This window comes from Erwinia endophytica (genome assembly GCF_009295515.1).
Lineage (GTDB): Bacteria > Pseudomonadota > Gammaproteobacteria > Enterobacterales > Enterobacteriaceae > Erwinia > Erwinia endophytica.
Window position 1 is genome coordinate 57672 of record NZ_RQVV01000011.1, and the last position, 114887, is coordinate 172558.

The 114887-nt window shown below is 53.7% G+C and carries 110 protein-coding genes and 1 riboswitch (1 of these 111 only partly in view); of the genes, 65 read left to right on the forward strand and 45 right to left on the reverse strand.

What is annotated here, in order from left to right; translation table 11 throughout:
• Positions 1 to 238 precede the first annotated feature (238 nt).
• Positions 239 to 1291 (forward strand): 3-deoxy-7-phosphoheptulonate synthase AroG, encoded by a 1053-nt coding sequence (gene aroG / locus EH228_RS02625; RefSeq protein ID WP_152320140.1) that lies wholly within the window; start codon positions 239 to 241, stop codon positions 1289 to 1291.
• A 91-nt stretch (positions 1292 to 1382) separates the two neighbouring features.
• On the opposite strand, the gene gpmA is transcribed toward aroG, so the two are convergent.
• From gpmA to modE, 7 genes are all read right to left on the reverse strand, one after another.
• Positions 1383 to 2135 carry a 2,3-diphosphoglycerate-dependent phosphoglycerate mutase gene (gene gpmA, locus EH228_RS02630; protein WP_152320141.1) on the reverse strand — a complete coding sequence of 251 codons (753 nt, stop codon included), beginning with the start codon at positions 2133 to 2135 and terminating at the stop codon, positions 1383 to 1385.
• 157 nt (positions 2136 to 2292) lie between these two features.
• Positions 2293 to 3327 carry a galactose-1-epimerase gene (galM, locus tag EH228_RS02635; RefSeq protein WP_152320142.1) on the reverse strand — a complete coding sequence of 345 codons (1035 nt, stop codon included), beginning with the start codon at positions 3325 to 3327 and terminating at the stop codon, positions 2293 to 2295.
• Positions 3321 to 4469, reverse strand: a complete 1149-nt coding sequence (gene galK, locus EH228_RS02640) for a galactokinase (protein WP_152320143.1) — start codon at positions 4467 to 4469, stop codon at positions 3321 to 3323. Before galK ends, galM begins: the two co-directional genes overlap by 7 nt.
• A 2-nt stretch (positions 4470 to 4471) precedes the next feature.
• Positions 4472 to 5518, reverse strand: a complete 1047-nt coding sequence (gene galT, locus EH228_RS02645; protein ID WP_152320144.1) for a galactose-1-phosphate uridylyltransferase — start codon at positions 5516 to 5518, stop codon at positions 4472 to 4474.
• A gap of 203 nt (positions 5519 to 5721) precedes the next feature.
• Positions 5722 to 6294 (reverse strand): cysteine hydrolase family protein, encoded by a 573-nt coding sequence (locus EH228_RS02650; protein WP_152320145.1) that lies wholly within the window; start codon positions 6292 to 6294, stop codon positions 5722 to 5724.
• Between the two features lie 191 nt (positions 6295 to 6485).
• On the reverse strand, positions 6486 to 7961 hold the full coding sequence (gene modF, locus EH228_RS02655; RefSeq protein ID WP_152320146.1) for a molybdate ABC transporter ATP-binding protein ModF: 1476 nt from the start codon (positions 7959 to 7961) through the stop codon (positions 6486 to 6488).
• 75 nt (positions 7962 to 8036) lie between these two features.
• Complete coding sequence (gene modE, locus EH228_RS02660; protein WP_152320147.1) at positions 8037 to 8816, reverse strand: molybdenum-dependent transcriptional regulator; 780 nt, start codon at positions 8814 to 8816, stop codon at positions 8037 to 8039.
• 146 nt (positions 8817 to 8962) lie between these two features.
• Between modE and EH228_RS02665 the strand changes: the two genes are divergently transcribed.
• The 4 genes from EH228_RS02665 (at position 8963) to modC (ending at position 11788) form a co-directional block, all read left to right on the forward strand.
• Positions 8963 to 9115: an AcrZ family multidrug efflux pump-associated protein gene (locus tag EH228_RS02665; protein WP_152320148.1), complete on the forward strand. Its 153-nt coding sequence runs from the start codon at positions 8963 to 8965 to the stop codon at positions 9113 to 9115.
• 155 nt (positions 9116 to 9270) lie between these two features.
• Positions 9271 to 10041, forward strand: coding sequence for a molybdate ABC transporter substrate-binding protein (modA, locus tag EH228_RS02670; protein WP_152320149.1), 771 nt, complete (start codon positions 9271 to 9273; stop codon positions 10039 to 10041).
• Positions 10041 to 10730, forward strand: a complete 690-nt coding sequence (gene modB / locus EH228_RS02675) for a molybdate ABC transporter permease subunit (protein WP_152320437.1) — start codon at positions 10041 to 10043, stop codon at positions 10728 to 10730. Before modA ends, modB begins: the two co-directional genes overlap by 1 nt.
• Positions 10730 to 11788, forward strand: coding sequence for a molybdenum ABC transporter ATP-binding protein ModC (gene modC, locus EH228_RS02680; protein ID WP_152320150.1), 1059 nt, complete (start codon positions 10730 to 10732; stop codon positions 11786 to 11788). Before modB ends, modC begins: the two co-directional genes overlap by 1 nt.
• A 6-nt stretch (positions 11789 to 11794) precedes the next feature.
• Here the strand turns inward: modC and EH228_RS02685 are convergent, their stop codons facing one another.
• Complete coding sequence (locus EH228_RS02685; protein WP_152320151.1) at positions 11795 to 12613, reverse strand: pyridoxal phosphatase; 819 nt, start codon at positions 12611 to 12613, stop codon at positions 11795 to 11797.
• Between the two features lie 146 nt (positions 12614 to 12759).
• Between EH228_RS02685 and pgl the strand changes: the two genes are divergently transcribed.
• Complete coding sequence (gene pgl / locus EH228_RS02690; RefSeq protein ID WP_152320152.1) at positions 12760 to 13755, forward strand: 6-phosphogluconolactonase; 996 nt, start codon at positions 12760 to 12762, stop codon at positions 13753 to 13755.
• Positions 13756 to 14017: 262 nt separating this feature from the next.
• Here the strand turns inward: pgl and EH228_RS02695 are convergent, their stop codons facing one another.
• The 4 genes from EH228_RS02695 to bioA all read right to left on the reverse strand — a co-directional run bounded on the left by EH228_RS02695 (position 14018) and on the right by bioA (position 16846).
• Positions 14018 to 14494, reverse strand: coding sequence for a kinase inhibitor (locus EH228_RS02695; protein ID WP_152320153.1), 477 nt, complete (start codon positions 14492 to 14494; stop codon positions 14018 to 14020).
• Positions 14495 to 14508: 14 nt separating this feature from the next.
• Entirely contained in the window at positions 14509 to 15189 is a 681-nt protein-coding gene (locus tag EH228_RS02700; protein ID WP_152320154.1) for a type 1 glutamine amidotransferase domain-containing protein, read from the reverse strand.
• Positions 15186 to 15344: a hypothetical protein gene (locus EH228_RS20115; protein ID WP_193323254.1), complete on the reverse strand. Its 159-nt coding sequence runs from the start codon at positions 15342 to 15344 to the stop codon at positions 15186 to 15188. Before EH228_RS20115 ends, EH228_RS02700 begins: the two co-directional genes overlap by 4 nt.
• 212 nt (positions 15345 to 15556) lie before the next feature.
• Positions 15557 to 16846 (reverse strand): adenosylmethionine--8-amino-7-oxononanoate transaminase, encoded by a 1290-nt coding sequence (gene bioA, locus EH228_RS02705; protein WP_152320155.1) that lies wholly within the window; start codon positions 16844 to 16846, stop codon positions 15557 to 15559.
• 93 nt (positions 16847 to 16939) lie between these two features.
• On the opposite strand from bioA, the gene bioB reads away from it, so the two are divergent.
• From bioB to bioD, 4 genes are read left to right on the forward strand one after another with little or no spacing between them, the layout of a single operon-like run.
• Positions 16940 to 17971, forward strand: a complete 1032-nt coding sequence (bioB, locus tag EH228_RS02710; RefSeq protein WP_152320156.1) for a biotin synthase BioB — start codon at positions 16940 to 16942, stop codon at positions 17969 to 17971.
• On the forward strand, positions 17972 to 19129 hold the full coding sequence (gene bioF, locus EH228_RS02715) for an 8-amino-7-oxononanoate synthase (protein ID WP_152320157.1): 1158 nt from the start codon (positions 17972 to 17974) through the stop codon (positions 19127 to 19129).
• Positions 19110 to 19868, forward strand: a complete 759-nt coding sequence (gene bioC / locus EH228_RS02720) for a malonyl-ACP O-methyltransferase BioC (protein WP_152320158.1) — start codon at positions 19110 to 19112, stop codon at positions 19866 to 19868. Before bioF ends, bioC begins: the two co-directional genes overlap by 20 nt.
• Positions 19861 to 20535 carry a dethiobiotin synthase gene (gene bioD / locus EH228_RS02725; RefSeq protein WP_152320159.1) on the forward strand — a complete coding sequence of 225 codons (675 nt, stop codon included), beginning with the start codon at positions 19861 to 19863 and terminating at the stop codon, positions 20533 to 20535. The genes bioC and bioD overlap by 8 nt, the downstream gene beginning before the upstream one ends.
• Before the next feature lie 93 nt (positions 20536 to 20628).
• On the opposite strand, the gene EH228_RS02730 is transcribed toward bioD, so the two are convergent.
• Positions 20629 to 21348, reverse strand: coding sequence for an ABC transporter ATP-binding protein (locus EH228_RS02730; protein WP_152320160.1), 720 nt, complete (start codon positions 21346 to 21348; stop codon positions 20629 to 20631).
• Between the two features lie 1053 nt (positions 21349 to 22401).
• Between EH228_RS02730 and uvrB the strand changes: the two genes are divergently transcribed.
• The gene (uvrB, locus tag EH228_RS02735) at positions 22402 to 24426 is read left to right on the forward strand and encodes an excinuclease ABC subunit UvrB (RefSeq protein WP_152320161.1); all 2025 of its coding nucleotides are present in this window, start codon (positions 22402 to 22404) and stop codon (positions 24424 to 24426) included.
• Between the two features lie 35 nt (positions 24427 to 24461).
• Here uvrB and EH228_RS02740 read toward each other — a convergent pair whose 3' ends face one another.
• Positions 24462 to 25370, reverse strand: a complete 909-nt coding sequence (locus EH228_RS02740) for a gluconeogenesis factor YvcK family protein (protein WP_152320162.1) — start codon at positions 25368 to 25370, stop codon at positions 24462 to 24464.
• Between the two features lie 183 nt (positions 25371 to 25553).
• Positions 25554 to 25686: riboswitch (molybdenum cofactor riboswitch) on the forward strand.
• Here EH228_RS02740 and moaA point away from each other — a divergent pair.
• The 13 genes from moaA (at position 25673) to EH228_RS02805 (ending at position 37259) form a co-directional block, all read left to right on the forward strand.
• The gene (gene moaA, locus EH228_RS02745) at positions 25673 to 26662 is read left to right on the forward strand and encodes a GTP 3',8-cyclase MoaA (protein WP_152320163.1); all 990 of its coding nucleotides are present in this window, start codon (positions 25673 to 25675) and stop codon (positions 26660 to 26662) included. (Overlaps the previous riboswitch by 14 nt.)
• A gap of 17 nt (positions 26663 to 26679) precedes the next feature.
• The gene (gene moaB, locus EH228_RS02750) at positions 26680 to 27195 is read left to right on the forward strand and encodes a molybdenum cofactor biosynthesis protein B (protein WP_152320164.1); all 516 of its coding nucleotides are present in this window, start codon (positions 26680 to 26682) and stop codon (positions 27193 to 27195) included.
• A gap of 4 nt (positions 27196 to 27199) precedes the next feature.
• The gene (moaC, locus tag EH228_RS02755; protein WP_152320165.1) at positions 27200 to 27685 is read left to right on the forward strand and encodes a cyclic pyranopterin monophosphate synthase MoaC; all 486 of its coding nucleotides are present in this window, start codon (positions 27200 to 27202) and stop codon (positions 27683 to 27685) included.
• Positions 27678 to 27923, forward strand: coding sequence for a molybdopterin synthase sulfur carrier subunit (gene moaD / locus EH228_RS02760; protein WP_152320166.1), 246 nt, complete (start codon positions 27678 to 27680; stop codon positions 27921 to 27923). Before moaC ends, moaD begins: the two co-directional genes overlap by 8 nt.
• A 1-nt stretch (position 27924) precedes the next feature.
• A complete protein-coding gene (gene moaE / locus EH228_RS02765) occupies positions 27925 to 28377 on the forward strand; it encodes a molybdopterin synthase catalytic subunit MoaE (protein WP_152320167.1) in 453 nt (150 codons plus the stop codon).
• A gap of 174 nt (positions 28378 to 28551) precedes the next feature.
• A complete protein-coding gene (locus tag EH228_RS02770) occupies positions 28552 to 29646 on the forward strand; it encodes a DUF1615 domain-containing protein (RefSeq protein WP_152320168.1) in 1095 nt (364 codons plus the stop codon).
• 150 nt (positions 29647 to 29796) lie between these two features.
• On the forward strand, positions 29797 to 30507 hold the full coding sequence (locus EH228_RS02775) for a Bax inhibitor-1/YccA family protein (RefSeq protein ID WP_152320169.1): 711 nt from the start codon (positions 29797 to 29799) through the stop codon (positions 30505 to 30507).
• A 546-nt stretch (positions 30508 to 31053) separates the two neighbouring features.
• Complete coding sequence (locus EH228_RS02780; protein WP_152320170.1) at positions 31054 to 31437, forward strand: YbhQ family protein; 384 nt, start codon at positions 31054 to 31056, stop codon at positions 31435 to 31437.
• A gap of 169 nt (positions 31438 to 31606) precedes the next feature.
• Positions 31607 to 31912 (forward strand): GNAT family N-acetyltransferase, encoded by a 306-nt coding sequence (locus EH228_RS02785; RefSeq protein WP_152320171.1) that lies wholly within the window; start codon positions 31607 to 31609, stop codon positions 31910 to 31912.
• 371 nt (positions 31913 to 32283) lie between these two features.
• Positions 32284 to 33684: an ATP-dependent RNA helicase RhlE gene (gene rhlE, locus EH228_RS02790; protein WP_152320172.1), complete on the forward strand. Its 1401-nt coding sequence runs from the start codon at positions 32284 to 32286 to the stop codon at positions 33682 to 33684.
• 63 nt (positions 33685 to 33747) lie between these two features.
• Positions 33748 to 34707 (forward strand): tRNA dihydrouridine(16) synthase DusC, encoded by a 960-nt coding sequence (dusC, locus tag EH228_RS02795; protein ID WP_152320173.1) that lies wholly within the window; start codon positions 33748 to 33750, stop codon positions 34705 to 34707.
• Between the two features lie 209 nt (positions 34708 to 34916).
• Positions 34917 to 36113, forward strand: coding sequence for an MFS transporter (locus tag EH228_RS02800; protein WP_152320174.1), 1197 nt, complete (start codon positions 34917 to 34919; stop codon positions 36111 to 36113).
• Positions 36114 to 36230: 117 nt separating this feature from the next.
• Positions 36231 to 37259, forward strand: a complete 1029-nt coding sequence (locus EH228_RS02805; RefSeq protein ID WP_240116214.1) for a DUF481 domain-containing protein — start codon at positions 36231 to 36233, stop codon at positions 37257 to 37259.
• Between the two features lie 179 nt (positions 37260 to 37438).
• Here EH228_RS02805 and EH228_RS02810 read toward each other — a convergent pair whose 3' ends face one another.
• Positions 37439 to 38683: a L,D-transpeptidase family protein gene (locus EH228_RS02810; protein ID WP_152320175.1), complete on the reverse strand. Its 1245-nt coding sequence runs from the start codon at positions 38681 to 38683 to the stop codon at positions 37439 to 37441.
• Positions 38684 to 38899: 216 nt separating this feature from the next.
• Positions 38900 to 39469, reverse strand: coding sequence for a DedA family protein (locus EH228_RS02815; protein ID WP_152320176.1), 570 nt, complete (start codon positions 39467 to 39469; stop codon positions 38900 to 38902).
• A gap of 414 nt (positions 39470 to 39883) precedes the next feature.
• Between EH228_RS02815 and pbpG the strand changes: the two genes are divergently transcribed.
• From pbpG to idi, 6 genes are all read left to right on the forward strand, one after another.
• Complete coding sequence (gene pbpG, locus EH228_RS02820; RefSeq protein WP_152320177.1) at positions 39884 to 40834, forward strand: D-alanyl-D-alanine endopeptidase; 951 nt, start codon at positions 39884 to 39886, stop codon at positions 40832 to 40834.
• Between the two features lie 99 nt (positions 40835 to 40933).
• Complete coding sequence (locus EH228_RS02825) at positions 40934 to 43375, forward strand: DUF3772 domain-containing protein (protein WP_152320178.1); 2442 nt, start codon at positions 40934 to 40936, stop codon at positions 43373 to 43375.
• 66 nt (positions 43376 to 43441) lie between these two features.
• The gene (locus tag EH228_RS02830) at positions 43442 to 43636 is read left to right on the forward strand and encodes a hypothetical protein (protein ID WP_152320179.1); all 195 of its coding nucleotides are present in this window, start codon (positions 43442 to 43444) and stop codon (positions 43634 to 43636) included.
• Between the two features lie 36 nt (positions 43637 to 43672).
• Positions 43673 to 45970: a beta-glucosidase BglX gene (bglX, locus tag EH228_RS02835; protein WP_152320180.1), complete on the forward strand. Its 2298-nt coding sequence runs from the start codon at positions 43673 to 43675 to the stop codon at positions 45968 to 45970.
• Between the two features lie 134 nt (positions 45971 to 46104).
• Positions 46105 to 46977, forward strand: a complete 873-nt coding sequence (locus EH228_RS02840) for an oxygenase MpaB family protein (protein WP_152320439.1) — start codon at positions 46105 to 46107, stop codon at positions 46975 to 46977.
• A 326-nt stretch (positions 46978 to 47303) separates the two neighbouring features.
• Positions 47304 to 47846, forward strand: a complete 543-nt coding sequence (idi, locus tag EH228_RS02845; protein WP_152320181.1) for an isopentenyl-diphosphate Delta-isomerase — start codon at positions 47304 to 47306, stop codon at positions 47844 to 47846.
• Here the strand turns inward: idi and EH228_RS02850 are convergent.
• From EH228_RS02850 to EH228_RS02860, 3 genes are all read right to left on the reverse strand, one after another.
• Positions 47843 to 48043 carry a hypothetical protein gene (locus EH228_RS02850; protein WP_152320182.1) on the reverse strand — a complete coding sequence of 67 codons (201 nt, stop codon included), beginning with the start codon at positions 48041 to 48043 and terminating at the stop codon, positions 47843 to 47845. The genes idi and EH228_RS02850 overlap by 4 nt on opposite strands.
• Positions 48044 to 48328: 285 nt before the next feature.
• Complete coding sequence (locus EH228_RS02855) at positions 48329 to 49807, reverse strand: MFS transporter (protein WP_152320183.1); 1479 nt, start codon at positions 49805 to 49807, stop codon at positions 48329 to 48331.
• Positions 49808 to 49999: 192 nt separating this feature from the next.
• Positions 50000 to 50104, reverse strand: a complete 105-nt coding sequence (locus EH228_RS02860) for a protein YohO (protein WP_152320184.1) — start codon at positions 50102 to 50104, stop codon at positions 50000 to 50002.
• Positions 50105 to 50486: 382 nt separating this feature from the next.
• Between EH228_RS02860 and EH228_RS02870 the strand changes: the two genes are divergently transcribed.
• Positions 50487 to 51014 carry a GNAT family N-acetyltransferase gene (locus tag EH228_RS02870; RefSeq protein ID WP_152320185.1) on the forward strand — a complete coding sequence of 176 codons (528 nt, stop codon included), beginning with the start codon at positions 50487 to 50489 and terminating at the stop codon, positions 51012 to 51014.
• A gap of 447 nt (positions 51015 to 51461) precedes the next feature.
• Positions 51462 to 52034: an Ail/Lom family outer membrane beta-barrel protein gene (locus EH228_RS02875; RefSeq protein WP_152320186.1), complete on the forward strand. Its 573-nt coding sequence runs from the start codon at positions 51462 to 51464 to the stop codon at positions 52032 to 52034.
• A gap of 35 nt (positions 52035 to 52069) precedes the next feature.
• On the opposite strand, the gene EH228_RS02880 is transcribed toward EH228_RS02875, so the two are convergent.
• Complete coding sequence (locus tag EH228_RS02880) at positions 52070 to 53020, reverse strand: LysR family transcriptional regulator (protein ID WP_152320187.1); 951 nt, start codon at positions 53018 to 53020, stop codon at positions 52070 to 52072.
• 165 nt (positions 53021 to 53185) lie between these two features.
• Between EH228_RS02880 and argH the strand changes: the two genes are divergently transcribed.
• From argH to EH228_RS02915, 7 genes are read left to right on the forward strand one after another with little or no spacing between them, the layout of a single operon-like run.
• Positions 53186 to 54613: an argininosuccinate lyase gene (gene argH / locus EH228_RS02885; protein WP_152320188.1), complete on the forward strand. Its 1428-nt coding sequence runs from the start codon at positions 53186 to 53188 to the stop codon at positions 54611 to 54613.
• A 25-nt stretch (positions 54614 to 54638) separates the two neighbouring features.
• Positions 54639 to 55517 carry an amino acid ABC transporter permease gene (locus tag EH228_RS02890; RefSeq protein ID WP_152320189.1) on the forward strand — a complete coding sequence of 293 codons (879 nt, stop codon included), beginning with the start codon at positions 54639 to 54641 and terminating at the stop codon, positions 55515 to 55517.
• Positions 55518 to 55528: 11 nt separating this feature from the next.
• On the forward strand, positions 55529 to 56293 hold the full coding sequence (locus EH228_RS02895; RefSeq protein WP_152320190.1) for an amino acid ABC transporter ATP-binding protein: 765 nt from the start codon (positions 55529 to 55531) through the stop codon (positions 56291 to 56293).
• An 18-nt stretch (positions 56294 to 56311) separates the two neighbouring features.
• On the forward strand, positions 56312 to 57133 hold the full coding sequence (locus EH228_RS02900; RefSeq protein ID WP_152320191.1) for an ABC transporter substrate-binding protein: 822 nt from the start codon (positions 56312 to 56314) through the stop codon (positions 57131 to 57133).
• Between the two features lie 2 nt (positions 57134 to 57135).
• Positions 57136 to 57984: a polysaccharide deacetylase family protein gene (locus EH228_RS02905; RefSeq protein WP_152320192.1), complete on the forward strand. Its 849-nt coding sequence runs from the start codon at positions 57136 to 57138 to the stop codon at positions 57982 to 57984.
• Positions 57977 to 58858: a polysaccharide deacetylase family protein gene (locus EH228_RS02910; RefSeq protein WP_152320193.1), complete on the forward strand. Its 882-nt coding sequence runs from the start codon at positions 57977 to 57979 to the stop codon at positions 58856 to 58858. The genes EH228_RS02905 and EH228_RS02910 overlap by 8 nt, the downstream gene beginning before the upstream one ends.
• Positions 58855 to 60213 carry an MmgE/PrpD family protein gene (locus EH228_RS02915; RefSeq protein WP_152320194.1) on the forward strand — a complete coding sequence of 453 codons (1359 nt, stop codon included), beginning with the start codon at positions 58855 to 58857 and terminating at the stop codon, positions 60211 to 60213. Before EH228_RS02910 ends, EH228_RS02915 begins: the two co-directional genes overlap by 4 nt.
• Before the next feature lie 409 nt (positions 60214 to 60622).
• Here EH228_RS02915 and EH228_RS02920 read toward each other — a convergent pair whose 3' ends face one another.
• Genes EH228_RS02920 through EH228_RS02930 form a run of 3 tightly spaced genes read right to left on the reverse strand, consistent with a single transcriptional unit; the run spans position 60623 to position 63425 of the window.
• The gene (locus tag EH228_RS02920) at positions 60623 to 61951 is read right to left on the reverse strand and encodes an NAD(P)/FAD-dependent oxidoreductase (RefSeq protein WP_152320195.1); all 1329 of its coding nucleotides are present in this window, start codon (positions 61949 to 61951) and stop codon (positions 60623 to 60625) included.
• A gap of 44 nt (positions 61952 to 61995) precedes the next feature.
• A complete protein-coding gene (locus EH228_RS02925) occupies positions 61996 to 62601 on the reverse strand; it encodes a cupin domain-containing protein (RefSeq protein ID WP_152320196.1) in 606 nt (201 codons plus the stop codon).
• Positions 62602 to 62657: 56 nt separating this feature from the next.
• A complete protein-coding gene (locus EH228_RS02930) occupies positions 62658 to 63425 on the reverse strand; it encodes an ABC transporter substrate-binding protein (protein WP_152320197.1) in 768 nt (255 codons plus the stop codon).
• A gap of 408 nt (positions 63426 to 63833) precedes the next feature.
• Between EH228_RS02930 and EH228_RS02935 the strand changes: the two genes are divergently transcribed.
• Both EH228_RS02935 and EH228_RS02940 read left to right on the forward strand, forming a co-directional pair.
• Positions 63834 to 64484 (forward strand): amino acid ABC transporter permease, encoded by a 651-nt coding sequence (locus EH228_RS02935; RefSeq protein ID WP_152320198.1) that lies wholly within the window; start codon positions 63834 to 63836, stop codon positions 64482 to 64484.
• 1 nt (position 64485) lies between these two features.
• On the forward strand, positions 64486 to 65253 hold the full coding sequence (locus EH228_RS02940; protein ID WP_152320199.1) for an amino acid ABC transporter ATP-binding protein: 768 nt from the start codon (positions 64486 to 64488) through the stop codon (positions 65251 to 65253).
• 73 nt (positions 65254 to 65326) lie between these two features.
• On the opposite strand, the gene EH228_RS02945 is transcribed toward EH228_RS02940, so the two are convergent.
• Together EH228_RS02945 and speB are read right to left on the reverse strand one after the other, a co-directional pair.
• Positions 65327 to 66415, reverse strand: coding sequence for an iron-containing alcohol dehydrogenase family protein (locus EH228_RS02945; protein WP_152320200.1), 1089 nt, complete (start codon positions 66413 to 66415; stop codon positions 65327 to 65329).
• A gap of 225 nt (positions 66416 to 66640) precedes the next feature.
• Complete coding sequence (gene speB / locus EH228_RS02950; RefSeq protein WP_152320201.1) at positions 66641 to 67597, reverse strand: agmatinase; 957 nt, start codon at positions 67595 to 67597, stop codon at positions 66641 to 66643.
• Between the two features lie 203 nt (positions 67598 to 67800).
• Between speB and EH228_RS02955 the strand changes: the two genes are divergently transcribed.
• The 3 genes from EH228_RS02955 (at position 67801) to ybiB (ending at position 72078) form a co-directional block, all read left to right on the forward strand.
• Positions 67801 to 68700: a LysR family transcriptional regulator gene (locus EH228_RS02955; protein WP_152320202.1), complete on the forward strand. Its 900-nt coding sequence runs from the start codon at positions 67801 to 67803 to the stop codon at positions 68698 to 68700.
• A 164-nt stretch (positions 68701 to 68864) separates the two neighbouring features.
• A complete protein-coding gene (gene dinG, locus EH228_RS02960) occupies positions 68865 to 71027 on the forward strand; it encodes an ATP-dependent DNA helicase DinG (RefSeq protein ID WP_152320203.1) in 2163 nt (720 codons plus the stop codon).
• 79 nt (positions 71028 to 71106) lie between these two features.
• On the forward strand, positions 71107 to 72078 hold the full coding sequence (gene ybiB / locus EH228_RS02965; RefSeq protein ID WP_152320440.1) for a DNA-binding protein YbiB: 972 nt from the start codon (positions 71107 to 71109) through the stop codon (positions 72076 to 72078).
• A gap of 71 nt (positions 72079 to 72149) precedes the next feature.
• Here ybiB and EH228_RS02970 read toward each other — a convergent pair whose 3' ends face one another.
• From EH228_RS02970 to hutH, 4 genes are all read right to left on the reverse strand, one after another.
• Positions 72150 to 72728: a flavin reductase family protein gene (locus tag EH228_RS02970; protein ID WP_152320204.1), complete on the reverse strand. Its 579-nt coding sequence runs from the start codon at positions 72726 to 72728 to the stop codon at positions 72150 to 72152.
• 90 nt (positions 72729 to 72818) lie between these two features.
• Positions 72819 to 73976, reverse strand: a complete 1158-nt coding sequence (locus tag EH228_RS02975; RefSeq protein WP_152320205.1) for a M20 aminoacylase family protein — start codon at positions 73974 to 73976, stop codon at positions 72819 to 72821.
• A gap of 135 nt (positions 73977 to 74111) precedes the next feature.
• Positions 74112 to 75797 (reverse strand): urocanate hydratase, encoded by a 1686-nt coding sequence (hutU, locus tag EH228_RS02980; RefSeq protein WP_152320206.1) that lies wholly within the window; start codon positions 75795 to 75797, stop codon positions 74112 to 74114.
• Between the two features lie 10 nt (positions 75798 to 75807).
• On the reverse strand, positions 75808 to 77367 hold the full coding sequence (gene hutH / locus EH228_RS02985) for a histidine ammonia-lyase (RefSeq protein WP_152320207.1): 1560 nt from the start codon (positions 77365 to 77367) through the stop codon (positions 75808 to 75810).
• Positions 77368 to 77718: 351 nt separating this feature from the next.
• Between hutH and hutC (EH228_RS02990) the strand changes: the two genes are divergently transcribed.
• Complete coding sequence (hutC, locus tag EH228_RS02990) at positions 77719 to 78474, forward strand: histidine utilization repressor (protein WP_152320208.1); 756 nt, start codon at positions 77719 to 77721, stop codon at positions 78472 to 78474.
• A 96-nt stretch (positions 78475 to 78570) separates the two neighbouring features.
• Here hutC (EH228_RS02990) and EH228_RS02995 read toward each other — a convergent pair whose 3' ends face one another.
• Positions 78571 to 79125 (reverse strand): HutD/Ves family protein, encoded by a 555-nt coding sequence (locus tag EH228_RS02995; protein ID WP_152320209.1) that lies wholly within the window; start codon positions 79123 to 79125, stop codon positions 78571 to 78573.
• The gene (locus tag EH228_RS03000) at positions 79122 to 80477 is read right to left on the reverse strand and encodes a formimidoylglutamate deiminase (RefSeq protein WP_152320210.1); all 1356 of its coding nucleotides are present in this window, start codon (positions 80475 to 80477) and stop codon (positions 79122 to 79124) included. Before EH228_RS03000 ends, EH228_RS02995 begins: the two co-directional genes overlap by 4 nt.
• A 76-nt stretch (positions 80478 to 80553) precedes the next feature.
• On the opposite strand from EH228_RS03000, the gene hutI reads away from it, so the two are divergent.
• Both hutI and hutG read left to right on the forward strand, forming a co-directional pair.
• A complete protein-coding gene (gene hutI, locus EH228_RS03005; RefSeq protein WP_152320211.1) occupies positions 80554 to 81774 on the forward strand; it encodes an imidazolonepropionase in 1221 nt (406 codons plus the stop codon).
• Positions 81771 to 82550 carry an N-formylglutamate deformylase gene (gene hutG / locus EH228_RS03010; RefSeq protein ID WP_152320212.1) on the forward strand — a complete coding sequence of 260 codons (780 nt, stop codon included), beginning with the start codon at positions 81771 to 81773 and terminating at the stop codon, positions 82548 to 82550. Before hutI ends, hutG begins: the two co-directional genes overlap by 4 nt.
• A gap of 42 nt (positions 82551 to 82592) precedes the next feature.
• Here hutG and EH228_RS03015 read toward each other — a convergent pair whose 3' ends face one another.
• Together EH228_RS03015 and hutC (EH228_RS03020) are read right to left on the reverse strand one after the other, a co-directional pair.
• Positions 82593 to 83114 (reverse strand): 5' nucleotidase, NT5C type, encoded by a 522-nt coding sequence (locus tag EH228_RS03015; protein WP_152320213.1) that lies wholly within the window; start codon positions 83112 to 83114, stop codon positions 82593 to 82595.
• A 68-nt stretch (positions 83115 to 83182) separates the two neighbouring features.
• Positions 83183 to 83938: a histidine utilization repressor gene (gene hutC, locus EH228_RS03020; RefSeq protein WP_152320214.1), complete on the reverse strand. Its 756-nt coding sequence runs from the start codon at positions 83936 to 83938 to the stop codon at positions 83183 to 83185.
• A gap of 350 nt (positions 83939 to 84288) precedes the next feature.
• Here hutC (EH228_RS03020) and EH228_RS03025 point away from each other — a divergent pair, with 350 nt between their 5' ends.
• Genes EH228_RS03025 through EH228_RS03045 form a run of 5 tightly spaced genes read left to right on the forward strand, consistent with a single transcriptional unit; the run spans position 84289 to position 88942 of the window.
• A complete protein-coding gene (locus tag EH228_RS03025; RefSeq protein WP_152320215.1) occupies positions 84289 to 85143 on the forward strand; it encodes a transporter substrate-binding domain-containing protein in 855 nt (284 codons plus the stop codon).
• Positions 85144 to 85158: 15 nt separating this feature from the next.
• A complete protein-coding gene (locus tag EH228_RS03030) occupies positions 85159 to 85875 on the forward strand; it encodes an ABC transporter permease (protein ID WP_152320216.1) in 717 nt (238 codons plus the stop codon).
• Between the two features lie 11 nt (positions 85876 to 85886).
• Positions 85887 to 86630, forward strand: a complete 744-nt coding sequence (locus EH228_RS03035; protein WP_152320217.1) for an ABC transporter permease — start codon at positions 85887 to 85889, stop codon at positions 86628 to 86630.
• The gene (locus EH228_RS03040; protein ID WP_152320218.1) at positions 86623 to 87405 is read left to right on the forward strand and encodes an ABC transporter ATP-binding protein; all 783 of its coding nucleotides are present in this window, start codon (positions 86623 to 86625) and stop codon (positions 87403 to 87405) included. Before EH228_RS03035 ends, EH228_RS03040 begins: the two co-directional genes overlap by 8 nt.
• A gap of 1 nt (position 87406) precedes the next feature.
• Positions 87407 to 88942, forward strand: a complete 1536-nt coding sequence (locus EH228_RS03045; protein WP_152320219.1) for an HAL/PAL/TAL family ammonia-lyase — start codon at positions 87407 to 87409, stop codon at positions 88940 to 88942.
• 97 nt (positions 88943 to 89039) lie between these two features.
• On the opposite strand, the gene EH228_RS03050 is transcribed toward EH228_RS03045, so the two are convergent.
• A complete protein-coding gene (locus tag EH228_RS03050) occupies positions 89040 to 89660 on the reverse strand; it encodes a flavin reductase family protein (protein WP_152320220.1) in 621 nt (206 codons plus the stop codon).
• 240 nt (positions 89661 to 89900) lie between these two features.
• Here EH228_RS03050 and rlmF point away from each other — a divergent pair, with 240 nt between their 5' ends.
• Entirely contained in the window at positions 89901 to 90833 is a 933-nt protein-coding gene (gene rlmF, locus EH228_RS03055) for a 23S rRNA (adenine(1618)-N(6))-methyltransferase RlmF (RefSeq protein WP_152320221.1), read from the forward strand.
• Positions 90834 to 91204: 371 nt separating this feature from the next.
• Here rlmF and glnQ read toward each other — a convergent pair whose 3' ends face one another.
• The 6 genes from glnQ to rhtA all read right to left on the reverse strand — a co-directional run bounded on the left by glnQ (position 91205) and on the right by rhtA (position 95837).
• A complete protein-coding gene (gene glnQ, locus EH228_RS03060; protein ID WP_152320222.1) occupies positions 91205 to 91927 on the reverse strand; it encodes a glutamine ABC transporter ATP-binding protein GlnQ in 723 nt (240 codons plus the stop codon).
• A complete protein-coding gene (glnP, locus tag EH228_RS03065) occupies positions 91924 to 92583 on the reverse strand; it encodes a glutamine ABC transporter permease GlnP (RefSeq protein ID WP_152320223.1) in 660 nt (219 codons plus the stop codon). The genes glnQ and glnP overlap by 4 nt, the downstream gene beginning before the upstream one ends.
• Before the next feature lie 86 nt (positions 92584 to 92669).
• Positions 92670 to 93416, reverse strand: a complete 747-nt coding sequence (glnH, locus tag EH228_RS03070) for a glutamine ABC transporter substrate-binding protein GlnH (protein ID WP_152320224.1) — start codon at positions 93414 to 93416, stop codon at positions 92670 to 92672.
• Between the two features lie 246 nt (positions 93417 to 93662).
• A complete protein-coding gene (locus EH228_RS03075) occupies positions 93663 to 93926 on the reverse strand; it encodes a DksA/TraR family C4-type zinc finger protein (protein ID WP_152320225.1) in 264 nt (87 codons plus the stop codon).
• Positions 93927 to 94022: 96 nt separating this feature from the next.
• Entirely contained in the window at positions 94023 to 94526 is a 504-nt protein-coding gene (gene dps, locus EH228_RS03080; RefSeq protein ID WP_152320226.1) for a DNA starvation/stationary phase protection protein Dps, read from the reverse strand.
• 432 nt (positions 94527 to 94958) lie between these two features.
• On the reverse strand, positions 94959 to 95837 hold the full coding sequence (gene rhtA / locus EH228_RS03085; RefSeq protein WP_152320441.1) for a threonine/homoserine exporter RhtA: 879 nt from the start codon (positions 95835 to 95837) through the stop codon (positions 94959 to 94961).
• 384 nt (positions 95838 to 96221) lie between these two features.
• On the opposite strand from rhtA, the gene ompX reads away from it, so the two are divergent.
• Positions 96222 to 96734 carry an outer membrane protein OmpX gene (gene ompX / locus EH228_RS03090; protein ID WP_152320227.1) on the forward strand — a complete coding sequence of 171 codons (513 nt, stop codon included), beginning with the start codon at positions 96222 to 96224 and terminating at the stop codon, positions 96732 to 96734.
• Between the two features lie 45 nt (positions 96735 to 96779).
• Here the strand turns inward: ompX and EH228_RS20630 are convergent, their stop codons facing one another.
• A complete protein-coding gene (locus tag EH228_RS20630; RefSeq protein WP_275065350.1) occupies positions 96780 to 96905 on the reverse strand; it encodes a hypothetical protein in 126 nt (41 codons plus the stop codon).
• 164 nt (positions 96906 to 97069) lie between these two features.
• On the opposite strand from EH228_RS20630, the gene mntR reads away from it, so the two are divergent.
• The 6 genes from mntR to EH228_RS03120 all read left to right on the forward strand — a co-directional run bounded on the left by mntR (position 97070) and on the right by EH228_RS03120 (position 105560).
• Positions 97070 to 97522: a manganese-binding transcriptional regulator MntR gene (mntR, locus tag EH228_RS03095; RefSeq protein ID WP_152320228.1), complete on the forward strand. Its 453-nt coding sequence runs from the start codon at positions 97070 to 97072 to the stop codon at positions 97520 to 97522.
• Positions 97523 to 97829: 307 nt separating this feature from the next.
• Positions 97830 to 98957, forward strand: a complete 1128-nt coding sequence (locus tag EH228_RS03100) for an HlyD family secretion protein (RefSeq protein WP_152320442.1) — start codon at positions 97830 to 97832, stop codon at positions 98955 to 98957.
• Positions 98954 to 100522: a DHA2 family efflux MFS transporter permease subunit gene (locus tag EH228_RS03105; RefSeq protein ID WP_152320229.1), complete on the forward strand. Its 1569-nt coding sequence runs from the start codon at positions 98954 to 98956 to the stop codon at positions 100520 to 100522. The genes EH228_RS03100 and EH228_RS03105 overlap by 4 nt, the downstream gene beginning before the upstream one ends.
• 1 nt (position 100523) lies before the next feature.
• Positions 100524 to 102080 (forward strand): efflux transporter outer membrane subunit, encoded by a 1557-nt coding sequence (locus EH228_RS03110; RefSeq protein WP_152320230.1) that lies wholly within the window; start codon positions 100524 to 100526, stop codon positions 102078 to 102080.
• Positions 102081 to 102374: 294 nt separating this feature from the next.
• Positions 102375 to 103862: a sugar porter family MFS transporter gene (locus EH228_RS03115; protein WP_152320231.1), complete on the forward strand. Its 1488-nt coding sequence runs from the start codon at positions 102375 to 102377 to the stop codon at positions 103860 to 103862.
• A gap of 105 nt (positions 103863 to 103967) precedes the next feature.
• Complete coding sequence (locus EH228_RS03120; protein ID WP_152320232.1) at positions 103968 to 105560, forward strand: ABC-F family ATPase; 1593 nt, start codon at positions 103968 to 103970, stop codon at positions 105558 to 105560.
• 42 nt (positions 105561 to 105602) lie between these two features.
• Here EH228_RS03120 and EH228_RS20120 read toward each other — a convergent pair whose 3' ends face one another.
• From EH228_RS20120 to moeA, 3 genes are read right to left on the reverse strand one after another with little or no spacing between them, the layout of a single operon-like run.
• Positions 105603 to 105740, reverse strand: a complete 138-nt coding sequence (locus EH228_RS20120; protein WP_193323255.1) for a hypothetical protein — start codon at positions 105738 to 105740, stop codon at positions 105603 to 105605.
• Entirely contained in the window at positions 105718 to 106473 is a 756-nt protein-coding gene (gene moeB / locus EH228_RS03125; protein ID WP_152320233.1) for a molybdopterin-synthase adenylyltransferase MoeB, read from the reverse strand. The genes EH228_RS20120 and moeB overlap by 23 nt, the downstream gene beginning before the upstream one ends.
• Position 106474: 1 nt before the next feature.
• Positions 106475 to 107710, reverse strand: coding sequence for a molybdopterin molybdotransferase MoeA (moeA, locus tag EH228_RS03130; RefSeq protein ID WP_152320234.1), 1236 nt, complete (start codon positions 107708 to 107710; stop codon positions 106475 to 106477).
• 253 nt (positions 107711 to 107963) lie between these two features.
• Here moeA and EH228_RS03135 point away from each other — a divergent pair, with 253 nt between their 5' ends.
• The 5 genes from EH228_RS03135 to gsiD all read left to right on the forward strand — a co-directional run bounded on the left by EH228_RS03135 (position 107964) and on the right by gsiD (position 114281).
• Entirely contained in the window at positions 107964 to 108926 is a 963-nt protein-coding gene (locus EH228_RS03135) for an isoaspartyl peptidase/L-asparaginase (RefSeq protein WP_152320235.1), read from the forward strand.
• A gap of 9 nt (positions 108927 to 108935) precedes the next feature.
• On the forward strand, positions 108936 to 110798 hold the full coding sequence (gene gsiA, locus EH228_RS03140; protein ID WP_193323256.1) for a glutathione ABC transporter ATP-binding protein GsiA: 1863 nt from the start codon (positions 108936 to 108938) through the stop codon (positions 110796 to 110798).
• Between the two features lie 45 nt (positions 110799 to 110843).
• Complete coding sequence (gene gsiB / locus EH228_RS03145) at positions 110844 to 112376, forward strand: glutathione ABC transporter substrate-binding protein GsiB (protein WP_204902647.1); 1533 nt, start codon at positions 110844 to 110846, stop codon at positions 112374 to 112376.
• A gap of 69 nt (positions 112377 to 112445) precedes the next feature.
• Positions 112446 to 113366 carry a glutathione ABC transporter permease GsiC gene (gene gsiC / locus EH228_RS03150; RefSeq protein WP_152320237.1) on the forward strand — a complete coding sequence of 307 codons (921 nt, stop codon included), beginning with the start codon at positions 112446 to 112448 and terminating at the stop codon, positions 113364 to 113366.
• A gap of 9 nt (positions 113367 to 113375) precedes the next feature.
• Positions 113376 to 114281 (forward strand): glutathione ABC transporter permease GsiD, encoded by a 906-nt coding sequence (gene gsiD / locus EH228_RS03155; protein ID WP_152320238.1) that lies wholly within the window; start codon positions 113376 to 113378, stop codon positions 114279 to 114281.
• Between the two features lie 66 nt (positions 114282 to 114347).
• Here gsiD and rimO read toward each other — a convergent pair whose 3' ends face one another.
• Positions 114348 to 114887 carry the final stretch of a 30S ribosomal protein S12 methylthiotransferase RimO gene (gene rimO / locus EH228_RS03160; RefSeq protein ID WP_152320239.1) on the reverse strand. It continues 789 nt past the right edge of the window, so only the last 540 of its 1329 coding nucleotides appear in the window; the start codon falls outside the window, past its right edge — the gene reads right to left on this strand; the stop codon is at positions 114348 to 114350.

Genomic DNA, 114887 nt, shown 5'->3' on the forward strand with positions numbered 1-114887 from the left:
CAAATTTGCAACATGGATATCCGATTAATTAGGGTTTCAGGGTAAAAATCGAAATGTGTTTTTGAGCGGCACGGGAGCGGATATAATGTTGCCAGGTTGAACTCTGCTGGCGTATTTATTGCCTGCAGAATGATGGGGGATATTTTCGCAAAGTCGATTTACACCCGTTCCCCCACGCGATAAATTGGCAGCGATGCGCCTGGTGTGCAGTATTGCCTGAAAAAACACTGGAATTATTATGAATTATCAGAATGATGACTTAAGAATCAAAGAAATAAAAGAGCTTCTTCCTCCGGTTGCCTTGTTGGAAAAGTACCCTGCCACGGAAATGGCCGCGCAAACCGTTGCGAAAGCCCGCCAGGCCATTCATCATATTCTGAAAAAAGCCGATGACCGTTTATTAGTGGTGATAGGTCCCTGTTCCATTCACGATACGGTTGCGGCAAAAGAATACGCCGGACGTTTATTGCAATTGCGTGAAGAACTCAGTGATTCACTGGAAGTGGTCATGCGTGTTTATTTCGAAAAGCCGCGTACCACTGTGGGTTGGAAAGGGTTGATTAACGACCCGCATATGGATGGCAGTTATCAGATTAATGACGGGTTACGTATCGCCCGTAAATTGTTGTTGGATATCAATGACACGGGATTACCCGCAGCGGGGGAGTTTTTAGACATGATCACCCCGCAGTATGTTGCCGATCTGATGAGCTGGGGCGCGATTGGCGCCCGGACCACGGAATCGCAGGTTCACCGTGAGCTGGCATCGGGGCTGTCCTGCCCGGTAGGGTTCAAAAACGGCACTGACGGTACCATTAAGGTGGCAATTGATGCGATTAATGCGGCCAGTGCGCCTCACAGTTTCCTCTCGGTGACCAAATATGGTCACTCGGCGATCGTTGAGACCGCCGGTAACGGTGACTGTCACATTATTCTGCGTGGCGGTAAAGAACCTAACTACAGCGCGCACCATGTTAATGCGGTGAAAGCCGGGTTGGTGAAAGCCGGTCTGGAACCTCAGGTGATGATTGACTTCAGCCATGCCAACAGCAGCAAGCAGTTCCAGAAACAATTGCTGGTCGCGGACGATGTGGCGCAGCAGATTGCGGGCGGTGAGAAAGCGATTATCGGCGTGATGATTGAAAGCCACCTGGTGGAAGGTAATCAGAGTCTGGAAAGCGGCGAACCGCCGGTATATGGCAAGAGTGTGACTGATGCCTGTATTGGGTGGGCTGATACTGAGAAGGTGCTGCGTCAGTTGGCCGATGCGGTGCGAGCGCGTCGTCGCTAAAAGTGTCATGGTGATAAAAAACAGCCCCACCTAAACGCGTGGGGTTGGTCAGTCATTTGAATCCGCCTTACGGCGGATTTTTACTGATGGCTTACTTTGCTTTACCCTGGTTAGCGACGGCTGCAGCTTTCGCGGCGATTTCGTCGGCATCACCCAAATAGTAATGTTTGACGGGCTTGAAGTTTTCGTCGAACTCATAGACCAGCGGTACGCCGGTAGGGATGTTCAGCTCCAGGATCTCTGCTTCGCTCATGTTGTCGAGATATTTAACCAGGGCGCGCAGGGAATTACCGTGCGCAGCAATGATCACTTTCTCGCCTTTCTTCATGCGCGGCAGAATAGATTCATTCCAGTATGGCAGTACGCGCTCAATCGTTAGCGCCAGGCTTTCCGTGGTGGGCAATTGCTCAGCGGTTAATGAGGCATAACGAGGATCATGACCTGGGAAACGTTCATCCGTCCGCTCCAGAGCGGGTGGCGTTACAGCGAAGCCGCGACGCCACTGTTTAACCTGATCATCGCCGTATTTTTGGGCAGTTTCAGCTTTATCCAGACCCTGCAGCGCACCGTAGTGACGCTCGTTCAGACGCCAGGATTTTTCAACCGGTAGCCACGCCTGATCCACTTCGTCCAGGATGCTCCACAGCGTGTGGATAGCACGTTTTAGCACTGAAGTGTAAGCGAAGTCGAAGGTGAAACCTTCTTTTTTCAGCAGTTGGCCCGCCGCTTTCGCTTCAGTACGTCCTTTATCGGACAGCTCCACATCGTACCATCCGGTAAAGCGGTTTTCGTTGTTCCACTGGCTTTCGCCGTGACGTACCAGAACCAGCTTAGTTACAGCCATAGCTTAACTCCTTAATAATCTGACGTTTCTAAGATAATGGTAAACTGAAAATTGCCCGACACAGTCCGTCGCAATTTTTGCTGGCCATTACCATAACGGAATTCTTCACAGCAAGTAAGCCTGTAGCGTGCACGATGCGTGATTTTCATGCGCTTAATCAAACCGCGGTCAGGCGATAACGCGTGGTCGATTGATACAATTCACCCGGTTGCAGCCAACAGTCAGGTTGTGGCCACTCTGGATGATTCGGCGAATCAGGTAAAAACCCACTTTCCAGAGCGATCCCCTGACAGGCAGTATAGACTCCCTGATGGCGAGACGGGGTGCCAGCCAGATAATTTCCCGAGTAAAATTGCAGGGCAGGGGCGCGGGTAAAGACACTCAGTTGCAGCCGACCGTCAGCCGACCACAGTTCTGCTGCGGGCTGAGATTCGGCCCTGTTGCTCAACAGGAAGGCATGATCATAGCCTTTTACCACTCTCTGGTCTTCATCCAGTAGGAAATCCTGGGCGATAATTTTTGGCTGACGAAAATCAAAGCCGGTGCCGTCGACCGCTTGTAGACCGACGTGGGGGATACCTTCGCTGTTAACGGGAAGATAGTGCCCGGCATGCAGTTGCAGGCGGTGATGGCGTGCATCGCCATGCTGAGCATCGAGATTGAAATAGGCATGATTGGTGAGATTCACCGGGCAGGCCTTGTCCACCGTCGCCTGATAGTTGATCGACAGGGTATTGTCATCCTCCAGACGATAGCGCAGGGTCACCAGTAGATGACCTGGATAGCCCTGATCACCATCGACAGCGTTCAACTGATATTCCACTTCCTGTTCTGCCTGCCGGACGATTTGCCAGCGGCGGTGACTGAAACCTTGTGGTCCGCCATGGAGCTGATGCGCCCCCTGGTTGGCAACTAACTGATATGTTTTGCCGTTAGCGCTGATGGTCGCGTTGGCGATTCGGTTGGCGTAACGGCCGACAGTGGCCCCTAACCAGGCTGACTGGTGTAGGTAATCGGATGGTGTGGCGCAACCCAACAGCGCTTCGCGTACCGTACCGTCGCTCATCGGTACCCGGGCTGACAGCCAGGTCGCCCCCCAGTCCATAAATGTTGCCACCATCCCTCCGGCATTACGTAGCGTGGTGATATGCCATGGCAGACCGTCCGGTGCATGAGAAGAAATGGTTAACATTGACCCGCTCCCGCCGAGGCTTTACAGACATAAAAGGTTTCTTTGAGGCCAGATCGCGCGGCATACTGCTCCGCCACGGCGGCCTTAACCGTATCCACCTGATCCTGCGGCATCAGCGCTACCACACAGCCGCCAAAGCCGCCACCGGTCATGCGTACGCCGCCGCGATCGCCCAGCGTGGTTTTCACGATGTCAACCAGCATATCAATGGGTGGGACGGTAATTTCAAAGTCATCCCGCATCGACGCATGAGATTCAGCCATTAATACGCCCATCCGTGCGAGGTCGCCTTTCGCCAGTGCATCGGCGGCTTCCAGCGTACGGGCGTTTTCGGTCAGCACGTGACGCACACGTTTAGCGACCACCGGATCCAGCGCATCCTCAACGGACTTGAACGGGTTAAAATCAACATCGCGCAGTGAGGTCTGGGCGAAGAAACGCGCTCCGGTTTCGCATTGCTGTCGGCGGGTATTGTACTCGCTGCCCACCAGGTTGCGGCGGAAGTTTGAATTAATAATCACCACCGCGATATCTGGTGGCATGGGAACCGGACGGGTACCCAGTGTCCGGCAGTCCAGCAACATGGCATGGTCTTTTTTGCCCAGCGCTGAGATCAACTGGTCCATAATGCCGCAGTTGCAGCCGACGAACTGGTTCTCCGCTTCCTGGCCGTTGACCGCAATTTCCGCGCCATCCAGCGGCAGATGATAGAGCTGCTGGAAAACCGTTCCGACCGCCACTTCCAGCGAAGCGGAAGAGCTCAGACCCGCCCCTTGCGGCACATCGCCGGCAATGACCATGTCCACGCCGCCAAAATCGTGATGCCGTTTTTGCAGATGTTTAATCACGCCACGGACATAGTTAGACCACATTTGGTCTTGATGCGTCAGGATTGGCGTATCAAGGGAGAAGGTATCTTGCTGATTATCGTAATTGGCGGCGATAACCCGAACCTGACGATCATCTCGCCGGGCGCAGGCGATCACCGTTTGGTAGTCGATCGCGCAAGGCAGAACGAAGCCATCATTGTAATCAGTATGTTCACCGATCAGGTTAACGCGACCAGGAGCCTGGAACGTATGGTCAGCGGTATAGCCAAACTTGTCGGTAAAAATTTGGTGGGTAGCGTTTTTTAAGGTCATGGCTATGCTCCCGTCTCGCGGAAATGAATATCACTTACGGAACGCAGACGTTCTGCTGCCTGCTCCGCGGTTAAATCACGCTGGGCTTCCGCCAGCATTTCATACCCCACCATAAATTTGCGTACCGTGGCGGAGCGCAGTAATGGAGGATAGAAGTGAGCATGTAGCTGCCAGTGATCGTTAGCTTTGTCATTAAACGGCGCGCCGTGCCAGCCCATAGAGTACGGAAAAGAGCAATGGAACAGATTGTCATAACGGCTGGTCAACTTTTTCAATGCCAGCGCCAGATCCTGACGTTGCGCATCGGTCAGACTGACCAGACGGCGACAATGTGCTTTGGGCAACAGCAGCGTTTCAAATGGCCATGCTGCCCACCACGGCACTACCGCCAGCCAGTGTGTGGTTTCGACTACCGTGCGGCGACCATCATTCAGCTCGCGAGCGGTGTAATCCACCAGCATTGGCGACTGGTGTTGCTCGAAATAAGCACGCTGCAAATCGTCTTCACGCTGCGCTTCATTAGGCAGAAAACTGTTGGCCCAGACCTGACTGTGCGGGTGAGGATTTGAGCAGCCCATTGCTGCCCCTTTGTTCTCAAAGACTTGTACCCATGGGTAACGTTGGCCGAGGTCGGCGGTCTGTTCTTGCCAGGTCCTGACGACCTCTTCCAGAGCAGAGACGCTGAGTTCAGGCAGCGTTTTGCTGTGGTCTGGCGAAAAGCAAATCACCCGACTGGTGCCACGCGCGTTGGCGTAGCGCATCAGGACATCATCGTTTTCGGGCGCTTCCGGCGTATCGCTCATCAGCGCGGCAAAATCGTTGGTGAAAACCCAGGTGCCGGTGTAATCCGGATTTTTATCGCCCGTCACACGTGTATTACCAGGACATAAAAAACAGTCCGGGTCGTGAGCCGGCAGTTGATGTTGAGATGCGGTCTCCTGCGCGCCCTGCCAGGGGCGTTTGGCGCGGTGCGGTGAAACCAGAACCCACTGATCAGTCAGTGGGTTATAGCGGCGATGTGGGTGATCGGCTGGGTTAAATTTTTGCATGTTGAGTCCTGGTAACCATCTTTAATATCCTGGTAGCTTTAGCGAAAAATAGCATAGTGTGGGAAAACAAAGCGTGATCGAGTCTGAATAAATGGAATCGTTTACACAAGCGTGAAATTGCTAAATGTCCGGATAAATGACAAAAGAATCCATAAATATGGCAGAGTTATTGATGGTTAGTGGTAGCGGTTACATTTATAGCGTCAGGGTTGCATCCACTGAAGGGAGGTGGTGATTGTCGCAATACGCTGCAGATTTTCCATACTCTGCAGGTGGCTGGTTTCGCTGTCTGAGGCGCAGAGATCTTCCAGTACCGTGACCGGGATCCCCCGTTCGTGCGCTTCTCGCACGGTACTCTCAATGGACAGACAGGAACTTAGCCCACCCAGCAGCAGACGATGACGCTGATGTCGCTGTAACCAGGCTAACAAATTGTTACCAGTGAAGGCGCTCAGGCCAGTGTGATGGAATTGCAGATCGACAGGATCAATTTGTACATCGGGTAGCCACTGCCCCCCCGGTGAGTGCAGGCGTAAAGCCCCAACCAGTTTCATCTGGGCAAATAGCGGTGAATGGGCAGGCAGATCATGGTAGTCATCACTGAAGCCGATGCGGCTCCAGATAACCGGAATTTTGCGCACGCGGGCGTAGATCGCCACGGCATTCACCCGGTTTATCACCTCGCGCGAGGTCAGTTGCTGAAAAGCATGATTCGCCCTGCCGCGGCAGGATGCAATATCGTCAATTAAATTTAAAATAAGCAGCGCAGCGGGCATAACGTCTCCTGATAAAAGGCTGTCCGTTAATGATAAAAAGCCCGGATGAAACTGCCGCCTGTATGTGTTGCCAGATGTGTTGAGCTGTAGGGCGGTTCAACACGCGGGAAACCCAGGCCGGGAACCCGTTGTTATGGGCGTTTTTTTACGCGCCGACGAGTCTGAGGCCCGGGTTTCCGTGTTGGCGTCGCTCAATGACGCAGACTGTCCTGCTGATAGCGATATGTGTCACCGTCCGGGACAAAGGTCAGGCGGTGGGTGATACACTGCGGGGCATCTTCCGCATGATGCGAAACGAACAGCAATTGGCTCTCACCTTCACTTATCAGCACGTCGACAAAACGACGTACCAACTGGCGGTTAATTGGATCAAGGCCTTGTAAGGGTTCATCGAGGATCAGTAATGCCGGGTGTTTGATCAGCGCGCGCGCAATCAGCACCAGGCGTTGTTGGCCCCATGACAGACCGTGGAATGGGGCATCGGCCAGTGGGCCGTCCATGCCCAACAATTGCAACCACTGTCTGGCGAGGAAGTGCTGACGATCGGAAACGGCTTGATAAATACCGATAGAATCAAAGTATCCGGAGATGATCACGTTACGCACACTGCTACTGACGCGATAGTCCAGATGCAGGCTGCTGCTGACGTAGCCAATATGCTGTTTGATATCCCAGATGGTTTCGCCACTACCACGACGGCGGCCAAACAGCGTCAGATCGTTGCTGTACCCCTGGGGATGATCGCCGGTGACCAGACTCAGCAGGGTGGATTTTCCGGCGCCATTCGGGCCCACTATTTGCCAGTGCTGGCCAGGCTTCACTTCCCAGTCCAGATGATTAAGGATCGGTTTGTCATTATAGGAAACCACGCCGTCGCGTAGCACAATCAACGGCGCGCCTGCCGCTAATACCGGTTTCAGGGTGGCATCGTCGGGTTCCGGCAGCGTCATTCCCTGCAGGCGTTCACTGTGTGCCAGTTGGGCCACCAGCGCTTCGGCGAGGATTTCATTGCGCGGGCCAACATGGGTCAGCGTACATTCCGCCAGTACGCCCACTTTTTCGATAAAATCAGGAATATCATCAAAACGGTTGAGTACCAGCACGATGGTGTGGCCCTGCAGATGCAGTGTCGCCAGCACCTGAGCCAGGTTGGCGCGTGAGGCGACATCCAGCCCATCAAACGGCTCATCAAGGATCAATAAATCGGGTTCAGCCATTAATGCCTGACATAACAGCGTCTTGCGGGTTTCTCCGGTGGAGAGGTATTTGAAGCGGCGATCAAGCAGATGGGGAATACCGAACAAGTCGGCCAGTTGCTGGCAGCGTGTGCTGTCCTTCACCTCGTCCTGAATGATTTCGGCTGTGGTGCGTCCCGAGTCATCTTCCCCAGGGCTGAGCAGATCGGTGTTGTTGCGCTGCCATTCAGCTGACACCAATTGTTGTAATTGTTCCAGTGAAAGGCGGGCAGGGTGCATAAACTGATTTTCCACCGTGCTTTTTGCCGCTTGTAGTTCGCCGGATAACGCGCGCGCCAGCGAGGATTTTCCGCTGCCGTTAGCGCCAACAAAAGCCCAGCTCTCACCGGACTGCAACGTCAGTTCATTCAGGGTCAGAGTTCGGTTGGCACTCAGGTGAAACGTGCCTTGCGAAATATGCAACGTTGACATTGTTTATTCCATTTTATGCATTGTACCCAAACTATTAATCGCCCACGGCTGCAATGTCAAATGTTGTCATGGCTCTCAGAGCAGTGTGGCAATAATCACCTGGTCGGCATTAAAATGTGCTATGACAGCTTGCCCGGGCTGAAGTTTTTGTTCGTCCACTCGCTGAGTGCTCAGCGTGGCGCACAAGGTTTCACCGCCCGGTAGCGTTATCAGCACTTCGCTATGTGATTCACCGCGTTCCAGATGGCTCAGTGTACCGTTTAGCTGATTATCCGCAGTGGAAGAGATGAGGGTGACATCGATCCACGGGGCTTTGATCAACACCAGCACCTCCTTGCCGGTGGTCAGAGAGAGACGGTTCGCACTTTGCTCGGTCAGCGCGGCCTTAATGCGGGTGGCGCCATCGGCCAGCAACACCGTTACATGCTGTTGTACCGACTGAGCATCACGCTGTACGACGGTGCCGAACAGTTGATTTCGGGCGCTGGTCTGTAGCGAGAAACGGGCAATCGCGCCCAGCAGGCTGCCCAGCGGTACATCATCCTGCAGGACATCAAACGCTTTCTGCTGAATTTGCTCCATGAGTGCAAATAGCTGGATTAGCCGCTCACCATAAGCCGTGACCAGGGCGCCGCCGCCGCCTTTACCGCCTGTTGCTCGCTCGACCAGGGTACGGTCCGCCAGTTGGTTCATCTCGTTGATCGCATCCCAGGCGCTTTTGTAGCTGATGCCTGCCAGTTTGGCTCCCTGGCTGATTGAGCCAGTATGCTGAATTTGTTTGAGTAGTTCGATGCGACGTGGGTCGGCAAACAGACGCTGCTGCAGTTTCAGGATCAGGGTGAGTTCGGCCTGCATAATCGCTCCGCAATAAAATAGGGTTCTCTGGATTGTATATCGTAATGGAATATAAACGTAAAAATGGGTAAAACGCACAAAAGGTCAGTGCACTTTTTTTCGCTGTAGATACAATGGCTTTTTCAAGTAAGGCATTGGAGGTTAGCATGCTGGAATTACTGAAGGGTCTTGGGGAAGCTATCCTCATGGTTCCTGTGGTGATGGCAATCATAATGGGACTGATTTACGGTCTGGGTGAAGTATTTAACGTTATCTCCAAAATTGGTCACCGCGACCAGCCAGCGAAAAACCGCCAGTAAGTAAAAACGTCTTTCTACAGCATGTCCGGCTTTGTCCGGGCGTGTGTTTTCTTGCGTTACCTCAACTTCCTGCTGTTTCTGGCGATAAACTCCATGACAGTGTTTCGGGGCTCGTTATAGTATCGGCTACATAACGAAAACCTCTGGAGAACACCATGTCTGCGACATTACGTCATTTATTTGTCGGTACTGTGCTCAGCGTCAGCGTAGCGGGTTATGCTGTCGCGGCAGAGAATATTACCGTTTTTGCTGCCGCTTCCCTGACCAACGCGCTACAGGATATTGCTGAGCAGTATCAGAAAAGCAAGGATGTCAAGGTGGTGTCTTCCTTTGCCTCTTCTTCCACGCTGGCGCGCCAGATTGATCAAGGCGCGCCAGTTGATCTGTTTATCTCCGCCGATCAGCAGTGGATGGATTATGTCGCACAGAAGCGCCTGATTGATGAGTCCAGTCGGGTGACGCTGCTGGGCAACGATCTGGTGCTGGTGGCACCGACCGCAGGCAACCCACAGCCGGTCACTATTGCTAAATCCACCGACTGGAAAAGTCTGCTGAAAGGTCAGCGCCTTTCCGTCGGCGATCCGGATCATGTTCCGGCGGGGATCTACGCCAAAGAGGCGTTGCAGAATTTGGGGGCCTGGGAAACACTGGAGCCAGTACTGGCCCGAGGCAACAGCGTACGTGCTGCGCTGGCGCTGGTTGAACGTAACGAAACGCCTTACGGTATTGTCTATGGTTCTGATGCCATTGCCAGTAAAAAAGTCACGGTGGTGGGCGTGTTTCCGCCAGACAGCCACCCACCGGTCAAATACCCCATGGCGATACTCAAAGGTCATCACTCGGCCGCTGTCACGGCATTTTATGACTATCTGAAAGGCCCGGAAGCCGCCGCCGTGTTCAAACGTTACGGATTTACGCCTGAATGATGCTGCTGAGTGACCCCGAATGGCAGGCTGTCGCCCTGAGTCTGAAAGTTTCCAGTGTGGCGGTGATCTGTAGTCTGCCGTGCGGGATCCTGATCGCCTGGATCCTGGTCCGTTGTCGCTTCCCAGGCAAAACCCTGCTTGATAGCCTGATCCACCTGCCGTTGGTGTTGCCGCCAGTGGTGGTGGGGTATCTGCTGTTGATCGGCTTTGGTCGTCGTGGCTTGATTGGCGAATACCTCTACGACTGGTTCGGTTTCACTTTTGCTTTCAGTTGGCGCGGCGCGGCGCTGGCCTCGGCGGTGATTGCCTTCCCGCTGATGGTCAGAGCCATACGTCTGGCGCTGGAAGGGGTGGACAGTAAGCTGGAACAGGCGGCGCGCACGTTGGGGGCCGGACGCTGGCGGGTCTTTTTCACCATCACCTTACCGCTGACCATGCCGGGTATTATCGCCGGCACCGTACTGGCGTTTGCCCGTTCACTGGGTGAGTTCGGCGCGACCATTACCTTTGTGTCTAACATTCCGGGAGAAACGCGCACCATTCCTTCTGCCATGTATACGTTGATTGAAACGCCCGGAGCGGAAAACGCAGCGGCACGGCTTTGTGTGATCGCTATTATACTGGCGATTTGTTCGCTGTGGGCTTCTGAATGGCTGACCCGCTGGGGCCGTAAGCGGCTGGGGGAGTGATGCTGGAATTAAATTTTACCCAACGCCTGGGTAACCATATGCTGCGGGTTGACGCTCAGCTTCCCGCGCAGGGCATCACCGCGATCTTTGGTGTGTCAGGTGCGGGGAAAACCTCGCTGATCAACGCGATCGGCGGCTTAACTCAACCCCAGTCAGGTTATATTTCGCTGAACGGCAGGCGATTGTACGATGCGGCGAGTGGACTGAGTCTGCCACCGGAAAAACGACGAATAGGGTATGTGTTCCAGGCGTCACGGTTGTTTCCGCACTATCGTGTGCGTGGGAATCTCGAATATGGCATGGCAAAAAATATGCGTCCGCGGTTTGATGCGCTGGTGCGCTTGCTGGGCATTGAAGCACTACTGAATCGATTTCCGCGTTCGTTGTCCGGCGGTGAGAAACAGCGGGTGGCAATAGGGCGGGCGCTGCTGACCGCACCAGAAATTTTGCTGATGGATGAACCGCTGGCCTCGCTGGATTTGCCGCGTAAGCGTGAGCTGTTGGCGTATCTGCAGAAACTGGCGCAGCAGGTGGCGATCCCCATCCTCTATGTCAGCCACAGTCTGGATGAAATTTTGCAGTTGGCGGACAACGTGATGGTACTGGATAACGGTGAAGTTAAGGCGTTTGGAACGCTGGAAAAGGTCTGGGCCAGCAGTGTGATGCGCCCATGGTTGCCGAGAGCGGAGCAGAGTACAGTGCTCCGGGTTCGGGTGCTTGAGCAACATCCGCATTATGCGATGACGGCATTGTCGTTGGGCAACCAGCCGATCTGGGTCAGCCGGATTGAGGCACCGTTGAACACCTTGCTGCGGATCCGTATTCAGTCAGCAGACGTCTCTCTGGTGCTGCAGCCGCCGCTTAACAGCAGTATCCGTAACGTGGTTCCTGCCCAGGTGATGGAATTGCTGGAAATTGATCAGCAAACAGAAGTGAAGCTGCTAGTGGGGCAAAGTGAGATGTGGGCGCGGATCACGCCCTGGGCGTGTGATGAACTGATGATCAAGCCAGGAATGCGACTTTATGCGCAGATCAAGAGTGTGGCAATCACCCTTTGAGCGATACTACAGGACTTCGCGACAGATAGTCTCGGCAATGCCTGGCTCCAGATTGCTGCCGATAACGCGGTCGGCACGCGCTTTAATCGCCTCGTCAGCATTGCCCATCGCCACGCCCAGACCGACCGTTTCCAGCATACTCAGATCGTTGTAGTTATCGCCAAAAGCCAGCACGTCACTCATCTGCAATCCTTCAGCGGCAACCCATTCCGCCAGGCGCTTGCCTTTGCTGTTACCGGCTTTGGCGATATCCACCTGGTCGTGCCATGACCATTCACAGGCCAGGCCCATTTCATGTTCTACCTGTTCAGCAAAGCGTTGTAATGCGTGGGTATCAGGGTGGGACAGGGCGAATTTCCAGATTGAGCGGGCCTGTTCCGCCGCTTTACTCAGGCTTTCTACCTGTTCAAACACCGGACGCTGATGCTCGGGTAAAGAGCGTCCCCAGTTAAGGGTGCGGGTGACGTGACCGGTTTCGGTCTGATAGAGCATGGCATCATCAACATACAACAGCCCGTGGATCGCCGCCTGATCCAGCATGTCAATCACCTGTAACGCCTGCTCTTTTGGCAAAGGATCGGATTTTAGTACCTTTTTTGCATGATAATCATACAAATAGGTACCATTACAGCAGATTGCAGGTGTATCCAGTGCCAGGGCCTGATAAAAAGGATGGATAGCAACATGGTGGCGACCGGTGACGATAATCACCTTAACGCCTGCTTCGCGTGCTTTCTTCAATGCGTCCAGCGAGGCAGGAAGAATGGTTTTACGGGGTGTTAACAGGGTGCCGTCCAGGTCCAAAGCAATGACGCGATAACTCATACACAGTTCCGAAAGTGGAAAAACAGGATAGTCTGAGTGTACACCTTGCGAGATGCCGGACAAAATGGTCTGCCACAAATCCCTCCACGCGGCGAGAAAAAACACGCTACGCTGTGGTCAAAAGAACCCCTGAAAAAGGAGAATTCATGAAGCAAATCGTTTATACCGCCAGTCCGGAAAGCCAGCAGATTCATGCCTGGCAACTCAATGATGATGGCGTGCTTACCCTGCTGCAGGTCGTGGATGTGCCAGGCCAGGTTCAGCCGATGGTGGTCAGCCCTGATCATCGTTTTCTCTATGTCGGCGTGCGTCCTGAATTCCGTGTTATTGCCTATAAAATTGACAATGAAGGCAAGCTGAAGGAAGCGGGTCATGCCGCGCTGCCGGGCAGTCCGACACACATTTCGACTGATCGTCAGGGGCGGTTTATTTTCGTTGGTTCTTACAATAATGCCTGTGTCAGTGTGACGCCAGTCGGTGAAGATGGCCTGCCGGGTGAACCGCTGCAGGTGATCAGCGGGCTGGAGGGGTGTCACTCCGCTAACATTGATCTACGCAACAAAACGCTGTTTGTTCCGGCGCTGAAGCAGGATCGTATCTGTCTGTTCGATCTGCAGGAAAACGGTCAACTGCAGCCGCACAAACAGGCTCAGATTGACACTGTGGCTGGGGCCGGGCCGCGTCATATGGTGTTCCACCCTAACCAGCAGTATGCCTACTGCGTGAACGAACTGGACAGCACGGTTGATGTCTGGCAACTGAATAATGTTCGTGGTGAAGTGGAGCGCGTACAGAGTCTGGATATGATGCCGGCGGGTTTTAGCGCAACGCGCTGGGCTGCCGATATCCATCTGACGCCGGATGGCCGACATCTTTACAGCTGTGACCGGACCGCCAGCATTCTGACGGTGTTCAGCGTCAGTGAAGATGGCGGTTTGTTGACGGTGGAGGGCCATCAGCCGACCGAAACCCAGCCGCGTGGCTTTAACATTGATAATCAGGGCAAATATCTGGTCGTGGCGGGACAGAAATCGCACCATATTGCGGTGTATAAAATTGCAGGAGAGCAGGGATTACTGCAACCGCTGGCGCGCTATGCCGTGGGGCAAGGGCCGATGTGGGTAGTGATGACGACGGTCTGACAAGACGCGTGAGCCGGCCCCTCTGAGCCCAGGAATAACGATAGCGGGCTGTGTTTCCGGCAGCGATAAAGCGATAAGATGACAGGAGGCGTAAATTACGCCTCTGGTGTTTAAAAAAAAGACCATGGTCAGTCACTACTGCTGTTAAAACGGAGAGATTTATCGAGCCAGTCTTCAATCTGCCATTAAAAAACGCCCAATTAGCAGTATCAGGCGTTTAGTGGTTCAATCTCTACGGATTTAGTGGCAGGTGCGGTTGCCGTCAGCTGTATATCGCGGTAATCGAGGCACTGGCCAGTTGATGGAAATGGATGTTAAAGCCCAGATAAGCGCCACTCACGTCCTCATTCACGTCCAGTTTGTCGACATCCAGCGCATACACCGTAAAAATATAGCGATGGCTCTCGCCTTTTGGCGGTGCCGCGCCGCCGTATTGCGCGCTACCGAAATCGGTACGGATCTGTACGGCGCCAGCCGGCAGGTCGCCCACCCCGGAACCTGCGCCTTGTGGCAGCATACGGGTATCGGCTGGCAGGTTGGCCACGCCCCAGTGCCACCAGCCAGAGCCGGTTGGCGCATCGGGATCGAAACAGGTCACCGCAAAACTTTTGGTTCCTGGCGGTACATCGTCCCATGCCAGATGGGGAGAGAGGTTATCTCCGCTATAACCCATACCGTTAAAGACCTGGCGTTCTGGCAGTTTTGCGCCATCGTTGAAATCCTGGCTTGTTAGTTTCATTCCACCTCCTGGTGTTATTGGTGAAGCAGTTTCAGCAGCGCTTTGGCTGCGGCGGCGGAGGATGCGGGATTCTGTCCGGTGACCAGATGACCGTCTGTCAGGGTAAAAACTCCCCAGTCAGCGGTTTTTTCATAATTGGCACCCAGTGCGGTCAGAGCATCCTCGACCAGAAAAGGTACCACATTTGTCAGCCCAACGGCGCGCTCTTCGCTGTTGCTAAAACCGGTCACATATTTGCCGGCGACCAGCGCGCTGCCATCCGGCTTTTTAGCGTGACGTAGCACGCCAGGGGCGTGGCAAACCGCACCCACAGGCTTGCCATTAGCATAAAAACTTTCGATCAACTCGATGCTGTGTTTGTCTTCTGCCAGGTCCCACAACGGGCCGTGACCGCCAGGATAAAATAGCGCATCGAATTTGCAACTGTCGATAGTCTCCAGCTGTTGGGTATTCGCCAGCGCTTGCTGCGCGGCGATATCCTGGTGAAACCGTTCAGTGTCGCCGGATTGTGCCTCCGGTTCATCGCTTTTCGGGTCCAGAGGAGGTAGTCCCCCTGCTGGAGAAGCCAGCACGACATTAATGCCCGCATCACGGAAAACGTAATACGGTGCGGCAAACTCCTCCAGCCAGAATCCGGTTTTTTTGCCGGTATTGCCCAGTTGATCATGCGATGTCAGCACCATTAAGACTTTCATCCTGTTCTCCTTATCGGTTGATCGCAGGCCACCCTGATGAGCACTTTGCCGAAATTCTTTCTTTCCAGCATGCTAATAAAGGTTTGCGGCGTGTTGATGATATCTTCGTGAAAGACGAAACGATGACCGTAATAGGTTAGTTTATTTTTCGGCATACGTTTTCCCGCTTTTGCGGGAGCCCGTCAGCTAAAAGCCGGGTGTATTAGCGTCCGCCGCGCCTGGCGTCAGCGGGAAAATGCGTCTCCATGGTACGATGGTGTGGGGTGAAATTTCAGTTCCGCGATGTCCATTGATAACCAGTGCTGCTTGTTCAGGGCGCGGTGCTGTGATGGCAGCACTGGATTTTGCTTACGGTTGATGATGACCATCAGGATAGAAACAGGGCCGGTTGCTCAACCGCTTCGGCGATGGCATCGGTCAGCCTGGTTAACGCCTCTGGCTGGATAACATAAGGCGGCATCAGATAGATAAGCTTACCAAAAGGGCGGATCCATACGCCGCGCTCCACGAAGAAGGCTTGCAGCCGGGCCATATTTACCGGAAGGCGGCTTTCAACAACGCCAATCGCGCCCAGCACGCGAATATCCGCTACCAATTCTTTTTCCTGTAACGGCAGCAGGGCCGAGCGCAACTGTGTTTCCATCGCGGCGACTTGCTGCTGCCAGTGATTTTCCTGCAGTATCGCCAGACTCTCACTGGCGACGGCGCAAGCCAGCGGATTGCCCATAAACGTTGGACCATGCATAAAGCAACCCGCCTCGCCGTTGCTGATGATATTCGCCACTTCGCGGGTGGTCAGCGTGGCGGAAAGGGTCATGGTGCCACCGGTCAGGGCTTTACCGACGCACATAATGTCGGGTGAAATTCCCGCATGTTCACAGGCAAACAATGTACCTGTGCGACCAAAACCGGTGGCAATTTCATCGGCTATCAACAGGACATTGTGGCGATCACAAAGCTCGCGTACCCGCTGTAAATAGCCTGGATGATAAAAGCGCATACCGCCCGCGCCTTGCACAATGGGCTCAAGGATGACGGCGGCCAGTTCATTGGCATGCTGGCGAATTAAGCCAGCGAAATCATCAATATCTTCTTCCTGCCATTGCCCGGCAAAACGGCTGGTGGGCGCGGTGGCGAACAGGTGGCTGGGCAGGTAGCCCTGATAGAGGCTGTGCATGGAATTTTGCGGATCGCAAACCGACATAGCCGCAAAGGTATCGCCGTGATAGCCATTGCGCAGGGTAAGGAAACGCTGGCGCCGTTCGCCACGCGCTTGCCAGTATTGCAGCGCCATTTTCATCGACACTTCAACCGCCACCGATCCCGAATCCGCCAGGAACACACATTCCAGACCTTCCGGAGTCATGGTGACCAGTTTACGGCACAGTGCGACAGCTGAAGGATGAGTCATGCCACCAAACATGACATGTGACATCTGCGCAATCTGTGCGTTCATTGCCTGATTCAGCCGGGGGTGATTATAGCCGTGGATCGCGGCCCACCAGGAGGACATGCCATCAACCAGCTCGCGCCCATCGGCCAGTATCAGGGTGGTTCCCTGTGCTGCGACCACCGGATATACCGGCAATGGTTTGCTCATTGAGGTATAGGGGTGCCAGATATGTTCGCGATCAAATGCCAGGTCGGAAGGGGTCATAATTTTATTGTAAACCAAATTTAAAAAAATTAGTTTACAATTATAGCCAGACAGAGACCACAAACCAAACGACAGATTCTTTTGGAGCAAGCAATGGCAAACCGCTGGACAATCGCACAGGCTCAGGCCCTGTTTGATAAACCTTTTCTCGAATTGATGTTTGAAGCGCAGCAGATCCACCGCCAGCATTTTGATCCCCGTCAGGTACAGGTCAGCACGCTGCTGTCGATCAAGACCGGTGCCTGCCCGGAAGACTGTAAATACTGTCCGCAGAGCGCCCGCTATAAAACCGGGCTGGAATCCGAGCGTCTGATGGAAGTAGAAGAGGTTTTGAACTCGGCTCGTAAGGCTAAGGCCGCAGGTTCTGGCCGTTTTTGCATGGGAGCTGCATGGAAAAACCCCCATGATCGCGATATGCCTTATCTTGAGCAGATGGTGAAAGGGGTCAGGGAAATGGGAATGGAAACCTGTATGACGCTGGGGACGTTGAGTCGCGAACAGGCGCAGCGTCTGGCTGATGCCGGGTTGGATTTTTATAACCATAACCTTGACACCTCACCGGAATTTTACGGCAGCATCATTACGACCCGTAGCTATCAGGAGCGTCTGGATACGCTGAGTAAAGTACGTGAGGCGGGCATCAAAGTGTGTTCTGGCGGCATTGTTGGACTGGGCGAAACGGTCAATGATCGCGCGGGGCTGTTGGTACAGTTAGCTAACCTGCCGACGCCACCGGAAAGTGTGCCGATCAATATGCTGGTGAAAGTGAAAGGCACGCCTCTGGCCGATAATGACGATGTCGATCCCTTTGATTTCATTCGTACCATTGCCGTGGCGCGTATCATGATGCCAACCTCATATGTTCGTCTTTCCGCGGGTCGTGAATCCATGACGGAGCAGACTCAGGCCATGTGCTTTATGGCTGGTGCCAACTCAATCTTCTATGGCTGCAAGCTGCTGACGACGCCGAACCCGGAAGAAGACAAAGATATGCAACTGTTCCGCAAGCTGGGGTTGAATCCTCAACAGACCACCACCGACGCTGGCGATAACGAGCAGCAGCAGGCGTTGACCGGGCAGTTACTGCATGCTGACACCGATATGTTCTATAACGCGGCGGTATAAATGAGTTGGCAACATCGTATCAGCCAGGCGCTCAATACGCGCCGGGAAAAAGGGCAATTCCGCCAGCGCCAGGTCAATCAGCGGGGAGATGCACGAACTCTGCAGGTTGATGGACGACAGTACCTGAATTTTGCCGCGAATGATTATCTCGGTCTGAGTCATGATCCTCGGATCGTCTCCGCCTGGCAGAAGGGGGCCAGGCGTTACGGCGTGGGAGCGGGAGGCTCAGGTCATGTGACGGGGTATAGCGCCGTACACGACGAGTTTGAACAGCAACTGGCGGACTGGCTTGGTTACCCGCGGGCATTATTGTTTATTTCTGGATTTGCCGCGAATCAGGCCATTATTGCGGCGATGTTGGGAAAAGGTGATCACATTTTTGCCGATAAATTGGCACATGCCTCGTTGTTGGAGGCCGCAGCGCTCAGCCCGGCGACGTTACGGCGTTTCGCCCATAATCAGCCTGACTCGCTGGTTAAATTATTTCACAGTCCGCAGGATGACGGTGAAAAACTGGTGGTCACGGAAGGCGTGTTCAGTATGGACGGTGACTGTGCGCCGCTGGTGGAGTTGCATCAATTGGCCCAACATCACGACGGCTGGTTATTGGTTGACGATGCTCACGGTATTGGCGTCACTGGCGAGCAGGGCCGGGGGAGTTGTTGGCAGCAGCGAGTGAAGCCTGAGCTGCTGGTGGTGACCTTCGGCAAAGCTTTTGGTCTGAGCGGCGCAGCGGTACTTTGTGGTGTTGATAGCGCAGATTATCTGCTGCAGTTCGCTCGCCATCTGATTTATAGCACGGCGATGCCACCCGCCCAGGTTTGTGCTCTGCAAGCCTCGTTGTCTTGCATCCAGCAAGGGGATGAACTGCGCGAACGATTGCAAGGTAATATTGCGCAGTTCCGCCGGGGAGCAGGGCAACTGGGGCTGGCGATTCAGCCTTCTTCCACCGCCATCCAGCCACTGATCGTGGGTGAAGAAAACCATGCGTTGCGGTTGGCGGAGGTTCTGCGCCTGCAGGGGTGCTGGGTGACGGCCATTCGTCCTCCCACGGTGCCGCCGGGTACCGCCAGGTTGCGTATTACCCTGAGTGCGGCACACCGACAGGAAGATATAGCACGGTTACTGGAGGCGCTGCATGAGGCAAACCGTCGATAAGCAGGCGATAGCCCGGGCCTTCGGGCGGGCGGCGCGATGTTATAATCATTATGCCGAGCTCCAGCGTCGGAGTGGTGAACAACTGGCATTCTACGCGCGCCGTCAGACAGGGCAGAAAGTGCTGGATGCTGGATGTGGTTCGGGATGGTTCAGCCAACGCTGGCGCCGTGCTGGCAACCACGTCACCGCGCTGGATCTGTCAGCAGAAATGTTGATGCAGGCCCGTTCACAGCACTGCGCCGACCATTATGAAATCGGTGATATCGAGGCGTTGCCCTTTACTGAACCGAGGTTTGATCTGTGCTGGAGTAACCTTGCGGTGCAGTGGTGCAGTGATTTAAGTTTGGCGATGACAGAGCTGCGACGTGTGACGTTGCCGGGCGGACAGGTGCTGTTCTCAACGCTGGCAGCCGGATCGCTCAACGAGCTGCATTCCGCCTGGCATGCACTCGACCTGCCCGCGCCGGTAAATCGTTTTCTCAGTGTCGAATCCATTAATGAAGCCGGACAGTCGCTACGAGCACAGCTATATCCACAAACGTTAACGCTGGGTTTTCCGGATGTGCTCAGCGCACTGCGTTCCCTGAAAGGGATTGGCGCGACTCATCTGCACCAGGGACGCAGCGGCACCGTGCTCAGCCGCAGACAGTTGCAGCACCTGGCGTTGTACTGGCCGCGGGACTCGCGGGGCTTTTTGCTCAGTTATCATCTGGTTTATGGAGTGATTGATTGTGAGTGAGCGTTGGTTTGTTACCGGCACCGATACCGACGTTGGAAAAACGGTTGCCAGTACCGCGTTGCTGCAGGCGGCGAAAGCGGCGGGTTTTCGCTGCGTGGGTTACAAACCGGTGGCTTCAGGTTGTGAAATGACCGCTGAAGGTATTCGCAACAGTGATGCACTGGCTTTGCAGCAGAACAGTGTGTTGTCTCTGTCCTATGACTGTATTAATCCCCTGGCTTTTTTTGAAGCCACATCGCCACATATTGTCAGTGCCGAAGAAGGGCGGCCGATCCATTTTTCGCAGCTTTCCGCCGGGTTGGCGGCGCTGACCCGTCAGGCTGACTGGGTGCTGACCGAAGGGGCCGGAGGTTGGTTTACGCCACTTTCGGCAGAAACCACCTTTGCCGACTGGGTGATACAGGAGCAGTTACCGGTGGTATTGGTGGTAGGGGTGAAGCTGGGATGTATTAACCATGCGATGCTGACAGCGCAGGCCATTCAGTCCAGCGGACTGAGGCTGGCTGGCTGGATTGCCAATGATATTCTGCCGCCCGGTAAGCGTCATGCTGACTATCTGGCAAGCCTGAAAGCGCGTCTTCCTGCACCGATGTTGGGGGAGATACCGTTCCTGACTCATCGTGCCCAGTTTGAGCAATTGGGGCAGTATGTGCGATTACCGGCATAATTCTTCCTGAGCACCTGAATACTCCCTACAGGAGAACGGAGCCTGTTCTTCTGTAGGGTGCTATTCATTCCATGCTAAATAATGGTTTAGCCGTTATGTCACCGTCAACCAGGTATTGACCACGCTCTCATCCAATTGGGCGACCTTGCCATGCGCCACGTTACGTCCCCGGTGTAGCAGTAGAAAATAGTCTGCTACTTTGCGGATAAACGAGATACGTTGTTCCAGCAACAGAATAGTCAGGCCAAAATCGTGATTCAGTCGATGGATCAGGTTCCCCATCTCCTCTTCCAGCCAGGGAGACATCCCCCCGGTCGGCTCATCCAGAATCAACAGTTTGGGTTGTAATACCAGGGCTCTGGCTAACGCCAGTTGCTGTTGCTGGTCGAGGGTCAGCTCGCCACTGCGTTGGTCACGCAGCGAATAGAGCGCAGGGAACAGATCATAAACCATTTGGGGAATGGCCCGGTGCCGCTCCAGGCCCGCTCCCGCCAGCAGGGCAATTTGCAGGTTATCCTCCACGCTCAGTTGGGAGAAGATCTGCCGTCCCTGTGGAACATAACCAATGCCCAGAGCGGCGCGCTGTTCCATGGGTTGTCGTAATAAATCCAGGGGGGGCAGGTTCGCTTCCTGCCAGATAATTGACCCGCTGTTAATCGGCAAGTGGCCCATGATGCAGTTGACCAGCGTGGTTTTTCCCATGCCTGGACGACCCAGTACGCCGGTACAGGTTCCGGGGGGTAAATCCAGATCAACATCCCACAGAATATGGTGTTGCCCGTAAAACTGGTTAATTGAACGTAAGCTGAGCATCTGACACTCTCCTCCAGACAGTTTTATCCCCGTCATACCTCAAGTTGCAGGTGCATTAGCGCTTACGCTGACCGTATGATTCAGCCTGATGGCTTCACCGTGTCCGGAGGTGTCCCCGTGTTGTCAAAAAGTGCTTTTGGCATTTTTGTCCTGCAATATGAATATATCGGGTAAAGATCGTACCTGATTGCATCCGCTCTCCGTCGTGTGGCAAACGGTTTTCTGTGAAACGCCAGCGGCTTTTCATGCACTGGTGTAGAAAAAAAGCGCGAGGCGGTTGCAAAATATCCTGCAATTCATGGGCCAACTTCCTTAAATCGTTGTCCGGTGGTGAAAAAACAAATAATCAAGGCCTGTAATTGGTCAGAAATGTTAAACAATCGCTTGCGCGGCATTTAGGGCTGCACTTTGTCGGTGCTGCTGGCTAATCATTTCTGTGCAGTTGCCTGCTTCAGAGGCAATCGGGTGGCGAGACAGGTTGAAAAAATGGTGAGAAAGTTAACCGTGTTACAGGAAACAGATCATTCAGGTCCATCAATCATTCAATAATTAGGCAAAAAAAATTCCAAAAAAAATATTTATGAGCGCGATTGAAGGCGAGGAATGATTTATACACATCAGACGGTTCGGGCGCTGAAATCAGTTATCCACTATTCCTGTGGATAACTATGTGTATGAATAGCTTGAAACCGAGTGAAAACGAGAGCGGGCGCGGCTTGAGCGTGAGTTGGTGCGAAACTCACCCTGTAAATAAAATTATTTAAAATCAATTGATTAATGAAAATCAAGCCACGAAAAATGATCCGCAAATTTGGGCTGTGCATTTTGTCAGGACTTCTTGACAAATGTTAAAGTCCCATTTTATCTGGGGATAACCTTTTACAAACGTTGATCGTTGAGCTCCGGGTGGCCCTGAAAAGTGCATCGCCGTCTTTTATCGCTGCATTATGCAAAGTAACTGTAATTATATCCAGTATTATTTGCTGGTAAAATCGGCAGAGCTGAGTAAAATTAGAGTCCGGTTGATGTGATCCTGCTGCAGGTAGCCATGCAATGAGCAAAGTCTTTAAACTTAATTCCGCTTTCAAACCTTCTGGTGATCAGCCGGAGGCTATCCGCCGTCTCGAAGAAGGGCTGGAAGATGGACTGGCTCATCAGACGTTACTTGGCGTAACGGGGTCCGGTAAAACGTTCACCGTGGCTAACGTGATTGCCGACCTGAACCGTCCGACCATGGTGTTGGCTCCGAACAAAACGCTGGCCGCGCAGCTTTATGGCGAGATGAAGGAATTTTTCCCGGATAACGCGGTAGAGTATTTTGTTTCCTATTACGATTATTATCAGCCGGAAGCCTATGTTCCCAGCTCCGATACCTTCATTGAAAAAGACGCCTCGGTTAATGAACACATTGAACAGATGAGGCTTTCGGCCACCAAAGCGTTACTGGAACGGAGAGATGTTATCGTGGTGGCCTCTGTTTCGGCCATTTATGGCCTTGGCGATCCGGATTTATATCTGAAAATGATGCTGCATTTGACGCGCGGTATGGTGATTGATCAACGCGCGATCCTGCGGCGGCTGGCCGAGTTGCAGTATACCCGTAATGATCAGGCCTTCCAGCGCGGTACCTTCCGTGTTCGCGGCGAAGTGATTGATATCTTCCCGGCAGAATCTGATGACTATGCGTTGCGCGTCGAGTTGTTCGATGAGGAAGTGGAGCGGTTGTCGATTTTTGACCCGCTGACCGGTCAAATCGACTCTGTGGTTCCTCGCTACACTATCTACCCGAAAACACACTACGTCACCCCGCGAGAGCGTATTCTGCAGGCGATGGAAGCGATCAAGACAGAACTGGCGGAGCGCCGTAAGGTGTTGCTGGAAAACAACAAGTTGCTGGAAGAACAACGCCTCTCGCAGCGCACTCAGTTTGACCTAGAGATGATGAACGAGTTGGGCTACTGTTCTGGCATTGAAAACTATTCGCGCTATCTCTCTGGTCGTGGACCAGGCGAACCGCCTCCCACGTTGTTTGACTACCTGCCAGCCGATGGGTTGCTGGTCATTGACGAATCCCATGTGACCGTCCCGCAGATTGGCAGTATGTATCGTGGTGACCGGGCGCGTAAAGAGACACTGGTGGAATATGGCTTCCGTCTACCCTCGGCGCTGGACAACCGCCCAATGAAATTTGAAGAATTTGAGTCCCTGGTGCCGCAAACCATTTATGTCTCCGCGACGCCGGGGAACTATGAACTGGAGAAGTCGGGAGGCGAGGTTATCGATCAGGTGGTGCGTCCTACCGGATTGCTTGATCCGCTGATTGAGGTTCGACCCGTGAGCACGCAGGTTGATGATTTGCTGTCGGAAATTCGTCAGAGAGTGGCAATCAACGAGCGTGTGTTGGTGACGGTACTGACCAAGCGTATGGCGGAAGATCTGACGGAATATCTGGAAGAACATGGCGAGAGAGTCCGTTATCTGCATTCGGATATTGATACCGTTGAGCGCGTGGAGATCATCCGCGACCTGAGGTTGGGAGAGTTTGACGTGCTGGTGGGGATCAACTTGCTGAGGGAAGGGCTGGATATGCCGGAAGTGTCGCTGGTGGCGATCCTTGATGCGGATAAAGAAGGTTTCCTGCGTTCTGAACGTTCGCTGATCCAAACCATCGGACGGGCGGCGCGTAACATCAATGGTAAAGCGATTCTCTATGGCGACAGGATCACGCCGTCGATGGCGCGGGCGATTAATGAAACTGAACGCCGCCGTGAGAAGCAGCAGATCTATAACCAGGAAAGGGGCATCGTGCCACAGGGACTCAACAAGAAAATCGCCGATATTCTTGAGTTGGGGCAGGGGATCAACAAGAACAAAAGCAAAATGCGCGGTAAATCACCTCGCCGCATCGTGGAAGACGATACGCCACTGATGGATATGTCACCCAAAGGGCTACAGAAAAAAATTCGCGAACTGGAAGCGAAAATGCAGCAACATGCGCAGAATCTGGAATTCGAAGAGGCTGCCCAGGTCCGCGATCAACTGCATCAGATGCGCGAATTGTTTATCGCCGCGTCCTGATGCTCACTGGCGCTGATGAGACAGGCACTTTGCTTTCAGCTAATCGACTGGAGGACGTGTTCCAGCGCGTTATGCAGCCGTTGGCGATCGTGGCGGTATTTGATATCGGCAGCTTCCAGTGATTGTTGGATAATCAGTCGGTCAGTGACGTTGCGGGTATCTACCTGTGGGCTGACGACCACGGCATCAATCACCTTCTTGCCAATGTATTTCTCTAAAATCGCCAGTTTGTCAGCCAGTGTCAGTCGTGCTGCCGCCGGGCTTAATTCTTTGCCCAAATTTCCGATAAAAACCATCGTAGCCGGTGTGCGGCGTAGCGCCTGAGCCAGCTCCGCTATGAGTAATAGTGGCATCAGACTGGTATAAAAGCTGCCTGGACCAATCAGGATCAGGTCAGCTTCTCCGATAACCTCAATCGCCTCGCGCGTGGCATCGACAGCTGGCGACAGCATCAGTTCTTGCGGCGGCTGCCGCATTTGATCAATCTCGGTTTCGCCATAAATCAACAGCCCTTCGTGGTCGACCGCGACCAGATCGGCGGGTTGCTCGGACATCGGGATCAGAAACGCATCCACCTTCAGCAGGTTACGGAGCACGTTGATGGCTTCAAGGGGACGCACGTTCAGGTTTTCCAGCGCTTTTAACATCAGATTGCCCAGGTTATGGCCAGCCAGTTCACCATTGCCAGCAAAGCGGTACTCGAACATTGCTGAGGCGATGCTGGGTTCGGTGATCAGTTGGTTCAGACAGTTACGCAGGTCACCCCAGGCGATTCCTCCTTCGGCGCGGCGGATTCGTCCGGTGGAGCCGCCGTTATCCGTGGTGGCGACAATGCCGGTGAGGCGAGAACCCAAAGCGGAGAGTGCTGACATTACGCGACCCAGGCCATGACCGCCGCCCAGAGCGACCACGCGATCGAGATCGGCTAATGTGCGATTGCGCATAAAATTCCTTCTAAATGTTAAGAGCGTACTGGAAATCCAGTCGATATTTTTGCTTGTTTTATACTGACGTACAGTAAAGAGGGGATGAAAAAAACGTTATATATCAAAATACATAGCGAAACTCTGTTCTGGTAACTGCTTCACAATAGCGGTAGAATTTTTCTACCAATGATTTACCGATGTGCGGTAAGTCACACTTAGCCTTGGTACCTAAGTCTGCGGATACGGTGCCCTGGCCGCAACCTTAGTGTTGCCAGGGTGCAGAAAGAAATGCCTGCATCTCCCGTCTTTGGAAAGGTGTAGTGGTGTCACAATTTACTGATAGTTTTGACCGCAGTTTTTATTATCTGCGTCTGTCGATCACTGATGTCTGCAATTTTCGTTGTCGCTACTGTCTGCCTGACGGTTATCAACCACAGGGCGTCGCCAACAAAAGTTTCCTCTCGCTGGATGAAATTCGGCGCGTGACGCGTGCCTTTGTGGCGGCGGGCACTGAAAAAGTGCGCCTGACGGGTGGCGAGCCTTCGCTGCGGCGTGACTTTATCGATATTATCGCCGCAGTGCGCGAAAATTCAGCTATTCGCCAGTTGGCGGTGACCACTAACGGTTACCGGTTGGCACGCGATGTCGCCGCCTGGCGCGATGCCGGTCTGACCTCGATTAATGTCAGTGTCGACAGCCTGGATGCCCGCCAGTTTCATGCCATCACCGGTCAGGATAAATTTCAGCAGGTGATGAGCGGCATCGATGCTGCTTTTGCGGCTGGGTTCAGCAAGGTTAAAGTCAACACCGTGCTGATGCGTAACATCAATCACAATAGCCTGCAAACTTTTCTCGACTGGATCCGTAGTCGTCCCATCCAGTTACGCTTTATTGAGCTGATGGAGACTGGCGATGGCGGTAAACTGTTTCGCGAGCACCATATCTCCGGCTCGGTTATCCGTGACCGTCTGTTGATGCAGGGATGGGTAAGCCAGCCGCGTGGGCGTAGCGACGGTCCGGCGCAAGTATTCCGCCATCCTGATTATCTGGGTGAAATTGGCCTGATCATGCCTTATGAAAAGGGCTTCTGCGCCAGTTGCAACCGCTTGCGTGTTTCCGCCACCGGCAAACTCCATCTGTGCCTGTTCGGCGACGGCGGCATCTCGCTACGTGATTTACTGGCGGATGACGATCAGCAGGACCAGTTGCAGGCGCGGATAGCCGCTTGTCTGAGCACGAAAAAACAAACACATTTCCTGCATCAGGGCAATACCGGCATTACGCAGAATCTCTCTTATATTGGCGGTTGACGCTAAGGAGACAAAAAATGGGAAAAACTACGGCTGAATTTATCGCGCTTAATGCGGCGGTACTGACGGTATCTGACAGCCACGACGTGGCCAGCGACAGTTCCGGTGACTATCTGCGCGAGGCACTGGCCGAGGCCGGTCATCGGGTGACGGGGCATGCGCTGGTGCAGGATAACCGCTACCGTATCCGTGCGGTGGTCTCCAGTTGGATAGCCAGTGACGATGTCCAGGTGGTTATCATTAATGGTGGCACGGGTTTTAACAGTAAAAACAGCACCCCGGAAGCGCTGTCGCCGCTGTTTGATCGTGAAATTGCTGGCTTTGGTGAATTGTTCCGGATGATCTCTTTTGAGGAGATAGGCAGCTCAACACTCCAGTCCCGTGCGATAGCCGGGATGGCTAACCAGACGCTGATTTTCGCCGTGCCCGGTTCAACCGGCGCTTGCCGCAGCGCATGGGAGGGGATTATTAAGGATCAACTTGATGCCCGAACCCGCCCGTGCAACTTTGTCTCACATCTCAAGAAACCCTGATCCTATGTCGCAACTGACCCATATCAATGCCGCAGGCGAAGCCCACATGGTGGATGTCTCGGCTAAAAATGACACTGTCCGTGAAGCACGGGCTGAAGCGTTGGTGGTGATGAACCCCGAAACACTGCAGATGATTATCGATGGCAGTCACCATAAAGGTGACGTTTTCGCTACCGCGCGTATTGCCGGTATTCAGGCGGCCAAACGTACATGGGAGTTGATCCCGCTGTGTCATCCGTTGCTGTTGAGTAAAGTTGAAGTGATGCTGAGCGCGGAGGTGGAACATCACCGGGTGCGGATTGAATCACTGTGCCGCCTGAGCGGAAAAACCGGTGTTGAAATGGAAGCGTTGACGGCGGTTTCGGTGGCTGCTCTGACCATCTACGATATGTGTAAAGCGGTACAGAAGGACATCAGCATTGAACATTGTCGTCTGCTGAGTAAAAGTGGCGGTAAATCGGGTGATTTTCGGGCGGTGGAAGATGATTAAGGTTCTGTTCTTCGCCCAGGTGCGAGAGCTGGTGGGGACCGGTAGCATCACCGTGACCGAAGCGTTTGCCACGGTGGACGTGCTGCGCACCGCTCTGGCCGCCAAAGGTGAGCGCTGGGCGTTGGCGCTGGAGTCCGGTAAGCTGCTGGCAGCGGTAAACCAGACGTTGGTTTCTATGCAACATCCACTTGAACCCGGTGACGAAGTGGCCTTCTTCCCACCGGTCACCGGAGGATAAGATGGACACGAGAATTATCGTCGGTGTGGCGCCGTTCGATATGGCTGAAGAATATCGCTGGCTGTCAGCCAGTGCAGAAGACGGCGCCGTGGTAACGTTTACTGGAAAAGTCCGCAATCATAATCTCGGCGATACTGTCGCCGCCCTGACGCTGGAACACTATCCGGGCATGACCGAAAAAGCGCTACAAGAGATTGTCGACGAGGCTCGCCAGCGCTGGCCGATACAGCGTGTCACAGTAATTCATCGCATCGGTGAATTGTTTCCTGGCGATGAGATCGTGATGGTCGGCGTCAGTGGCTCCCATCGATCCGGGGCGTTTGCCGCCGCAGAATTTATTATGGACTACCTGAAAACACGCGCACCTTTCTGGAAGCGGGAAGTCACGTCGGAGGGGAAGCGTTGGGTGGCGTCGCGTGACAGCGACCAGTTGGCCGCTTCGCGCTGGAAATAAGCTTATCAGGGCAGGGGATGTTTTTCTCTTGGTAGAAGCATCGCCACTGGGGCCGTTGACGCCCGGAATTGAACATTGTTGTATTGTGCCCGTTGGCGACTCTTCGTTCCGATGAATGTTGCCGTCCGATTTGTGTCTCTTCAGGATAAAGGCTGTTAATTAACAAGGAAAGCAATGCGTTACGCAATAATTAAGCATCTGTTTTTGTTGGTGCTATTGGTACTGGCAGGGTGTAGCAGTAAACCAGCGCCTCAGACGCCAGCACGTTATCCGGCTGAAGTGAAAACACGAATTACCCAATTGTTGCCGTCGAAAGTCGGTGATCGTCAGGGCTGGGCGAATGATATTTTTGTCGCGTTTACTCGTCAGGGCATTGACCCTTCCATCAGTAACTTGTGCTCGGTCATCGCTATCGCTGATCAGGAATCCGGCTTCAGCGCTGATGCTGATGTTCCTGGCCTGCCAAAAATTGCCTGGAAAGAAATCGATAACCGCGCCGCTAAGCTGCACATCCCCTCGTTCATGGTGCATACCGCATTATTGATTAAATCCCCTAACGGCAAGAGCTACGCTGAGCGTTTGGATAACGTCCGTAGTGAAAAAGATCTGAGTGAGATTTTTGATGATTTTATCAGCATGGTGCCGATGGGACAGACGCTGTTTGGCAGCCTTAACCCGATTCACACCGCCGGTCCGATGCAGGTCAGCGTCGCATTTGCTGAGGCCCATGCCCGGGACTATCCATACCCGGTTGATGGCTCGATTCGCCGTGAAGTCTTCACCCGCCGTGGTGGGGTATATTTCGGTACTTTGCATTTGCTTGGCTATCCGGCAAATTACAGTCGGCAGATTTACCGTTTTGCCGATTTTAATGCCGGCTGGTATGCCAGTCGCAACGCAGCATTTCAGGCCGCTGTGGCCCGTCTTAGCGGGATTAACCTGGCGCTGGATGGGGATTTGATCCAGTATGGGTCTGATGCAGCCGGATCGACTGAGCTGGCAGTACGCTCGTTGGGGAAACGTCTGGGCATCAGCAGCAGCGCTATCCGCCGCTCGCTGGAAAAAGGCCAGACGCTGGAGTTTGAGAAAACCGACTTATGGCGGAAGGTGTTTGCGCTGGCGGATAAAAACGCCGGGAAGCGACTGCCACGTGAGATGCTGCCAGGGATCAAACTGGAAAGTCCGAAGATAACCCGTAATCTGACCACTGCCTGGTTCGCTCAGCGAGTCGATAGCCGTTATCAGGGGTGCCTGGCACGCGGGAAGTAAGGCCTGGGGGCGGATAAATCAATCGTTGCTTCAATCGCAGACTAACCAGATGTGAAAATCGGCCTGTGGGGCTGGCTTAATCTCATCTGAATGTGTCAGACTTACCGTGACCAACATTAAATTTCACTTGCATATAAAGAGGGGAGCATCATGGATCGATATCCACGTTCCAACGGTTCGATTGTTTCACCGGCCAGTACCGGGATACAAACCTATATGGCGCAGGTCTATGGCTGGATGACTTGTGGTTTGTTACTGACCGCGTTTGTCTCGTGGTTTGCCGCCCGCACGCCAGCGGTGATGGAACTGGTTTTTGCTAACCGTATCACCTTCTTTGGGTTGATTATTGTTCAGCTTGGCCTTGTTTTCGTGCTGTCAGGCATGGTGCATAAATTAAGCGGCGCGGCAGCGACCGGCCTGTTTATGCTTTATTCGGCGCTCACCGGACTCACCATGGCCAGTATCTTCCTGGTTTACACCTATTCCTCTATCGCCAGTACTTTCCTGGTGACCGGCGGGATGTTTGGTGCGATGAGTTTCTGGGGGTACACCACCAAACGTGATCTCAGCGGTATGGGTAGTATGCTGTTTATGGCGCTGATTGGGATTGTGCTGGCGTCGCTGGTAAATATATGGCTGAAAAGCAGCACACTGACGTGGGCGGTAACCTATATTGGCGTAGTGGTGTTTGTGGGACTCACCGCTTACGATACCCAGAAGCTAAAAAATATCGGCGAGGGGATCAATGTCGATGACAAAGAGAACTTGCGTCGTTTTTCGATTGTGGGGGCTCTGACGCTGTATCTGGACTTTATTAACCTGTTCCTGATGCTGTTGCGTATTTTCGGCAATCGTCGGTAAATTTTGACGCCATCGGCATCGAATTGGCCTGGAAAACATCGACCATTGGTCAAGCGATAAAAAATACCTTTTATGGCCCTTTATCTCGCGCCGGGTTTGGCGCGGGATATTTTACTCAATAGCGGATATTTGCTTGCCGTGCGTTGAATCTGTCATCTTGGGGTGTCTGGTCAGTTTTTCACCTGCGGTTTATGGACCGCATGGAATCCCCATTACCTCCTGGAGAAATACGATCTCCGCCGAGATGGCAAGGCCGTATCACGCAGATCAGGCAGGATAAACGACAGTTAAAAGCGTAAAAATCCATGTGACGTATTGATCGTCAGGGCTTTTAGTGAAAATCCTCGCATGTTTTGTGACATACTGTGCGCGCGGACTTCTTTTCGACGGTTGAAGAGTAAAGTGCAGTCTTTGTCACAAAAGAGTGCCGACACGTCGCGATATTTGCGGCATTATCCGAAAACTGCGTTAATCTGAGGACATTCGTTATCACGCACGGTGTTAACAAGGCTGGGCGACCTGTGTTGGGTCTGCCAGGAGAAAACAATGAAATGGTCTAACCGTATTCAGATTGTCACCGGACAAACCTGTGTACATATCACCCTGCATCTCCTGCTGATTGCCGGGTTGGTGTGGGGATGGAAGCACCAGGCGTTGCTGCAGGTTAGTACGGTTTTACTGGTGTTATATGTCAGTGTATTTACTGTCATGTTGCTGACTCAGCGGTTACCTCGCTTACGTCATATCGGCGACTTCCTTGAAGATGTCACCACCACGTACTACTTCGGGGCCGCTATGCTGGTGCTGTATATGCTTTCCCGCGTGATCCACCACCACCTGTTGTTGGGGGTGGTTGGTGTGCTGATGCTGACCGGACCCGCAGTGGTCTCTCTGCTGGCAGAAGGGCCGGTTCGCGCTCGCCAGCGCTGATGCGCAACGGGTCGCCTTATCGCGGCCCGTTGCTGTTATTTTCCCGCAAAAATGTGACATAACCTCCTGTACTGGATGGTTTACGTTGTCAGTATCTCAAAGCCACTGTCCCGGTTATAAACAGCATACGCTAACCTGAAATCACACCGTGTCAGGGAGAGTCATCCTGGTGAATATAGTCATTTGTCGTCGTGCGGACAGGTTAGCGCTGGCACTGATTTTTGTAGAAATGAACGATTATTATTTTGGTGATAACAGCATTAGTGTTGCTGAGATGACGTCATTTCTGGAACACCACCTTTTTAGTGAATTCTCCGGAGTGACAGGGGTCTGTTGCCGTGATGAGAATGGAATGATCGTCGGGGTTACCACTTTTTCCCTGATGTATCCCGCCCCTTATGCCACCGGACAGATTTATATGAAGGAACGGTTTGTCACCGCATCTGCGCGAGGCATGGGAGTGGGTCAGGCTTGATTCAGGCAATGTGCAATATCTGGCCGACCGGTTCTAAACGTCGCATAGATTTTCAGTGATATATCCCGGCCATACTTTACGCCGCAGGGCGTGATGTCCCGGCGTCTGCGTACCGGGTTGCATGGTGAAAGGTCTCCAGCCCTGGCGAACGTTGTCTGGCAATGAGGTTTTTTACGTGTTGGCCATCAGGATATTTTACATCTGTTAAAAGAAACGTTCTCTATCCTGACATAATCTCTGTTATAATTCAGTCCTTACGCACCGTGGTTTGTGCTCCCTTTCAAACGTCAGGCGAAGCCTGGCGTCATATTCTCCCCCTGGAAACTACACCGTTTATCACGGTCAGGGTGGATCCGGAGTCAGTCAATTTTATGTCATTTGATTCTCTCGGCCTGAATGCCGACATTTTGCGTGCTGTTGCAGAACAGGGTTATAACCAGCCCACGCCCATTCAACAACAAGCTATTCCTGTGGTCCTGGCGGGACGTGACCTGATGGCCAGCGCCCAGACCGGAACCGGTAAAACGGCCGGTTTTACACTGCCGCTGTTACAACTGCTGAGCAGTAGTACAGCGCAGCATTCGAAAGGACGTCGTCCGATACGTGCGCTGATCCTGACCCCGACTCGTGAACTGGCGGCGCAGGTCGGTGAAAACGTTCAGGCTTACAGTAAATATCTCGATCTGCGCTCACTGGTGGTCTTCGGTGGCGTGAGCATCAATCCACAGATGATGAAACTGCGTGGTGGCGTGGATGTGTTGGTCGCCACCCCAGGCCGCTTGCTGGATCTGGAACATCAGAATGCGTTGGATCTCTCTCAGGTGGAGATTCTGGTGCTGGACGAAGCCGATCGTATGCTGGATATGGGGTTTATCCACGATATCCGCCGTGTGCTGGCCAGGCTGCCTGCTAAACGTCAGAATCTGCTGTTTTCCGCTACTTTCTCTGATGAAATCAAAGATTTGGCCGTTAAACTGCTGCACAATCCTGAGCAGGTCTCGGTGGCTCGCCGTAACACTGCTTCCGAGCAGATTACCCAGCACGTGCATTTTGTCGATAAGAAGCGTAAGCGGGAACTGCTGTCTTTCCTGATCGGTCGTGATAACTGGCAACAGGTGTTGGTGTTTACCCGTACCAAGCATGGCGCGAACCATCTGGCTGAGCAACTGAACAAAGACGGCATAACTGCCGCGGCGATCCACGGTAATAAAAGTCAGGGCGCGCGTACTCGCGCACTGAGCGATTTTAAACAAAATAATATTCGTGTACTGGTTGCCACTGATATTGCCGCGCGTGGGATTGATATTTCGGAGTTGCCGCACGTGGTGAATTACGAGCTGCCAAACGTACCGGAGGACTATGTACACCGCATTGGTCGTACGGGGCGTGCTGCGGCTACGGGTGAAGCGTTGTCACTGGTTTGCGTCGATGAACACAAATTGCTGCGTGATATTGAACGCGTGCTGAAGCGTGAGATCCCGCGTATTGCGATTGCAGGCTATGAGCCGGACCCGTCGATTAAAGCGGAGCCGATTCAGAATGGGCGTCAGCAACGCGGCGGCGGTAATGGCGGCAGTCGTGGTCGTGGAGCACCTCAGGGCCAGCGAGGCAACGGTGAGCGTAGCCAACCTGCTGCTGGTGAACGGCGTCAGGCTGAGGGTCAGCGCCGTCAGGGAGCGCCAGGCGCTGCACGAGGCACCAGACCGGAAGGGCGCAGTGCTGCTGGCGAGCCTCGTAACAAAACCCGTCAGCGCCGGGCTAACCCGGCTTAAAATTCTCTCTCCTGGGGATCGTCAGATCCCCTTATTTTATCGATGAACGAGTAGTGAAGTGACATGCGCGTTTTACTGGCCCCGATGGAAGGCGTACTGGATTCTCTGGTGCGTGAGCTGCTCACCGAGGTGAATGATTACGACCTCTGCGTCACGGAGTTTCTGCGGGTTGTCGACCAGTTGCTGCCAGTCAAATTGTTTCATCGTCTTTGTCCTGAACTTCTTCATGCCAGCCGCACGCCATCGGGAACGCTGGTACGTGTCCAGCTATTAGGTCAGTACCCAGAGTGGTTGGCGGAAAACGCCGCCCGTGCTGTGGAATTGGGTTCCTGGGGAGTTGATCTGAACTGTGGTTGCCCATCTAAAACCGTCAATGGTAGCGGCGGCGGGGCGACGCTGTTGAAAAATCCTGAACTTATTTATCAGGGCGCCAAAGCGATGCGTGCTGCCGTACCGGCTCATCTGCCCGTCACAGTGAAAGTGCGTCTGGGGTGGGAGTCTGGCGCGCGTCAGTTTGAAATTGCTGATGCAGTACAGCAGGCGGGTGCTACCGAGCTGACAGTCCATGGGCGCACCCGGGAAGACGGTTATAAGGCGGAAAAGATTAACTGGGCGGCCATTGGCGAAATCCGCCAGCGCCTCAATATTCCGGTTATTGCCAATGGTGAGATCTGGGACTGGCAAAGTGCTCAGGAGTGTCTGCGCGTGACCGGCTGTGATGCAGTGATGATTGGTCGCGGCGCGTTGAACATGCCCAATCTCAGTAGAGTCATTAAGTATCACGAGCCGCGGATGCCGTGGCCTGGTGTGGTGAAGTTGCTGTATAAATACGTACAGTTGGAAAAGCAGGGCAATACGGGCCAGTATCACGTGGCGAGGATTAAGCAGTGGTTGGGGTTTCTGCGCAAAGAGTATGAGCAGGCCAGCGAACTGTTCGGCCATATCCGGACGCTGAAGACTTCGGGTGAAATAGCCGGTTTTATTGAACGTTATGTTATTTCCAGTACCCTGGAAATGGGGTGAACGATCTGCCTCAAAATTTTATTTTGCCAGCCCGCTTCAGATCGGTGGAAACGACTGTCTTTTATACTAAATTTAATTTGAGTGGCTGGCCAGGGGGGCCTTTGCCTGCTGTTGACGGAATTCGTCACATTTATCAATATTCTTGGCAGGATATATTAGATTCCTAAGGGTATGATAAGTCTTACATCACACCTATTTTTGGCTCTGACATGTCTTCGATCCCCGCATTATCCAATGCGCAGCTTAACAAACGCATTATTTCTGTCGTCGTTTTTACCTTCTTTTGTTATCTGTCGATCGGTTTACCGCTGGCGGTGTTGCCTGGGTATGTGCATAACCACCTGGGTTATAGCTCGTTTATCGCAGGATTAATTATCAGTCTGCAGTATTTTGCCACGTTGATCAGTCGTCCGCAGGCTGGGCGTTATGCTGACTTGCTGGGCCCTAAAAAAGTGGTGTTGGTGGGATTGTTGCTCTGTGGGGCCAGCGGCCTGTTTAGCCTGTTGGCGGTGATGTTTGATGCCAGCCCGTTAACCAAATTGATCCTGTTGGCAGTGGGGCGCGTGGTGCTGGGCGTGGGGGAGAGCCTGACCGCCACGGGATCTATTTTGTGGGGGATTAATATTGTCGGTACGGTGCAGAGTGCACGTGTTATTTCCTGGAACGGTGTGGCGACTTATCTGGCGATGGCCGTTGGCGCGCCACTTGGTGTGATGCTTAACACGGCTTTTGGTATTCCTGGTTTTGCCGTACTGATTATGTTGATGGCGATTTTTGGTTTCTGGCTGGCGACTCAGCGTCCTGCGGTGGTGGTCGCTGTTGGTCAGCGGATCCCCTTCAACAAAGTGTTCTCCCGTATCTGGTTGTACGGTCTGTGTCTGGGGTTGGGAACCGTTGGATTCGGGACGATCGCCACCTTCATTACCCTCTATTTTTCCAGCAACAACTGGAGCGGCGCCGCATTTTCGCTGACCCTGTTCAGTCTCGGTTTTGTCGCTATGCGGCTGATATTCAGCAACACCATTGGTCGTTTCGGCGGTATTCGCGTGTCTCTGGTTTCCTTTGCCATTGAAGGCGTCGGCTTGCTCATGATCTGGCAGGGTGGGTCATCACTGCTGGTGGATATCGGGGCGTTTCTGACCGGATCGGGTTTTTCATTGATCTTTCCGGCGCTGGGTGTGGAGGCGATCAAACAGGTGGAACCGCAGAACCAGGGATCGGCATTGGGATTGTATTCCGCCTTCCTCGACTTCGGACTGGGGATAACCGGGCCTCTGGCTGGCGTATTAATTGGACATTGGGGAATCGGTTCGATTTATCTGGTGGCCGCTGTGGTGGTGATGTTCGCCTTTGCTATTACTCTCAGATTGCAATGGATGGTCCGTATTGTTCAGCAACGTGGTTAGCATTTTTCTCCTGTAACTCGCCTTATTTGGCTATTATCGGATATATTCCCCTGAATACGGCGAACAATATTTCCTGGTATAACCATGCTGCGCCGCAATTTGAGGAAACGCTGCACCGTGATCAGTGCTCCCCGTCCCACCGCAATCCGGCTGGCTGGTTTGCTGGCTTACCTGGCAATAATCCCAGCGTCGGCCCTGGCTGATACTGTCTGGATGAAGAATGGCGACCGACTCAGTGGGACGGTGCGTTCTCTTGGCAATGGCAAGTTGGTGATGGACACTACTTATGGTGGGACGCTGTCGCTCAACTGGAATGCGGTCAGTACGCTTTCCAGTGAACAGGTCATTGAAGTACATAGCGGTACAAGCAGGCAGGTCTCTAAGGCACAGCTGATGGCGGCCGATCCCGGTTATATCATGGTGAAGCGCGGTGAGGATGTCCAACGGGTCCAGGTGGCGAAATTGGAAGAATTTATCAAGCCGAAACCGAAAACCGACACGCTGAACTGGACCGGTAATATTGATGTGGGCGTTAACCTGAAAAAAAATTCAGGCCAGAGCCAGGACTATCACTTCGCATACAACAACAAAATCAATGTCGGTAAATGGCGTAATGATTTTGGTGGTACCTGGAATCGTGATAAAGAAGACGGCACCATGGACAGCGAAAATTATAGCCTGCGCTATGCACTGGACTACATGTTCCGGGACCAGTATTTCTGGCAGGGCAGAGCACGTTATAAGCGGGACTGGGTAGAGGATTTATCGCAGCAGGCGGTTATTGGCACGGGGCCGGGCTATCAATTCTGGGACGATGAGTTGGGCTCTTTCTCATTGGCTATACTGGGCGGTGCGTTTACCTATGGTTATAGCGATAGCAGCTCTGCCAGTCACTTTGGCGCCTTGGTTCGCTGGGACTATCAACGTTATCTACAGGGCAGGAAGGTCGTTCTGTTCACCCAGGGGGATGTCGGGCATTCACTGGATGAGGATGGCATTTTCACCCTGGATGCGGAGATTGGCCTGCGTTATCAACTGACTAACTGGTCATCGCTTAACATTACTTATGGACATAATCTGGTCAGTGGTACGAGGGATAGCCTCAATGAACGCGATTTTACCACTGGGCTGGGTGTGAAGTGGTAATCGGCATGATTAGGTTTCGCCCGGGGAGGGGAACCGCGGACATCGGTTAACACGTAAACATGTTATACCTGATGTTCGGTTGATTGCTGGTCAGGGCGCAAAACGCGACATGATGGCCGATATTTCCTGTGTTTTGAGTTGCGCCGTTATCGGTCACGGGCCGTTAAGGCCCGTGGTGATTAAGACTGGCTGTTACTGCGGGTTGTTGCTGGCGTGGCGGATTTTGCCGAAACCGAGGACGGTTTAGGTTCATAAATCGGGCCGGGTTGTTTCGGGACCACAAAGGTGTTGTTATCCGATGCGGCTGGTGCCTGTTCTCCTGTCGCAGAGTTTTCCGCAGGGACATTATTGTCTGGCGAGCTGGCACCAGCGGGTGCTGGAGCAGAATCCTGGTCCATCGCGTTAGTACTCTGGTCAGTGATCAGCGTTGTGGGGCCTTCTTTCGGCATCGCGCCATCCTGTTCCTGTACGGGAATTGGGGTCGCAAAGCTATTGTCGGCAGCACCGTTCACTTTGGTTGGCATCCCCGAACGGATTTTTAGTGCCTCTTCCAGTGCAGCGCTATCAACGCTGGCATCCGACACCACTTTGTTCACCACCGGGGTGAGCGTCAGCGGGAGCGGTTTGTTGGAGTTAAACTGCTCTTCAGTCTGGGATAACGGGTTATGTACTTCTACCAGACGGGAACCGTCAGGCTCAACGGTGGCTTTAATCGGCTGATCGATAAACTGTACGCGCGTGCCTACCGGCACGTTATCGAACAGCCATTTAATATCATCAGCACGCAGACGCACACAGCCGTGGCTTACGCGCAAACCGATACCGAAGTTAGCATTGGTGCCGTGGATAGCATACAGACGGCCAATATACAGTGCATACAGACCCATCGGGTTATCCGGACCCGCAGGGAAGATGGCGGGCAATGGCGTACCCGCGGCTGCGGCATCTTCATGCATTTTTTTGGTCGGCGTCCAGGTTGGGCCGTCTTTTTTTCTTTCTACCTTAGTTGTCCAGTTAATTGGCGTATCTTTACCCAATTCCCCCACACCGATCGGTAGCACAACTACCGTATTGCTCCCTTTCGGGTAGTAATAAAGGCGCATTTCAGCGCTGTTGATAATGATGCCTTCACGTGGGGCATTTGGCAGGATCAACTGCTGAGGAATAATCAGTTTGCTACCCGCTTTGGGCAAGTACACATCCACACCTGGGTTGGCTTCCAGCATATTGCTCAAGCCCATCTGGTACTGTGCGGCAAAGGCTTCCAGAGGAAGTTTGCTGTCCTGAGGGATGGTAATTTCAAGATTCTGACCAATCAGACGACTGTTTGCTGCAGGCAGAGGGTAAACAACGGCAAAGACTGAGTGGCTGTATGCGGTAACGGCCAGGGCTAAAGCGACTAATACGCGGATGCTCTTTTTCATATTCTTCAGGTGTAGCGCCTATAATCAGTGGATAAATGAGGCAGTATAGCTCGGGGGTGACCGGCTGCACATTATATGGGCATAATCCATTAGGATGAAACCAGGATTTGTAACAGTTGAACTAACTTTACTCAGAATAATCTGCAAAAATGGCACCGAAGTAAATAAAATGTCCCGACGCCAAATTATTCAGTTTGTAAAAAAGGTCGCAACGCGCTACTGCGGTTCACGTTCAGAACGGCGTTTAATGTAGAGTCTGATCCCCCAGGCCACGGCAATGGCCAGCACCACCCAGATAATCTTTTTAATATGATGATCCAGCAAGTGCAGCCATGGGGCGATAACCTGACCGCCAAGGTAACCCAGCGTGACAAAAATTAACGCCCACGCCATGGCGCCCACCACGTTAAGCAGCAGGAATTTTTGTGGCTTCAGCTTGCTGGCGCCGATAATAATCGGGCCGATTATCCGTAAGCCATACATAAATCGCACACCGATGACAAACAGCACGGGGCGTTTGCGGATCAGCGTATTCGCTTTGTCTATTTGCTTCTGGTGTTTTTTAAATCGCACCAGGATTCTCGGACCGTAGTGACGACCGATAAAAAACAGGGCGGTATCGCCCAGGACGCCGCCAGCCATAGCAATCAGTACCACCAGAACATAGTTCAGCAGTCCTTCATGCGCTGCCACACCACCCAGCAGCGTGAAAGTTTCTCCTTCGGCAATGCAGCCAATAAATAGCGCCAGATAACCATATTGTGTAATGAGATGATTGGCATCCATAGGCTTTTTCTCCTGCGGTTGATGCGCTATATCCTGCATACTTTACGCGACCGGCGCGTGGGTTGCACGAAGGTAATCTGGCCACTGATCTGAGTCTGTTCCCGCGGGTTTCATTCACTCTCCTGGATAACTCACCTGAATAAGTGCATCGGAATTTGTTCACTTACCGTGGAATTTGGACTGAGTATGGTTTGCTGATGGCGGTGCTCAGGGGGGATGCTTACGGGCTTTTCTAACGTTTCCGCCACTGGTTTATCGGCGGTTGCTCATTAACGCTCAGAAACGAATATCCTTTAGGGAAAAACTGAATATCCAGCGTATTATGCGCCGGTTAGCCCCGCGAGTCCTGCCTTTTGCGGTGGCGGCGTGCGGCGTTGCCGTGCCTGAATCATTACCTGATTAAGTTTTCCCAAGATGTCTGCAAAAATTCGCTTGTCGCTTCTGAGTTTGGCTGTGCTTTTTTCTGGGCAGGTTTTCCTGCATCAGGCCGACGCCAGCCCCCGTCCGGCCAATGAGGCCACACTTTCGCAGCCCCAGATTGCCTCTGGTAGCGCCATGGTTGTCGATCTCAACAGCAATAAAGTTATCTATGCCAGTCACCCCGATTTAGTCCGTCCCATGGCTTCCCTCACTAAACTGATGACGGTCATGGTGACGCTGGATGCTCATCTGCCGTTGGATGAGCTGCTGAGTGTCGATATCAGCCATACGCCAGAAATGCGGGGTGTTTATTCCCGTGTACGTCTGAACAGTCAGATCAGTCGTAAAAATATGATGTTGCTGGCGTTGATGTCTTCCGAAAACCGTGCGGCAGCCAGCCTGGCACACCATTATCCTGGTGGCTACAATGCTTTTATTCGTGCAATGAATGCCAAGGCCCGTGCGCTGGGCATGACGCATACCCGTTATGTTGAGCCTACTGGCCTGTCGACTCAGAATGTCTCGACGGCACGCGATCTGATTAAATTATTGATTGCGACTAAACGTTATCCCCTGATTGGGCAACTTAGCACGACCCATGAAGATATGGCGACATTCAAAAGTCCGAACTACACTCTGCCTTTTCGCAATACTAACCATCTGGTGTTCCGCCCTGACTGGAATATACAACTGACCAAAACGGGATTTACCAATGAAGCGGGCCATTGTCTGGTGATGCGTACGGTGATTAATCAACGACCGGTTGCGTTGGTGGTGATGGATGCTTTTGGTAAATATACGCATTTTGCTGATGCTAATCGCCTGCGTACCTGGATAGAAACCGGCAAGGTTTCACCCATACCGGCTGCGGCGCTGAGCTATAAGAAACAGAAAGCGGCAGAAGAAATGGTGAGTAATGGCAGTGCCGCAGAGGTTGTTGAGTAGTCAATAAATCCTATAGTTTCGGCGTGGGCGAAAGCATAGACTGATGTTGGTTTTCTGGTGTTTTTATGCTGGAAATTATCTCTATATCTGGAAATATTCATGTCGACGTTGTTAACCTTTTTTCGTGTGTGCTTGTTGGCGCTAGTTGTTTTTTCTCCGTTGATGGCGCAGGCTGCTGACAACGACGATGCCAGCCAGCAAAGTGGTGAGGTCCAGTCCAAAGTTGATGCCGCAGTTGAACTGCCGAAAATGCAAAAGGTGCTGGATAATATTAAACAGCAGGTTTCAGGCGAAACTAACGATAGCCGCCTGTCAGCGCTGAATGATATGGCGCTGGCGTTATCGGGTGATGTTGATACCTTGATCCAGGGGATCACGCCCCAACTGGCTCAATTGCAGGCCCAGCTTGCCGTGCTTGGCCCCGCTCCCAAACCGGAAAGCGGCGTGAAAGAAACCGCCGAGGTCACCAGGACACGCAATAATCTGGAAAATCAGAAGCGCAAAATGGATGACCAGATCCAGCAGGCGTCGGTCATCAAAAACGGGGCGATCAACCTCTCTGTGCAGATTGCTAACTTGCGTCGCGATGCACTTAAAACTCAGTTAGCGCTAAATTCAGGGAGTATTTTCGGGCCGCGTTTTTGGGCGCCATTGTTCAATGATCAGAGCGATGACTCAGCCAGACTCGATGATTTTATCAGCGAGTTGACGGATACCGCAGCACTTTCCTGGCAACCAGGCTGGCGTATTGGCACGGTATTCTGGGTGGTACTGGCGGGTCTGGTCGCCACATTGGGACGTCGTTATCTTGAAGAATTTCTGGCATGGGTGGGGATTCATCACTTGCCGGAAGGTCGCCTGCGTCGCAGCTTCCTGGCGGCGGCGGTGGCGATGACCACCCTGGTCTCGGTGATACTGGCCTTTAACTTCGTCGATCATGCTTTCACCCGTCATGACAGCGTGGAGGATGATGTACGGATGTTTGCCGATAAGCTGGTGGGTCTGAGCATTTTTTGCGGGTTGATTGCCGGACTGGGCCGGGCATTCCTGTCAAACCGTCGTCCCTCCTGGCGACTGCCGAATATTTCTAATGAAGTGGCGTTAGCACTCAGGCCGTTTCCGCCATTGGCGGCCATGCTGGTGTTTGTTTTCCAGACGGTGGAAACGCTCAATAGCAGTGCCAATACCAGTGTCAGCACCACCATTTTTGCCAACGGTATTACAGCGTTACTGATTGGTACGACGGCGCTGATGATCAGTTTCCGTACCAATCGTGTACGGCGCAGAATGATTCTGGCAGGTACGCCACCGGAAGCAAAATCCATGTTGGTGGGACTGATCCAGATGGCTATTACTCTGTGTGGGGTAGCGATTATGGTGACGTTGGTTGTCGGTTACGTCACCCTCGCACGCTTCCTCAGCTATGAGCTGATTTGGATGGGTATTGTCTTTGGCTCGTTTTATATTCTCAGCCAATTGGTGGTTGATAGCAGCGAAAGTTTGTTTTCCACTAGTAATGCCACCGGTAAAAGCATCCAGCGTTCGCTAAATATTGATGCGCGTCATCTGTCGCAGGTTGCGACACTGCTGGGTGCCATCGGTAAAACCATACTGGTGTTGGTGGCGGCCATGGCGTTGTTGAATGGTACGCTTGGCAGCGCAACGCCGATTGAATTAATACAAAAAGCGATCGAGTTTTGGGGCGGCAAGGGGCTGGAATCCCTGGATATTGTGCCTGCCCATGTGCTGAATGCATTGATATGCCTGATTGTCGGCATTTATGTACTGCGCTCGGTCAGGCGTTGGCTCGATCAGGAATTCCTGCCAAAGACCACAATGGCGGCAGGGATGCGGATTTCGTTGATCACCCTGTTCAGCAATGTGGGCTATGTGGTGGTGTTCCTGCTGGCCTTGTCGGTGATGGGGCTGCAGTGGAACAAGCTGGCGTGGATTGTTAGCGCCCTGTCGGTGGGGATTGGTTTCGGTCTGCAAGAGATCGTGAAAAACTTTATGTCTGGCCTGATCCTGCTGACCGAACGTCCGGTGAAAGTGGGCGATTTAGTCAGCATTAGTGGTATCGAAGGGGATATACGGCGTATTAATGTACGTGCTACCGAGATTCAATTGAGTGACAAATCCACCGTGATTGTACCGAACTCCCAGTTCATCTCGCAGAACGTGCGTAATGCCACCATGGGCAATGCGCAGGGGGTGGCAACCATTACGCTGACATTTCCTCTGGATATCGATCCGGTTTTGGTGCGTAAGTTGTTGCTGGATGTGTACAGCGAAAACGAGCGTATCCTGGATACGCCGGAACCGTCGGTGTCCTTTAAAGATCTGACTTCTTCGGGGATAGTGATGGCGGTGACGGGGAATGTCGCCAGCCCGCGTCAGGTGTCAGGAGCGAAGAGCGAGTTGTTGTTTGCCATTCTCACTCGCCTGCGAAAAGAGGGCGTGATGCTTTCTACGCCGCAGATGATGATTGTCGAACAACGTAATGGCCAGAGAGTGGTGGTGGACGACGGCGAGATGCCTTAACTTCCTTCCCTGGGGCCTGATACGGCGAGAAGCGTGCCGCCAACGGTCAGCAGGTGTGGTCTGGCAATGTCCACACCTGTTCGACTGCGCCAGACAACAGAATTTTATCCATCCTCAATGGTCGGCAATGTCATGGCAGAGCCTCGTCTGAGTGAATTGCTGAGTATAAAATCAGATCCAGATCGCGTCAGTGTGTTGAAAATTACCGGCTTCCCCCAACTTATGGCACACTGGGTGCTTTATGAAGTCATTACACAATAATTCCTTGTTTTTTAGTTATTTGAGAGAAATCACCTGATGAAATGGATGTGCTCTGTCAGCCTCGTTGTCGCTTTGACTCTGCAGCCTGCTTTTGCTGAAAGCCTGATTGGTCCACACGCGTTAACGCCGGAAGCCCGTGATGCCTTTGTGACCGATCTCCTGAAAAAAATGACCCTTGACGAGAAAATCGGTCAGCTCAGATTGCTCAGTGTCGGGCCGGATAACCCGAAAAAGGCGATCCGGGAGATGATTAAGCATGGTCAGGTCGGTGCCATTTTCAATACGGTGACCCGGCCGGATATCCGCGTCATGCAGGATCAGGCGATGCAACTCTCGCGCCTGAAGATTCCGCTGTTTTTTGCTTACGATGTGGTACACGGTCAACGAACGGTGTTTCCCATCCCGTTGGGGCTGGCGGCTAGCTGGGATCTGGATGCGGTAGCCGAAGTGGGGCGTATTTCCGCGTATGAGGCGGCGGACGATGGGTTGAATATGACCTGGGCGCCGATGGTGGATGTGACGCGCGAACCTCGCTGGGGCCGGGTTTCTGAAGGATTTGGTGAAGACACTTATCTGACCTCGCAAATGGGGCGCACCATGGTGACGTCAATGCAGGGGAAAAGCCCGGCAGATCGCTATTCAGTGATGACCAGCGTCAAGCACTTCGCCGCTTACGGCGCGGTGGAAGGTGGCCGGGAATACAATACGGTGGACATGAGCCCACAGCGCCTGGCACAGGATTATTTGCCGCCGTACAAAGCTGCGCTGGATGCCGGTAGCGGAGGCGTGATGGTGGCGCTCATCTCGTTGAACGGTGTGCCTGCCACGGCCAATAGCTGGCTGTTGAAAGATCTTCTGCGTGATGACTGGAAGTTTAAGGGCATTACCATCAGCGACCACGGCGCAATCAAAGAGTTGATCAAACATGGTGTTGCCCGCGATCCGCAGGATGCGGTGCGTATCGCTATTCAGTCTGGCGTTAATATGAGTATGAGCGATGAATTCTACAGCAAGTACTTGCCTGGACTGGTAAAAAGCGGAGCGGTCAGCGAGCAGGAGATTGACGATGCGGCCCGCCACGTATTGAACGTAAAGTACGATATGGGCCTGTTTAATGATCCTTACAGCCATCTCGGCCCGAAAAGCAGCGATCCGCTGGATACTAACGCCGAAAGTCGCCTGCATCGTCAGCAAGCCCGCGATGTGGCACGTAAAAGTATCGTTTTGTTGAAAAACCGGCTTGAAACGTTGCCGTTGAAAAAAACGGGCACTATCGCGTTGATCGGCCCTTTGGCCGACAGTCAGCGTGACATTATGGGCAGTTGGTCGGCGGCTGGTGTGGCTTCTCAATCAGTCACCGTGTTGCAGGGGATAAAAAATGCCACCGCCGGTAAAGCAACGGTGTTGTATGCCAAAGGGGCCAATATCACCGACAACAAAGGGGTGCAGGATTTCCTTAATATCTATGAAAAATCGGTAACGATAGATCCTCATTCGCCGCAAGAAATGCTGGACGAGGCGGTCACTACCGCGAAGAAATCTGACGTGGTGGTGGCGGTGGTGGGGGAAGCTCAGGGCATGGCGCATGAGGCTTCCAGCCGTAGTGATATCACCCTGCCGCCAGGCCAGTTGGCGTTGATTGATGCGCTGAAGGCCACCGGGAAACCGTTGGTGCTGGTATTGATGAATGGTCGTCCGCTGGCGCTGGTGAAGGAGAACATGCAGGCTGACGCCTTGCTGGAAACCTGGTTCAGCGGCACGGAAGGGGGCAATGCCATTGCCGATGTGTTGTTTGGTGATTACAACCCGTCAGGTAAGTTGCCGATATCGTTTCCTCGGTCAGTCGGACAGATCCCGATTTATTACAATCATCTGAACACCGGGCGTCCGTATGATGCAAACCACCCGGACAAGTACACGTCGCATTATTATGATGCCGTTAACGGGCCACTGTTTCCGTTCGGCTATGGGTTGAGTTATACCACTTTCAAGGTGTCGCCAGTCACTCTGTCGTCGAAAACCATGCCGCATAACGGTACAGTCAACGCCAGTGTGACGGTTACCAATACCGGTCGTCGTGATGGCGCGACGGTGGTACAGATGTATCTGCATGATGAAGTCGCGAGTATCAGCCGTCCGGTACAAGAGCTTAAGGGCTTTAAGCGCATTATGCTGAAAGCGGGCGAGACGAAGACGGTTACCTTCCCGATTGATGTCAATGATTTGATGTTCTGGAATGCCAGAATGCAGCAGGTGGCCGAACCGGGTGAATTCAATGTGATGATCGGTCTGGATTCAGTCCATACCAATAGCGCGGAATTCGATTATCTTTAACTCGCCGTTTGCATGCTGAATGATGGGGTAGCTGATGCTGATATTACGCGGATGGCTTCCCCGTACCGCTGTAGAGACTGAAGGGACGCATCTGTCCGTCCCTTTTCACTTGAAATGATTAACCGGTGATGACGATGTTTTCGGTTCGTGACAGGATTCAGCAACAGATCTTTCGTCTGAATGGCCTGGCAAGCAATGATTTCGATCTTTCTCAGCCGGTTGGCGATCCGGGGCTGTATGGCCCGGAGAGTATAATATGGCGGGTACACGGCGATTTTTCTTCCATGCTGTGCGGTGGCATTTCAGCCTTATTGCTACAGATGCTGCACCCGCTGGCATTGGCTGGTGTCTGGGATCACTCCACCTTTCGCGAGGATATGCTGGGCAGACTGCGACGTACCAGTCAGTTTATCGCTGTCACCACGTTTGGTAATACTGCTGACGCTCATATGCTGATTGATCGCGTGAAGCGTATTCATCGCCAGGTGACCGGTGAGGATGCGCTGGGCAAGCCCTATGCCGCCAGTGATCCGGCACTACTGACGTGGGTGCATGTGGCGGAAACCAGTCGTTTTCTCGCTTCTCATCTGCGCTATAAAAACCCGCGGCTCAGCCTCGCAGAGCAGGATCGTTACTATGCAGAGGCCGCCGTGGTGGCGGAAGCGCTGGGTGCAGAGAATGTGCCAAAAACAGCCCAGGCGGTGGCGGATTATCTACGGGCGATGCAGCCTCAGTTACGTTGCGATGAGCGGACAAGAGCAGTGTTAACTTTGTTGTTGCAGGCTCCAGCGCCCAGCCGACAGGCGCGCCCGGCGATGCGTATAATGATGATGGCGGGTATTGAGCTGCTACCGGAATGGGCCCAGCAGCAGTTTGGTTTCCGGTTTTCTATGTGGCGTCGTGTATTGATCCGTAAACGTCTTAATTTGCTGGTTACCTTGCTGCGCTGGTGCATTCGCCGTGGCGCTTATCACCGTGCGATGGCGCGAATGGGAAGGGACTTGTGAGTTTTGTCCGTGCGACGGTATGGCGCAATGTTGGTTGTTGGTAAAGGGAGACGCGACAACGCCATGGCGGGATTCTCCTTGCTCATCGTCTGCTGTTTTGCCCGGTACGGGATTATCATGAATATTTTTCGTTTTTGTGTTTTTTGCTCCGCTGAACACGGGTCCGTGTAAAGGGACGTTTTCGGCAGACTGCTAAGAAAGATGAGTTTTTAACGGAATAAATGCTGCATTTAACTGCATTTCTTGTCACATAATTGTACGATTTTATGCAGCCAGAACGCGGCGAGATATGCCACAATATCTGGGATAAATCTGAAGGAGTATGCATGTCTGCGATCGAAGTTGTCCTGGTTGATTGTCATGATCGTCCCATCGGCAGAATGGAAAAGCTTGAAGTACATAAAAAGGGCCTGCTGCATCGCGCGGTTACCGTGTATGTCTTCAATTCACGCCATCAACTACTATTACAACAGCGCGCCAACAGTAAATACCACTGCGGCGGACTATGGAGCAATACCACCTGTGGTCATCCTTATCCGCAGGAATCCACCCAGCATGCGGCAGAGCGCCGTCTGTGGGAAGAGATGGGACTGCGTCTGACGCTTTATCCCATGTTTGAACTGAGTTATAACCTGCCGCTGAATAATGGTCTGACCGAACACGAATATGGTCATGTCTATTTCACCTTCAGTGATGAGCTGCCTCAGCCCAATCAGGAAGAAGCTGAAGGGTGGCGTTATGCATCGCTGGCAGAAATTCAGCAGGAAATCGATCAGCATCCTGAGCGTTTCACCCCGTGGTTCCTGCACACATTTTCCCGTATTCCCGCCGAACTGCAACGTTTTACCGCTCAGCGTCTGGCTGGCTAACGTTGCCTGTTGGCGTCAAACAAGGGACTGAAACGTGCGCTGCCATTAAATGCATCGCCTGCATAGCGCGAACGATGAACACGGAATAACGTGGAACCTGCGGACAAAATTTCCCGGTTAATGCGGATACCGGCGTGGGGCAGAGAGAGGAGGAAAGTTCCTTTTTGGCCCATATCTTCCAGTAATTTTCGCAACACCGGCGGGTCATTTTCAGATGCAGGGAAAGCGTGAGACTCTGCTTGATCGACATTGATCAGCAGATATTTAGCGTGGTTTCCAGCGGCAACAGAACCGAGCGGATCACCATTTGATCATTTTTATCCCCAGCGGCTCAATAGCTGCATTCTGACGATATAGTTTAGCTGACATGACGCTTCCCTTGAATATATTGCATATATCGCAGATACAGTCATTTGTCTAATAAATGAGTATTTGGCGAGGGAAGACGGCCAGCAGCGATGTTGCTGGCCGGAGAGCGGGGGTTATTGCGGCTGTACAGCAAAATCCTCTGCATCGACATCGTAGCCTGACGGCTCCCAGCGGATGGCCAGCAGTGCAATCAGTCCTGCCAGCGGGGCCAAAGCAATCACCCAGAATACGTTAGTACTCAGTGCTGCTGCCAGTAGCGGAAACAGGAACAGTGAGACGGTTGAACTGCCGCGCATCAGCGTCTGGTTAAAGCCTACCCCCACGCCGCGCAGTGAGGTTGGATAGCTCAGCGAGGCAAAAGTCATGGTGTGTGAGCCGGGGCCAAAGCCCTGACCGAGCAGGAATAACGCCAGCATCGCAATGGAGATAGCGGCCTGGCCGCCATCGGCAGGTTTCCCGACCAGCGCCAGTCCAGTCAGCGCCACAAACTGGACACCATAACCCAGCACGGTCATTTTCCATGCGCCAAAGCGGGGAACCAGACGTACCGCCAGTACGCCGCCTACAAAGGCAAACAGCAAGTTCAGCGCCAGCGAAACCAGAATGGTGGTCAGCATTGATTGCGCCAGAAAACTGGAGATGATCACGGGCAGCCCAAAAGCCACGGCATTATAGGCAAAGGCTGAGGCAATAGCGGTGACAGTCGCCAGAATAGTACGGCGTAAATACACGCCTTTCAGCAGCTGACCATAATTTCGCCAACTGGCCTGGCGGGCAGGCGTTGCCGGCGTTAAATCGGCATCTTTTGCCACCTGGGCGTTAATGCCCCAGGCCGAGCGAAGAATCGCCGCAGCCCCTTGCAGATTGCCCTGATTGGCCGCCCATACGGGTGACTCGCTCATATAACGGCTGCGGATAATGATAATCAGCAGCGCGGGAACCGCGCCAAAGCCGAGGATAATACGCCATAGCCAGCCTGAGTGCGCATCGGGCAGGACCGAATAGAAAAACAGCACCAGCAGGTAGGAAATCGAAATAGCGGCATACCAGGTCGGACACCACATTGCAATACTGGCGGCTTTGTTGCCGCGCCCTTTGAGTTTCGAGAACTCGGCAAGAAACGCCATGGCGACGGGTAAATCAATGCCCACGCCCAGTCCCATCACAAAACGGGCCGCGCTGAGCACCGCAGCATTGGGTGCAAATGCACAGGCCAGCGCGGCAACCACAAAGAAGAACATATCCGCCATAAAGACGCGATAGCGGCCAATCTTGTCCGTCAGGTAGCCGCCAATCAGTGCGCCGACGATAGCCCCGAAAGCAATAGATGATGCGACGATACCGGCCCCGGTTGGCGACAGACCAAATTCGTGGGTGACGTCTTTCATCCCGAAGGCCAGCGCCCCCAGGTCGTAAGCATCAAGGAACACGCCGCCCAGGGCGATACCAATCACGATCCGCGCGTTACTGCGTGCCTGGGTACTGGTGTTGACCAGATGAGAGACATCAGCGGCTTGCCGAATAAAAACAGGCTCGCCAGATGGGGTATTACCTGCCATGGCGACATGCGCCGAAGAAGTTAAATCAGTCATGATGGGGGGATAAGTTTATCAGAATAAGCCCAGAGAATACTCTCGCCTGACACAGACTTAAATTCCATCTGGTTATAAGTTAAAACCAAATAGTCATTGTCTGGACACGCTTAGCGGAGACCGCTTTTGCGGGGATGGGCGGAGGCGTTGCCAACGATGGCGACTTAACCGTGTGCTGCAGCGGTCAATGGTTTAAGAACGGATAATAATGGTATAGCCTACCAGCATAACACCGCCAATGCCGCCAAGCGCCATCATCGCGAAAATACAGATCACTCCAATTTTTTGCCAGTTCATCACATTGTCCATTTTAGCTGTCACAGCAAGAAGGCAAAGTATATCGCCTTTTATCCTCATGGGGTAAGCCTTTAGGGGGGAATCTCTCTATCTGCCGGATTGTCGCCACTGACCAAAGCAAAGCCATCAATATTTATCTGTATATTGCAGGGCGGCGCTATTTATCTGTATATTTTAGGGCGGCGTTTTTATCGGCCATAACGCATAACGCGCCGCCAGTAGAAGGGATGGAGCAGCATATCTGGCTACTGTCTGCGCTTTCACCTGACGGGGCGCTCTTCTTTTCACGCGCCAGAGACCGTTGGCGCTCATTACCTGTTGGTGGTCTGTCGCCAATGAACATTTCTCACCATGATGCTCTGAACGCAACGAGAGTCACGCAATGAATCATATTCACTATCAATGCCTGGATGCCAGTCAGGCCACAGCTGAACTGACGTCACTGGTCCATGTCCTCAGCGCGTGTGTCGCGCAGGATGCGAGCGTCGGTTTTATCAGTCTTGACCCGCAACCGATGCGTACCTTCTGGCAGGGCGTGGTTAGCAGTCTGGCCAGTGGGGAGCAACAGTTGTTGGTCGCGCGGCAGAATGGAACGCTGGTCGGCACGGTTATTGTGGGATTGGGGATGATGCCAAACGGGCAACACCGGGCAGAAATTGCCAAGCTGCTGGTTCATCCACATGCCAGACGGCAGGGAATTGCCCGGGCGTTGCTTGATGGTGCGGAAGCACTGGCAAGACAGGCTGGCAGAACACTGTTGGTGCTGGATACTCGCAGTGGTGATGTAGCGGAACATATTTATCGGCGTGCGGGCTGGCAGGTCAGCGGTCAGATCCCGCGCTATGCGTTATCGCCTGCCGGGGTGCTTGATGCCACCACTGTGATGTACAAATTTTTGTCACCCGCCTGATTGGCCGTCGCTCTTGAAGAGGCCCATTGTGTGGATGCTGAAAAATTGATGACCATGTTGTCCGCTGTACTGGAAAAACCGGCTGGAAGCACTGGACAGGGCAGTTTTTCAGTGAAGAAGATCTGTACATACGTGCTCCAAATATCGCTGCACTTTTGCCAACCCCTGTTTGCCACCCGGGAACGTACTGACGGTTTCCATGAAATGACAGACTATATTGGCATGGCAAGTACTGTTTGCCTGGGGCGGGCGATTATCTGAAATGTATTCGGAATTCATTGCTTTAACAAGGTATTTTTCTTAGAGTTCCTTGTCTTCCGAGACATTTAACGGGGATGCGTTCCTGGTGTGTCGAATGAGTTTGACTGCAATGGGGCCGCCTCAATAAACCAGGGATGTGGTATGCAGCCTGAATGATTGGATTAAAATATAAGGATATTGAGCATTTTGAAGACTTTTTCCCAGGCAGCGATTGTTGTCATTATTTTTATGGGCGAGGCCCACGCAGAGAGGCACACACTTTCAGCCGGGTATGCTTATCAGGAAGTAAAGCATTTTAACCATTTTGCGGGTATCAATCTTAAGTATCGTTATGAGTTTAACCACCGTTATGGACTGATCAGTTCATTCAGCTTTATTTCAGGTAGTGATCCTTATGATGGGCTGAGCAGCACGGGTCGTACGGTGAAAAATAACGTTAGAGTGAAAACGACTAGTTTTCTGGTTGGCCCTGCTTATCGTATTAACCGTCATGTCAGTATCTATGGGTTGATTGGCCTGAACAATGGTCAGGTCAGTTATTCTCCCCTGCGGGATAGCTCAGGTACCCGTCCCTTTGCCAGGGACGACAACCTTTATGGCATGAAGCACACCAACAGCTTTGCCTGGGGGGGAGGGGTGCAAATTAATCCGGTCAGCTTTTTGACGGTTGATCTTGGCTATGAAGGAACCCGGGCAGACATTAAAGGTAAGCGTTATACCATGAGTGGTTTTAACATCGGTATGGGATATTCTTTCTGACTGACCGAATCCGCCTTTTGCACTGAAAAGGTGCATCAGGCGATACCCAGCGCGTCCATGAACACTTTAATAATCTGATTAATCTTGCGCCCTTTTTTAATGATCAGGCAAAAGGGCGCGGTAATCTGCAATTCAGGTGGACCGAGAGCCCGCAACTTATTTTCGTTGACGTAACGTTGTGCATAATGCTCGGGCAGATAACCAATAAAATGGCCGGTCAGAATCAGCATCGCGACAGCTTCCACTTGCACCGCCTGAATGTTGCTTTCATTAAAGGCGAACAGCTTGTTACTGTGGCGATGGGTGACGTAAGTATGATTAATAATCCTCTGCTGTTTTAGTCGTTCCAGTGTAATCTTATTATGGTCTTCATTAAATAAAACATGCTCACAGCTACAATATAAGCAGGATATTTCGTCATATATATTATAATAATCAAAATCACTTTTCTTTTCGTAAGCGGGAGCAATGGCGCAATTAAAACGTCCTTCGTTGAGTCCTTTTTCAATATCGTCAAGATGGGCGGTTTGCAGGCGAATGTTTACTTTTGGTGCAGCTATATGTAGCTGTTGCACAGCTTTGGTGACGGGGGACTGCGGGTCTGAAATGGTATTATCAACGACACTGAGGCTGAAGTCGCCCAGCAGTTCATTGCGGCTGTGATGCAGACGGTCACGGAAAGTATTTAGCGAGGCAAAAAGCTCCAGCGTGGCTTGATAGACTGTAATGCCGTAGGCGGTCAGTTCAAACCCTTCGCGGCCCCGACTGCACAGCGTCATCCCCAGGCGGATTTCTAAATCAGAGACTTGTTTACTGATCGTCGCCAGGCCGGTATTCAGTTCATGGCTGGCCGAGGTCAATCCACCGGCTTCCACCACGCATTTAAATACCCGTAATAATTTCAGATCGACATTGTTAATGGATACTGAGGAATTATCCGTACGGGGATAATTCATGTTTCCCATATTGGAAACCTTACTTTCCATAATAACTATTCATCTCCGCAAGAAATGCAGTGAAAGTAAGAGTGAACCTGAAATAGCCGCTAATTACCAGATAGTGATTGAAAATAACTTTTATTTATCACTAACGCCACAGTCAGATGTTTTTTTTATTCCTGCTCTGTGACGTTATGCCAGGAGAGATAAATTATGTCTGATCGTGCCGATCGTTTATGGGGAGCCCGTTTTAAAAGCGCGCCTGCCGCCGCCTTAACCGCGCTATCGCGCAGTCCGGAACATTATTTTGCGCTGGCTCCTTACGATTTGGCCGGTTGCCGTGCACACGCCCATGAACTTGAACGCGCAGGGTTACTGACCGCCGCAGAGACGGTGACGATGATCGCCGCGATTGACCAACTGGACGCGGATTACCGTGACGGGAAAGTAGCCCCGATCGCGGCGGATGAGGATGTACATACTTTCATTGAGCGAGTGCTGACTGAACGGTTGGGGGCGCTGGGCGGCAAGTTGCGTGCCGGTCGTTCGCGCAATGATCAAACTGTCAACGATTTGCGTCTCTATCTGCGTGATCATGTGCGGAAAATCACTTCCGCATTGCTGGCGTTACAGCAGGCATTGCTGGCGCAGGCTCAGCAGCACATTAACACCATCGCGCCAGGCTTTACCCATTTGCAACAGGCCCAGCCCATCGTGTTTGGTCACCAGTTGCTGGCGCACGCGCAGGCTTTTGCACGGGATATTGACCGTCTGCAGGACTGGGATCGCCGTAGCGCTTTCTCACCGTTGGGGGCGGCGGCGATGGCGGGTTCGGCTATTGCCCGCCATCCGGAGCTTGCTGCGCAGGAACTGGGCTATCTGGGGGCGTGTGAAAACTCGATTGATGCTGTTGCCAGTCGTGATTACGTGGCGGAATTCCTGTTTATTACCAGCATGATTGGCGTCAACCTGTCGCGTATCAGTGAAGAAGTCTGTTTGTGGACCTCCCGTCAATTTCGCTGGGTGGAAATCAGCGACAGCTACGCGACGGGGAGCTCGATCATGCCGCAGAAAAAGAATCCGGATATTGCTGAACTCACCCGTGGCCGTAGTGGTCGCCTGATTGGTAACCTGACCGCGATGCTTGCCACCATGAAGTCGCTGCCGCTTGCCTACAATCGCGATCTGAGTGAAGACAAACGCGGCGCGATTGATTCTGTCGACACGTTGTTGCTGGTTCTGCCGGCGATGGCTGGCATGATTGCCACCATGAAGGTCAATGAGGCTGAATTGCTGAAGCAGGCGCCGGAGGGTTTCACCCTGGCGACCGAAGTCGCCGACTGGCTGGCGATGCGGGGCGTACCGTTTAAGGAAGCGCACGAAATCACCGGCAAGTTGGTGCAGTTGTGTGAATTCCATCAGCAGGGGTTGTCCGATTTGAGCGATGAGCAGTTGGCGGAAGTCGACACTCGCCTGACGGCGGACGTGCGCAGCGCCCTGACGCTGGAGGCGGCTATTCACTCTCGCGATGGTTTTGGCGGCACTGCGCCAGCACGCGTCAGTGAACAGATTACTCGCCTGCGGGAGCGCATGCAGCAGCACGCCGACTGGGTCAGCGCCTGGCAGGGGCCGCGTCTGTAATCGTTAATTCAACGCTGGAGGCGGCATGAACACATCGCAACATTCTGGAGTCACGGGCAATCGGGGGACGGGCGAACCCTCTTACGATCTTAAACAGTATGAAGTCGTGCCAAAGCGCTATTACGGACGTATCACCGCCACCGTGGTGATCATCCTGCTGCTGGCGGCACTGGTTCACGCCTTCTCTCAGGGCAAAATTGAGTGGGCTTATGTCGGACAGTTTTTTACCGCCAGGGCGATCCTTGATGGGGTCATTAACACCCTGGTGATGTCGATTCTGGCAATGGCGTTGGGGATTGTTTTTGGCGTGGTGGCGGCGATTATGTACATGTCACCCAATCCGGTGCTGCATTATCTCTCGCTAGTCTACGCCTGGGTTTTTCGCGGTACGCCGTTGATCCTGCAACTTTTGCTGTGGTTTAACCTCGCGCTGGTGTTTCCGACTATCTCGATCCCTGGCGTGTTTAGTGTGGAAACAGTCAATGTGATGACGCCGTTTGTCGCCGCATTGCTGGGACTGAGTATCAACCAGGGCGCTTATACTTCCGAAGTGGTGCGCGCCGGGTTGCTGTCGGTCGATACCGGTCAATATGAAGCGGCGAAGTCGATAGGTATGCCACGTTTGCAGGCGTTGCATCGCATTATTCTGCCGCAGGCAATGCGGGTGATTTTGCCGCCGGTGGGCAATGAATTTATCAGCATGATCAAAACCACCAGTCTGGCGAGCATGATCCAATATTCCGAGTTGCTCTACAACACGCAGAACATCTACTACGCCAACGCGCGGGTGATGGAACTGCTGTTCGTGGCGGGCATCTGGTACCTGATTATCGTCACCGTGCTGTCGTTCGGGCAAAGCCGTCTTGAACGTTATTTCTCTCGCGGCCAGCGCCGCCGTAACTAAGGAGGATCGCGATGAGGAATATCGTCCGTGCCGTTGAGGTGAACAAGTATTTTGACAATTTCCATGCCCTGAAAGACGTCAGTCTGGAGGTGAACTACGGCGAGGTGATGTGCATTCTCGGGCCATCAGGTTCGGGGAAAAGTACTTTCCTGCGTTGTATCAACCAACTGGAAAAGGTCGATCAGGGCGGGATCTGGATCGATAACGAACTGGCGGGGTACCGCATTGTCGGCAACAAACTGCATCCATTGAGTGACAGGCAAATCGCTCGCCAGCGTTTACAGACTGGCATGGTATTCCAGCGTTTTAATCTTTTTCCGCATAAAACCGCGCTGGAAAACGTCATCGAAGGGCCCTACCGTGTGCTGTTACGACCCAGGCGCGAAGCGACGGAAGAAGCGATGCAACTGCTGGACAGGGTTGGGCTGGCGAATAAAGCGCACGCTTATCCACAGTCGTTATCCGGTGGGCAGCAGCAGCGTGTGGCCATCGCCCGGGCACTGGCGATGAAACCCAAACTGATGTTGTTTGATGAGCCGACGTCCGCCCTTGACCCGGAAATGGTCGGGGAGGTGCTGGCAGTGATGCGTACGCTGGCAAAAGAAGGAACCACCATGATTGTGGTGACTCACGAAATGGGGTTTGCCCGCGAAGTGGCTAACCAGGTGGTGTTCATGGACGAGGGGCGCATCATTGAACGCGGTGCGCCTGAAGACATCCTGCTGAACCCGCAAAATCCGCGGATGCAGAATTTTATTTCCGCCATTCTTCTTTAAATAACCAGGGGAATCCAGATGAAAAAGATCGTACTTTCTGCCGTTGTAGCGACGGTATTGTTGCAATCCACCGCCTGGTCCGCTGAGTTACCTGCGGCCCTGAAAGCGAAAGGGGAAATGACGGTAGCGATAATGCCGAACTACCCGCCAATGGAGTTTAAAGATCCAGCCAGCAACACGCTGAGTGGGGTGGATGTCGATTTGGGCAATGCCATAGGGAACAAACTGGGCATCAAAATCAACTGGCAGGAAATTGCTTTTGAACAGATGGTGAATGCTGTCGCGACCAAACGAGTCGATATGGTGATGTCGGGGATGACCGATACCCCGGAGCGTCAGAAGGTGGTCAGCTTTATCGACTACTTCACCACCGGTCCGCAGTTCTACACCCTGGTCGCACGTAAAGACATCAATACTGCGTCCGATTTGTGCGGTAAAAAAGTCGGTACCAGCCGTCGTACTACCTTCCCGCAGGAAATTGCTAAATGGAGTCAGGCGAACTGCGAAGCTAAAGGAAAGCCCGCTATCGTGGTAGTTGGAGCGGAAGGTACTGCGGATGCCCGTACCCAGCTGCGTCAGCGGCGTCTGGATGGGGCGGTACAGGGCAGCGAAACGTTGCCATACGTGATGAATCTGGAGAAAAACACCTACAAGCCGTTGGATAAAGCCATTGCCGTGCAGTTCACCGGGATGGCGATCGACAAAAATGATCCGGCGCTGATCGCTGCCGTGCAGGGCGCGGTGAATGCGCTGATTGCTGACGGCACTTACGCGAAGATCCTGAATAAATGGGGACTGGGCGCTAACGCAGTCAAGACGGCGACCGTTAACGGGAAATAATCATGATAGCACCTGACGTTCGCCCACGCTGGCCGCAGGGTAAGGTGGGCTGTATGGCGCTGGCTTTTGACCTTGACGGGCCAACCGGTGACGCGATGCTCAACGGCACCATTTGGCAGAAACCGGAATATTTCACGTTTGGCGGCTACGGCCCATTTCGCGCACTGGGGCGGTTGCTGGATTTGCTTGAACAATATGACCTTCCAGCCACTTTCTTCATCCCCAGTTGGGTGGTGGAGCAGTGGCCGCAACAGTGCGCCGCGATTGTGGAAAAAGGGCATGAGGTGGCGTACCACGGTTATCGCCATGAATCTTTTTATGCTCTTAGCGGTGATGAGCAGCGTCAGGTGATGGAAAAATCACGCGCGATATTTTGGCAGCGGCTGGGCATCCGTGCCGAAGGTTTCCGAACCCCTTCGGGCGACTGGCATCAGGAAACCCCCAGCGTATTACTGGATGCGGGCGTGACTTACTCCAGCAGTATGCGTGGCGATGATCGGCCTTATGCCATCAGCGTACCGGGTTATCAGCAGCCGTTGGTTGAGATCCCCGGTAAGTGGGAGATGGACGATTATGCTTCGCTGGCTTATACCCGTGAACCGAATTTCCCGCAGGGGTTGGATCGCACCGCCAGTTATGCGCTGACGCTGGATAACTGGTGCCGTGAATTTGATGGCGCGATGGACGAAGGTCTGTGCCTGACCACTTTATTTCACCCTAAAATCAGCGGTAAACCCGGGCGCATCCTGTTGCTTGAGCAATTTATCGCCCATATGCGCCAGCGGGATGTTTGGTTCGCCCGCTGCCGCGACGTCGCCCACTGGTATCTGCAGGAGCAGCGACATGACTGAACAGACTCGCTGGCCAGCCGGGCAGCAATCGGCGGTGGTACTGACCATCGATTTTAACGATATTCATGGCATTCTGACCCAGACGCCTGCGGTGGCTGGCAGGGATAAGACTCTGTCAGTCTGGCGTTATGGTACGCTGCGCGGTGTTGATCGCTTGCTGGCGTTGATGGCCAGGAAAAATCTGCGAGCCACCTGGTGTTTACCCGCCATTGTGGCAGAAGAAAACCCAGCCATATTTGCCCGGGTGGTGGCGGCAGGACACGAGATTGCCGGTAGTGGCGAACGTCATCAAAACTTCGATACGCTGACCTTGCAGGAGCAGATTACCAGTGTTAAGCAAGGTTGTGCCCGGTTGCAGGCGGCTTGCGGGCATCCGGTGGTGGGCTTTCGCACACCCGCCGGACAATGGAAACCCGGTCTGGCTGAAGCGCTGGCCGCGGCAGGGATCCGCTGGTCTTCCTCATGGCGTGGTGACGACTTACCCTATTTTCATCCGTCTACCCGGCTGGTGGAGTTACCGCTGCACTATGAACTGGAAGATGAACCCTATTTCGCCTTCAATCTAAGTCCGGCAGTGCCGCCGGGGCAGTCACGAATTGCCTCGTATCAACAAACGCTGGAGAACCTCAAGCTGGATTTCCGCGGTTTTCACCGTTTTGGTTTGTGTTATGTACTGCGTCTTCATCCAGAAATCATCGGCACGGCAGGGCGAATTGGCCTGCTGAGTGAATTGCTGGACTTTATTACCGGACAGCAACAGGTGTGGCTGGCGACAGCGGGAGACGTGGCGGACTGGTGGCAGACGCAGCCGGATAATGTCAGCGAACACCCGGCTGAAATCTTCCAGCGGCAGATTCAGGAGCAAAACGGATGAATCAGGCAATGCAGCAACTGGCGCGCTTTATCGCGCAAACCCGTTTCAGTGATCTGCCTGCGTCGCTGGTCGAACGGGCGCAGCGGCATATTCTGGATACTTTCGGCGCCGCGCTGGCAGGCAGCGACAGCCCGATAACGCAGGCAGTACGGCAAACGGTGATTGCTGAAGGGGGTACGTCGCAGGCGGTGGTGTGGGGCAGCGCATTGCAAACCAGTCCGCGAAATGCGGCGTGGCTCAATGGTATCGCTGCGCATATGTATGAGTTGGATGATACCGGCGGTTGCGATCATTCCGGCGCGGTGGTGTTGCCGGCGGTTCTGGCGGCATTGCCCTTGTGCGATGGGCCGGTTTCTGGTCAGCATTTAATCAGCGCGGTGGTGTTGGGCTATGATGTCGGGCGTCGTGTGCTGGAAGCCTGTGGCGGTTACGCGCCGCATAACGAGGCGGGCTGGCATTCTACCGCCACCTGTGGGGTGTTTGGCGCCGCTGCGGCAGTCGCAGCGTTGCTGCGGCTCAGTGAACAGCAGATTGTGCAGGCACTGGGGATTGCCGCCAGCTTCAGTAGTGGGGTATGGGGCTTTATCCACGATGGTTCTCAGAGTAAAAAATTGCATGCCGGACGGGCGGCGGAAGGGGGATTGTTGGCGGCGATGCTGGCGGCAAACGGTATCACGGGTGCCTCACAAACCTTTGAAGATGTGTGGGGGGGATTCCTGAAAACGTTCGCGCCGCTCACCAGCCAGCCAGCGGCACTGACTGCCGGATTGGGGGAGGTCTGGAAGCTGAACCGTTGTTCGATTAAACCCTACGCCTCCTGCCGGGGGACGCATTCGGCGATTGATGCTATTGGTCTGTTGATGGATGAACAGCACTGTTCAGCCGATCAAATAGCGGGAATTCATGTCTGGCTCAATCCGTTCCTGCTGGAGATGTGCGGCAATACCGACAGGCAAAGCCTGGCTGCCGCGCAGATGAGCCTGCCGTATGCACTGGCGGCGCGGGTGGTGTTTGGCCATGCCGGGTTGGATGCTTATGACGCTGATCGACGGGCCAGCGCGGCAATCAGCGCCATGCTGCCACGCATTACGGTGCACATCGATCCTGAGCAGAGCAGTAACGACGAACCGATAGTCGAGCTGGAAACGATCAGCGGTCAGCGTTGGCGCAGGCAGGTGACTGTGCCGCTGGGCTCACCACAAAATCCGCTCAGCGATGATGCCCTGGTAGCAAAATTTAATCGACTGGCAGCGCGAGTCATGGCGGCAGAGCAGTGCGACCTGTTGCGTGAGTGCTGCCTGGGATTAGCCGGGATCGCTGATATTTCGATGCTGGTCAGGTTGTTGCAAAAGTAATGCGTACTTTCCCGCAGAACTGGCGGGAAAATAAAAAAGGGTCAATCACACAATGTCATTCATGTAAGAAATACCGGCCCGAGTCTCCGGGCCTTTAACAGGAATGTATGGCTAATAAAACAAGCAGTTATCCCACCTCTGCCGTCCCCTTAAACGCCGGTTCCGCCCCCCAGAGACAGCCCTCCGTTAAAATGAGGGGATTAACCGTGGGGAGATTGGACGCCATGGCAGAGGTATATTCCTGGAAAGAGCCAAAGCAGCCCTTCGCTCACTCAGTTTTTCTCCCGATAACCGGAAAAAGGTTATCGGGTTGCCATCCGTCAGAATTATTCCGGTTGCCCAATAATTCTCTATGACACAGACGATGAAATCGTCCAGATTATGCGGACGCTGCCCGCATCGTACTCTCTTACATCATCTGTGGTTCGCGGATGGCATTCCCCTTAGCAAACCGCGCCAGACGATATGGCGTAACATCAGTATAAGGTCGGCTGTTAGTGAGAATTTGTCCGCACAATTCACCCGCGCCGGGACCAATGCCAAAGCCATGTCCGCTGAAACCAGCGGCAATAAACAGTCCGGGAACATTATCCATTTCATCAATCACCGGGACTAAATCCGGCGTGGTATCAATCCATCCCCCCCAGGCATGATCGATAGCAATTCCTTTGAGATCGGGAAACAGTTCAACCAGCGTTTGCAGCGCTTCGCGTAAAATTTGTTTATCCGGGGCCGGATCCAGCACGCGAATTTTCTCAAAGGGCGAGACTTGATCATTAGACCAGGTGCCTGCGGCTTCAGGGCCGCTAAAGAAGGATCCGTTGAGGCGGACTTTCAATTGCTTGGCGATATTGCTGCGATACATGGGATAAAATTTTGCCGCATAACGGATATTCTGCGGCGCTAAATTCAGGCGGCCACGGCCAGGGATTGCCACGGTGTAGCTGCCATCGAGACGCCGTCTGATGCACAGGTTCGGCGTACTCAGGCAACCGTTGAGCACTTCTGGTGCCGCAGTGGTTTTAAACGCCGTTCCCAGAATGTTGGCGCTGGGCAGTTCAATGCCATACTGTTTACAGAAACGTGAACTCCATGCGCCGCCGCAGCAGATAACCCGGTTGGTTTTAACCAGGCCGCGTTCTGTCCAGACGCCAGAGACGCGTCCGGCGCTGATGTCCAGACCGCGCACCGCACAGTGTTGATGAATAAATGCCCCTCGTTGCTGTGCGCCGGTTGCGATCGCGGGAGCGGCCATCGACGGTTCAGCGCGACCGTCGGTCGGTGACCAGACGCCGCCCAGCCACGGTAAACGATCGCCAATGCGTTGCTGTGCTTCACTTGCCGTGAGCAGGTGGCTGACAAATCCCAGTTGCTTTGCCTGCGCGCCCCAGGCTTCCCATTTGGCAAGATCAGCTTCATTCAGCGTGCCATAAGCAATACCATGACGGCGAAAACCAAGGTCAAGCCCGGTCTCCTTACCCAATTCTTCCCAGCGTTGCAGGCTGCGCATCGCCATAGGTAGTTCATACAGATCGCGATTCTGTTGCCTTACCCAGCCCCAGTTGCGGCCTGATTGCTCTCCCCCGATGACGCCTTTTTCAAACAACGCTACTGACACCCCGCGTTTTGCCAGTTCATAGGTGACAGAGGTACCAATGATACCGCCGCCGATGACCACAACATCAACCTCTTCGGGAAACGTAGCGTTATCGGTTACAGCATTAACTTTTATACGCATTGACTGACCTTCCTGACAGATACGGTGACGAAAAGGGAATAAATTCAGAGATGATATTCAGACGGAATATACATAATCCATACTATTCTGGCTGCGGTATCACTATGGTTAAAAATATTGTGTGGTAACTGACTGCTAAACTGGAAACTATCACCAGAAAAAAGCGGTGCAGCATCATTGCCAATTTCCAGCGTCAATTCACCGTCAATGACCAGTCCCGCTTTTTCACCCATCCCCATCAACATTTCATCCGAACGAACACCGGGGGGAACCGTAATGAACATGAACTGTACGTTGTGATCGCCAGATGGCGACAACATTTCTTTGGCTATACCGTATTTACCCACATTGAAATGCGGCCGGGCATGGCAGCGACGAATATAATGTTCAGCCCCCTTGTGCAAGCGGGGCGTTTCTTCGAGAAACGCCGATAAGGGGACTTTCAGCACCAATCGTAATTGTTCCAACACTCTTACGGTAGGATTCGTCAGGTTACGTTCAATTTGACTAATTGCGCCGGCGGAAACATTCGCCTGACAGGCCAGTTCGGTGATGGTCATATTACGCGCCTTACGCAGTGTTTTCAGCCGTGAACCAATATCAGCGGCAAACACGTCCGGGTCAGTTTTCCAGTTAGGTATTTTTTTCATTTAACACGATCCGTAAGCGGTGGCTCTTTATTTTATATCGCCGTCATACCTTATACTTATGGCATTCCCCATTTGTTTTTAATTTTCTGTAAGGTTCCATCCGCTTTCATCTCTGTCAGGGCATGATTAATTTTAGCCAGTAAGGCGTCATTACCTTTTTTCACACCAAAAGCCATCGGTGAGATAGTCTGCGGTTTATAGTCGTCGACCACGTGCATGCCTTTTAATCCACCGGCATTCTGCTGAGCTTTCAGAATAGGGTAATCATTCATCCCCACATTAATACGTCCCAGAGAAAGGTCTCGGGTCATATCCGCCGGGCTGTCATAGACTTTCACTTCTTTAGCGATCCCGCTGGTCATCAGGCTTTGCGTATAGTCTGTTCCCGCCATACTGCCAACAATTTCACCTTTAAGATCTTGCCAGTCATGATAGGTTTTTTTGTTATCATCCCGCACGACGATACCCGCGCCAAACGCGGTCACCGGTTGTGAAAAAGAAATGCGTTTTTCCCGTTCTTTTGTTGGGGTCATGCCGGCGACAATGAGGTCGATTTTACCGGCAATAACCGACTGGATCAGGGTCGAAAAAGGAATGGCGGTAAAGTTTACATCCAGATGCTGACGTTTAATCACCTCCGCCGCGACGTCTGGCATAAACCCTTCAATTTTTCCCGTTTGCGTATTGAGAAAGGTCGTTGGCGCGCTGGAAGGGGGCGAGCCTGCGGTCAGAACGGCAGACTGTGCGCTAAAACTGACCGCCGCAGCAAAACTGACCGCCAGACAGTAACAGCTGCTCAAAAATCGTGAACGCATGACAGACATAACTTTCTCCTGGATTATATACAACGGGGAAGGTATTTTCATTATAATGAAATTAATACTGCCACTATCAAGCTGCTGTCAATGTTTTATTTTTTAATTCAATGTGGGTTGTTATGCTGCCAATTCCTTTTATTTTATTGGATTAACTTATATTTATAACCAATTTATATGAAGCCGATAAGTAAAAGCTATTACCCTGGCGCGGTAATTTATTGACAGCGATTTGGCAAGAAAGATATTCATTATAATGAATATTCCGTTGATGCCGTGAAGAGTTTGCGTGATAAGTCAGCGACAGGTGAAGGCCCGATGCGATGATATCGGTCATTGATTCATGCCCAATGCAGCAGTTGCTTGCCGCATGACCGGAATATCAGGCAGGAAGAAGCCGTTGAACAGGAGAAGATAATGGATTGGGGCAGTATTCATATTTATCTACCCTTTTTATTAAAAGGGGCTGAAATGACTATTTACATTACTATTCTGTCCCTGATCATCAGTACGCCTTTAGGGTTGTTATTCGCGGCTGCCAAAATGTGTCCCTGGCGAGTCATTTCCTGGCCAACAGCCACGGTGATTAACATTACGCGTGGTCTGCCGATGATCGTGGTGCTGTTTTATATTTATTTTGTTTTTCCTGATATCGGCATAACGCTCACTTCTTTTGAGGCCAGTGTTATTGGTATCGCCTTTTGTTTCTCGACCTATATTGCCGAGATATTTCGTGCCGGTATTGAGGCTGTCGATGGTGGCCAACTTGAAGCAGCGCGCGCGATGGGGATGAGCTTCAGTAAGGCCATGCGTCGTGTGGTTCTGCCCCAAGCTTTTCACATCGCGTTACCGCCCTACAGCAATACGCTGGTGATGATGCTGAAAGATTCCGCGTTGGCCTCAACCATTGCCGTTACCGAAATGACGCGTCAGGGGCAATTAATCGCCGCGTCGACATTTGACAATACCACCGTGTATACCCTGGTCGCATTGCTCTACCTGCTGATGAGTTTGCCATTAATGGCGCTGACGAAGCGGCTGGAAAAACGCCAGATCACAGGAAAATGACATGATTGAAATTAAGGGTGTTCATAAAAAATTTGCGCATGTTGAGGTGCTGAAAGGGGTGAATTTTACCGTCGCAGAGGGTGAAGTGGTTTGTTTGATTGGCCCGTCCGGTTCAGGAAAATCGACCCTGTTGCGTTGTATCAATGGCCTGGAAAGCTACGAAGAAGGTGATATTTATGTCCTTGGGCAACGGGTGAATAACAAAGATAAGAATATTAATAATTTGCGAAGACAGATTGGTATGGTTTTTCAGCGCTTCAACCTCTTTCCACATCGTAGTGTGTTGGAAAACGTGATGGAAGGCCCGATACACGTTAACGGTGAACCGCGCAGTGTGGCGGAAAAACGTGCCAAAGCGTTGCTCTCCATGGTCGGTCTGGCTGAAAAGTTCAATGCGTTCCCCGCTCAACTTTCAGGGGGGCAGCAACAACGCGTGGCGATTGCGCGGACCCTGGCGCTGCAACCGAAAGCGATTTTGTTTGATGAGCCAACCTCAGCGCTGGATCCCGAGTTGGTTGGCGAGGTATTGCAGGTTATGCGCACTCTGGCGGCGGAAGGCATGACCATGATTGTTGTTACCCACGAAATGCATTTTGCGCGTGAAGTGGCGGATCGGGTTTGTTTTCTGCACAGTGGGCTTATTGTTGAACAGGGCTCGGCAGAGCAGGTGCTGTTGCAACCACAGGAACTGCGTACCCAGGATTTTTTGCGCCGGGTCCTGGGCAGTGGTGGGGGAATGCCGCCTGACGGCGTGCAAACCTGTGCTTAGGCGAGGGGGGCGGGCAGCGCGATGCAACAGACAGGCAACCGGTGCGCGCCCGGTTGCCATTGCTCTCTGAGTTTCAGGTCAGTTCAGCCGCCAGCGCTTCAATACGCGCAATGGCCTGATACAGCCCCTCGACGGTTACCGGCTCTGCCATATTCTCCATGTCTGGCGCATGAACGGATCCACGCACGATAACCTCCAGATCCGCTTCCGTTACGTCCGCAATCTCTGTCAGACTTAGCGGTACGCCACATTCCCGCGCCAGTTGCATCTCATGTCGTAGTTCTTCATCACTGCGTTGTTCCAGCGCCAGCAGGCACAGATTGCCGTAACCCACCAGCAGGCCATGACCGAACTCGCGGGTTTTATCGCAGAAAGTGAACCCTTCGTAGATAGCATGGGCCGCCGCCGCGTGCGCACCATTGCTCATCAGTGAGGTCAGTCCGGCAACGGTAAAGATCACATCCAGCACCTGATCCAGGTGATGATCCGGCAGCATGTTGCGTACCGCGGCACAGGCCTTCGCCCCGTGAGCGGCAATGATTTCATAACAGATCAGACTGTGCGCCAGTGACGAACGGGCATTGGCATACAACGCCGGATGACGCTGACTGACGGCGCGAAACTCATACCACTTTGCCAGCGTGTCGCCCAGTCCCGCGGACAACCAGCGCAGGGGCGCTCTGGCCAGCAGTTCGCTGTCGATAATCACCGCGGCAGGCGCCTGGGGCAACGGGAAAATATCAAGGAAGTTACCGTTATCGTCATAGCGAATGCTCAGTGGCGTGACCGCAGAGCAGGTGGCGGCGATGGTCGGGATGGTTATGACCGGGATGTTATGTTCAGCGCCAACCGCCTTACAGGTATCCAGCGATTTGCCACCGCCCGCGGCAATAATCACGTCCACTTGCTGCGATGTCGCCAGTTCGCCCAGCCGGGCAATCTGCTGTAGAGAGGTCTCGCCACCAAACCATTCACTGCCTGACAAGGCAACGCCAGCATCGGCCAGTTGCGAGCGCACCAGGGGTTCGACGGCTTTCAGCGCCTGATGCCCGCCAATCAGCAGCGCGCGCTGCCCCAACTCACTACAAATTTCGCCGAGCTGATGTAACACCCCGGCACCCCGTAACACGCGGGCGGGAAAAACCAGATTTTGTTCAGACATGCTGACTTTCGCCTCAGTAGTTCGGCGCATTGCGCCGTGATTGCCTTGATACGTCAGGTTGCCGGAGGTTGACGGTGCGAACGCTTCCCTCACTGCCTTGAGTGAGCCGCCGGGGATGGATGCTGAGCAGTCGATTCAGCCGGTCGGTTCGACTCCCCAGGGCTGGCGCTGCCCAACCCGTTTTTAGCGTTTTGTCCGGTAACCTGCATGGATCAGGCGGTGATTTTAATTTACTCCGGGTAACACACAGAGGATCTCATACAGAATATTGGCTGCCAATTGGGACGTGGTGCCGCTGATATCGTAAGGCGGCGAGACTTCGACCAGATCGGCGCCAATCAGATTCAGTCCCCGGCAACCGCGTACGATTTCCAGGCCCTGTATTGATGTCAGGCCGCCAACTTCCGGGGTACCGGTTCCGGGCGCCCAGGCCGGATCGAAACTGTCGATATCATAAGAAAGATAGACCGGCCCGTCTCCCATTCGCTGGCGTACCTCGGCCATCAGCGGTGTCATCGACTGGTACCAGCATTTTTCCGCCGGGATCAGATTGAAACCCTGATCTACGCCCCACTGGAAATCTCCGGCTGCGTAGCCCTGCGCTCGCTGACCAATCTGCACCACGCGTTGCCGGTCCAGCAGGCCTTCTTCCACCGCACGGCGGAAGGTCGTGCCGTGAGCAATTTTTTCACCAAACATTTCATCATTGGTGTCGGTGTGTGCATCGACATGGATTAACCCCACGGGACCCTGTTTTTTCACCAACGCTCTTAAGATTGGCAACGTCAGGGTGTGATCGCCGCCCATCGTCAGCGGCACCAGCGGAAAGGCGTTCAGCCGACTGTAATAGTCCTCAATAATTTGCAGCGACTTATGCAAATTATAGGGGTTGATCGGCACATCGCCGAGATCAGCCACGCGCAGGGCATCGAATGGCGCTGCGCCGGTCGCCATATTATAGGGGCGGATCATCACTGAATCAGCCCGGATGGCCCTTGGCCCATAGCGGGTTCCGGAACGTTGCGAAGTGCCGATATCCAGCGGAATACCGATGAAAGCGGCATCCAGCCCATCGGGTTGATCGACTGCTGGCAGACGCATCATCGTGCTGCGACCGGCAAAGCGAGGCATGTCATTAGCGCTTTGCGGCTGTGGAAAAGGGGAAGCGCGATCAGAATCCATCAGTAGCTCTCCATTGAATCATATGACAGGTCACTATCATCTGTCGGATAAGACTGAGAAAAAATCATTGGCAACAAATAATCAGTTCAGGAATTACTTAACTATCTCTGCCATACTGCCAATGGCAGCGCAGTGCAAAAGCGTTTTATCCGGTGACTTGCATTTATCGGGGGATCTATTTTTTGTCAACTGAAGGAGATGCTGTGAGCGTCAATCGCCTGCCTAATCTGAAATTGCTGACTATTTTTGCCACTGTAGCCCGTTGTCAGGGCTATTCCCGGGCGCAACAGGCGCTGAATATGACTACGCCAGCGATCAGCGGTTATATGAGCGAGCTGGAAGCGCAACTGGGATTTGTGCTCTGTCAGCGTGGGCGTGGCGGTTTTGCGTTAACGCCGAAAGGGGAACAGTTTTTGCAATACAGCCTGCAATTGCTGAGTACCCTGTCGGACTTTGATCGTCAGGTCGACAGTCTGAAAACGGCGCAGGGCGGCATTTTTTCGCTAGGGGTGGTGGATTCGACCGTGACTGACCGTCAACTGGGGTTGGCGGAAAGCATTAATCAGTTCAGCGAGCGCTTTCCGGCGGTGTATCTGAATCTGTCGGTGCACGATCCTAACGAATTGCAGCAGCAGGTGCTGGATAACCGGCTTGATCTGGCGGTCGGCCATTTTCCGCTCAACGTGAATAATCTACTGACGGTGCCGCTGCACCACGAGCAGCACTGGTTGTACTGTAGTGACCGGCATCAGTTGTTTAGTGATGTGGACGCCAGGGCTGATGATTTGCACCGCTATGGTTTTGTCACCCGCAGTTACTGGAATCAGTCAGAGCTGGTACGTCGCGGTTTCAAAGTCAGTGCCGCATCGGTCGAGAGTATCGAAGCGCAACTGATATTGATCCTCTCCGGGCGCTATATCGGTTACCTGCCGGAGCATTGCGCGCAGCCCTGGGTTGAAAACGGACGCCTGCGGGTTTTATTCCCGCAGCAGTTCAGCTATCAGGCGCCGTTCTCGCTCATCTTCCGCCGGGGCCGCAGTCGGGAGACGTTGATCCGCGCCTTTCGCGATCTGCTCAAATCCCAGGTTATCGCAGAAGAATAACCGGCCCGGTTGAGGCTGGTTTACTCTTTTCACGGAAAATTTCACGATCTTTGCTTTGGGAAATGCTTACTGACGGTTTAGTCGGCGATATTCACTAAACCGGAGGCTGACGCAGAGAAGATACTGTGTAAAAATACAGTCTGTTTTGATGAAAAGTGGTTGTTATGGCGCTATCTGCCGCGTTAAAAGCGCAAATTGCCGAGTGGTACAAAGCCCTCCAGCAGCAAATCCCTGATTTTATTCCCCGCGCCCCACAACGGCAGATGATTGCCGAAGTGGCTAAAACTCTGGCGGGGGACGATGGGCGCCATCTGGCGATAGAGGCGCCGACCGGAGTGGGTAAAACCCTGTCCTACCTGATCCCAGGGATCGCGATAAGTCGTGCGGAAGAGAAGCCATTGGTGGTCAGTACCGCGAATGTCGCGTTACAGGATCAAATTTACCGCAAAGATTTGCCGCTGCTGAAGAAAATCATTCCTGATCTACGGTTCGCCGCCGCTTTTGGTCGTGGGCGCTATGTTTGTCCGCGCAACCTGTCGGCACTGGCGACGGACGAGCAGCAGCAGGGAGATTTGTTGTTGTTCCTCGACGATGAGATGACCGCCAGCAAGGATGAGCGCGCCGTTTGCGGCCAGTTGGAGAAAAATCTCACGAGTTACCATTGGGACGGCTTGCGCGACCACTGTGAACAGTCGATAGAGGATTCACTCTGGCAACGGTTGAGTACCGATAGAGCGAACTGCCTGGGCAGCAATTGTCACTGGTTCCGCGAATGTCCGTTTTACGTGGCGCGACGTGAAATTGAACATGCCGATGTGGTGGTGGCCAACCATGCGTTGGTGATGGCGGCGCTGGAGAGTGAATCGGTGTTGCCTGCGCCCAAAAACCTGCTGTTGGTACTGGATGAAGGCCACCATCTGCCTGATGTGGCGCGTGATGCGCTGGAAATGAGCGGTGACATTACCCCCGGTTGGAACCGTATCCAGCTCGATCTTTTCTGCCGACTGGTGGAGCAGTGCATGACGCAGTTTCGGCCGAAAAAAATACCGGGACTGGGCGACCCGCAACGCCTGAAAACGCATTGTGAAGCGCTGAGCGAGCAGTTGCAGCAACTGTCGCAGATCCTGACGCAGTTATTGCCGCCAGATCATCAGCCAGGCGAGTATCGTTTTGAAATGGGGCACTTGCCGGACGAGGTACTGACTCTGTGCGCCAGCTTATTCAAACTCAGCGATGGGCTGCGGGGACTGGCGGAAGCGTTGATTAATGACCTCAGCGAGAAGTCGGGGCAGTACGACGTGGTGCGTCTGAACCGCACGCGATTGCAAATGAACCGTGCGTTGGGCTGGTTTGAGGCCAGTAGCAAGTTGTGGCGTCTGGCGGCCATGGCACAGGCTTCTGGTGCGCCGATCTCCAAATGGGTGACCCGGGATATTCGTGAGGGGACGGTACATCTGACCTTCCATTGCGCCGGTATCCGGGTCAGTGAGCAACTGGAGAAACTGCTGTGGCGTAAAGTTCCCCATGTGGTACTGACTTCGGCTACGCTGCGCTCGCTGAGTAGCTTCCAGCGCCTGCAGGAGATGTCCGGGCTGAGTGAACAGGCCGGGGATCGCTTTGTTGCACTGGACTCGCCATTTAACCATATCGATCAGGGTAAATTGATTATTCCACAGATGCGCTATGAGCCGATGCTGGCGAACGAAGTTGAACATTTGGCTGAGATGGCGCACTTTTTCCGTCAACAGATTCATGCCGGAGCGCACAAGGGCATTCTGGTGTTGTTTGCCAGTGGCCGGGCGATGCAGCAATTTATTGCTTATCTGCCTGAACTGCGTCTGAAAATGCTGGTACAGGGCGATAAACCCCGTTCGGCGCTGATCGCCCTGCATCGCAAAAGAGTGGAGCAGGGAGAAACCAGTATTTTGGTTGGTCTGCAATCCTTTGCCGAGGGGCTGGATCTGAAGGGTGAGCTGCTATCGCAGGTGCATATTCATAAAATTGCTTTTCCCCCGGTGGACAGTCCGGTTATTTTGACCGAGGGCGAATGGCTGAAAAGTCTGAAGCGTTACCCGTTTGAAGTGCAGAGCCTGCCGAGTGCCTCCTTCAACCTGATTCAGCAGGTGGGCAGATTGATCCGCAGTCATCAATGTTTTGGCGAGGTGGTCATTTATGACCGACGCATACTGAGCAAGCGTTACGGGGCAAGGTTGCTGGGTGCCTTGCCAGTGTTCCCGATTGAGCAACCCGAGATGCCGGAGGGTGAGTTGCCCAAAGCCAGTCCGCTCTCCGGTGGTCAGCGGCCCGCCACCCGTCGTCGCCGTTAAGCGCTGAAAAACACGTTATGGCGTTGGTCGTTCAACCGGTGGTCAGGTGTCATCATTAACAACCAGACAGAGCGAAAGTATGGAATACCGCAAAATAATTAAAGAAGTCGGACGCGGAAAAAATCATGCCCGGGATAGCGATCTCGCCACGGCCCGTGAGCTGTACAGCCGTATGCTGGACGGAGACGTCCCCGATCTGGAAATGGGCAGTATTTTGATTGCCTTACGCATTAAAGGCGAAGGCGAAGAGGAAATGCTCGGGTTCTACCAGGCGATGCAGCAACGGGTTTTCAAGCTGGTGCCGCCTGTCAGCCGGCCAATGCCAGTGGTTATCCCCAGCTATAATGGGGCGCGTAAGCAGAGCAACCTGACGCCGTTACTGGCATTGCTGCTTTCTGCGCTGGGTTTTCCGGTGGTGGTTCATGGCGTCAGCGACGATCCTGGCCGGGTGACCAGTAAAGAGATTTTTACGGCGTTGGGGATCCCGGCGGTGACCACGGCTGAAGACGCGCAGAACAGGCTGGCACAGGGTCAACTGGTTTTTATCTCCGTCGCGTCACTGTGTCCGCCGCTGGACAGGCAACTTGCACTGCGCTGGCGTATGGGGGTGCGTAACAGCGCCCACACCCTTGCCAAGCTGCTCACCCCATTTGCTGAACACGAGGCGTTGCGTGTATCCAGCGTCTCGCATCCGGAATATATCCCGCGAGTAGGGAAATTTTTCCAGGCTGTTGGTGGTCGGGCGTTGTTGCTTAATGGTAGCGAAGGGGAGGTATATGCCAATCCGCTGCGTTGCCCGACAATCAGTTTGATTGCCGGGGCGGAACCCGCAGTGCTACTGCCCCGGCAGGAAGAGAGCGGTATAGCGCCTGAGGCCTTGCCGCAAGGGAAAGACGCGCAGACGACCGCCGCCTGGATAACCCGTTGCCTGAACCGTGAAGTGGCGGTGCCGCAATCGCTGCGCCAGCAAATCGCCTGCTGCTATGTGGCGACAGGGCGGGCGACCGATGTAGCGAGTGGCTTACAGCAACTGGCGCAGGCGGGGTACTGAGGTTGCATCAAGCCGGGCTCTGCCCGGAAAGAGCGCAGGGCTCTACATCAACGGCAAAGGCGGCCCGGCGTTTATGTTTCTGAAGGAACGTTCAGTGCTTCGCCAGTGGCATAGAACTGACCGCCCGCGACATAATGCAGGCTGCGCAGCGATGGCGGGGCCTGCTCAAAATGCCAGTGACCGTCGCTGAATACCCGGGTGTCGGCCCATGCGCCGACGACTTCGCCAATAAACAGATCGTAAACCTGCTGATTATGCGGTTCGGCTATCAGACGACAGGCCAGCCAGGCGGAACAGCCGCTGACAAAGGGCAGATCGAAACCGGCAAAACTGAACAGTTCTACCCCGCAGTTCGCCAGTTTGTCTGGGTCGGTAAACAGGCTACGGGTCCCAACGGCATGCGTCATCTGGATCTGTGCCACCGTGGGGATCTGAATGACAAACATACCGCTACCCTCAACCAGTTCACGGGTTTTGGCAATTTTATCAATGACCACGGTCAGCTTCGCTGGGGCAAAGTCCAGACCACAGGCCCAGGCCGCCGCCATCACATCTTCCGTGCCGTTATCACGCGCAGAAACCAGAATAGTCGGGCCGTGATTAATCAAACGATAGGCTTTTTCCAGTTCAACTGGAGCAATAGTGTGCATAAATGACCTTTCAAGAAAACAGTGCAACAGATTACCGTCACGCGCGCTGTCGCCGGGCTTACTACCCAGAGCAGGCTTTATCCGCTCCAGTCAGCCCAGTGGCAACAAGCGTTCTGCCAGTGTGGCCCATAATGCGATGCCAGGCCCGATCAACTGATCGTTAAAATCATAATGCGCATTGTGCAGCGGTCTGGACGGCGTGGCGCCGTCGGCCCCCATCCAGAAGTAGGCACCAGGACAGGCCTCCAGCATGCAGGCAAAATCTTCTGAGGCCATTGATGGATTGATCCCCCAGTGTACCTGTTCTTCTGGCAGTAATGCCTGTGCACAATCCCGTACTTTTTCAGCTTCAGCGGCATCGTTACAGGTCACCGGGTAGTCGGACAGATAATTGATGTGGCCCTCAATCCCCAATGGCGCGGTGAGGGTGGTGACAAACGCGTCGATCATACTGCGAACTTTCATCCGCACTTCCTGTTGCAGACAACGTAAGGTGCCGCGTAGTACGACATGGTCAGGGATAACATTAATCGCCTCGCCGGCGTTGATTTGCGTAATACTGATCACCGCGGAGGACAGCGGCGAAAGACGACGAGCCGGAATGGTTTGCAAGGCAAGGATCAACTGCGCGGCAGCCACAATCGGGTCTGCGCCGCTTTCCGGCATCGCCGCATGGCAACTTTTGCCGTGCAGTGTGATTTCAAACGCATCCAGCGAGGCCATCATCGTGCCGCTGTTGATAGCCAGATGACCAACCGGCAGACCCGGCCAGTTGTGCAGACCGTAAATAGCCGTCATCGGGAACAACTCAAACAGGCCGTCAGCGACCATTTTTCGCGCGCCGCCAAGATTTTCTTCGGCGGGCTGAAAGACGAAATGCAGGGTGCCGCTGAAATTACGGCTGCTGCTGAGGTGCTTAGCCGCAGCCAGCAGTATCGCGGTGTGACCATCGTGACCACAGGCGTGCATCACCCCTGGCTGGGTGGAACGCCAGGGGACATCGCCCTGTTCAGTCATCGGTAATGCGTCCATATCGGCACGAAAACCGATAGCGGGGCCGGGGCCGTTTTCCAGCGTGCCAACCACGCCGGTACCGGCCAGTCCGCTATGTACCTGTAGTCCGCAGGCCCGTAGCTGTTCCGCGACCTGGCGCGAGGTTTGATGTTCCTGGTAGCCCAGTTCTGGTTGCGAGTGAAACTGCCTGCGCCACGCGGTGGCTTCTTCAATCAGCGAAACGGCAATAGCCATATCTTCCTCTCCTCTCCAGGCGGGTATTCCTGATATCTGGCTGAAATAAGGTAGCATAAAAAGGGGGACAGGTAGGGGATTGCACATCAACGGGGGCGAAAACAGAGCGGCCGGGCGGTTGCCCGGCCAGGGCAATTATTTCACCATGGGCAGGTTCAACTGGTATTTTGCCGCGCACTGCTGCGCCAGCGCGTACCCGGCATCGGCATGGCGCATCACGCCGGTCGCAGGATCGTTCCACAGCACACGGGCCAGACGTTTATCGGCCTCCACGCTGCCATCACAGACGATCACTATCCCGGCATGTTGCGAGAAACCCATGCCAACGCCACCACCGTGATGCAGACTAACCCAGGTCGCGCCGCCGGCGGTATTGAGCAGGGCATTGAGCAACGGCCAGTCGGAAACCGCATCGGAACCGTCTTTCATCGCTTCAGTCTCTCGGTTCGGTGAAGCGACAGAGCCGCAGTCCAGATGGTCACGGCCAATCACGACAGGCGCTTTCAGTTCGCCGTTGCGCACCATTTCATTGAACGCCAGACCAGCGAGATGCCGCTCACCCAGCCCCAACCAGCAGATGCGGGCAGGTAACCCCTGGAAGGCGATGCGCTCCTGCGCCATGTCCAGCCAGCGGTGCAGGTTGCGATTGTCCGGGAACAGCGCTTTCAGTTTGGCATCGGTCTTGTAGATATCTTCGGGATCTCCGGACAGCGCCACCCAGCGAAACGGGCCTTTGCCTTCGCAGAATAGCGGGCGAATATAGGCCGGTACGAATCCTGGGAAATCAAAGGCGTTTTGCACTCCTTCATCCAACGCCACCTGACGGATGTTGTTGCCGTAATCAATCGTCGGTATGCCCATATGACAGAAGTCGAGCATCGCCTGCACGTGAACGGCCATTGACGCGCGGGCGGCTTTCTCCACCGCTTTCGGTTGTGACTGGCGAGCGTCGGCCCAATGCTCCAGGCTCCAGCCAGCGGGCAAATAGCCATTAAGCGGATCATGGGCTGAGGTCTGATCGGTCACGATATCCGGTTTCATCCCCCCCGCTTTGGCGCGTTTCACCAGCTCCGGCAGGATCTCGGCGGCGTTGCCCAGCAGACCAACAGAAATAGCGCGTTTTTCCTGGTTCGCCTGCGCGATCATCGCCAGGGCTTCATCAATGGTGTAAGCCTTATGATCGAGATAGCGGGTGCGGAGACGGAAATCAATGCGTGACTCCTGGCACTCAATGGCTAACACCGATGCGCCAGCTAACACGCCAGCCAGCGGTTGCGCGCCGCCCATACCGCCAAGACCGGCAGTCAGGATCCATTTACCGCTCAGGTCGCTGTTGTAGTGCTGACGGCCCGCTTCCGCGAAAGTCTCAAACGTACCCTGTACGATGCCCTGTGCGCCGATGTAGATCCATGAACCGGCGGTCATCTGCCCGTACATCATCAATCCGGCTTTATCCAGTTGATGGAAATGATCCCAGTTGGCCCAGTGCGGCACCAGGTTAGAGTTGGCGATCAACACGCGCGGGGCATCGGCATGTGTGCGGAACACCCCGACGGGTTTGCCGGACTGTACCAGCAGCGTTTCTTCCGGTTGCAGGGCCCGCAGCGAACGCAGGATTTGTTCAAAGCACTCCCAGTTACGGGCGGCTTTACCGATACCGCCATAAACCACCAGGTCTTGTGGACGTTCAGCCACATCCGGGTCAAGGTTATTCTGGATCATGCGGTAAGCGGCTTCAATCAACCAGTTCGCACAGTTCAGGTTACTGCCGTGCGGCGCGCGGATTTCACGGGCCACAGCGTTGCTTACAGAATCACTCATCATTTAATCCTTAATGGGTCGGGAAGCTTAGAGCATGGCTTGGGAGTAGGGTGGCGACAGGGGCTGGCCAATTGTCGCTGCTTGCCCATAACCGCATCTGTTCAATATCGGGCGCCATCAGGCGATCCTTGTCGAGAAAAGCCACACGTTGACGCAGGGTCGCCAGCTCGTTTTCAATCAGTCCGGCGCTTTGCAATGGGCGATGGAACTCAATGCCTTGTGCGGCGGCCATCGCCTCAATCCCTACCACCACCGCGGTGTTAAAGCACATCGCGCCAAGGCGACGGGCCGCGTAAGTCGCCATTGACACATGATCTTCCTGGTTGGCCGAGGTGGGCAGACTGTCAACGCTGCCGGGATGGGCCAGCGACTTGTTTTCGGACGCCAGCGCGGCGGCGGTTACCTGGGCAATCATAAAGCCAGAGTTGACGCCGCCGTCATTCACCAGGAACGGCGGCAGGCCGGAGAGACCGCTATCGAGCAACAGCGCCATGCGTCGTTCTGAAATAGCGCCGATTTCAGCGATGGCCAGCGCGATAATGTCGGCGGCAAAGGCGACCGGTTCGGCATGGAAGTTACCGCCAGAGATAACGTCGCCGGTGTCGCTGAACACCAGCGGGTTGTCCGATGCGGCATTGGCTTCAATCTGTAAGATGCGCGCGGCATGCTGGAGATTATCGAGGCAGGCTCCCATCACCTGCGGCACGCAGCGAATGGAGTAAGGGTCTTGCACCCGGCCGCAGTTGGCGTGGGAGTGCAGGATCTCGCTGCCGTCCAGCAGCGCGGTGACGGCAGCCGCGACAGCAATCTGTCCCTGTTGTCCTCGCGCTTCATGAATGCGGCGGTCGAACGGTTTGATCGATCCTTTAATCGCTTCCAGAGACAGCGCGCCGGCAACCAGTCCGGCCGCGAAGACTTTTTCACCTTCGAACAGGCCGCGCAGGGCCAGTGCGGTGGAAACCTGGGTACCATTGAGCAGGGCCAGTCCTTCTTTCGGTCCGAGGACGAAAGGTTGCAGCTTCGCCAGTTTCAGTCCGTCAACGGCAGGCATCAACCGGCCAGCTACGCGAACGTCACCTTCGCCGAGCAGCATCAGTGACAAATGCGCCAGCGGCGCCAGATCACCTGACGCGCCGACGGAACCTTTTTCCGGAATACAGGGCATGACGCCCGCATTGAACAGCGCCAGCAGAGCGTCGATTATTTCAATGCGTACGCCGGAGTGGCCGCGGGCCAGACTGATGATTTTAGTGGCGAGGATAACCCGCACCACATTATCCGGCAGCAAGTCACCAATGCCCACGCTGTGTGACAGCACCAGGTTACGTTGCAGTTCGGCCAGTCGTTGTGCGGGGATGGAGGTTTGCGCCAGCTTACCGAAACCGGTATTAATGCCATAGGTGACTTTGCCTTCACTGACGATAGCGTCCACGGTTTCACGGGCTTTAAGCACCCTGGCGCGGGCGTTCTGATCCAGCGAAAGCTGGACATCGCCGTGATAAATGCGTTTCAACGTTGCCAGGCTGACCTCACCGGGAGTCAACTGGCAGGAATGCGGGGGGACTGACATGGTATACTCCTGTATAGACAAGTTCGCGTGCTGTAATCCCTTATTCCGGGATGTGGGGCCCGTGGGCCTCTTACCCCAAACAGGTCACATTCTGCAGTGAAACAGATGTGTATAGTCTTGTCTATACAATTAGCAATGCTTGTGCCAGGTCGATCACAAAACGGGATTACCGGCGCCAGGCGGTACGGCAGGTTTGTTGCAAGCTGTTTTTCCCGTCGATGGCTGTCGGGATAAAATGCGCCATCATGAAGCATTTGCCCTGCAGTTGTGCAACCGTGTCCCGGCAGATGTCTATACATTCGGCAAGGTAATCAGTACACTGACGCAATTATTTTCAGCAAGGAAACCACGATGGTCGGGCAGACTGCCATTTCACAACTCTCAGCCGCCATGAGCGACCAACCCGCGCCGATTTATCAGCGGGTGAAACAGGCGATAGTCAGTCAGATTGCCGAAGGGGTGTGGAAAGCAAATCAGCGTGTTCCTTCTGAGAGTGAGCTGGTCAATGAGCTGGGCGTCAGCCGCATGACCATTAACCGTGCGCTGCGGGAATTGACCAGCGAAGGTTACCTGATCCGTATGCAGGGCGTCGGCACCTTTGTCGCTGAGTCGAAAGGCTACACCGCCATGCTGGAAGTGCATAATATCGCCGAGGAGATTGCTCAGCGTGGTCATCGCCACCGTTGCAAGGTGATTGAATTGCGAGAGCTGAAAGCCGATCCTGGTCAGGCGTCGTTGCTGGGGCTGAATAGCGGCAGTCCGGTATTTCATTCGGTTCTCGTCCATTACGAGAACGACTTGCCGGTACAACTTGAAGATCGCCTGGTTAACCCGCAGGTGGCGCCTGATTATCTGCAGCAGGATTATCATCGCCAGACACCGTATACCTATCTGATGCGCGTGGCGCCGTTGACGGCGGGGGAACATGTGGTGGAGGCGGTACTGCCGGACCGCAGGCAATGCAACTTGCTGTCGCTGGAGTCTCACGAGCCGTGCCTGTTGATCCGTCGCCAGACCTGGAGTGAAGCGAAGATTGTGACGTATGCCCGACTGCTGTATCCCGGTTCACGCTATAAGCTGTTGGGCAAGTTTAAAGGCCACGGTTGAACGGTGGGGGAATTCAGACAGGGGCAGTCTGGTGCCGCCTGTCAGCCCGGTATTTCGCCCGTGCCGTGAGTGTAGAGAACGTCGCATCAGCAGTATTTACCTCATGCGGGCGGTGATCACCGTGACCAGCAACGCCGCGTCCGGGCTGGCCGGTTCGATAACCGAGCCGTCGCAGTCCCACCACACACCCTGGCCCGGTTTGAGCGTTATATCGCCGCTCAGCCACTCGCCCGCCAGCACGTAGACGGCTCCGGCGGTGGCGGCCTCTGGTGCCAACCTTGTATTGATCACCGTCACTCTGGCCTGATGACTGGCTCGCCGGGTCATCACATTGAAATCACGGCTGATGCCGCCCGTGAGTTGCGCGGCAATATTATCTTCACCCGCAAAGGCAAAAGGTTGCTCAGGTTGCAGAAGCTGGCGATAGCGACCAGGGGCATCCAGCGTTACGCCAGCACCTGAAAGCAAGGTTATCACCCGGTCAACGCCAGGAAAAAGTGAGAAAGGGCCATCGGCGGCAATGGTGGCAATACTGAGACGCCAACTGAATGTCTGCTCACCTGGTGGAAAGCTGATTATTTCCCGCGTTTCGCCGCCGCCATTACGCCACTGGCTGACCGGTAATGTCTGGCTGTCGTAGAAATGGATCATTTCAGCGCCTCAATCACCGTGCGCAACGCCGCGTCAATCTGCTGTTGCTGCTGATGTTGCCCCTGGCGTATTAGCTGTTTTCCGGCGACATAAACATCCTGGATCTGCCCGCGATGACCGGCGAAAAGCCAGCGATTGAGCAGTGAGTGGTCAGCGGTGCTACTCAACAGCGCGTCATCAGCCAGTACCAGCCAGTCAGCCCGATAACCGACCGCCAGGCGGCCAGTCTTCACGCCACAAGCCTGGGCGCCGCCTTCCAGCGCCTGGTGATAAAGCAGGTCGCCCACTGAAGTCTGGCTAGCGCTGACAATCCGGTTACGGCGGCGATCCCGCAGGCGTTGACTGTATTCCAGCCAGCGTAATTCTTCTACAACATCCAGTGATACATGGCTGTCAGAGCCAATACCCCAGCGGCCACCCCGGGCAATATAGTCAGTCGCCGGGAAAATGCCGTCACCCAGATTCGCTTCCGTGGTCGGGCAGAGTCCAACCACGGCCTGACTGGCGGCCAGACGGGAAATTTCACGCTGATCCAGATGGGTCGCGTGGATCAGGCACCAGCGGGCATTAATGTCAAAACGATTGAGCAGCCAGTCCACCGGGCGCTCGCCGCTCCAGGCCAGACAGTCGTTCACCTCTTTTTCCTGCTCGGCAATGTGAATATGCACTGGCAGGGAGTCCACACTGGCGGCCAGCACCTCGCGTATTTGCGTTTCGCTGACGGCACGCAACGAATGAAAGCACAATCCGCGGTTATGCAAGGGCTTGCCTGCGATCATTTCTTGTAAACGTTGCTGCTGTTGCAAGTAGCGTCGGCTGTCCTGAATAAAACGTTTTTGGCCCGCCTGTGGGGGTTGTGCGCCAAATCCGGCATAGCTGTAGAGTACCGGTAGCAAGGTCTGACCGATGCCAGCCCGTCCAGCCGCCGCAATCAACTGTGCCAGCATCGCTTCGTCCTGGTAAGGCGAGCCGTCGGTATGGTGATGTAAATAGTGGAATTCTGCTACCTGGGTATAGCCGCCTTTCAGCATTTCCACATACAAATGGCTGGCGATGGCGCCGACCTGCTCAGGCGAGAGTCGTTGTACCATACGGTACATCAGTTCACGCCATGTCCAGAAGCTGTCCTGCGGGTCTCCCGCCACTTCGGCCAGCCCGGCCATCACCCGCTGGAAGGCATGAGAATGCAGGTTAGTCATGCCAGGCAGCACCGCGCCGTTCAGGCATTGCGCATTATCCGCCGGGGCGTCAGGAGTCAGGCCGCTGATGGTCCCCGTCGCGTCAACGTCAATCAGTACATCGTGATGCCAGCCGTCCTCAAGCAGGACGCGCGGCGCAAAATAGCGAGGCATGGTGGTTGCTTCCCAGGTAATGTGGTTGTATATACATATACATACTTGCGAATCAACAGTAAAGCCGGGAGAGAAGATGAGCGAAGAATGTCGCTGTGACCACCTGTGGTATGGGGCTGATATTGTCACCATGCAGGAGGGGAAGTATAACATCATCAAAAACGGCGCTATCGCGGTTCGTCAGGATAAAATTGTCTGGCTGGGGCCATGGCAGGAAGCCGGGCAGATCACGGCGGATAAGCACACTAAATTTTCCGGCGGGATAATCACCCCAGGGCTGGTTGATTGCCACACCCATCTGGTGTTTGGCGGTGATCGCAGCCATGAGTTTGAACAACGGCTGAATGGGGTGAGCTACAGCGAAATCGCCGCGCAGGGCGGCGGGATTATTGCCACCGTCAATGCCACCCGCAGCGCCACGCTGGAGCAACTGGTCGCCAGCGCCCGGTGGCGACTGGAAAGATTGCTGGCGGAAGGGGTGACCACGGTTGAAATCAAATCCGGCTATGGTTTGGATCTGGCCAGCGAACGGCGGATGCTACAGGCGATCCGCCAGTTGGCGCAGCAGGTTCCCGCTCAGGTGCGGGCGACCTGCCTGGCCGCCCACGCCACGCCGCCAGAGTTCAAAAATGATCCGGACGGCTGGATTACGCTGATTTGTGAAACGTTGTTACCGCAGGTCGCGAAGGAGAAATTGGCGGATGCGGTGGATGCCTTCTGTGAGCATCTGGCGTTCTCTCCGGCGCAGGTCAGCAGGGTATTCGACGCGGCGCAGCGTCTTGGCCTGCCGGTTAAATTGCATGCGGAGCAGCTTTCTTCGTTGGGCGGCGGCGCGTTGGCGGCAAAATTTAAAGCACTCTCAGCGGATCATCTTGAATACGCGACGGAAAGTGATGTGGCGGCGATGGCTGAAAGTGGTACTGTCGCTGTGCTGCTACCGGGCGCGTTCTATTTGTTGCGTGAAAAACAGCGGCCTCCAGTGGCATTATTCCGCCAGTACCAGGTTCCGATGGCGCTGGCCAGCGATGCCAATCCCGGCACCTCTCCCGCGTTGTCCCTGCGTCTGATGTTGAATATGGCCTGTACGTTGTTCGGCATGACGCCGGAAGAAGCGCTGGCGGGCGTCACGCAGTATGGCGCACAGGCATTAGGTCTGGCTGAGACTCAGGGCTCACTGGCAGTCGGAAAATTTGCTGATTTTGTTCACTGGCCGTTACAACATCCGGCGGAACTGGTCTACTGGCTTGGCGGGCAATTGCCCTGCCAGGTGATATTCAGAGGAGAGGCAATACAATGAAACCATTCGAGTTTACCCAGGGAACGCTGCCGTTGTTATTGAGCATTCCGCATGCTGGTACCGCGCTGACCCCTGAAGTGGAGCAGGGACTGAGCGAACAAGCGCAGGGACTGCCGGATACGGACTGGCATATTCCGCAGCTGTATGATTTTGCCCGCGAGATGGGGGCCAGTGTACTGGTGGGCAATTATTCCCGCTTTGTCATCGACCTCAATCGTCCGCCAAATAATGAAGCCCTCTATGCCACCGCGACCACCGGGTTGTATCCGGAAACGCTGTTCGACGGCACGCCAACGTTCAAACCAGGTATGACCCCTACGGATGACCAGCGTCAGGGCTATCTTGCGACCATCTGGACGCCGTACCATGAAAAAATTCAACAGGAGCTGGCGCGAATGAAACAGCAGTTTGGCTATGCGCTGCTGTTTGATGCTCACTCTATTGCCTCGGTGATCCCCCGTCTGTTTGACGGCAAACTTCCTGATTTGAACCTGGGAACCAACGGTGGTCTGAGCTGTGACCCGTCGATTAGCGAAAAATTGACCGACCTCTGCGCCGCGCAGTCAGACTTCAGTTGGGTGATGAATGGCCGTTTCAAAGGCGGTTATATTACCCGTGCTTACGGTAAGCCGCAGGAAGACCAGCATACAGTGCAACTGGAACTGGCGCAGATAAATTATATGGATGAAACACCGCCGTTTAGCTGGCGCGGCGACAAAGCGGCCAGATTACAACCGATATTGAAAAAGATTATCACAACGCTTCTTTTGCGCTGAGCCACATCGTCAGCCTCTCCGCTGGAGAGGCCTGCAATCAGCCTAAAGCAGCAGGGTGGCGATTTCCTGCCAGTTATTCACTCGCCGGTAACCTGTCACCAGCAGGTTATGCGGGGCGCTGTAGAGAAGGCCTTCTCCGCAAAAATGATCAAAATTGAAGGCATTATCATCAATCATGTAATCGGCGTTGATAATCCCTTTATTGCCGCAGAATACAATATTGCTGGGTTTAATCGCCGGGAAATGGGTCTTCAGCCAGTTGAATTTGGCATTGAACGAGCTCGGTACTTCCATCGCGGCGGTGGTGATAAACACCTCATATTTCTTGCTCAGATCCGCAATGACTTGCTGGCTGTCGGCGATCACCGCCAGATCACTAAAGAAATCGGGATCGCTGACCAGGGCCATGATCTGCTGCATCATCTCGGGTTCTTCGTTACGCAGATTGAACAGGTTAAGTTCGTCGTCGGTCAGCGTCAGTCCGAGGTGATGGTTGACGGTATTAACCATTTTAGGATGAAAGTCGGCGATGACTTCATCCATATCGATAGCAATTTTCTTCATTTATCACTCCATGATCGGTGGGGAAAGAGCGACATCATAACAAAAAAGCGGACTTTGCGGCTTAACGTTCAGGAAGAGGTCTGAAAGCGGCCAAACATTTTATATCGGCCGCCAGGATAGAGCAGGCGGGCGCAGGTGACCACGGTTTGCTGATGCCAGGTGCGGCGCTGGATCTGCAGGCAGGGTTCTGCTGCGGTAATCTGTAACAACTGGCGTTCTTCTTCACTGGCTTTGACCGCTTCCACCACATGTTCACCGGCACTCAGGGGAGCAACCTTGCTCAGCCAGGCGTGCGGCGTCATTTTAGTGAAGTCCTGTTGCAGATAATCAGGGGCTATCTGTGGATTAACCTGACGGTCTTCCAGCTGCACCGGGACCTGATTTTCAAAATGAATAATTTGCGAATGGAACAGCGTCGCGCCGGGCGCCAGGCCCAGAGCCCGGGCATCGCTGGCGCTGGCTCGTTCGGCGCGTAAAAACAGCACGTTGCTGGCATGGAGATGGCCGCGGCTGGCAATTTCGTCGGCGATATTATGCACTTCCAGCATGGGCGTAAAAGCTTTCATTTCCGCGACGAAGGTGCCCACCCCTTGCAGACGCAGCAGAAAACCTTCGCTGGTCAGTTCACGCAGTGCCCGGTTGATGGTCATTCTGCTGACCCCCAGCTCGGTGACCAGCTCGCTTTCTGACGGCACCCGTTGGCGAGGAAGCCACTGCCCGGAGCGGATCAGCGTAATAATGCCCTGCTTAACCTGCTGATACAGCGGGGCAGGTTCATGGTTACGCAGGGCGATGGTTTCGGTAAGCGTTTTATGGTCTGACAATGCTGCCACCTTTTGCCGGAATGGATGTATTAGCACTTCTGTTAGCGAGTCTCTATCTGTCTCTACAATAACGGTGTTTTCCTGAATTTTTGCGTTTTTTTTTCTGACCTCTTTTAGGGCGTAACGCCTTGTTATAGTGCGTGATGGTGGTGGTTTGTGGCAATGATGCGGCAACGGCTGACAAAAACGCTTTAGGTGTCAGTTTATTAATCCAGCCATCAACAGTGGCACAACAATTGCTCTGGTTGTATATACATGACATATCCTGTTAGCGCACGCGTCGCTGACGGCGGGTTATTCATTTGGTCTGCTGCCTTCAGGCAGGCGTCTTCATCCACCAGGAGTATTTGATGAAACATTCGTTATTTCGCCGGGTTTTGCTTAGTACCTTTATCAGTTCCGCACTGCTCTGTACGCTGCCTTCTCAGGCGAAAGAGTGGCAATCAATTACCATCGCCACCGAGGGCAGCTACGAACCCTGGAACCTCACGCTGCCGGGCGGCAAACTCAGCGGCTTTGAACCCGAACTGATGGCCGATCTGTGTCAGCGCATGAAAATCAGTTGCAAACTGGTGGTACAGAACTGGGATGGGATGATTGCCGGGATGCAGGCCGGCAAATATGACGTGATCATGGATGCGATTGTGATCACTCCAGAGCGGCGCAAGGTGATTGATTTCACTGTGCCTTATGCTGCGACGCCCGCCAGTTTTATTACTGCCAAAGGTGATTTGCTGCCGAAAGCCAGCGGGCCGGACGGCATCATCAAATTACATGACTCTGCGCAAGAGATTCAACCCGCTATCGCCAGCCTGCAGCAAGCACTGAAAGGTAAAACTATCGGTATTGCGTCCGGCACGGTTTATACCCCTTTTATCGATAAATACTTCAAAGATATCGCCACGATACGCGAATACAACGCTTCCGCTGATGCGATCCTTGATTTGCAGGCCGGGCGTATTGATGCGGTGTTTGATGATGTGACTTTTGCCAATTCCATCCTTAGCAAACCGGAAAATAACGATTTGCAGTTGGCCGGTCCACAGTTGGGCGGCCCGATCTGGGGGGAAGGCGAAGCGTTGGGGATCCGCAAATCCGATGGCTCATTGAAAGCGATGCTGGATAGCGCGATCAACGCTGCCCTGGCCGATGGCACAGTGAAAAAGCTGAGTGAGAAATGGTTCAAGACTAATGTCACGCCATAAGCGGGGAGCACTGAAATGGCTATTGCTGGGTTTGGTGATAATGGCTGGGGACAACTGATCTTCAGCGCCACAATGACGACGTTGTTGCTGTCTCTGGCCGCCATGGCGGTGGGCGCTGTCGTCGGCAGTGGCGTGGCCGCGCTCAGGTTGTCGCCGCGTCGGTCAGTACGCTGGGTGGGCGACGTCTACTCGGTGATTTTTCGCGGTATCCCGGAGCTGTTGATTATCTATCTGTTTTACTTCGGCGGCGCCGGTTTAGTGACCCAAATTGGCCATTTCTTGGGGGCGGATGGTTTTATCGACGTTCCGCCTTTTCTGATCGGCGCACTGGCGATTGGCTTGATCTCCGGCTCCTATCAGGCTGAAGTGTTCCGCGCCGGAAGACTGTCGCTGAACAACGGCGAGATTGAGGCTGCACAAGCGATCGGCATGCCAGCGTGGCGCATCTTGCAGCGTATTATCTTGCCCCAGGTGGCGCGTTATGCGCTGCCTGGACTGGCGAATGTCTGGCAGATGAGTCTGAAGGATTCCGCACTGATCTCCGTCACCGGTATTGTTGAACTGATGCGCGCCAGCCAGGTGGCAGCGGGGTCCACCCGGCAATATTTCACCTTCTACCTGATCGGCGGCGGTTGTTATTTGCTGCTGACGGTGCTCTCTAACAGCGCGTTTAAACGCGCTGAAAAACGCCTGGGACGTGCGCACCAAAGCCGCACCGCGGCGCACAGCTAACGGAGCAGCCGATGATTGATTTTCCTTTTCTGAGCGACACGTTCCTCAAGCTGGCCACCGCGTTACCGGTGACGCTGGGGCTGTTTTTTTCTTCATTGCTCCTCGGCGGCGTGCTGGCGATGGGGATCCTCGCGATGCGCATGAGTCGTCATCTGCTGCTGAGTGGTTTTGCCCGTGCTTATATTCTGGTGTTTCGCGGCTCGCCGCTGATGATCCAGCTGTTTCTGATTTATTACGGATTAGGGCAATTTGCCGTGGTCCGCCACAGTTTTATCTGGCCGGTATTGCGTGAGCCGTTTTTTTGCGCGGTGGTCGCGCTGGCGCTGTGTACCGCTTCTTATACCGCGGAGATTTTTCGTGGTGGATTGCTGGCCATCCCCGCGGGGCAGATTGAGGCCGGGATGGCTTGCGGCATGTCGCGTTGGTTGCTGCTACGGCGGATTATTGCGCCAGTGATGTTACGTTACGCCTTGCCGGCTTACTCCACCGAAGCGATTCTGTTGGTGAAATCCACCGCGCTGGCCAGCCTGGTCACGGTGTGGGATGTGACCGGCGTGGCCCAGCAAATTATTCAGCGAACTTACCGCACCATGGAAGTATTCGTCTGTGCTGCGCTGATTTACCTGATCCTCAATTTTATTATTGTGCAGATTTACGCCTGGATAGAACGCCGCCTGACGCCACAGTTGCGTGCGGTGGATACTGCGCCATCCCTGCCTGTTCCCCCTGTGATTGCCGGAGAGAAACATGACTAATTCCGCCCCCGTGACGCTCTCAATGCGCGAAATCTGCAAGTCGTTTGGCTCACTGGAAGTGCTGAAAGGCATTTCACTTGAAGCGTATAAAGGTGATGTGATCTCGATTCTGGGCGCCAGTGGCTCCGGTAAGAGTACCTTTTTACGTTGCATTAATTTGCTGGAAACGCCGGATTCAGGCGTGGTAAGCGTAGCGGGTGAAACTATCGCCATGAAGCGCCATGCGCAGGGACATCAGTTGGTGGCCAGTCATAAGCAGATTGAAACATTGCGCTCGCGACTGGGAATGGTGTTTCAGAGCTTTAATCTGTGGTCGCATATGACCGTTTTGCAGAATGTGATTGAAGGGCCGCTGTATGTATTGAAGCGCAATCGTAAAACCTGTATTGAACAGGCCGAACAGATCCTGAATCGGGTGGGATTGTTGAACCGTAAGGATTTCTATCCTGCTCAGCTTTCCGGCGGACAACAGCAGCGAGTCGCAATTGCGCGGGCGCTGGCGATGGAGCCGGAGGTGATGCTGTTTGATGAGCCGACGTCGGCGCTGGATCCAGAGTTAGTGGGCGAGGTGCTGAAGGTGATGCGCAGCCTGGCGGAAGAGGGACGTACCATGCTGGTGGTTACCCATGAGATGGGGTTTGCGCGTACGGTATCGAACCGCGTGGTATTTATGCATCAGGGAACAATTGACTGCCAGGGAACGCCGGAAGAGATGTTCGGCGAATGGGGTTCGCCGCGCTTCCAGCAGTTTATCTCCAGCCACCAGGCCAACTGATATGACGACGACAGAACAGGTGATGTGGGGCGACAGCCGGCTGCACTGGCAGGAGGTCGTGAAAGTCGCAAAGTCAGGCGCCCACTTGCAACTGAGCGAAGCGGCATGGCAGCGGATTGATGCTGCACGGGAGATTGTCCGCCTGATTGTGGCGGAAGGGCAGATTGCCTATGGCATTAATACCGGGCTGGGGGCGCTGTGTAACATCACCCTGGCGGAAGATCAACTCAGCCAGCTGTCGCGCAATACGCTGATGAGCCATGCCTGTGGCGTGGGGCCAAAACTGAATGAGGTCCAGGCGCGGGCGATCATCTGTGCGGCGATAGCAAATTACAGTCACGGTAAATCAGGTATTTCGCCCGTGGTGGTTCAGGGGCTACTGGCATTACTGAATCATGGTATTACGCCGCTGATCCCGGCGCAGGGCTCGGTCGGCTATCTGACCCATATGGCTCATGTTGGGCTGGCGCTCATTGGTATCGGTAATGTGAGCTATCGTGGCGAGACAGTGACCGCCGCACAAGCGCTGGCGTCGGCAGGGTTGTCGCCCTGTCCGCTGGGCGCCAAGGATGGCCTCAGTCTGGTTAACGGCACGCCATGTATGACCGGGCTCGCCTGCTTAGCCCTGGGGGAAGCCAGTCGACTGCTGGATTGGGCCGATGTGACCGGCGCCATGAGTTTTGAAGCGTTGCGCGGTCAGATAGCGGCTTTTGATGCTGAAATTCTTGCACTGAAGGAGAGTGAGAACGTGCAGGTGGTAGGGGAGAGGCTACGGCAATTGCTGACAGGCAGTGAAATTATTGCGCGGGCTAAAGGGGTACGGACCCAGGATGCACTGAGCCTGCGTTCAATCCCGCAAATTCACGGAGCATGCCGTGATCAGTTTGACCATGCCGTACGACAAATTGAAACGGAACTGAACGCGGCAACGGATAATCCGTTGGTGCTGGGGACGACGGCTAACTGGCGAGTGGTTTCCCAGGCCAATCCACATGGCCAGTCGGTGGCGATGGCGGCAGATGTGTTAGCGATAGCGCTGGCGGAAATAGGCAGTGTGGCGGAACGCCGTCTTGACCGGTTAATTAATCCGTTGGTCAGTGGGTTACCGGCGTTTTTGGTGGCTCAGCCAGGAGTGAATTCCGGCATGATGATCGCTCAGTACGTGGCGGCTTCGTTGTGCGGAGAGAATCGGCAACTGGCGCAACCCGCGGTACTGGATAATTACGTTACTTCGGGCCTGCAGGAAGATCATCTGAGTATGGGAACCAACGCGGCGCTGAAGCTGCTGAAGCTGGCGGAGAATACTTATCAGATCCTCGCGATTGAATATTTACTCGCCGCACAGGCGCTGGATTTTCTTGGCGTGGATAACGCGGGGGAAGGAACAACCTGTGCCTGGGCAATGTTGCGTGAGCAGGTGGCCGTCTGGCAGGAAGATCGCTGGTTGGCGCCGGAGATTGAGAAAGCGGCGGAGGTGATTAAGACACGGTGTTTGTTCTCATGGCGGCGGTGTGCCGGGCCAGCATCACACTGTTAATTTTTTAGCGCTCAGGTCGCGTAAGATAAATACGGCTGCGGTTGACGCCGTCCGTGGCCAAACGTCCGCTTATCCGGATATCCCTTCCATCAACATCCTATTTCCGCGCATCTGGCCGGGTCATATCGAACCGCAGATCGTCGCTGATGGCGTAATAGGCGCTCGGGCCGCCAGCCCGTAAAATTGGATGCGCTTTCGCGGTCTGGTAAATGCCGTTTTCCAGTAGGTCGTCAGCAATATGGATGACCACTGCTTCGCCCAGTACCAGCCACTGGTCGAGTTTTTCGCCATTTGCGGTCTGCAACTGGATTAATTGTGTCAGCTTGCATTCGAAATTCACCGGACTTTCCGCCACCATACTGACGTTAACCTGTGTGCCGGGCAGGGCAGTCAGCCCCGTCAGGGCAAACTCATCCACACCGTGCGGCACGGTGGCAGAACTCTCGTTCATTGCTACGGCCAGCTCGCGCGTGGCCAGGTTCCAGACAAACTCACCCGTCTCGGCAATATTCGCCACGCTGTCTTTCCATCCCTGGCTGGAAAAACCGATGATCGGTGGCTGATAATTAAAACAGTTAAAGAAACTGTACGGGGCCAGATTACGCTCGCCTTGAGCACTCTGCGAACTGATCCAGCCTATCGGCCGGGGGCCAATGATGGCATTCAGCGGGTCGTGCGGCAGCCCGTGACCGAGGCGGGGTTGATAAGAATAACTCATGTTAACTCCTTAAAATTAATCTACTTCCCCATGTCCCGTCATATTTCAAGCCACCGGTATGAGGGAGGCAGCCAGCCTGGTCGCTTAGCTGGGTAAGCACGTTGAGATGTCTGCACGTCCAGCCTGCAATGGGTATTATTTAGGGGGTAAATCACCTCCTGCCTGGGGAAAAGCAGTGGTAGCGGTTTACGATTTTTACCACAGCGGGTATCTTACGCGCCTCAGACAAGGGAATCGACCATGAAAAACACCGCCGAAAAGGGCCAACTCCATCTCCGCAACCGCCATCGCGGGCGTTATGATTTCTCCGCACTGATCGCCAGTCATCCGCCGCTGGCGGCGTTTGTGACGCTTAACCCGTATGGCGTTGAATCGGTCGATTTTGCCGATCCGGCGGCGGTCAGGATGCTGAATCAGGCGCTGTTGCATCATTTCTATCAGATTGAACACTGGGACATTCCTGATGGTTTTCTCTGCCCGCCGGTGCCTGGCCGGGCCGACTATATCCACCATTTGGCGGACCTGCTGGCAGAAGATAACCATGCCGTGGTGCCGCGCAATCTCAATGTCCTTGATATTGGTTGCGGTGCGAACTGTATTTATCCGCTGATTGGGTATCGCGAATACGGCTGGCGCTTTACCGGCAGTGAGGTCAATGAAGAAGCAATGCGCGCCGCTAACGCGATTATTGCTGCTAATCCTGGCCTTAACCGCGTTATTCGCCTGCGCCGGCAGAAAAACCCACACGCGATTTTTAACAACATCATTCACAAAAACGAACAGTATCATGCGGTTATCTGTAATCCGCCATTTCATGCCTCGGCCAGCGAGGCGTTGCAAGGCAACCAGCGTAAAGTGCGTAACCTTGGCCTGGGTAAGAACGCCTTGCTCAACTTTGGTGGTCAGCAGGATGAATTGTGGTGCGAAGGCGGTGAAAAGGCCTTTATCACCCGGATGATCGATGAAAGCGTCATCTTTGCCCGCCAGTGTCTCTGGTTCAGCTCACTGGTTTCACGCAAGGAAAACCTGGCGGAATTGTGGCGTGCGCTGGAACAGGTTGGTGCCATTGCCGTGCGCACCGTCGATATGGCCCAGGGCCAGAAGCAAAGCCGCTTCATCGCCTGGACCTTTATGGATAAACCACTGCGTGAACGGTTGATGTCCCGCGTTTAATCGGATGCGGGCAATGACGGGAAGCTGAGCGCCGAGGTTGTCACTGTGTCTGTAGTGAGAGGGATATGTTGATTGTGCATAGGGGGCCGGTGTTGTTCCTAACCTCACGGGGACAACCTGTCACTCCTGATTCTGTTGTACCGACTTTTATCGCAGGCCGTCCGCATCGTTCTGGAAAGCCAGGTTGAATACGACATACAGTGGGCGACACTCAGTGCCATTGTTGCAAGGATGTCGGGGGGATTACCTTAGAGTGAGCGCCCATCATTAGAGGATAAACACTTCAGTGAGAGTCATCAGGCTGGTGGGGAGAAAATCTTCCAGACGTCCCCCTCAAGGGAGAAGAGGACGTCGACAATAAACGACAAAAATCAAGTCACGTGCTGCAAAAACTCCTGCAAACGGGCGCTGGGGGGATTGTCGATCAGTTCATGCGGATTGCCATCTTCAGCAATACGGCCTTTGTCGATAAAGATCAGGCGCGAGGCCACTTTTTTCGCGAAGCCTATTTCATGAGTGACGATAACCATGGTCATACCCTCTTCAGCCAGATCCTGCATCACCTTCAGCACTTCATGGCGCAGTTCCGGGTCCAGCGCTGAGGTTGGTTCATCGAACAGCATCATCTTTGGTTTCACGGCCAGCGCCCGGGCAATCGCCACGCGCTGCTGTTGGCCGCCCGACAGTTCGGAAGGGAAGTGATGCGCACGTTCGGCCAGTCCCACTTTACCCAGCAGTTCTTTGGCCAGTCGGTGGGCTTCTTCCTTTTTCGTGCCACGCACGCGGATTGGGCCAAAGGCGACATTATCCAGCGCGTTCATCTGGGGAAACAGGTGGAATTGCTGGAACACCATTCCTGCCTCCTGGCGGATCAGGCGCTCATCAACCTTCGGATCGTTAACCTTCAGACCGTCGACAATCAGCTCTCCGCTGGTTATCTCTTCCAGCTTATTGATGCAACGTAGCAGCGTGGACTTACCGGAACCAGAAGGACCGATAATCACCACCACTTCACCCTGATGGATCGTCAGATTGATGTCATGCAGAACCTGAGTCGGACCAAAATGCTTGGAGACGTTTTTAAATTCAATCACAGGATTTTCATCCTTCTTTCAATACGACGCAGAACAAAGCTCAGCACCAGGGTAATAATCAGATAGATAACGGCCACGGCGCTCCAGATTTCCAGCGCCCGGAAGTTTCCGGCAATAATTTCCTGGCCCTGACGGGTCAGCTCCGCCACGCCAATCACGATAAACAGTGAGGTGTCCTTGATGCTGACGATCCACTGATTGCCCAGCGGTGGCAGCATACGACGCAGCGCCAGCGGCATAATCACGTAACGCAACGTCTCGCGGCGCGATAAGCCCAACGCCAGACCCGCTTCGCGGAAACCATTGTTGATCGACAGCACCGCGCCACGGGTGATTTCTGCGATATAAGCGCCGGAGTTAATCATAATGGTGATAACCGCTGCGCTGAAGGGATCAATCCGCAGATCGGTAAAAGCCATTGGCAAGGCAAAGTAAATAAACATCACCTGGACGACAATTGGCGTCCCGCGGATCAGTTCAATGAACACCAGGGCGATGTTACGTGACAGCCAGCCGCCGTAAGCACGCGCAAACCCCGCCACCAGGCCGATAATCAGTCCACCGATCAGGCCGAGGACAGAAATCCACAGCGTCAGTCTGGCACCTTCGAGCAGGGCCGGAATCGATGGCCAGATGACGCTCCAGTCAAACTGCATTAGTTATTCTCCGGTTCAAAACCATCTCCTTGTTAGAGGACGGGAAAAAAGCAGGCGTGTACGCCTGCAAAAAATAGAACTAAATATTATTTAGGCTCGGTGCCGAACCATTTTTTATACAATGCGCTGTAAGTCCCATTTTCACGCAGCGTTTTCAGTGCGCCATTGACTTTCTCACGCAGTTCGTCGCTGCCTTTCGGGAAGGCTATGCCGTACTGCTGTGCTTCGAGAGAGTCGCCAACCGCTTTGAACTGGCCTTTACCCGCGGTATGGATAAAGTACTGGATATTCGGCGTGTCGTGCAGAACCGCATCAGCCCGTCCCGTTCCCAGCTCCATATAGGCGTTGTCGATATTCGGGAACTGACGCAGGTCTTTCGTTTTGATGTGTTGCTTAGCGTAGTCTACCGAACCGGTACCACTCTTAACCGCGACCACTTTACCGTTCAGATCATCAATACCTTTAATCTGATTGTTGTTGGCTTTCACCATGACTTGCAGGCCGCTTTGGTAGTAGCCGTCGGAGAAATCGATGGCTTTCTTGCGCTCATCCGTAATGGTGATGCCAGCTATCGCAAGATCGATGTTGCGGGTCTGTAGGGCAGGAATGATGCCACTGAAATCCATCGGTTTCAGGGTGTAATCAATATTCAGTTGTTTAGCGATAGCGGCCCATAATTCCACATCGAAACCAACATATTTATCACCCTGCTTAAACTCGAAAGGCACGAAGGCAGTATCAGTCGCGACCACCAGCTTCTTTTCTGCGGCAGTGGAAGAGACAGCAAACGCCAGCGTCAGCGCAGCCAGGGAAAACTTAATCATCGATTTCATTTTTTATCCTTATGCCCTCAGGCAAGATTTTTCGCCTGATTGAATGCCCGTGTCAGTATGAAAAACGGATGCCACTTATGGCGGAATATATGGAAAGCAGCACGTTAAGTCAATTTATATGGCGGCAGACAGCCCGGGGCCTGAAGATGGCTAATCATGTGTCAGGATAAGGAGAAGAGATTTTTAGACAACATCGTGTTGTCACTGAATTTTCGCCGCAGATTTAAAAATTAAATAAATCGTTATTTAGCGCAGTTGGCTGTCTTTGCTGCCGCGGCGATTATACAGACTGATGGCTTGTGCCTTGTCGCGGACTTGTTGGCACTGTACGCAATATTTTACCCCGGGCAAGGCCAGTCTCCTGGCTTCAGGAATCGGTTCACCGCAGTGTTCACAGTACTCCGCGCTGTGGCCCTGATGCAGTGAGCGGCGCGCCCGGGAAACCGCGTCATCAATGGTTGAATCAATTTGTTCTTGTACGGCATCATCACGTGCCCAGCCGCTGGCCATGGTTAACCTCCAAAGAAAAATCAGATGAAAGGCGTCATCTGCTACGTTTGTTGTACGGTGACGGGCAGGCCGCCTGAAAAGCGACCTGCAGGGACATTACTCGATGTTAGCTTCGATAAACCACAGGAATTTATCCAGATCACGGGATGCTGCGGTAAAAATATCCGCGGTGTCTTCATCTTCAACTTCGGTAATCGCTTTACGGGTATCGTTAGCGACGACAGCATAACGTTCGGCCAGGGCTTTAAGATGATCCTGTACGCTATGAATATTCAATGGATAGCTTTTTAGTGGTGTGTTGTTATTGACGACCTGAGTTGTCCCCAGTGCCACGCCACCCAACTGGACCACGCGTTCCGCGATGGTGTCCTGGTGCTCGTTGATGGTGGTCCGGAAACCATCAAGCATTTCATGTACCGCGATAAAGTTTGCACCGCGCATATTCCAGTGCGCCTGCTTGGTTATCAGAGACAAATCAATGAATTCTGTTACCAGACGATTAAGCACCTCAATGGTGGCCTTTTTCTCTTCGTCAGCCACGTTGTTAAGGGTATAAATCAGAGCAGAAGATTTTGTTTTTACCAGCTTAGCGGTACTCATCATTCATATCCTCTTAATGTCGATTGTCCTGAAAATGACAGGAATAAGTATATCATTGTTTTTTAACTCTGCAGGAAAGTAACTGTCTATTGCTCGAATAGCATTCGCCTTTCGGAACATAACTCCGAGTATTTATACGAATTCAATGGGTTAAATGAAGTTAATAAATGTCACCATTAAGTTTTATGGCTATGTTATTGATTTATATTGATGAATTTTATTAACAATAGCTGGGGAATTTGAAGGGTTATTGTAATGCTAAAGCATAACGGAATATTTGTTTTCAGAAATGCTACTTCGCTTTCACTAAAAAATAATAAATAAAACTGATATGCCCTAAATAATTAAAATTGCAGGATAAAACAGCCAGCGCATGTTGCACCGCGCTGGCGGCAACGGGACGAAGCGATCAGATCAGGCCAACAATCGCGGTTATTCACGCAGTTCGTTAACGGGGGCGATGGTCTTCTTAGGGCGCATGGTCAGCGTGGAGCCTGCCGAGGCGAGGATGACGGCCAGCAGCCCCAGCCATTGCGCCGGTATCAGCGTTTCACCCAGAAATACCATTCCGGACAGTGCTGCCATGGCGGGTTCCAGACTCATCAGGGTGCCAAAGGTTTTGGCTGGAAGGCGGGTTAGCGCCACCATCTCCAACGTATAGGGGAGCGCACTGGACAGCACGGCCATGGCGAGTGCGATAGGGAGCAGTGACCAGCTCCAGACGCCACTGCCAGCCCAGATCAGACCCGCCGGAACAAAAATCAGCGAGGCGATCAGCGAGCCTGCCGCAACCGTGGCAGGACCATGCTCAGCGCCGGCACGCTGGCCACTGAGAATATACAGGGCCCAGAACCCCCCCGCCAACACGGCTAACAGCGCGCCTTTGAGGTCAACACCAGAGATCTTTTGCCCAATGGGCAGCAGGAACCACAGACCCAGTAGCGCCAGCAGCACCCAAACAAAATCCAGCGGACGGCGTGAACCGGCCAACGCCAGGGTCAGCGGTCCGGTAAACTCCAGCGCCACAGCAATCCCCAGTGGCACAGTGTGCAGCGCCAGATAAAAGGAATAGTTCATTCCTCCCAGCGCAATACCATATAGCACCAGCGGCAACATTTGCTGACGGCTGAAACGCAAACGCCAGGGCTTAAAAATAGCGCAGAGGATAATGGTACCCAGTCCAAGTCGCAGGGCGGTCGTTGCTGGAACGCCCACTACCGGAAAGAGTGTTTTCGCCAGCGCAGCTCCACCTTGAATAGAGATCATGGCGATTAGCAGAACCAAAATGGCTGGCCAGACAGGGTGATGCATGATAGTAGCGGAAGTTGACGTCCTGTAGCTCAATCGTATTCGTCCATCAGTGTGAGAAAAAGTCCTCCATAGTGTAATGGAAGAGCAGATTAAGCAGTAGAATGGTGGAAAAAAATTGGTGAGGTGCGGAAAAACAGTCGCTGAATGGTAAAGAAACGTCAAATTTAATGAACAATAGCCGTAATGAACAAATTTTTACATTCTTGTGACGCGACTGAGGGAACTCCTGATTTATAAGTAAAAAGAATGACATGGCGGACTTCATTAACGTCCTGTTACACCAAACTTCGTATTGGACAACAAATTCGGGGCAGAGTTTCTTCCTGAGTTTTGTTATATTTCCAGCGTTGTCAGGAGATAAGTATTTTCACATTTGAGGTGGTTATGAAAAAAATTGCATGTCTTTCAGCACTGGCTTGCGTACTGGCTGTTACTGCTGGTTCAGCAATGGCACGAAGCACCGTTACCGGCGGTTACGCACAAAGCGATATGCAGGGCGTAGCTAACAAAGCTAACGGCTTCAACCTGAAATACCGTTACGAAGACGAGAACAACCCACTGGGTTGGATCGGATCTTTCACTTACACTGAGAAAGATCGTTCTGAGTCTGGCACGTACCACAAAGGTCAGTACTACGGTTTCACCGGTGGTCCTGCATACCGTCTGAACGACTGGGCTAGCGTTTATGCTGTCATCGGTATTGGTTACGGTAAATTCCAGGCTAACGGCGTGGATCGTGACAAACATGATGAAAGCGACGTTGGCTTCTCTTACGGTGCTGGTGTGCAGTTCAATCCAGGCATCGAAAATGTTGCTCTTGATTTTGGCTACGAGCAGAGCCGTATCCGCAGTGTTGATGTTGGCACCTGGATTGCTGGCGTAGGCTACAGCTTCTAAGTGGTCATCATTTGCCCGTTCCTACGGGCAATAAAAAATCCGTCCTTAGTGGCGGATTTTTTTATGCGCTAAACGGGGTTCCGTTAACTTATTGGTCAGCATTTCCAGTAACTGAAGCCGCAGGGTAAACGGTGACCGACAGAGCAATTGTAGAAAAAGTGGCGTGTTCATGATGATTCCTCCCGTTCACTTTATCAAAAAATATAGCAAGAGCTATAATTTGTAGCCAGTGCTATTTCGCGAAAATTTGTGCTTCTTTGAGCTTCGTTTACAATGTGGCACACAGGCTGATGCGGCGGTTCCGTGCGTCAGTAAGAATAAAAAGAGGAAGCTGGATGAGTCGTCGCGCAAAAACAGCAGTGCCCGCGCCACTGAAAGATATTGAAGAGCATGTCGAAGGTTTCCGTCAGGTGCGGGAAGCTCACCGGCGTGAACTTATTGATGACTATGTTGAGTTGATCTCCGATCTGATCCGTGAGTTTGGTGAGGCACGCCAGGTCGACATGGCGGCGCGTCTTGGCGTTTCTCAGCCAACCGTCGCCAAAATGCTGAAAAGGCTGGCCAGTGTGGGTCTGGTAGAACAGGTTCCTTACCGGGGGGTCTTTCTGACCGCTGAGGGTGAAGCGTTGGCGGAAGAGAGTCGTGAGCGTCATCATATTGTGGAAACTTTCCTGCTGGCGCTGGGGATCAGCCCTGATACCGCGCGCCGTGATGCTGAAGGGCTTGAGCATCACGTCAGTGATGAAACGCTGGCAATCTTCCAGAAATTTTATCAAAGCCGCCAATAATTCTGGCGCATTGCGTGTGAGCCAGTATGACAACCAATCTTGCGAAGGTTTTTTCTGCTGTGGCACACGCGTTGTTTTCTCCTGCCAGAAGGAACGTGGTGGTTGCCATGTCTGTTCCCGCAAAGGGAGGACGTAATGCCGGGTAACCGAAGCCATACGGTTAACTTAATCACTGTTTTTAGTCATAAATGCGGCTTAGTTTCAGGCTAGTCTGACTTTGTAAGTAAACGCTGGTAATTGTCAGTTTACGCTTTATTGTTATAGCAGCATGAATCTTACGGACCTGATTGGGGTTCGCTATAAACTAATGAGAACTATGGCTAATCAATCAACTTCTCTCTCAGATGATGGTCAGCATCATCAAGATAACAACCCGCAACAGGACAACACTGAACGTAAAGGACCCGGTAAAAAGCCGCTAGTCATCCTCGCAGTCGTGGTGGTGGTGGTCCTGATTGTCGCGCTGTGGTTTTGGCTGAGCACCCGCAATATTGAAACCACAGACGATGCTTTTACTGAGTCGGACGCCATTACTATCGCGCCGAAAACATCTGGTTATGTCACTAAATTGCTGGTTCGTGACAACCAGAAAGTGAAGAAGGGCGAGCTACTGGTGCTAATCGATCCGCGGGATAGCATGGCACAGCACTCTCAGGCGCAGGCGCAACTGGATCTGGCGATCGCCCAGTTGCATCAGGCTCAGGCCGCGCTGGCGCTTTCTAAGGTGCAGTATCCGGCGCAGAAAGATCAGGCGCTGGCGCAACAGGCGAAAGCTGAAGCCAATTTGCTTAATGCGCGGGAGGATTACAAACGCCAGCACGGTGTCGATCCGCGTGCCACCTCACAACAGAATATTGATGCGGTTAGCGCGCAGTTAAGAAGCGCCAAAGCCGAGCTGGACAATGCCACAGCGCAAGTCGAAGTGGCTTCGCAAATTCAGTTGCAGATTCGCCAGCAGGAAACCAATGTTGAAGCACGCCAGGCGCAGGTACAACAGGCGCAGGCTCAACTGAATACCGCCAATCTGAATCTCTCTTATACCGAGGTACGCGCACCCTATGATGGTTTCGTCACCAAACGTAATGTTCAGGTAGGCACGCTGGTGCAGCCCGGGAGTGCGTTATTCTCGCTGGTGTCGCCTGATGTATGGGTTATTGCGAACTTTAAAGAGTCTCAACTTGAACGCATGAAACCAGGCAATAAAGTTGAGATAACCGTTGATGCCTGGCCGGATATGAAACTACAAGGGCATGTTGACAGTGTGCAAATGGGGTCTGGCTCGCGTTTCTCTACTTTCCCGTCAGAGAATGCCACCGGTAACTACGTGAAGATTGTGCAACGCGTGCCGGTTAAGATAATCATCGACAAAGGGCTGGATCCGAACCATCCTCTGCCGCTGGGGCTGTCGGTAGTGCCTAAGGTGACGGTTGAATGAGCCACCGCGAGACCTGGAAACCGACCAGCAATCCCTGGCTGGTGGCCATATCGGTGACGCTGGCGGTGTTCATGGAGATTCTGGATACCACCATCGTCAACGTATCGTTACCGCACATTGCGGGTTCGCTGTCTTCCAGCTATGACGAATCCACCTGGGTATTGACGTCCTACCTGGTGGCAAATGGTATTGTATTGCCGATTTCAGCGTTTCTCAGCCGCCTGTTCGGTCGCAAACAATTTTTCCTGATCTGCGTGGTGATGTTCACTATCTGTTCCTTCTTGTGCGGCATCGCGACCGAACTGTGGCAGATTATCCTGTTCAGGGTATTGCAGGGCTTTTTTGGTGGTGGATTGCAGCCGGTGCAGCAGTCGGTGCTGCTTGACTACTTTAAACCGGAAGATCGAGGCAAAGCGTTTGGTCTTTCTTCCATCGCGATTATTGTGGCACCGGTGCTGGGACCTACCTTTGGCGGCTGGATAACCGATAACTATAGCTGGCGCTGGGTGTTCTTTATCAATATCCCGGTGGGGATTTTCAGTACCCTGGCCATCTACCAACTGCTTGAAGATCCACCATGGGAGCGCAAATGGGCTAAGGGCAAGCTGAGCATCGACTATATTGGCATCGGTTTAATCACGCTGGGCCTGGGCTGCTTACAGGTCATGCTTGATCGTGGTGAAGATGATGACTGGTTCGCTTCTCGTTTTATTGTTACCTTTGCCATCCTCACCGCCATTGGTTTGATTGGCGCGGTTTACTGGCTACTGTACGCTAAAAAGCCGGTGGTCGATTTATATGTCCTCAAGGACCGAAACTTTTGGGTCTCCAGCGTGTTAATGTCGGGAATGGCGGCATTGCTATATGGTAGTTCAGTGGTTATTCCGCAACTGGCGCAGCAGGATTTGGGATATACCGCGACCTGGTCGGGGTTGGTGCTCTCTCCCGGAGCGTTATTGATCGTGTTGTCGATTCCTCTGGTACTGAAGTTGATGCCGCTGGTGCAGACGCGATTGATTATCGCCTTTGGGTTCGCCTGTCTTGGGGGGGCGTATCTCTATTCATCCACGCTGACGCCGAACATCGATTTTACCTCGCTGGTGATCATGCGTAGCGTGCAGACTATCGGGCTGGGCTTTCTGTTTGTGCCATTGACGACCATCGCGTATACCACGATCCCACAACGGCTGAATGCGGATGCCTCGGCGTTGTTTACCATGTGCCGCAATGTTGCGGGGTCAATTGGCATTTCATTATCTACCGCGATGATTACCGAGCGAACGCAGGTACGCAGTGCCAACATGGTGCATAACATGACGCCGCTGAATGAACCGTTTAACCTGACAGTCGAGCGTTGGGCGCAGGGGGTCAGGGACTTTACCTCGGCGGTGGGTGATCCTGTGACTATCGCTACCGGCCAACTGTATAAAGAGATGATAGCTCAGTCGCGGATTCTGGCTTATATCGACGTCTTTATGTGTTTCAGTATTATTGCTTTGATTCTTATCCCTTTTTGTTTACTGCTTGCGCCGATTAAGAGCGAGGGCAGTGCAGGAGCACACTGACATGAACGTTTCTCTTTTATTTGCACGTTCGCGACTCAGCGTGCTGTTGGTCGCCGCTCTGGCGTTATCCGCTTGTTCGGTCGGGCCGGATTATCGGGCGCCTGAGCCATCAACGCCAGCTTCCTTTAACACCCTGCAATCGGATGCGGGGTCTAAACCTCAGGCTACGGTGACCAATCCCCGTTGGTGGACGTCGTTTAATGATCCTCAACTGGACAGCCTGATTGAACGCGCGATTGCCGGTAATCTGAGTTTACAGCAGGCTGTACTACGTATCGCCGGTTCGCGTCAGCAACTGAACCAGGCGCGTGGGGCATGGTTTCCGGTGGTTAACGGCGAACTCTCTGCCCAGCGTCAGCAGCCCGGTCTAAAAGGTGAGCTGGAATCGAGGGGGATTTACGATCAGATCGATCAAACCGATCCGGCGTTGCAATCCTCGCTGGGTAGCCTGACTAAGCCGATAAGCCTGTATCAGGGAAGCTTTGATGCCTCCTGGGAACTGGACCTGTGGGGGAAGGTTCGTCGCCAGGTAGAAGCGGCCAATGCTCAGCAGCAGGAGTCACTGGAAAGCCGCAACGATGTGTTGGTCTCACTTGAGGCGGAAGTGGCGCGAACTTATCTGCAGTTGCGTGGGGCGCAGTTGATCAGCCAGACACTGCAGACCCAGATTGATGTGGCGCAGCAGACGTTGGCATTGACCCAAAGCCAGCAGCGTAATGGTCTGGCTCCGCAAATGAACGTAGAAAATGCTCGCGCTCAGCTTAATGCCTTGCGGGCGCAGTTACCGCAGTATCAATCTCAAATCCATCAGGCGATGAATGGCCTGGCCGTGTTACTTGGTAAGCCGCCGGGAATGCTGGATGGCGAGTTGATGGCCAGTAAGCCGCTACCGGTATTACCGAAAGCAGTACCGGTTGGACTGCCTTCTACGCTGGCGCGCCGTCGTCCCGATGTGCGTCAGGCTGAAGCAAAGCTGCACGAAGCAACGGCTAACATTGGCGTGTCGGTTGCCCAGCTGTTTCCCGATATTTCGCTGACCGGGCAGTTTGGTGTGCGTAACACTGATGCCAGCTATCTGGATAACTGGAGCAGCCATTTCTACAGTTTTGGTCCGTCAATCTCGATTCCTGTCTTCCAGGGGGGGCGCCTGGTTTCCAGCGTGAAACTGGCGCGGGCTGAGCAGGCCAGCGCAGCGTTGGCTTACCGTCAGACGGTACTGACTGCTTTGCAGGACGTGGAAAATGCGCTGGTCAGCTACCGTACTGACCAGCAACAGGTGGACGGACTGGATCAGACGGTGGAAGCCTTACAGACCACCTTCAATTTGGCGAAAAACAGTTACTCGCAGGGGCTGTCATCCTTTCTCGATGCGTTGGATGCCCAGCGTCAGTTGGCGCAGGCGAAGCAGCAGGCCGCTTCCGCAAGGGTTCAGAGCAGTCTTGACCTTGTGGCCTTGTATAAAGCACTCGGCGGCGGTTGGGAGCTTTACCAGAACGTGACGTTACCTGATTACTCCGTCTTTGGCCCAGCGGCAAGTGGAGATGCGCCTGCCGGTTAATTCAGACCATTCTTCATCTTATTTTGAAATAAATATTTTAAAAAATCCGTGTAAAATTTATGCGGATTTTTTCTTGCACTTTATTCTTCCGTCACCAGCCATTTCTTAACTCTTTAATGAGATGTTGATCACAAGTCTGCATCATTGATGCGAGTCATGCCGCAAAATTTAATTTTCATACTTAATTAAAATGAAAAAAACAGACTAAATTAGAGGCCATGTGGGGTGAAGAGTTCGGCCCCTTACGCTGACATTCCCTACTTGCCAGATAACAACAAGAGGTCTGAAATCACTATGTCAAAAGAATTGTATTTCACTCCCAGTCGGGCGTCCGGTCCCAACAGCAACAGCCGGACTGAGCCTTTCGTTAAAGTTATCGCCGTCATTGCCACACTGGGGGGGCTGCTGTTTGGTTATGACACCGGTGTCATTTCTGGTGCCCTGTTATTTATGGGTAAAGAGCTTCATCTGACCCCTTTTACTACCGGGCTGGTGACCAGTTCGTTGCTGTTCGGCGCGGCTTTTGGTGCGCTGATTTCCGGTCATTTTGCCGCCGCTGCCGGGCGTAAGAAAATCATCATTATTCTTGCGGTGATCTTTGCTGTCGGGGCGTTGGGTACGTCGTTGGCGCCGGATGTACACTGGATGATTTTCTTCCGTCTGGTACTGGGGGTGGCTGTGGGCGGCGCGGCGGCGACCGTGCCGGTCTATATCGCTGAAATTGCGCCAGCCAATAAGCGTGGACAACTGGTGACGCTGCAGGAACTGATGATTGTGTCGGGTCAGATGTTGGCCTATATCTCCAACGCGGGGTTTAACGCGGCATGGGGAGGAGATGAAACCTGGCGCTGGATGCTGGCTGTTGCCACCATACCGGCGGTTGCTTTGTGGTTTGGCATGATGTTTATGCCGGACACGCCACGCTGGTACGCAATGAAAGGGCGGCTGGCCGAGGCGAGGAAGGTACTGGAACGAACCCGGGCGCCAGAGGATGTAGAGTGGGAACTGACCGAGATCGAAGAAACGCTGAGCGAAGATGAGAACAAAAGTAAACCGCGGCTGAAGGAACTCAAAAAGCCATGGTTGTTTAAGTTGTTTCTTATCGGTATCGGCGTCGCGGTTATTCAGCAATTGTCCGGTGTTAATACCATCATGTATTACGCGCCGACCATGTTGAAATCGGTGGGAATGAGTACCAATACCGCATTGTTTGCCACCATTGCCAATGGGGCGATTTCTGTGCTGATGACGTTTGTTGGCATCTGGTTGTTAGGGCGCCTGGGGCGCCGCACCATGACCATGCTCGGCCAGTTTGGCTGTACCGCCTGTTTGTTGTTTATTGGGGGCGTCAGCTACTTTATGCCGGAGATGGTTCACGGACAGGTTGATACGCTGCGTAGTTATATGGTGCTGTTGGGTATGCTGATGTTTCTCAGTTTCCAGCAGGGTGCGCTTTCACCAGTCACCTGGCTGCTGTTGTCTGAGATCTTTCCCACCCGTCTGCGCGGCATCTTCATGGGCGGTGCCGTTTTTTCAATGTGGATCGCCAACTTCCTGATTTCACTTGCTTTCCCGATATTACTTGCCAGTGTAGGTCTTGCGGGGGCGTTTTTTATCTTTGCTTTTATCGGTCTGTTTGGCGCGGTCTTTGTTGTCAAATGCGTGCCGGAAACGCGTAATCGCAGTCTGGAGCAGATCGAACACTATTTGCATGACTGGTTGAGCAGCGACCGCGGAACTCGCCCACTGCCGGCATCGAAACGCAAGGTTGAGAGTCACTGAGTCATACGCCGGTCTCTTAGCGGGTGGTGGTGTATTCGCCGCCCCTTTTTTTTGGCATAATGCGCGCTGGTCCACATTCTCACATCGCAAAAGAAAGGCAATCCTGTGCTAGTTTCCAGCAACGTCACCATGCAGTTTGGCAGTAAGCCGCTGTTCGAAAACATCTCTGTCAAATTTGGCGGCGGTAACCGTTATGGCTTGATCGGCGCCAATGGTAGCGGTAAGTCCACCTTTATGAAAATTCTGGGGGGGGATCTGGTTCCGTCCGCCGGTAATGTGTCGATCGATCCTAATGAGCGCATTGGTAAATTGCGCCAGGATCAGTTTGCCTTTGAACAGTTTACTGTGCTGGATACGGTGATCATGGGTCACGGTGAGCTGTGGGAAGTGAAAGAAGAACGTGACCGTATTTATGCGCAGCCGGAAATGAGCGAAGAAGACGGTTATAAAGTGGCTGATCTTGAAGTGAAATACGGCGAAATGGACGGCTACACCGCAGAGGCGCGAGCGGGTGAATTACTGCTGGGGGTGGGGATCCCACTGGAACAGCATTATGGCCCAATGAGCGAAGTCGCACCAGGCTGGAAGCTACGTGTGTTGCTGGCGCAGGCGTTGTTCTCTGACCCGGAAATCCTGCTACTCGACGAACCGACCAACAACCTCGATATCGATACTATTCGCTGGCTGGAGCACGTGCTGAATGAACGTAACAGCACCATGATCATCATTTCGCATGACCGTCACTTCCTGAACATGGTCTGTACGCATATGGCGGATTTGGATTATGGTGAACTGCGGGTCTATCCGGGCAATTATGACGAATATATGACGGCGGCCACCCAGGCTCGCGAGCGTCTGTTGGCTGATAACGCCAAGAAAAAAGCGCAGATCAACGAACTGCAGTCCTTTGTCAGTCGCTTCAGCGCAAATGCCTCCAAGTCCCGTCAGGCAACTTCCCGCGCCAGGCAGATCGACAAAATCAAGCTGGAAGAGGTTAAGGTTTCCAGTCGGCAGAATCCGTTTATCCGTTTTGAACAGGACAAGAAGTTGTTCCGCAACGCGCTACAACTTGAGTCTCTGACCAAAGGTTTTGATCAGGGGCCGCTGTTTAAGAATCTTAATCTGCTGCTGGAGGTTGGCGAGAAACTGGCGATTATTGGCCCGAACGGTATTGGTAAAAGTACGTTGCTGAAAACACTGGTGGGTGAGATTCAGGCGGATAACGGTGAAGTGAAGTGGTCTGAGAATGCCCGTATCGGTTATTACGCTCAGGATCATGCGCATGATTTTGCCAACGACCTGACGGTTTTTGACTGGATGAGCCAGTGGAAGCAGGAAGGCGATGATGAACAGGCGGTCCGCAGTATCCTCGGGCGTTTGCTATTCAGTCAGGATGATATTAAAAAACCCGCCAGAGTGTTGTCCGGTGGTGAAAAAGGACGGATGCTGTTTGGTAAGCTGATGATGGAAAAACCGAACGTGCTGGTGATGGATGAGCCGACCAATCACCTGGATATGGAATCTATTGAAGCGTTGAATATGGCGCTGGAGATGTACCAGGGCACGTTGATTTTCGTCTCGCACGACCGGGAATTTGTCAGCTCGCTGGCGACCAGGGTAATTGAAATGACGCCGGGTAAAATCAACGACTTTACGGGTAATTACGAAGACTATTTGCGCAGTCGGGGAATTGTCTAAAACTGCATGTCATATCTAACCAGCAGTAACCAGGGTTGATGGTCACACCGCCTGGTTCTGCTGATGGCTGGAGAAGGTGACTATCGTTTCGTGATCCTGGCATAAACGGATGTCGGCGCGCTGGAACAACACTGGCGCGGTCACTAAAGTGGGGGGATTATCCCTGGCCACAGACTTCACAGTCTGGATCCTTCGCCAGTTTTATCTCGCGGAACTGCAGGGTCATGGCATCGTAGATCAATAGTTTACCCGCTACGCTGCCGCCATAATCAGTCAGCAGACGAATGGTTTCCATCGCCTGTAGCGAGCCGATAACGCCTACCAGCGGCGCCATTACCCCTGCTTCGACACAGCTTAGCGCGCTGTCACCGAACAACCGACTGATACAACGGTAGCAGGGTTCATCTTTCTGCCAGCGGAACACGCTGATCTGTCCTTCCATGCGGATTGCTGCGCCGGAGACCAGTGGTGTTTTGCTGCTGAAACAGAGGCGGTTAAGTTGTTCGCGAGTGACCACATTGTCGGTACAATCCAGTACTACATGGTGTTCAGCAATCAGTTTTGCCAGCGCCGCATCTTCCAGGTCAGCCGCTATGGCCCGCAGGGAAATATGCGGGTTGATGATTTGCAATTGCTGGCGGGCCGAGTCCACTTTGAACTGACCAATGGCGGCGTCATGATGCAGGATCTGCCGTTGCAGATTAGAGTGGGAAACGCGGTCGAAATCCAGCAGCGTGAGATGCCCGATGCCCGCCGACGCCAGGTAGGGGCTGGCGGCGCAGCCCAGTCCACCCAGCCCGACGATCAGCGCTTTCGCCGCTTTCAGCGTTTCCTGACCATCGAAGTCAAAGCCGCGCAACACTATCTGGCGGTTATAGCGCAGGGTTTCTTCATCGCTGAGTTCAGGGCGCATCTTATCCTTCCAGCAGGTGATTGAACGGCTCAACCTCAACCCATTCGCCCACCTCGACATTGCCACGGCTGCGTTCCAGTACGATAAAGCAGTTAGCCTGACTGAACGAGCTAAACACGTGCGAGCCCTGTGGACCGGTACTGTGTACTTCCAGTTCACCGTGTGCATTATGCACCAGCCGACCACGTTGAAAATCCAGTCGTCCCGGCGTTTTCTTCAGTGGTGTGGCAACTTTGACGCGCTGACGGGGTGGCAGGGCCGGACCTTGCTGACCGCTAAGCTTCGTCAGCAGCGGTTGTACTAATTGGTAGAAAGTCAGCGCCGCAGACACCGGATTTCCCGGCAGGCCACAGAACCAGCTATGGTGCAGGCGCCCAAAAGCAAAGGGCTTGCCGGGTTTGATTGCCAGTTTCCAGAAGGTGATTTCGCCCAGCTCTTCCAGCATTTTTTTGGTGTAATCCGCTTCGCCCACCGAAACACCGCCGCTGCTGATAACCACATCAGCCTGGCTGTCTGCCTGGCGGAAGGCCGCCCGCAGCGCTGTTTGATCGTCAACGATGATGCCGAGGTCGATAACCTCACAGCCCAGTTTATCCAGCATCAGATGGACGGCAAATCGATTTGTGTCGTAAATCTGTCCGGCCGCCAGCGGCTGCCCAACGGGTTGCAATTCATCGCCGGTGGAGAAAATCGCCACGCGTGGTCTGCGCCAGACCTTAACATTGGCAATGCCCAGCGAAGCCAGCAGCGGCAGTTCCGCCGCGCCCAGACGAACACCGCTGCTTAGCACACTGGCGCCTTGCATAATGTCATCCCCCACCCGGCGAATATTTTGACCGGTCTGGACGGTTGCGGTTATCTCTATGGCATCGCCTGCCTGACGTGTTTCTTCCTGCATCACCACCGCGTCGGCGCCTGGGGGCATTGGCGCGCCGGTCATAATGCGAATGCAACTGCCGGCAGGCCATGTGCCGTTGAATGGTGCGCCAGCAAAGGCTTTACCGGCGACCGGCAGCGGCTTGCCCGCCTGAACATCGGCCAGACGCACGGCATAACCGTCCATCGCTGAATTGTCGAATGGCGGCACATTTAATGGTGAAATTACTGTTTCGGCAGTAATGCGGCCAGGGGCGGCAGTCAGCGGTAATATTTCAGTTTCGCTAACCGGGGAGATGCGTGCGAGTATGGTCGACAGGGCATCATCCAGGGAAATCAGTCCCGCAGTAAAGGCTTCCATAATGTCTCCGGCATGCCCGAAACGTCGGGCAGGCATACAGTCAGATAGTGGGTATTATGGCCTGATTTTCCGTCGGGGTCACGCAAACCCAGCGTGGCGTTATAAGACAGAACTTTTTGCTATTACCCGCCAGCGAACATTCTGCTTTACATCACTTTACAGCCTGCCTATAGTCAAAAACGAGTCGAATTCAATCAAAATCATTCTAAGCCAGTGTTTTTCATGCTGATTTGTCACGCAGGATAATCGGATTATGGTCAGAGCAGTGATCGCCATTCACGGCGGTGCGGGAGCGATTGCCCGTGCCAGTATGAGCGCAGAAAAAGAGCAGCACTATATTCAGGCATTATCAGCGATAGTGACCAGTGGACAGACCATACTGGCCGCTGGCGGTAGCGCACTGGATGCGGTCACTGAAGCCGTCCGGCTGTTGGAAGAGTGCCCGTTGTTCAACGCGGGAAAAGGCGCGGTATTTACTCATCAGGGAACGCATGAACTGGATGCCAGTGTAATGGATGGCCGTACGCTGGATGCGGGAGCGGTGGCGGGGGTCAGGCGTGTGCGTAATCCTGTACTGGCGGCTCGCGCTGTGCTGGAAAACAGTCCTCATGTGATGTTGATTGGCGAGGGTGCCGAAGCGTTTGCCTTTGAGCAGGGACTGGAACAAGTAGCCACAGATTTCTTTTCAACTCAGGCGCGTTGGCAACAGTTACAGCGAGCGCTGTCTGCTGAGCAGATGGTGCTGGATCATGATGGGGCGGCGCAGACTTCTGGCGATCCTATCGATCCTGAGAACAAATTCGGCACGGTTGGCGCAGTCGCGGTCGATCTGCACGGCAACCTGGCCGCAGCGACCTCAACGGGCGGGATGACTAACAAACAGACAGGACGGGTTGGTGATTCACCGATTATCGGCGCGGGTTGCTACGCCAATAACGCCAACGTAGCGGTTTCCTGTACGGGTACTGGTGAAGTGTTTATGCGTTCGCTGGCCGCTTACGACATTGCCGCATTGATGGAATACGGTGGACTTTCACTGAAGGAAGCCTGCGACCGGGTGGTGATGGAAAAGATTAGGGTACTGGGCGGCAGTGGTGGGGCCATCGCAGTAGACCGGGAAGGTAATGTGGCGTTGCCATTCAACAGTGAGGGAATGTACCGTGGCTACGGCTATGTCGGTGATGAACCCAGCGTCGGCATCTACCGCGAAGAGTAAGGGGGAGGGGTGACAATTTTCAACGGGTCAGACTTGCCCGCCGGGCAGGTGTTGGCGGTAAAAAATCTCAACGTCAGTTTCAGCCAGGAAGGGACGGTGATTCAGGCGGTAAAAAATCTTTCGCTGGAGGTTCATCGCGGAGAAACGTTGGCGATCGTCGGCGAGTCTGGCTCCGGAAAATCCGTCACCTCCCTGGCCTTGATGCGTCTGATCGAACAGGGAGGCGGCACCATTGACAGCGGTGAAATGCTACTGCGACGGCGTAACAGCCAGATTGTCGATCTGTCCCGTGCCAGGCAGGCGCAACTGAGGCGGATCCGCGGTGCCGACATGGCGATGATCTTTCAGGAACCCATGACCTCGCTCAATCCGGTATTTACCGTTGGTGAGCAGATTGCGGAATCGATCCGTCTGCACCAGGGGAGGAGCCATCGTGAAGCGCTGAAAGAAGCGGAAAATATGCTGGATATGGTGCGTATTCCGGAAGCGAAAAATGTGTTATCACGCTTTCCTCATCAACTTTCTGGTGGCATGCGTCAGCGCGTGATGATTGCAATGGCGCTCTCCTGCCGCCCGGCGTTGCTGATTGCCGATGAGCCGACTACCGCGCTGGACGTCACTATCCAGGCGCAAATTTTGCAATTGATCCGCGTACTGCAAAAAGAGATGCAGATGGGGGTGATTTTTATCACTCACGACATGGGAGTCGTCGCGGAAATAGCGGATCGCGTGCAGGTGATGTACCGTGGGGAAGGGGTGGAAACCGCCGCGGTGGAGGCTATTTTCCGTTCTCCGCAGCAGGATTACACGAAAGCGTTGTTGCAGGCGGTGCCGAAACTGGGCGCAATGACTGGCAAACCCTATCCGGCCCATTTTCCCCTGTTCAGTACTGACCGTGCTGATGAGATTATGCTGCCGCAGGATACCGTGGTACCTGATGCCGAGCCCGTGTTACAGGTGCGTGATTTAGTCACCCGTTTTGATATCCGGAGTGGCATTTTTAATCGTGTTACTCGTCGTGTTCATGCTGTGGAAAAAGTCAGTTTTGATTTGCGACCCGGTGAAACTCTGGCGTTGGTGGGGGAGTCAGGATGTGGAAAATCCACGACCGGGCGATCACTACTGCGTTTGGTGGAAAGCCAGGGGGGAACCATTACTTTTAATGGTCAGCGCATCGATAATCTGACGGGAGCCGCGCTGTCTCATCTGCGGCGTGATATCCAGTTTATCTTCCAGGATCCTTATGCTTCTCTCGATCCGCGGCTCACTGTGGGTTTTTCCATTATGGAGCCGCTGTTGGTCCACGGCATTGCGAAAGGGAAAGAAGCGTCCGATCGCGTTGCCTGGTTGCTGGAGAAGGTCGGGTTATTGCCGGAACACGCGCGGCGTTATCCGCATGAGTTCTCCGGTGGGCAGCGTCAGCGTATCTGTATCGCCAGGGCCTTGTCGCTCAATCCGAAGGTGGTGATTGCCGACGAAGCCGTTTCCGCGCTGGATGTCTCTATTCAGGCGCAAATCGTCAATTTGATGCTGGATCTGCAGCGGGAATTCGGTATTGCTTTCTTATTTATTTCTCATGATATGGCGGTGGTGGAACGTATCAGCCATCGGGTGGCGGTGATGTATCTCGGCCAGATTGTGGAGATAGGCCCCCGTCAGGCGGTATTTGAAAACCCCCAGCATCCTTACACGCGTAAGCTGATGTCTGCTGTGCCGGTGGCGGATCCTCGTCAGCGTCGGCGCGAGAGGGCATTGCTAGTGGAAGAGATCCCCAGCCCGATTCATGCGCTGGACGATGAACCAGAAGTTGCGCCGTTAGTTGAAGTTAACGCCGGACACTACGTTGCTCGCCATGCGATCGGCGGTGCCTGAATTGCTGTAAAACAACAAGGAATGACAGGAGAAACACCTAAAATGATGAGTCAAAGCAAACGTATATGGTTAACGGCTGGCCTACTGAGCAGTTTTGCCGCCAGCCCTGTCTGGGCCGCGAAAGACGCGGTAATCGCCGTTGGTTCCAACTTCACCACCCTCGATCCCTACGACGCAAACGATACCTTGTCGCAGGCGGTGGCGAAGTCCTTCTATCAGGGGCTGTTTGGCTTTGATAAGGATATGAAGCTGATTAATGTATTGGCGGAAAGTTTTGATGCCAGCAAGGACGGACTCAGCTATACCATCAAGCTGAAGAAGGGAGTGAAGTTCCAGGACGGTACGGATTTCAACGCGGAGGCGGTGAAGGCCAACCTTGATCGGGCCAGCAATCCGGATAACCATCTGAAGCGCTATAACCTGTTCAAATCTATCGCCGCCACTGAAGTGGTTGATCCGTATACGGTGAAAATTACCCTGAAGCAGCCGTTCTCGGCGTTTATCAATACCCTGGCCAGCCCGGCAGCAGCCATGATTTCCCCAGCGGCGCTGAAAAAATACGGTAAGGATATCGGCTTTCATCCAGTCGGTACGGGTCCGTACGAACTGGATAACTGGAACCAGACTGATTACGTCAAGGTGAAGAAATTCGACGGCTACTGGAAGAAAGGCTATCCGAAACTCGACAGCATTACCTGGCGTCCGGTGGTGGATAACAACACCCGGGCGGCGATGTTACAGACCGGCGAAGCGAATTTTGCTTTCCCGATCCCTTACGAACAGGCCAAACTGCTGGAGAAAAACAACAAGCTGGAGTTGGTGACCGCGCCTTCGATCATGCAGCGTTACATTAGTCTTAACGTGACGCAGAAGCCGTTTGATAATCCCAAAGTGCGTGAGGCAATCAACTACGCCATCAACCGCCAGGCGTTGGTGAAAGTGGCCTTTGCCGGCTACGCTACGCCAGCGACCGGGATTGTGCCGCCAGCCATTCAGTATGCACAAAGCTATCCGACACCGGAATATAACCCGGCTAAAGCGCGTGAATTGCTGAAGGAAGCGGGTTTTCCGAACGGTTTCACCACCACGTTGTGGTCTTCGCATAATAACAGTACGGCCCAGAAGGTGCTGCAGTTTACCCAGCAGCAGTTGGCGCAGGTAGGCATTAAAGCGACAGTTACCGCGATGGATGCCGGGCAGCGGGCAGCGGAAGTGGAAGATAAAGGGCAGAAAGAGAGCGGTGTGCGCATGTTCTATACTGGATGGTCTGCTTCTACAGGTGAAGCTAACTGGGCGTTGACGCCGTTGTTCGCTACCCAGGCCTGGCCGCCAGCTATTTTTAATACCGCCTTCTACAGTCATCCTCAGGTGGATAAAGATCTGGCTGACGCACTGAAAACCACCGACAGCAAACAGAAAGCCGCGCTGTATAAAGATGCCCAGGATCGCATTTGGAAAGATCAGCCCTGGGTTCCCCTGGTGGTGGAAAAACTGGTTTCGGCCAATAGCAAAAACCTGACCGGTTTCTATGTCATGCCTGATACTTCATTTAGTTTTGATGACGCTGATCTGCAGTAACCCCCCCGCTGACGATTCGCCGCGTCTTGCCTGGTGGCAGGCGCGGCGGTGACAGGCGCAGGATAATCTATGCTCAACTATTTTATTAAACGCATATTGGGACTGATCCCCACACTGCTGATTGTGGCGGTGCTGGTGTTCCTGTTTGTTCATCTGCTGCCGGGCGATCCGGCAAGGTTGCTGGCGGGTCAGGAAGCGGACAGCACGGTGGTCGCGTTAGTCCGTCAGCAGCTTGGGCTTGATCAGCCATTAATTGTGCAGTTTTGGCACTTTATCAGCAACGCGGTGCAGGGCGATTTCGGTCAGTCAATGGTTTCCAAACGGCCGGTTTCTTCTGAGATAGCGCAGCGGTTTTTACCGACGCTGTGGTTAACGCTCAGCAGCATGGCATGGTCGGTGATTTTCGGTATGGCGGTGGGGATTATTTCTGCTGTATGGCGTAATCGTTGGCCTGATCGTCTGGGTATGACGTTAGCGGTCTCGGGGATCTCGTTTCCTGCGTTCGCATTGGGCATGTTGTTGATGCAGGTGTTCTCGGTGAAGCTGGGTTGGCTGCCAACGGTAGGGGCTGGCAGTTGGCAACACTATATTTTACCGTCAATCACCCTTGGTGCTGCGGTGGCCTCGGTGATGGCGCGTTTTACCCGGGCTTCTTTCGTGGAGGTGATGCAGGAAGATTACATGCGTACGGCACGGGCCAAGGGGGTACGCGAGACATGGGTGGTGGTTAAGCATGGCTTGCGCAATGCGATGATCCCGGTTGTCACCATGATGGGGTTGCAGTTTGGTTTCCTGCTGGGCGGCTCGATTGTGGTGGAAGTGGTTTTCAACTGGCCGGGGTTAGGGCGTCTGTTGGTGGATTCGGTGGAAATGCGCGATTATCCGGTGGTGCAGGCCGAAGTGCTGCTGTTTTCGCTGGAGTTCATTCTGATCAATCTGATTGTCGATATGTTGTATGCCGCTATTAATCCTGCGATACGTTATAAATAAGGATCCGCGATGAAAAACTGGCGACGTAAAGCGGCGCTGTCCGCTATGCCCATTCTGAACCAGCATCGCGTGCGTACGCCCTGGCGGGAATTCTGGCGGCGTTTTCGCCGTCAGCCGCTGGCCATGATGGCCGGTGTATTTGTGCTGTTGTTAATTCTGGTGGCGATCTTTGCCCCCTGGCTGGCACCATTTGATGCGGAAAATTACTTTGATTATGACCGCCTGACTGAAGGACCGTCGGCGATGCACTGGTTTGGCGTCGATTCTCTGGGGCGGGATATTTTCAGTCGGGTGCTGCTGGGAACGCGGCTCTCATTGATTTCCGGCTTTGTGTCGGTGGCGCTGGGGGCGGCAATGGGGACCTTTCTCGGTTTACTGGCTGGTTATTATGGTGGCTGGTGGGATCGCATTATTATGCGCATCAGTGATGTGTTGTTCGCTTTCCCCGGTATCCTGCTGGCGATTGCCGTGGTGGCGATCATGGGCAGCGGGATGTCCAATGTGATTATTGCGGTGGCGATTTTCAGTATTCCGGCCTTTGCCCGCCTGGTTCGCGGCAATACGCTGGTGCTGAAGCAGTTGACCTTTATCGAGTCGGCTCGCAGTATTGGCGCGTCTGATTTTACGATTATCATGCGTCATATTCTGCCGGGAACCCTCTCTTCGATCGTGGTTTATTTTACGATGCGGATTGGTACCTCGATTATTACTGCCGCCAGCCTGTCCTTCCTGGGGCTTGGCGCACAACCGCCGACGCCGGAGTGGGGGGCGATGTTGAATGAAGCGCGGGCTGATATGGTGATGGCGCCACATGTGGCGATTTTCCCCAGCCTGGCTATCTTTCTGACCGTGCTGGCGTTTAATTTGCTGGGTGACGGCCTGCGTGATGCGCTCGATCCTAAATTAAAAACCTGACGCTACGGCTACGCGCCTGCTTTGCTGCAGGCGCGCTTTACTTTTCCCGTTGCTACCAGGCTGAGATCAAATTTTGCTGGCCCAGAGATCGTATTCGTCGGCATTTTCAACGCGCGCACGGATAACATCGCCGGGGTGTAGGTTTTTCTCGCCGTTCAGATACACCGCGCCGTCAATTTCCGGCGCATCCGCCATGCTGCGGCCAATCGCACCTTCTTCATCAACTTCGTCGATGATCACCAGAATCTCGCGGCCCACTTTTTCCTGCAACCGGCTGGCGGATATGCTTTGCTGGAGTTGCATAAACCGGTTGAAGCGTTGTTCCTTGACGGATTCAGGTACCGGGTCCGGCAGGTCGTTAGCCGTGGCGCCCTCCACCGGGCTGTATTTGAAACAGCCCACGCGATCCAGTCGTGCTTCTTGCAGGAAGTCGAGCAGCATCTGGAAATCTTCCTCGGTCTCGCCAGGGAAGCCAACGATAAAGGTCGAGCGAAGGGTCAGATCCGGGCAGATTTCACGCCAGCGTTTGATGCGCTCCAGGGTACGCTCAACGGCACCGGGTCGCTTCATCAACTTGAGGATCCGCGGACTGGCGTGTTGCAGGGG

What these genes read in the sequence shown, in the direction of transcription:
- aroG (WP_152320140.1), top strand. Translation starts at nt 239, where the DNA reads ATGAATTATCAGAATGATGACTTAAGAATCAAAGAAATAAAAGAGCTT.
- gpmA (WP_152320141.1), bottom strand. Translation starts at nt 2,135, where the DNA reads ATGGCTGTAACTAAGCTGGTTCTGGTACGTCACGGCGAAAGCCAGTGG.
- galM (WP_152320142.1), bottom strand. Translation starts at nt 3,327, where the DNA reads ATGTTAACCATTTCTTCTCATGCACCGGACGGTCTGCCATGGCATATC.
- galK (WP_152320143.1), bottom strand. Translation starts at nt 4,469, where the DNA reads ATGACCTTAAAAAACGCTACCCACCAAATTTTTACCGACAAGTTTGGC.
- galT (WP_152320144.1), bottom strand. Translation starts at nt 5,518, where the DNA reads ATGCAAAAATTTAACCCAGCCGATCACCCACATCGCCGCTATAACCCA.
- EH228_RS02650 (WP_152320145.1), bottom strand. Translation starts at nt 6,294, where the DNA reads ATGCCCGCTGCGCTGCTTATTTTAAATTTAATTGACGATATTGCATCC.
- modF (WP_152320146.1), bottom strand. Translation starts at nt 7,961, where the DNA reads ATGTCAACGTTGCATATTTCGCAAGGCACGTTTCACCTGAGTGCCAAC.
- modE (WP_152320147.1), bottom strand. Translation starts at nt 8,816, where the DNA reads ATGCAGGCCGAACTCACCCTGATCCTGAAACTGCAGCAGCGTCTGTTT.
- EH228_RS02665 (WP_152320148.1), top strand. Translation starts at nt 8,963, where the DNA reads ATGCTGGAATTACTGAAGGGTCTTGGGGAAGCTATCCTCATGGTTCCT.
- modA (WP_152320149.1), top strand. Translation starts at nt 9,271, where the DNA reads ATGTCTGCGACATTACGTCATTTATTTGTCGGTACTGTGCTCAGCGTC.
- modB (WP_152320437.1), top strand. Translation starts at nt 10,041, where the DNA reads ATGCTGCTGAGTGACCCCGAATGGCAGGCTGTCGCCCTGAGTCTGAAA.
- modC (WP_152320150.1), top strand. Translation starts at nt 10,730, where the DNA reads ATGCTGGAATTAAATTTTACCCAACGCCTGGGTAACCATATGCTGCGG.
- EH228_RS02685 (WP_152320151.1), bottom strand. Translation starts at nt 12,613, where the DNA reads ATGAGTTATCGCGTCATTGCTTTGGACCTGGACGGCACCCTGTTAACA.
- pgl (WP_152320152.1), top strand. Translation starts at nt 12,760, where the DNA reads ATGAAGCAAATCGTTTATACCGCCAGTCCGGAAAGCCAGCAGATTCAT.
- EH228_RS02695 (WP_152320153.1), bottom strand. Translation starts at nt 14,494, where the DNA reads ATGAAACTAACAAGCCAGGATTTCAACGATGGCGCAAAACTGCCAGAA.
- EH228_RS02700 (WP_152320154.1), bottom strand. Translation starts at nt 15,189, where the DNA reads ATGAAAGTCTTAATGGTGCTGACATCGCATGATCAACTGGGCAATACC.
- EH228_RS20115 (WP_193323254.1), bottom strand. Translation starts at nt 15,344, where the DNA reads ATGCCGAAAAATAAACTAACCTATTACGGTCATCGTTTCGTCTTTCAC.
- bioA (WP_152320155.1), bottom strand. Translation starts at nt 16,846, where the DNA reads ATGACCCCTTCCGACCTGGCATTTGATCGCGAACATATCTGGCACCCC.
- bioB (WP_152320156.1), top strand. Translation starts at nt 16,940, where the DNA reads ATGGCAAACCGCTGGACAATCGCACAGGCTCAGGCCCTGTTTGATAAA.
- bioF (WP_152320157.1), top strand. Translation starts at nt 17,972, where the DNA reads ATGAGTTGGCAACATCGTATCAGCCAGGCGCTCAATACGCGCCGGGAA.
- bioC (WP_152320158.1), top strand. Translation starts at nt 19,110, where the DNA reads ATGAGGCAAACCGTCGATAAGCAGGCGATAGCCCGGGCCTTCGGGCGG.
- EH228_RS02730 (WP_152320160.1), bottom strand. Translation starts at nt 21,348, where the DNA reads ATGCTCAGCTTACGTTCAATTAACCAGTTTTACGGGCAACACCATATT.
- uvrB (WP_152320161.1), top strand. Translation starts at nt 22,402, where the DNA reads ATGAGCAAAGTCTTTAAACTTAATTCCGCTTTCAAACCTTCTGGTGAT.
- EH228_RS02740 (WP_152320162.1), bottom strand. Translation starts at nt 25,370, where the DNA reads ATGCGCAATCGCACATTAGCCGATCTCGATCGCGTGGTCGCTCTGGGC.
- moaB (WP_152320164.1), top strand. Translation starts at nt 26,680, where the DNA reads ATGGGAAAAACTACGGCTGAATTTATCGCGCTTAATGCGGCGGTACTG.
- moaC (WP_152320165.1), top strand. Translation starts at nt 27,200, where the DNA reads ATGTCGCAACTGACCCATATCAATGCCGCAGGCGAAGCCCACATGGTG.
- moaD (WP_152320166.1), top strand. Translation starts at nt 27,678, where the DNA reads ATGATTAAGGTTCTGTTCTTCGCCCAGGTGCGAGAGCTGGTGGGGACC.
- moaE (WP_152320167.1), top strand. Translation starts at nt 27,925, where the DNA reads ATGGACACGAGAATTATCGTCGGTGTGGCGCCGTTCGATATGGCTGAA.
- EH228_RS02770 (WP_152320168.1), top strand. Translation starts at nt 28,552, where the DNA reads ATGCGTTACGCAATAATTAAGCATCTGTTTTTGTTGGTGCTATTGGTA.
- EH228_RS02775 (WP_152320169.1), top strand. Translation starts at nt 29,797, where the DNA reads ATGGATCGATATCCACGTTCCAACGGTTCGATTGTTTCACCGGCCAGT.
- EH228_RS02780 (WP_152320170.1), top strand. Translation starts at nt 31,054, where the DNA reads ATGAAATGGTCTAACCGTATTCAGATTGTCACCGGACAAACCTGTGTA.
- rhlE (WP_152320172.1), top strand. Translation starts at nt 32,284, where the DNA reads ATGTCATTTGATTCTCTCGGCCTGAATGCCGACATTTTGCGTGCTGTT.
- dusC (WP_152320173.1), top strand. Translation starts at nt 33,748, where the DNA reads ATGCGCGTTTTACTGGCCCCGATGGAAGGCGTACTGGATTCTCTGGTG.
- EH228_RS02800 (WP_152320174.1), top strand. Translation starts at nt 34,917, where the DNA reads ATGTCTTCGATCCCCGCATTATCCAATGCGCAGCTTAACAAACGCATT.
- EH228_RS02810 (WP_152320175.1), bottom strand. Translation starts at nt 38,683, where the DNA reads ATGAAAAAGAGCATCCGCGTATTAGTCGCTTTAGCCCTGGCCGTTACC.
- EH228_RS02815 (WP_152320176.1), bottom strand. Translation starts at nt 39,469, where the DNA reads ATGGATGCCAATCATCTCATTACACAATATGGTTATCTGGCGCTATTT.
- pbpG (WP_152320177.1), top strand. Translation starts at nt 39,884, where the DNA reads ATGTCTGCAAAAATTCGCTTGTCGCTTCTGAGTTTGGCTGTGCTTTTT.
- EH228_RS02825 (WP_152320178.1), top strand. Translation starts at nt 40,934, where the DNA reads ATGTCGACGTTGTTAACCTTTTTTCGTGTGTGCTTGTTGGCGCTAGTT.
- EH228_RS02830 (WP_152320179.1), top strand. Translation starts at nt 43,442, where the DNA reads ATGTCCACACCTGTTCGACTGCGCCAGACAACAGAATTTTATCCATCC.
- bglX (WP_152320180.1), top strand. Translation starts at nt 43,673, where the DNA reads ATGAAATGGATGTGCTCTGTCAGCCTCGTTGTCGCTTTGACTCTGCAG.
- EH228_RS02840 (WP_152320439.1), top strand. Translation starts at nt 46,105, where the DNA reads ATGTTTTCGGTTCGTGACAGGATTCAGCAACAGATCTTTCGTCTGAAT.
- idi (WP_152320181.1), top strand. Translation starts at nt 47,304, where the DNA reads ATGTCTGCGATCGAAGTTGTCCTGGTTGATTGTCATGATCGTCCCATC.
- EH228_RS02855 (WP_152320183.1), bottom strand. Translation starts at nt 49,807, where the DNA reads ATGACTGATTTAACTTCTTCGGCGCATGTCGCCATGGCAGGTAATACC.
- EH228_RS02860 (WP_152320184.1), bottom strand. Translation starts at nt 50,104, where the DNA reads ATGAACTGGCAAAAAATTGGAGTGATCTGTATTTTCGCGATGATGGCG.
- EH228_RS02870 (WP_152320185.1), top strand. Translation starts at nt 50,487, where the DNA reads ATGAATCATATTCACTATCAATGCCTGGATGCCAGTCAGGCCACAGCT.
- EH228_RS02880 (WP_152320187.1), bottom strand. Translation starts at nt 53,020, where the DNA reads ATGGAAAGTAAGGTTTCCAATATGGGAAACATGAATTATCCCCGTACG.
- argH (WP_152320188.1), top strand. Translation starts at nt 53,186, where the DNA reads ATGTCTGATCGTGCCGATCGTTTATGGGGAGCCCGTTTTAAAAGCGCG.
- EH228_RS02890 (WP_152320189.1), top strand. Translation starts at nt 54,639, where the DNA reads ATGAACACATCGCAACATTCTGGAGTCACGGGCAATCGGGGGACGGGC.
- EH228_RS02895 (WP_152320190.1), top strand. Translation starts at nt 55,529, where the DNA reads ATGAGGAATATCGTCCGTGCCGTTGAGGTGAACAAGTATTTTGACAAT.
- EH228_RS02900 (WP_152320191.1), top strand. Translation starts at nt 56,312, where the DNA reads ATGAAAAAGATCGTACTTTCTGCCGTTGTAGCGACGGTATTGTTGCAA.
- EH228_RS02905 (WP_152320192.1), top strand. Translation starts at nt 57,136, where the DNA reads ATGATAGCACCTGACGTTCGCCCACGCTGGCCGCAGGGTAAGGTGGGC.
- EH228_RS02910 (WP_152320193.1), top strand. Translation starts at nt 57,977, where the DNA reads ATGACTGAACAGACTCGCTGGCCAGCCGGGCAGCAATCGGCGGTGGTA.
- EH228_RS02915 (WP_152320194.1), top strand. Translation starts at nt 58,855, where the DNA reads ATGAATCAGGCAATGCAGCAACTGGCGCGCTTTATCGCGCAAACCCGT.
- EH228_RS02920 (WP_152320195.1), bottom strand. Translation starts at nt 61,951, where the DNA reads ATGCGTATAAAAGTTAATGCTGTAACCGATAACGCTACGTTTCCCGAA.
- EH228_RS02925 (WP_152320196.1), bottom strand. Translation starts at nt 62,601, where the DNA reads ATGAAAAAAATACCTAACTGGAAAACTGACCCGGACGTGTTTGCCGCT.
- EH228_RS02930 (WP_152320197.1), bottom strand. Translation starts at nt 63,425, where the DNA reads ATGTCTGTCATGCGTTCACGATTTTTGAGCAGCTGTTACTGTCTGGCG.
- EH228_RS02935 (WP_152320198.1), top strand. Translation starts at nt 63,834, where the DNA reads ATGGATTGGGGCAGTATTCATATTTATCTACCCTTTTTATTAAAAGGG.
- EH228_RS02940 (WP_152320199.1), top strand. Translation starts at nt 64,486, where the DNA reads ATGATTGAAATTAAGGGTGTTCATAAAAAATTTGCGCATGTTGAGGTG.
- EH228_RS02945 (WP_152320200.1), bottom strand. Translation starts at nt 66,415, where the DNA reads ATGTCTGAACAAAATCTGGTTTTTCCCGCCCGCGTGTTACGGGGTGCC.
- speB (WP_152320201.1), bottom strand. Translation starts at nt 67,597, where the DNA reads ATGGATTCTGATCGCGCTTCCCCTTTTCCACAGCCGCAAAGCGCTAAT.
- dinG (WP_152320203.1), top strand. Translation starts at nt 68,865, where the DNA reads ATGGCGCTATCTGCCGCGTTAAAAGCGCAAATTGCCGAGTGGTACAAA.
- ybiB (WP_152320440.1), top strand. Translation starts at nt 71,107, where the DNA reads ATGGAATACCGCAAAATAATTAAAGAAGTCGGACGCGGAAAAAATCAT.
- EH228_RS02970 (WP_152320204.1), bottom strand. Translation starts at nt 72,728, where the DNA reads ATGCACACTATTGCTCCAGTTGAACTGGAAAAAGCCTATCGTTTGATT.
- EH228_RS02975 (WP_152320205.1), bottom strand. Translation starts at nt 73,976, where the DNA reads ATGGCTATTGCCGTTTCGCTGATTGAAGAAGCCACCGCGTGGCGCAGG.
- hutU (WP_152320206.1), bottom strand. Translation starts at nt 75,797, where the DNA reads ATGAGTGATTCTGTAAGCAACGCTGTGGCCCGTGAAATCCGCGCGCCG.
- hutH (WP_152320207.1), bottom strand. Translation starts at nt 77,367, where the DNA reads ATGTCAGTCCCCCCGCATTCCTGCCAGTTGACTCCCGGTGAGGTCAGC.
- hutC (WP_152320208.1), top strand. Translation starts at nt 77,719, where the DNA reads ATGGTCGGGCAGACTGCCATTTCACAACTCTCAGCCGCCATGAGCGAC.
- EH228_RS02995 (WP_152320209.1), bottom strand. Translation starts at nt 79,125, where the DNA reads ATGATCCATTTCTACGACAGCCAGACATTACCGGTCAGCCAGTGGCGT.
- EH228_RS03000 (WP_152320210.1), bottom strand. Translation starts at nt 80,477, where the DNA reads ATGCCTCGCTATTTTGCGCCGCGCGTCCTGCTTGAGGACGGCTGGCAT.
- hutI (WP_152320211.1), top strand. Translation starts at nt 80,554, where the DNA reads ATGAGCGAAGAATGTCGCTGTGACCACCTGTGGTATGGGGCTGATATT.
- hutG (WP_152320212.1), top strand. Translation starts at nt 81,771, where the DNA reads ATGAAACCATTCGAGTTTACCCAGGGAACGCTGCCGTTGTTATTGAGC.
- EH228_RS03015 (WP_152320213.1), bottom strand. Translation starts at nt 83,114, where the DNA reads ATGAAGAAAATTGCTATCGATATGGATGAAGTCATCGCCGACTTTCAT.
- EH228_RS03025 (WP_152320215.1), top strand. Translation starts at nt 84,289, where the DNA reads ATGAAACATTCGTTATTTCGCCGGGTTTTGCTTAGTACCTTTATCAGT.
- EH228_RS03030 (WP_152320216.1), top strand. Translation starts at nt 85,159, where the DNA reads ATGGCTATTGCTGGGTTTGGTGATAATGGCTGGGGACAACTGATCTTC.
- EH228_RS03035 (WP_152320217.1), top strand. Translation starts at nt 85,887, where the DNA reads ATGATTGATTTTCCTTTTCTGAGCGACACGTTCCTCAAGCTGGCCACC.
- EH228_RS03040 (WP_152320218.1), top strand. Translation starts at nt 86,623, where the DNA reads ATGACTAATTCCGCCCCCGTGACGCTCTCAATGCGCGAAATCTGCAAG.
- EH228_RS03045 (WP_152320219.1), top strand. Translation starts at nt 87,407, where the DNA reads ATGACGACGACAGAACAGGTGATGTGGGGCGACAGCCGGCTGCACTGG.
- EH228_RS03050 (WP_152320220.1), bottom strand. Translation starts at nt 89,660, where the DNA reads ATGAGTTATTCTTATCAACCCCGCCTCGGTCACGGGCTGCCGCACGAC.
- rlmF (WP_152320221.1), top strand. Translation starts at nt 89,901, where the DNA reads ATGAAAAACACCGCCGAAAAGGGCCAACTCCATCTCCGCAACCGCCAT.
- glnP (WP_152320223.1), bottom strand. Translation starts at nt 92,583, where the DNA reads ATGCAGTTTGACTGGAGCGTCATCTGGCCATCGATTCCGGCCCTGCTC.
- glnH (WP_152320224.1), bottom strand. Translation starts at nt 93,416, where the DNA reads ATGAAATCGATGATTAAGTTTTCCCTGGCTGCGCTGACGCTGGCGTTT.
- EH228_RS03075 (WP_152320225.1), bottom strand. Translation starts at nt 93,926, where the DNA reads ATGGCCAGCGGCTGGGCACGTGATGATGCCGTACAAGAACAAATTGAT.
- dps (WP_152320226.1), bottom strand. Translation starts at nt 94,526, where the DNA reads ATGAGTACCGCTAAGCTGGTAAAAACAAAATCTTCTGCTCTGATTTAT.
- rhtA (WP_152320441.1), bottom strand. Translation starts at nt 95,837, where the DNA reads ATGCATCACCCTGTCTGGCCAGCCATTTTGGTTCTGCTAATCGCCATG.
- ompX (WP_152320227.1), top strand. Translation starts at nt 96,222, where the DNA reads ATGAAAAAAATTGCATGTCTTTCAGCACTGGCTTGCGTACTGGCTGTT.
- EH228_RS20630 (WP_275065350.1), bottom strand. Translation starts at nt 96,905, where the DNA reads ATGAACACGCCACTTTTTCTACAATTGCTCTGTCGGTCACCGTTTACC.
- mntR (WP_152320228.1), top strand. Translation starts at nt 97,070, where the DNA reads ATGAGTCGTCGCGCAAAAACAGCAGTGCCCGCGCCACTGAAAGATATT.
- EH228_RS03100 (WP_152320442.1), top strand. Translation starts at nt 97,830, where the DNA reads ATGAGAACTATGGCTAATCAATCAACTTCTCTCTCAGATGATGGTCAG.
- EH228_RS03105 (WP_152320229.1), top strand. Translation starts at nt 98,954, where the DNA reads ATGAGCCACCGCGAGACCTGGAAACCGACCAGCAATCCCTGGCTGGTG.
- EH228_RS03110 (WP_152320230.1), top strand. Translation starts at nt 100,524, where the DNA reads ATGAACGTTTCTCTTTTATTTGCACGTTCGCGACTCAGCGTGCTGTTG.
- EH228_RS03115 (WP_152320231.1), top strand. Translation starts at nt 102,375, where the DNA reads ATGTCAAAAGAATTGTATTTCACTCCCAGTCGGGCGTCCGGTCCCAAC.
- moeB (WP_152320233.1), bottom strand. Translation starts at nt 106,473, where the DNA reads ATGCGCCCTGAACTCAGCGATGAAGAAACCCTGCGCTATAACCGCCAG.
- moeA (WP_152320234.1), bottom strand. Translation starts at nt 107,710, where the DNA reads ATGGAAGCCTTTACTGCGGGACTGATTTCCCTGGATGATGCCCTGTCG.
- EH228_RS03135 (WP_152320235.1), top strand. Translation starts at nt 107,964, where the DNA reads ATGGTCAGAGCAGTGATCGCCATTCACGGCGGTGCGGGAGCGATTGCC.
- gsiB (WP_204902647.1), top strand. Translation starts at nt 110,844, where the DNA reads ATGAGTCAAAGCAAACGTATATGGTTAACGGCTGGCCTACTGAGCAGT.
- gsiC (WP_152320237.1), top strand. Translation starts at nt 112,446, where the DNA reads ATGCTCAACTATTTTATTAAACGCATATTGGGACTGATCCCCACACTG.
- gsiD (WP_152320238.1), top strand. Translation starts at nt 113,376, where the DNA reads ATGAAAAACTGGCGACGTAAAGCGGCGCTGTCCGCTATGCCCATTCTG.